Source organism: Sphingomonas sp. PP-CE-3A-406, from assembly GCF_003688625.1.
Taxonomy (GTDB): Bacteria; Pseudomonadota; Alphaproteobacteria; order Sphingomonadales; family Sphingomonadaceae; genus Sphingomonas.
Map to the genome: position 1 here is coordinate 1 of NZ_RCWY01000003.1, position 112,456 is coordinate 112,456.

Here is a 112,456-nt window from a genome sequence, read left to right on the forward strand (position 1 = left end):
ATCTTAACCTACAATGTCAAAGAGCCGACAAAAATACCGACACTCGCATAACCTCCCTCTCGAGAAGCTTGGAGCATCTGGTTTTTTGCGACCGCCGCGTCCAGACCGTGTGGCCGTTCGCTGCGGTGACACTCCTCTAGGCGGGGTTCCGATTCGCGTCAAACACAATCTTTCACATTTGTGGCAATTTTTGCCGGCTGACGCGTTTATGACGCCCACAGCCTCGGAACCGGCCATAGCTATAGCGTTGGATATGAGCTGTTTTTCCTCAGTACCGCAGGGGCTCAGCCCATTCCCAGCAGCGCAACCGTTTTAAGGCCTCGCCTTAATCCGTTGTGAAGGGACATATCGCTACATGCCCGATACGATGGATACCGCGACTCCTGCCTCGATGCCGGCCGACGATCAGCCCTCGCTGGCCGGACAAGTCCGGAGCGCATTGATCTGGCGCTCGGGCAGCCAGATCGTTGCGCAGCTGGTGCAATGGAGTGCCACCTTCCTGGTGATCCGGATTCTTGCCCCCGCGGATTACGGGCTGTTCGCGATGTGCCAGGTGGTTCTCACCTTCATGGCGATGCTCAATGGCTATGGCCTCGCGAGCGGGCTGATCCAGCAAAAGGAGATCAGCCACCACGAGGTGCGGCAGCTGTTCGGAATGCTGATCGTACTGAACGTGACGCTTGCGATCGCCCAGCTCTCGCTAGCGCCGCTCGCTGCAGCATATTATCGGCAACCGATCGTCGGCGACATGCTGCGCGTCCAAGCGCTGCTCTATCTGACGACGCCGTTCATTGCCCTTCCCTATGCCCTGCTGTCGCGCGCGATGGACTTTCGCCACCAGGCGAAGGCTAACATCACCGCATCGGTCGCATCGGCCAGCGCAGCGCTGGGTGGCGCGATGTACGGTCTGGGCGTCTGGACGCTGGTGCTCGCGCCGATCGTGCTGTTCAGCGTGCGCGGCGCAATGATGACGTGGTCGGCGCGCTCGCTGGTGTGGCCGAGCTTCAATTTTCGTGGGGCCGGGACGATCGCGCGCTATGGCGGGGTAATGGCCGCGAGCCAGCTGTTCTGGTTCCTGCAAAGCCAGGCCGACGTCTTCATCGCCGGACGCAGCTTTTCGCCGCACACGCTCGGCATCTATACCACCAGCCTGTTCCTGACGCAGATCTTCGTCTCGAAATTCGTGCCGCCGCTGAACGAGGTCGCCTTCTCCGCCTATGCGCGAATGCAGCATGATCCGGATGCGATCGGCCGGGCGTTCGTGCGCGGCGTGCGGATGGTGATGATCGTCGCGATGCCGTTCTACATGGGGCTGGCGGCGACCTCCGAACCACTCGTGCTGACGATGCTCGGCGAGAAGTGGCGCGAGACGGCCCCGGTGGTGCACCTGCTCGCGCTCGCGATGCCGTTCATGACGTTGCAGGTGTTGTTCACGCCGGCCTCCGATGCGCGGGGTCGCCCCGGGATCGGCGTGCGGAACGGCGCGACCGGCGCGATCATTCTCGCCAGCGCGTTCCTGGTCGGCGTACACTGGGGACCGACCGGCATGGGCGTCGCGTGGATCCTCGCCTATCCGCTGTATCTGTCGATCAGCGCGTGGCGGACCCTGCCGGTGATCGGCGTGCGCGCAAGAGACGTCGCCGCCGCAGTCGCCGCGCCGGCGTTCGGTGGAATCGCGATGGCGCTGGTGGTCGGGCTGGTCGACCGCACGCTGCCCCCGCTCGACGCGCACTGGCGGCTGGCGATACTCGTGCCGATCGGTGCGGCGGTATACGCAAGCTGGATGCTGGTCTTCGCACGCGCCACGATCCGCGAGGTGATCGCGATCGCCAGGAAGCAGCCACTGCCCGCCTAGTCTGGCGCGCATACGCTAAGCCGACTGAATATACTCGCGCATCGCCGCGGCGTCCGCCTCGATCCGGTCGATCCGGTATTTGACGAGATCGCCGATCGAGACGAACCCGACCAGCGTATCGCCGTCGATCACCGGCAGATGGCGGATCCGGCGCTGCGTCATCAACGACAGCGCGCCGATCGCCGACTCGGCGGGGCCGATCGACTTCACCGCGGTGGTCATCACGTCGCCGATCCGACGCGCCAGCGCGGCGGCACCGTCCGATTGCAGGCAGTGGATGACGTCGCGTTCGGAGAAGATGCCGACCACCTGGCCGTTCTCGATCACTGGGGCCGCGCCGATCCGCTTTTCCGCGAGCAACGCCACCGCATCCGCCACCGTCGAATCGGGATGCAGCGAGAGGACGTCCCCTGCATCCTTGCCGCTCAGGATTGCCGCGATCGTCATGTTCGCCTCTCCATCTCTTGCGTCTTTGTAGCGCGTGGATTGAAGAAACCATGTTTGCGCGGCAATGGGAAGCGATGAGCGACTTGCCGCCCGGCCTGGACGACCCGGACTATGCCGCGTTTGCCTGGGCGCGGTTCCGGGACATCATGGCGTGGATGGTGCTAGCCGCCGCAGTGTGCGTCGCGGCGATCATCGCGGCGATGGCGCATATCCAAGGGCCGCTGCATTTGGTGACGATGCTGGCGGTAATCGGCGGGGTTGGCGGATCGGTGATGATGGCCGGCCTGCTGATGGGGCTCGCGTTTCTCAGTTCGGGCAGCGGGCACGACGAGGACGTTACCCGGATCGACTGAGGCAAGCCGGCGCTAAAATGGCGTACATTCTTCCCCCCACCCGCTTGCGGGAGGGTTGGGGGTGGGCACGCGATCTCGACCAGTGCGGACGCGGATGGCGGGAGCCCACCCCCCAGCCCCTCCCGCAAGCGGGTGGGGGAGGCGATTAGCCATCCACCTGCCGGAAAACCCCAACGACGAAAAAGGCCGGCACCGCGCGAAGCGGTACCGGCCTTTTCAATCCTCGGACCGACGTCGGCGCGAGGTTCAGCCAGCCTGAACTTCGTCCGGTACCGCGCGAACGCGGCGGCGGCGGGGCTTTTCCTCGGCAACGGTGTCGGCAGGAGCCGCTTCGGCTGCGGGTGCCGGCGATGGTGCAGGGGCGACCGTGGCCGAGATGCCGAGCGACGGCGGCAGGCGATCCGCGTCGAACGCAGTCGGGGCGTGCTCGTCCTGCCCGCCCTGATCTTGCGCTACAGGTGCGTCGAGGCTGCGATCGCGGCGCGGGCGACCGCGACGGCGGGGCTGCTCCTCGGTCGCGGCGACGGGTATCGTCGTCTCGACGGCTTCGGTCGACTGCGCCGCCTGCTCGGTGGATTCGGTTACCGAACGAACCGCGTCGGCTTCCGAATCCTGGTTGGCGTTGGCGACCGGCGCGCTCACGCGGGGCGTGCGGCGGACCGTCTCGCGCTGCGGCGTGTCGCGGTACTCGCCGCGGGGCTCGCGGACCTGCTCGTCGCGGGGCTGCGTCTCGCGCTGCTGAGTCTCACGCGCCTGCGCTTCACGAGCCTGGCCCTGCTCCTCGCCGTTGCGGTCGTCGCGTGGTTGGACGTCACGCGGGGCGTTGCGCTGGTTGCGCGGGTTGTCGCCACGGACGCGGTCTTCGCGCTGGCCCTCGTTGCGAGGCTGAGCCTCGTTGCGCTGCCCCTCATAGCGGTTGTTCTCATACCGCGGACGCTCTTCGCGCTGCGGACGATCGTCACGCTGAGGGCGGTCCTCGCGATTCTGGTTGTCGCGAGCCTGGTTCTCACGATTTTGGCCCTCACGATTCTGGCGGGGCGCGTTCTGGTACTGGCCGTTCTGCTGGCCACCGTTCTCGCTGCGCGACTGCTCGGGCGTACCCTGCTGCTCGCCCGAGCGGATCGGTTCGCCCTCGTCGCCGTAATCGTCGTCGCCGTCGAGATCGAACGGCTGCTGGCGGCGCGGCTGCTGCTGCGCCTGTGGCTGGCTCTCTTCGAAGCGGGCGCGGGTTTCGCTCAGGACGCGGAAATAATGATCCGCGAACTGGAGGTAATATTCGATGTTGACGCGGTCGCCCTGCTGCTGCGCGTCGCGCGCGAGGTTCTTGTACTTCTCGTACAGCTGGCTCGCGTTGCCGCGCGCGCGGCTGTCGATGCGGTTGCCGGTATCGCGACCACCCTGGCCGCCGCCGCCGCCACCCTGGCGTTGACCGCCACCACTACCGCCGCCGCCATTATTATTGTTGCCACGACCGCGACGGCGGCCGGCTTGCCGGTTGTTGATCAAGCTTGTGTCCTCAGTCGTCGAACCAAAATCTGGTCGTGCTCCGAAATGCGGTGCAAACCCCCGTCGCGCACCGATGATCTAGACGAGATCGGTGCGTCGAACTTGCCAGGGCCGCCGGACTGCAGCGACCTCAAAGCGAAGGATGCGGGTCATCGCTCTAAACCGACCAATCGTCGAGAGTGCGTGCCCCTGCCCGCGTGATAGCGTCCGCAAGGGACCTACTACAAGCGAAATGTGAGGTTTAGCGCCATATTGTTCAAGTCGCGGGGGCGTGGGTTGCCACTAACGCACGCGCGTTGCCGCCATAGTCGTGATGGAGCGCGACGTGCAGGCCCTGCGCTTCGAGCAACGCGGTGACGGGGGGAGCCTGCGTCGAGCCGATCTCGATCACCGCCGCGCCGCCGGGGGCGATCAGCGCGGGGAGTTGCTTTGCGAGGATGCGGTAGTCGTCGAGCCCGTCTGCGCCGGCGAAGAGCGCGGCGTGGGGTTCGTGGTCGTGGACTTCGGCTGCGAGGCGTTCGTCGGTGGCGATGTAGGGGGGGTTGGCGAGGATCAGGTCGAACTGGCCGACGATCGCGCTGGCCCAGCTGCCGCGGATGAAGCGCGCGCGGTCGGTGACGCCGAGGGTTGCGGCGTTGGCGTGGGCGTAGGCGAGCGCTTGGGGGGAATAGTCTACGCCGAGGCCTTGCGCGGGCCATTCGTCGAGCGCGGCGAGGAGCAAGGTGCCGGGGCCGGTGCCGAGGTCGAGTATTGTTGCGGGGGCGCGGCCGACGAAGTGCGCTTGGGCTGCAATCAGGAGGGTTTCGCTGTCGGCGCGGGGGACGAGTGCGCCGGGGCCGACGGCGAGGTCGATCGACCAGAAGCCGCGGGTGCCAGTGATGTAGGCGATCGGCTCGTGATTGAGGCGGCGGTCGACGAGCGCGGCGAAGGTCTCGGGGACGGCGTAGCGATCCGGGTCGAGGAGGATCGCGTTGCGGTCGACGCCGAGTGCGTGCGCCATGAGGAGTTCCGCGTCGAGGCGCGGGGTGGCGGAGAAGGTGAACTGCGCAGCGGCGGTTGCGATCGCCGTCCTCACTGCTCCCCTCCCGCTTGCGGGAGGGGTCGGGGGAGGGGCTGTCACCGAGCGATGCCCTTAGCGGGAAGCCCCTCCCCTAACCCCTCCCGCAAGCGGAAGGGGAATGCCTTTGCGGTTGGGGAAAGCTTAGCCATCGAGCTGCGCCAGGCGGTCCGCTTCGTCCTGCGCGACCAGCGCGCCGATCAGTTCGTCCATCTCGCCCGCGACGATCTCCGGCAAGCGGTGGAGCGTCAGGTTGATGCGGTGATCGGTCACGCGACCTTGCGGGAAATTATACGTGCGGATGCGTTCAGACCGGTCACCCGAGCCGACCATCGACTTCCGCGCGCCCGCGCGCTCGGCGTGCAACCGATCGCGCTCCGCCTCGTACAGCCGCGTCCGCAACACGCGCAAAGCCTTGGCCTTGTTCTTGTGCTGCGACTTCTCGTCCTGTTGAATCACGGTCAGCCCGGTCGGGATGTGGACGATCCGCACCGCGGAGTCCGTCGTGTTGACCGACTGGCCGCCGGGGCCCGACGAGCGATAGACGTCGATGCGCAGGTCCTTGTCGTCGATCTTGACGTCGACCTCCTCCGCCTCGGGCAGCACCGCGACGGTCGCCGCCGAGGTGTGGATTCGGCCGCCCGCCTCGGTCGTCGGCACGCGCTGGACGCGGTGGACGCCGCTCTCAAACTTAAGCTTGGCGAACACGCCTTGGCCGGTGACACTGGCGACGACTTCCTTGAAGCCGCCCGCGTCGGACGACGATCCGGAGATCATCTCGACCCGCCAGCCCTGCGATTCGGCATAGCGCTGGTACATCCGGAACAGGTCGCCCGCGAACAGCGCCGCTTCGTCGCCACCGGTGCCAGCGCGGACCTCGAGCATCGCCGAGCGCTCGTCGGCGGAATCGCGCGGCAACAGCGCGAGCGCGAGCTTGCGGTCCGCGGTCTCGAGCAGCGTGCGGTTCTCGTGCAGCTCGTCCGACGCCATCGCGCGCAGTTCGTCGTCGGCATCCTCGGCCATGAACGCGAGGCTCTCCGCCTCCTGCCGCAACCGGCGCACTTCGGTGGCGGCTTGGGCTACGGGTTCGAGCTCGGCATATTCCTTCGATACCGCGACGAAGCGGTCCGACGGGAGATCGCCGGTCGACATCAGAGCTTGGAGCTCGTCACGCCGCGCCTCGATCGCGCGGATGCGGTCGGGGGAGATCTGGGTCATGCTTCCCAAGGCTCAATAACCGCGTCGAACTGAGAACCTCTCGGTGCAGTTAAATCGCTGCTTACCGAAAAATTATTGCGAAGCGGGTTCAGAACCCGTTCGATCTGATGATCGCCACCCTCGTGTTCATGATTGGCGCGCACGGAAATACCCACGTTTGGTAATCCCGTCGGCCCCACCCGCGGAGCAGTCACTATCAAACGGCTTAGCGATCCAGTTTTGGCTGCGAGCTCGAATCGCCTTTTTGCGTTTCCTCGGAAAGGCATGTCCGCCCGCAACCCAGCCATACGCAACGTTGCAAGAAGTCGCGTAGCTACCAGTTCTGCTTGAGCCGATTCTGGGATGACAGTTACTTCAGGAACTAGAGTTCCCGGTTCTTCCAGGAGCATAGCCAACCGCTCGACACCCGCAGCCCAGCCCACGCCGGCCGTCTCGGGCCCGCCAAGCGAGCCGATCAGCCCGTCATACCGCCCGCCCGCCAACACGGTCCCCTGCGAGCCCAACCGGTCGGTCACGAACTCGAACGCGGTGTGGCGGTAGTAATCGAGACCGCGGACCAGCCGCGCGTTGCGCTCCCATGCGACGCCTGCCGCATCGAGCCCGGCGGTCACCGCCTCGAAGAACGCGCGTGCCTCGGGGGTCAAATACGCATCGATATCCGGCGCGCTGTCGGCGATCGGGCGGTCGCGGGGGTCCTTCGAGTCGAGGATCCGCATCGGGTTCTTCTCAAGCCGCGTCAGGCTGTCCTCCGACAGCTCTCCGCGGTGCGCCTCGAAATGCGCGACCAGCGCCTCGCGCCACGCATCGCGCGTCGTCGCGTCGCCCAGCGTGTTGAGCTGCAACGTCACGCCCTCTGAAATGCCGAGTTCGCGCAGCAATTGGTCCGCGAGCACGAGCAGCTCGACGTCCGCCGCCGGCTCGGCCGCACCGATCACCTCGGCGTCGATCTGGTGGAACTGGCGGAACCGCCCCTTTTGCGGGCGCTCGTAGCGGAACACCGGGCCGCTGGTGGTGAGCTTCAGTGGTGCGAACTGCTGCCAGCCTTCGGTCAGATAGGCGCGGGCAATACCGGCGGTGAACTCGGGGCGGAGCGTCAGCGAATCCCCGCCGCGATCCTCGAACGTGTACATTTCCTTCGACACGACATCGGTCGTCTCGCCGAGCGAGCGTGCGAACACCGCCGTCGACTCGAACACCGGGATATCGATCCGCTGGAAGCAATACAGCGCCCGCACCTTCTCGAACGTCGACAGGACATGCGCGAACCGGCGCTGCTCGTCGCCGAAAATGTCCTGGGTGCCACGGATGCGGCGCGGGGTTTCAATCTTAGCCATGATGCGCGCGTATCTAGGCGACGTGCCCACGAAGCGCTAGCGCTGTGGCATGACTGAAAAAGCCAGATATTGGGGTCTCGGCCAACGCGTTGCCCCGCCGCGCTTCATCCTGTTCGTGCTGGTCTTCGCGATCGGCCTCGCCGCGATGATCCCGCGCTTCGGGCTCGGGCGCGGCACGATGGCCGCGTTCGACGTCGCCGCGGTCGTATTCCTGATCGCGGTCTCGACCTTGTTCCGCAATGCCACCGCCGAGCGCATGCGCCGCGCGGCGGAAGAGAACGACGCCAACCGCGCGGTGCTGCTCGGGTTCAGCGGGACGATCATGCTCGTCATCCTCGTCGCGGTGGCGAAGGAATTGCAGGGCAAGAACGATGCGGTCGGGATCGCGCTGACGATCACGACGCTGGCGCTCGCGTGGCTGTTCTCGAACATGATCTACACGCTGCACTATGCGCATCTGTTCTATGTCGACGATCCCGACGGGAAGGATGCCAAGGGCCTCGACTTTCCGAGCTGCGACGAGCCCGACTACTGGGATTTCGCCTATTTCGCGTTCACGCTGGGGATGACGTTCCAGACCTCCGACGTACAGATCACCTCGCGGCGGGTGCGCAAGGCGGCGCTCGGCCAGTGCATGGCGGCGTTCGTGTTTAACATCGGCGTGCTGGCGTTCACGATCAACGTGCTCGGGAGTGCTGGCTGAGCTCTGCCTACCCACTCCGTCATCCTGACGAAAGTCAGGACCCAGGGTTACGGGCGCTGCACCATGTGGCTCTGGGTCCTGACTTTCGTCAGGATGACGGGAAGGAATTTGGCGAGCGCAGGGACTAGGACCGCACCCCGTAAAGGACTGGACGGCTGCCCTTTATCGCGATTACACCTCGTGTCATCGTCTCTCAGCCGGAAGGCCCTTCCTTGATCCGCAAGCTTATCGTCGCATCCCTGCTCGCGTCCGCCGCTCCCGCATTTGCGCAGGTCCCCGCGGGCAACACCGCGCCGCAGCCGGTGCCGTTCGTCGACACGATCCCCGATGCAGTCGACACGCCCTACCCCGGCACGCTGCTGCTCGACGTCGATGCGACCGATACCGAGCGCGGCATCTTTCGCGTGAAGGAGACGATTCCGGTCGCCAAGTCGGGCCCGATGGCGCTGCTCTATCCTAAGTGGCTGCCCGGCGCACATTCTCCCCGTGGCGAGATCGAGAAGCTCGCGGGCCTCGTGATCCGCGCGAACGGCAAGATCGTGCCCTGGACGCGCGATCCGGTCGACGTCTTCGCGTTCCACATCGATGTGCCGACCGGTGCGAAGACCCTCGTCGCCGAGTTCCAGTTCGTGTCGGCGACCAAGGGCGATCAGGGCAGGGTCGTGATGACGCCGACGATGGTCAGCCTCGAGCCGAACCTCGTCAGCCTGTATCCGGCGGGCTATTTCACGCGCCAGATCCCGATCAAGATGACCGTCACCTATCCGACCGGCTGGACCGCCGCGGGTGCGGTGCCGGCGAAGGTCTCGGGATCGACCTACAGCTACGACACCACCAACTACGAGATCCTCGTCGATTCGCCGACGCTGGCGGGTAAATACGGCAGGGTCTGGCCGCTCAGCCCGAAGGTCGATCTCGACGTCTTCGCCGACAGCCCCGACCAGCTCGCCGCCAAGACCGAACAGATCGACGCGCACAAGCGCCTCGTCGACCAGGCCGCCAAGACTTTCGGCGCGCAGCATTACGATCATTACCACTTCCTGCTGTCGATCAGCGATCTGCTCGGCGGGATCGGCCTCGAACATCACCGCAGTTCCGAGGATGGCGTGAAGCCGGGATATTTCACCGAATGGGATACGGGCGCCGCGGCGCGCAACCTGTTGCCGCACGAGTTCACGCACAGCTGGGACGGCAAGTTCCGCCGCGGCGCCGACCTGTGGACCCCAGACTTCCGCACGCCGATGCGCGATTCGCTGCTGTGGGTGTACGAAGGCCAGACGCAGTTCTGGGGCTATGTGCTCCAGGCGCGCTCGGGGCTGGTCAGCAAGCAGGACACGCTCGACGGCTATGCCGCGATCCTGGGCATCTACGACAGCGCGAAGGGTCGTGAATGGCGCCCGCTGATCGACACGACGAATGACCCGGTGATCTCGGCGCGGAAACCGAAGGGCTGGACCAGCTGGCAGCGTTCGGAGGATTACTACAACGAGGGCCTGATGGTCTGGATGGAGGTCGACGCGATGCTCCGCCAGAAGTCGAACGGCACCAAGTCGATCGACGATTTCGCAAAAGCGTTCTTCGGCGTCCGCGACGGTGATTACGGCGAGCTGACCTACACCTTCGCAGACGTCGCGAAGACGCTGAACGGTATCGTCCCCTATGACTGGGCGACATTCCTCGACACGCGGCTGACCGAGACGGGCAAGCCCGCGCCGATCAACGGCTTCGCGATGAACGGCTACAAGCTGGTCTACGGCCCCGAGCAGAGCCCGTATCTGAAGCAGGTCGAGAAGACCCGCGGCACCGATGTCAGCTATTCGCTAGGGCTGGTGATCAACAAGGAGGGCGTGGTCACCACATCGATCTGGGACAGCCCCGCGTTCAAGGCCGGCCTCGACGTCGGCACCGAAATCGAGGCGGTCAACAGCGAGGCCTATTCGTCCGATCGGATCAAGGCGGCGATCCTCGCGGCGCGGGGAACGAAGGCGCCGATTCGCCTGACTGTGAAGAACAACGACCGATTCCGGGACATCACGCTCGATTACCATGACGGGCCGCGCTATCCGCGCCTCCAGAAGGTCGGTACAGGGGAAGGCGGGCTCGACAAGCTGCTGACGCCGCGTTGAGCCTTTGAAATCTATCGGTGCCGGCGGCTCTCCCTGACGAGAAGCGCCGGCATCGTCATATCGAAAGGACCGCCATGCGTATCGATCTCATCCCGACCGGCAAGAACCCGCCCGAGGACCTGAACGTCATCATTGAAGTGCCGACCGGCGGCGAGCCCGTGAAGTACGAGTTCGACAAGGCATCGGGCGCGCTGTTCGTCGATCGCATCCTCCACACGCCGATGCGCTATCCGGCGAACTACGGCTTCGTGCCGCATACGCTCAGCCCCGATGGCGATCCTTTGGATGCACTCGTGATCGCGCGCTCGCCGTTCATCCCAGGCTGCGTCGTCCGCGCGCGGCCGATCGCGGTGCTGAACCTCGAGGACGAAGCCGGCGGCGACGAGAAGCTCGTCTGCGTGCCGGTCGATGCGGTGTTCCCGTATTACGCCAACATCGGCGAGCGTGCCGACATGCCCGAAATCGTGTTCGAGCAGATCGAGCACTTCTTCACGCACTACAAGGACCTCGAGAAGACGAAGTGGGTCCGCGTCGGCAAGTGGGGCGACGCCGAGGAAGCCAAGCGCGTCACGATCGAGGCGATCGAGCGCTATGAGGCCGAGAAGGCGAAGGGCAAGGAGCCGATGAATTCGGACGACGCCGCAGGGCGGTAAGCGCCGCCGTTACGCAGGCCTCGTCACCCCGGACTTGTTCCGGGGTCCACCGTTCCGCACGATCGAAACCATCGAGTGTGCGGAACGGTGGATGCCGGAACCAGTCCGGCATGACGATAGGGCTACCGCCCCGCCAACCTCACCAGCGCATCCCCGGACATCCGCTGGATCGTCCAGTCCTCCATCCCGACCGCGCCGACTTTCCGATAGAACGCGATCGCATCGGCATTCCAGTCGAGCACCGACCATTCGAACCGCGCGCATCCGCGATCGAGCGCCACGCCGGCCAGATGCGCCAGCAGCGCGCCGCCGACCCCCTGCCCGCGCGAACCCGGTGTGACGTACAGATCCTCGAGATACAGCCCGCGCTGGCCCGTCCACGTCGAGAAATTGTGAAAGAACAGCGCGAACCCGAGGGGGCCTTGCGCAGTCTCCGCGATCACCGCCTCTGCGGCGGGCCGCTCGCCGAACAACGCCTCCGTCAGCATCGGCTCGGTCGCCTCGACCGCATCCGGCTCGCGCTCGAACGCGGCGAGTTCGCGGACGAAGCGCAGGATAGTGCCGACATCGGCGACGGTGGCGGAACGGATGACGGTCATGCACTAGCCTCGATCGATGTCTGCGCGATGTCACGCCGCCGCGCCGCGTACAGGCACGCGACGACGATGATCGCCGCACCCGCCAGCGTGAACGCCGATACCCGTTCGCCGAACACCAGGAAACCCAGCGCCGCGGCATAGACGAACGACGTGTATTCGGTGGTCGCCAGGAACCCGGTATCGCCGTGCGCATAGGCCCAGCCGAGCAGCCACAGCGACGAGGTCGCCAGGCCGGCGGCGAGTATGAGCTTGGGCCACTGCGCCGCCTCGGGCACCACCGCCAGCCAGGGCGCCGCCAACGTAAGCGTCGCGGTGATGACGAGCGCCTGGAAGAACGCGATCTCCCCTGGCCGCGCGGCCTGGCTCTGCAATCGCGCGATAACGAGGTTGACCGCATACAGCACCGCCGAGCCGAGGATCGCGAGCGTACCATGGAACGTCTCGGGCCCAGGCACCTCGCGCCCCTGCCCGATCACCACCACCAGCACGCCGCCAAGCGCAGCGATCGACGCGACGAACGTTTTCCACCCGACGCGCTCGCCCAGCGTCACTGCGGCGAGCAACAGCGCGAGGATCGGCGCGATGTAGGTCAGCGAAATCGCCTGCGCCATCGGCACGCGCGCGAGCCCCCAGAAGAACAGCACCGCCATCGCAGTGGTCACCAGTCCGCGCGCCAGATGCAGCTTCAGCGCGCGCCCGCTCGGCCGCCCGCTATTGCCGAGCTTCCACGCGACCGCACCGAGCCCGACGCTGATCATCTGCCGCCAGAGCAGCGCGTTATAGACGCCGATCGCCAGCACGAGCAACTTCATCACCGCATCCATCATGGAGAACAGGCCGATGCCCAGCGCGGCGATCGCGAAGGCCAAAGCTGGGGAAACGGTGCGTGCCGTCATTGACAACGGCCGGCTCCGAACATGACCGGCGGCAGCAAGTTCAACGCCCCATCAGGCGGTTCCACAAGCCAGTTTGTCGCCTTTGCCCTCCAGCTTCTACGACTGTGAAGGCCGGCTCAATCCCGTCTAGCTCTGTTAGATCATGCTTAAATCCGCAGATCGAGCGAGCGACCTCAAGCGGAATATCAAACATAAAATCTACATCCGTCGCGTGCGCCTGCTTTGCTCGCAAATCAGCGATCATAGCCGAAGCCTGAAACGGAAGATTGCCTTCGATAACTAAGTGATCAAGGACCTTGTCCCCCTCGTGATGCAAACGCCAGCGCGAAGTTTTGTTTTCGAACATAACAGCAGTCGAGTGCATGCATGTTTCGTTGACGCATACCGCGAGCACGGGCCCGTACTGCGACAATAGAGCCGCCGTCTCATCACTGGCAAAGGCTTCGTCATTGGACCATAACACAGTCCAGCCGGTCGCAAGTTCGGCGATAGAAAAGAGCGCCTCGTTCGCTGCATCAAGCACTCCGGTATCCCGAAATCCGAAATGCGCCAGCAACGCATCCGAGTTCACGCCGCTTACCGCCATCCAAGAAACCCGAAAGCCCATTATTCCGCGGCCACAGGCACCAGTGCAGCCATCGCCTCGTCCGCCGCCTCGATCTCAGCCGCCTTCGCCTCGACCAGCCGGACGATATGGTCGACCATGTCGGCGTCCTGGACGTGGTGGTCGGTCACCCCCGACAGATACACCATGTGCTTGCCGTTGCCGCCGCCGGTGATGCCGATGTCGGTTTCGCGCGCTTCGCCCGGGCCGTTTACGACGCAGCCGAGCACGGACAGCGACATCGGCGTGCGGATATGCTGCAATCGCTCCTCAAGCGCCTGCACGGTGCGGATCACGTCGAAGCCTTGGCGCGCGCACGACGGGCACGACACGACGCGGACGCCGCGGTTGCGGATGCCGAGCGCCTTGAGGATCTCGAAGCCGACGCGGACTTCCTCCTCCGGTTCGGCCGAAAGCGAGACGCGGATCGTGTCGCCGATGCCGTACCAGAGCAGGCTGCCCATCCCGATCGCCGACTTCACCGTGCCGCCGACGAACCCGCCCGCCTCGGTGATGCCGAGATGCAGCGGGCAATCGACCTGCTCGGCGAGCTGCTGGTACGCCGCCACCGCGAGAAACAGGTCGGACGCCTTCACCGCGACCTTGAACTCGTGAAAGTCGTGGTCCTGCAGCAGCTTGATGTGATCCATCGCCGACTCGACCAGCGCATCGGGGCAAGGCTCGCCGTATTTCTCGAGCAGATGCCGCTCGAGCGAACCGCCGTTGACGCCGATCCGGATCGCGCAGCCATTGGACTTGGCCGCATCGACGACCTCCTTCACACGCGCCGCGGAGCCGATATTGCCGGGGTTGATCCGCAGGCACGCCGCGCCCGCATCGGCGGCTTCCAACGCGCGCTTGTAGTGGAAATGGATATCCGCGACGATCGGCACGCGGCTGGCGCGGACGATCTGCTTGAGCGCAGCGGTCGATTCGACGTCGGGGCAGCTCACCCGGATGATGTCGACGCCCGCGTCCTCGCAGCGGCGGATCTGGTCGACCGTCGCGCGCACGTCGTCGGTCGGCGTGTTGGTCATCGTCTGCACCGTGACCGGCGCATCGCCGCCGACGGGGACGTTGCCGACCATGATCTGGCGGCTCTTGCGGCGGGTGATATCGCGCCAGGGACGAAGGGACATGGGAATTCCTCGGGAGTTCAAGGCCTATATAGCGACTTGCGCGCTGGAACGGAACATCGCTGGCCGGAGTAGCGATCGTCAGCCATAGCGGCGCACGGCTTTAGGAGCGAACGCGATGACCCTGTCCCTGTACGATGCGACGATTCCCTCGAACCTCCAGATTCTCCGTGCGGTCGACGCGCTGCTCGACAAGGCGGAAGCGTTCGCCGTCGAGCGCGGTATCGAACCCGCGACGCTGATCGACGCGAAGCTCGCCGACGACATGCTGCCGTTCGGCTACCAGGTTAAGGCCTGCGCTGGGCATTCGGTCGGCGGGATCGAAGGCGTCCGCGCCGGCACTTTCGCGCCCGACCGCTCGGCCTGGCCTACCGATTTTGCGGGTCTCCACAAGGTGATGCGCGACGCGATCGCTACGCTGGAGGGGATCGACCGCGACACCTTCGATGCGCTCGCGGACAACGACACCACCTTCGAGTTCGGCACGTTCGTCATGCCGTTCACCGGCGCGAACTTCCTGCTCTCGTTCTCGCAGCCCAACTTCTACTTCCACGCCAGCACCGCCTACGCGATCCTGCGCGCGCAGGGCGTGCCGATCGGCAAGCGCGACTTCATGGGTACGCCGCGCATGAAGGCGTGAACCGGCGCGGGGAACGCCTTAGCCGCCCGACGCTTGCGGCCCCGCTCCCCGCCCCGTAGGGCCGCGCGATGACGCGGCATTATGGCATGGACTGGCTGCGGATCGGTGCGTTCGCGCTGCTGATCCTCTACCATATCGGCATGGTCTTCGTGCCGTGGAACTTCCATGTGAAGTCGCTCCATGTCGAGGACTGGGTGCGGCTGCCGATGCTGGCTAGCAACGCGTGGCGGCTGACGCTGCTGTTCGTCGTCTCGGGCTATGCCAGCCGCGCGCTGCTCGCCCGGTCGCGCGGCGTCGGCGGGTTCTTCGCCAATCGCTGTTCCCGGCTGCTGGTGCCTTTGCTGTTCGGGATCGTCGTCATTGTCCCGCCGCAACCCTGGGTCGAGCTGGTCACCAAGCACGCGTATGCCGGCAGTTACTGGATGTTCTGGAGCCACGATTATTTCCGCTTCGACACGCTCGCCGGGCTGTCGCTGCCGACCTGGAACCACCTCTGGTTCGTGGTCTATCTCTGGGCCTATACCGCGGTCCTGACGCTCGGGCTGATCGTCGTGCGCGGCGACTGGCTGCAACGCGCGTTCGACCGGGTGTTCGGCGGCTGGGGCGCCCTAGTGCTGCCGGTCGCGTGGCTGATCTTCGTCCACGCCTGGTGGTTCCAGATGGCCGCCGAGACGCAGGAGCTGGTCGGCGACTGGGTCGCGCACGTCACCTATTTCCCCGCCTTCCTGTTCGGCTTCGGGCTTGCGCGGTCCGAAGCCGCGATGGCGGCGATCGCGCGATGGTGGAAACCGGGCGCGGTCGCGGCGGTGCTCGGCTACGTCTTCATCATCACCGTCGAACTGCACTGGCCGGGCGACATCGAAGCGCCGCGCTGGGTCTACATGCCCTACGGCGTCGCGCACGCGCTCGAGCAATGGGGCGCGATCATCGCGCTGATCGGGATCGCCGAACGCCACTGGAACCGCGACCATCGCTGGCGCCCGGTGCTGACCGAAGCGGTGTTCCCCTTCTACCTGATCCACCAGACGATCATCGTTCTCGTGATGTATGCGCTCCTCCCCGCCGGTCTCCCAGGCTGGGCGGAGTTCGCATGCCTGCTCGTCGCGACGACGATCGGCTGCATTGCGTTCTACGTCATCGGCCGCAGCATCGCGCCGCTCCGTCCCCTCATCGGCCTCCGCGCCCTACCCTCGAAAGATTAAGCATGACCTGGACCCTCGTCATCCACGGCGGCGCCGGCAAACTCGACAGCGAGATGGTCTCGCCCGAGCAGGATGCAGGCGCGCGAGCCGGCCTGTCGCGCGCGCTCGACACGGGCTCGAAGGTGCTGGCGGACGGCGGTAGCGCGCTGGATGCGGTCGAGGCGGCGGTCCGCGTGCTGGAGGACGACCCGCACTTCAACTCGGGGCGCGGCGCGGTCTTCACGCATGACGGCACGCTGGAGCTCGACGCCGCGATCATGGACGGTCGCACGCGGGCGGCGGGGGCCGTTGCCGCAGCCACCGCCACGCGCAACCCCGTTGGCCTAGCCCGCGCGATCCTCGACGACGGCCGCCACGTCTTCCTCGCCGGCAAGGGCGCCGACGCATTCTCCCGCGATCGGGAATTGCCGCAAGCCGATGCGGACTGGTTCGCCACCGACGAACGGCGTCGCCAGTTCGCGGAGTTCCAGACCGATGGCGGCGGGTTCGACGTCGACATGAAATACGGCACCGTCGGCGCGGTAGCTTGCGATACGCATGGCCATGTCGCCGCCGCCACCTCGACCGGCGGCGTCACCGGCAAGCGCTGGGGCCGAATCGGCGATACCCCGGTGATCGGCGCAGGCACGTTTGCAGACGATCGTGCGTGTGCCGTGTCCTGCACCGGCTCGGGCGAGTTCTTCCTTCGCGTCGGCGTCGGCCACGAGATCGCCGCGCGCGTGCGCCTGTCGGGCGAGTCGCTCCAGATCGCCGCCGATGCGGTGCTGGCCGAAGTGAAGGCGCTTGGCGGCACCGGCGGGGTGATCGTCGCGGGGCCGGACGGCGACATGGCGTGGGGTTTCAACACCATCGGCATGTACCGCGGACGCGCGTCGTCCGAGGGTAGCCGGACCGTCGCGATCTACGCTAACGAGCCGGCATGAAGCGCTATCTCCTCGCCGCCGCGGCTCTGCTCGGCCTCGCCTCCCCCGCCACCGCGTTCTGGGAGTACGGCCACCAGACCGTCGCGCAGATTGCCTATGCCAACGTCACGCCGAAGACCAAGGCTGCGATCCGCAAGCTGCTCGCGCAACAGGCGCTGCTCGGCACGCCCGAGTGTCCGGCCGGCACGATCGAGGAGGCCAGCGTCTGGGCCGACTGCATCAAGCCGCTCAAGACCGCCGACGGCAAGTCGCGGTTCGGGTTCGCCTATACCTGGCATTTCCAGGATGCCGACGTCTGCGCGCCGTTTGACCTGACGCCCGCGTGCAAGGACGGCAATTGCGTCTCGGTCCAGATCGACCGCGACGTGACGCTGCTGAGGGATCGCACCACTTCGCCGAAGGACCGCGTCCAGGCGCTGGCGTTCCTGATCCACTTCGTCGGCGATCTGCATCAGCCGCTCCACGCGGGCGACCGGCACGACAAGGGCGGCAACGACGTGAAGGCGGATTACGGGATCTATGGCCCCGCGCGGTTCAACCTGCATTCGATCTGGGACGGACCGCTGGCGGAGCGCGCGATCTCGACGCCGCCCTCTCTGGTAAGGCGCTATCCGGCGGCCGAGCGAACGAAGATCGGCGCGGGGACGGTTACCGACTGGAGCCGTGAATCCTGGGAAGCCGCGCATACGGCGTATGCGGCGGCGCTTGGCGGCGACGCGTGCGGTACAGTGCCGGCGCGGGTGAAGATGGACGATGCGACGATCGCGAAGATGGTCCCGGTGTCGCGCGAAGAAATCCGCCGCGGGGGTATTCGGTTGGCGAAACTGCTCGACAAGGCGCTGGGCTGAGCCACTTACCCTCTCCCCACCGGGGAGAGGGAGGGGCCCGCGGGCTCTTGCACGTGGGAGGGTGAGGGGCTCGAGGCTCGGACCTTCCGTCCCAACAGCCCCTCACCCTCCCGTCGCCAAGTGGCTCCTCCTTCCCTCTCCCCGGAGGGGAGAGGGACTGCCGCGACAAATCTTAGTTCAGCACCACCGTCACAGCCCGACGGTTCGCCGCCCAGCTCTGATCATCCGACCCCATCGCTACCGGGCGCTCCTTGCCGTAGCTGATCGTCGTCATCCGCGACGACGAAACGCCCTTGGCGGCCAGATAGTTCTTGGTCGCGTTCGCACGACGATCGCCGAGCGCGAGGTTATACTCGCGCGTGCCACGCTCGTCGGCATGGCCTTCAATCGTGATGCGCTGGTTCGGGAACTTCGCCAGCCACTGCGCCTGGCTGTCGAGGATCGCGCGTGCGGTCGGATCGATGTCGTACATGTCGAGCCCGAAATTCACCGTGTTCGAGCTGACCGAGCGCTGGAAATCGGCATCCGACCCCGGCACGATCGCGCCGTCGACATTGCCGTTGTTCTGGCCCGCATTGGGATCGACAGCGGCATTGTTGTCGACCGGTGCGGGCGGCAACACGGCGGGACGCTTCTTCGCGCAACCCGAAACGGCGATCAACGCGGTACATGCGAGCAAGATGTTGGAAAGCTTCGACATAGACAGTCTCCCGTAGAAAATCATATTCCCCGTTACGTCCCCATAGCAGGTTCAGGGCCGCAAGGGGCCCCATGCCGGATCCGAACCGTCCAGCGGCGTCGGGATCTTGCGCTCGTTGACGCCGGTCAGGTCGACCGACCAGAGATCCGCCTTGCCGCCGCTGCCGCGTCCCGAGCGATAGAAGTTGATCACGCGACCGTTCGGCGACCAGCTCGGCCCCTCGTCCTGCCAATCGTTGGTGAGCAGCTTCTCGCCGCCGCCACTCGGGCTCATGATGCCGATGCGGAAGCCGCCCCCGAGCTTGGTAAATGCGATCAGGTCGCCGCGCGGGCTCCACACCGGCGTGGCATAGCGCCCGCCGCCGAAGCTGATCCGCTGCTGGTTCGAGCCGTCTGCGTTCATCACGTAGATCTGCTGGCCACCAGAGCGATCGCTCTCGAACACGATCTTCGAGCCGTCCGGCGAGTAACTGCCGCCGGTATCGATCCCGGGAGAGTTGGTCAGGCGTTGTGGGGTCCCCCCTTGCGACGACACGCGGTAGACGTCGGTATTGCCGCCCTGCGCCATCGAGAACAGGATGTTGCGACCGTCCGGCGAGAAGCGCGGCGCAAACGTCAGGTTCGCGTTCGCGACCACCAGGCGCTGCTTGCCCGAGCCGATGTCGTAGACATAGATCGCCGGGCGATTGTTGAGATAGCTCATATAGACGATCGACTGCTGGTTCGGCGCGAACCGCGGCGTCAGCACGATCGACTGGCCGTTGGTCAGGAAGCGGTGATTGGCGCCGTCCTGATCCATGATCGCAAGCCGTTTGATCCGGTGGCCCTTGGGTCCGGTCTCGGACACGTAGACGACGCGACTGTCGAAATATGCGCCTTCGCCGGTGAGGCGGGTGTAGACCATGTCGGCGCACTTGTGCCCCGCGCGACGCCAGTCTGAGGGCGGTACGACGAATCCGGTGCGGGTCAGTTCGGCCTTCGACGATACGTCGTAGAGGTAGCAGCCGACGGTCAGGTTGCCGTCGCCGTTGGCGCGGATGAAGCCCTGCACGAGTGCCTGTGCGCCGGTGCTGCCCCAATAGTCGAACCCTGGCGCGGTGACTTCGGGGAAGGTGACCGGACGAAGCTGGCCGGGGGAGAGCGGCGTGAACAGGCCGGAGTTGCGGAGGTCGTTGGTGACGATGTCGGCGAGCTGGCGGCCGAGCACGTCGGTCGAGCCTGCTGGCGTGGAGACGACCGCGGACGTCGGCATGACGGGGATCGCGATCGGCATTGGCGCGGAAATGCCGCCGGTGACGTCGACCACGAGTCCGCCGGACTGATCGCCTGCCGGGGCTGGGGCAGCGGGGTCAGCGGGTGCTTGCTGGAGTGCCGGCGCGGGTGCGTCCTGCGCGCTGGCGGTACCGGAGACGAACGCGAGCAGCCCAACCGATGCAAGAATCGATCGAGCCTTACGCCCACCCAACACAACCTCCACCCCGGCGAAGGCCGGGGCCCAATTGGGGGACGCCGCTGAGGGAGCGGTGCGCATCATTACGTTGGCCTTCCCAATTGGGCCCCGGCCTTCGCCGGGGTGGTATTTCTCAACTGGAAGCAGCTGGCGCAAAGGGAAAAACCCCAGGATCGATCGAGTCATAACGGACATCCTCAGCCGGGAAGTTTGTAGCGCAGGCTGAAATTGCTCCAGCCGTTCTGCACGTCATACAGGTCGTCGGGCAAACCGCGTAGCGGCGAACACCCGACGAAGGTCGCGATCGCCAGATCGTCGACGCGGTCGACATAGCGCCGGTTGTCGTCGTCGACGCCGGCATGACCGCTGATCGTCGGCCGTGATTTCAGCGTGCCGTCGCGATTGAGCTTCAGGTTGATCGTCACGCGGATCCGCTCGGCGCCCGGCCCCGGCGTGACCTGGCGGTTGGCGCAGGGCTGTACCTGTCGCAAGATCGCCGAGCCGATGTTCGCCGCCGCCTGCGCGCCGAGCTTGGCCGCCTTGGGCGCTTCCGACTTGCTCGGCGACGGATCGGCCGACAGACCCTTCAGGAAATTGTCGCCGAGCCGCGAACCGCGTGGCCGCGAGGTCTTGGCCTCGGCGGTCGAGCCGCTGCCCTTGGTCGAGGACGGCTTGGCGGGCTTGGCCGCACTCGAAGACGACTTTGCGGCAGAGTCCTTCGACTTCGTCGCGGTCTTCGCAGGTGCCGATTTCTCCGGGGCGGGCTTGGTCGGCTTGGCCTTGGCGGGCGCCGGCTTTGGCTTCTCGGCCGGCTTAGGCACCGGTGCCGGCTTGGCGGCGGGCTTTGGTGGCGCAGGCTTGGGTTTAGGCTGCGGCTTGGGCGCAGGTTCCGGTGCCGGTTGGGGCTTGGGTGTCGGCTTCGGAGGCGCGGGCTTGGGCTGCGGCGCGGGCGGTGTGGGATCCGGCTTCGGCTCGGGTTCAGCCTCTTGCGGGGCCGGCGGCGCGGCATCCTCGGGAGCGCCCTCGTCCGGCGCGACCGACTCGGCCGGCGTCTCCACCGATTGCGGCGCGGTCGCCTCGAGCGCGACATCGGGCACGAGGCTCACGTCGATCGGCTGCTGCTGGATCTTCGGCGGTTCGGGCGCGCTGAGAAAGCTAAGCGACAGCAAGCCGAACAGCACGACATGCCCGACGACGGCAACGCCTAAGCCGATCTTCTCCGAACGATCCATCAGGCCAGCGCCATCAGTTCTGATTACCCTCGACGGTCACCAGCGCGACGCGGTTCAGCCCAGCGCGGTTGAGTTCGCCCATCACGCGCATCACGCGCCCGTAATCAAGCTTCCGGTCCGCGCGCAGCAGCACCTGCGGCTCGTCGCCAACTGCACGGCTGGCAGCAATCGCGGCGAGTCGCACCGGCAACGCGTCGTCCGTCACCTGATCCTTGTCGATGAATAGCGCGCCGGTGCCATCCATCGAGATCTCGACGGGCTTCTGCTCCTGGTCGAGCGCCTTCGCACGCGCGTCGGGGAGGTTCACCGGAACGCCCGCGGTCATCAAGGGCGCGGTCACCATGAAGATAATCAGCAGCACCAGCATCACGTCGACCAGCGGCGTGACGTTGATATCCGCCATCGGCGCCCGCCGCCCACGGCCACGGGAGGAAGGAAGGTTCATCGCCACCTAAAATCCTCCCCGCACGCGGGGAGGGGGACCAGCGAAGCTGGTGGTGGGGGCGTGCGTCAAACGCTGCGTTGCGTAGAGGGCCTCGTTCCACGGGCGCCGTGCTGCGTGGAGAACCCCCTCCACCACGCCGCTGCGCGTCGCGGTCCCCCTCCCCGTGCCGGGGAGGATTTGCGCGCCGCTCATCGCGAGCCGTCCAATTGGCGCGAGAGGGTGGTGTGGAAACCGTCTGCGAACCGGTTGAGGCTCGCCTCGATCCGATTGATGCCGTGAGAGAACCGGTTGTACGCGATCACCGCGGGGATGGCCGCGAACAGGCCGATCGCGGTTGCGAACAGTGCCTCCGCGATTCCCGGCGCCACCACCGCGAGCGACGTGTTCTGCGCCGCGGCGATGCTGGTGAAGCTCCGCATGATGCCCCAGACCGTGCCGAACAGCCCGACGAACGGCGCGACCGAGCCGACCGTCGCCAGCACGTTCAGCCGGTCCGACAGCTTGTCGATCTCGCCCGCAACCGCTGCGCCCATCGTCGTCGCCAGCCGCTCGCGCGTGCCGCTCTTGTCGATCGTGCCGCCCGCGGTCGAGCGCCGCCACTCGGTCACGCCGGCCGCGAACACGCGTGCCGACGGCAGGTCGTTCTCGCCCTCCGCTTTGTAGAAGACGTCGATATCCTCGGCCTTCCAGAAGTCGCGCTCGAACCGCGTCATCCCTTTGCGCGTCTTGCCGATCCGCCGCCAGAACGCGACGATCAGCGCCCAGGTCCAGATGCTGGCGAGCAACAGCCCGATCATCACGCCCTTCACCACCCAGTCGGCCTGGAGGAACAAGTGGATCGGCGACAGCGTCGCGCTCTCCATAGTCAACACCGGATTCATGCTTCCCCCTGCCAGACAAGGCGTTCGTAGATATCGATCCAGGCGCGCGGCTGGCGGCGTGGGCGGCCATTGGGGGCGACCAATGCCGCCACCAATTCCGCCTCGGCCAAGACAAGCCCGTCGCGCATGACCCTTTGATGAATGGCGACGCTCGCGGCGCGGACCTGCGTCATCCGCGAGACGACCAGCAATGCGTCGTCGAGCTTCGCCGGCGCGGCATAGCGGATGGCGACGCTGGCAATCGCATAGGAGCCCTCGCCCGCCTCGAACGTCGCCCGCTGGTCGATCCCGCCGAGCCGCAACATGTCGGAGCGTGCGCGCTCCATGTAGCGCAGGTAATTGGCGTGATAGACCGCACCCGACAGATCGGTGTCCTCGAAATAGACGCGCACCGGAAACCGGTGCTCGCGCCCTTCGAAGCGGCCTTCCGCCGGACGATCTGAAACTTCAGCCATTGCCGCGGCTGTTAACCCAGTCTTTGCCACGAAGCCAACCATTGCCTTCATCATGTCGGCGCTGGCCGGGGGCGAATCATGCGCCTAGTCTCGACTCATCGAACGCAGGAGACTCGCATGGCCGATCGTCCCACTCGCGGTATCACGCCTTTTCTGGTCATCCGCGGCAAGCGCGCACACGAAGCACTCGCCTTCTACGAAACCGCGTTCGCCGCGACGCTCGTCGAGACCAACGTCGCCGATGACGGCGTCCGGCTGATGCAGGCGAGCCTACGGATCAACGACGGCTGGCTGATGCTGGGCGACGAGTTTCCCGAATGGCGCGGTCGCGACGAACCCGAACCCGCCGGTATCACGTTGCACCTGCAGGTCGACGATGCGGATGGCTGGGTGGAGCGCGCGGCGACGGCTGGCGCGATCGTGACGATGCCCGTCGCCGACCAGTTCTGGGGCGATCGCTATGGTCAAGTGCGCGATCCGTTCGGCCATAGCTGGTCGATCGGATCGCCGCTCAAGACCTGATTACTGGAAGACGCTGGGATCCAGCTTCAGCCGGGGCTGCGGCGGCGGTACCGGCTGCGAGATCGGCTGGAGACGCGCCTGCGTGATCGTCTGGACGGTCATGTTCGACGCGTATTGGCGCGAGGCCAGCGCCGGTCGCGGCTGCTGCGCGTACACCGGTGCCGGGGTAGCCCGACCACGCCAAGCATCGAACGCACGGTAGAAATCGGTGAACGGGCGTTCGAGCGTCGGCAGTTGCTGTGCCGCGAACGCGGGCATCGCGTCGGCCGCCACGCCAGCGCTCTGCGCCAGCACGGTGCTCGCCGCCGCGCAGAAATCGTCGCGCGCGGGCGACTGCGAGAAGAAGTTATACAGCCGCGTCATCGCATCGTCGTAGCGATCCTGCCAATCGCGGCCGCCCGACTTCCACTCGCTGGCATAGGTCGCCTCGGCCTTGGCGAGCACCGGCTTCTGCGCCGACAGCATCGTGTTGTAGCCGGCGATGATCGCGCCTTCCTGCGGCCCGCGACACGCGAGTGCGGCGACGTTGAGCGCGGCGCGCAGGTGCCAGACCTTGGCGGCCGGGGTCAGGTTGCGATTCGGCGTGGGATAGGTGCCATCGGGCAGCGCGACCGGGATCACCATGGTCGGCGACGCACCCTTCGGCATTGCGGGCGCGGCGACCGGTGCCGCGACCACCGGCGGTGCAACGACGGCGACCGTCTTGGGCTTCGGCGCGCACCCGGCCACCAGGGCGAGTGCGGTAAATGAAAGCAACGCAAACCGACGACTCATCGCAACCACCTCGTGATGTCCCCCGACGGGACATGTCTGGCATGGAGAAGGTTAACGATGCGTAAGCCGTACGCGATTTGCGGCGAGTGGAGAGCGGGCGGGGTTGGGGCCTTCGGATGGGCGGGAGCAAGAAAGAGTTAGTCTAAAGCGGCTTCCACCCCGGCAGAGGCCGGGGCCCAGTTGGAAAGGTTGCAGTAACGGAGCGCGACCTCAGTCAGCAATGTCCCCCAACTGGGCCCCGGCCTCCGCCGGGGTGGTGCTGGATGCAGGCCAACGGACCCAAGACACCGTATGCAGAAGACGCTGCCCCTCACGATCCTCCCCCTTGCGGGGGGGGGATCAGGCGTCAAACCGCGCGCGCTTCCAGCGCCGCGGCCGCCTGCGCCATCAGCCCGCCGATGATGTCGGCGACCGGCTCCTCGCGCTTGACCATGCCGACGGACTGGCCCGCCATGACCGAGCCATGCTCGACATCGCCGTCGATCACCGCACGGCGCAGCGCACCCGCCCAGTAATGCTCGATCTGCAACTGCGCCTCGGCCATCTCGACGACACCACCATCGAGATGCCCGGCGACCTCGCGCTGCTTCGCCGTGAACAACTCGCTCGACGCGTTCTTCAGCGCGCGCACCGGGATCACGGGAAGTCGCGCGTCGATCTGCACGCTGGCGATCGCGTCGCGCGCCGACGCGCGGATGAACGCCTTCTTGAAATTGGCGTGCGCGATCGATTCGGTCGCGCACACGAAGAGCGTGCCGAGCTGGACGCCCGCCGCACCCATGTCGAGATACCCCGCGATCGCCTCGCCGCGACCGATCCCGCCCGCGACGAACACCGGCACCTGCTCGGCGATCTCGGGCAGCATTTCCTGCGCGAGCACGCTGGTCGAGACCGGACCGATATGGCCGCCGGCCTCCATCCCCTCGATCACCAGCGCATCGACGCCCGAGCGGATCAGCTTCTTCGCAAGCGCCAGTGCGGGCGAGAACGCGATCAGCTTCGCGCCCGTCTCCTTGATCGCCTCGATGCTGCCCTTGGGCGGCAGGCCACCGGCGAGCACGACATGGCCGACCTTATGCTTGGCGCAGACCGCGATCAGCTCGAACAAATCGGGGTGCATCGTGATGAGGTTCACGCCGAACGCCTTGTCGGTCATCGCCTTGGTCGCGGCGATCTCGGTATCGAGCAGCGCGGGCGTCATCGCGCCGCACGCGATCACGCCGAACCCGCCGGCGTTGGAGATCGCCGACACGAGGTGACGCTCGCTCACCCAGGACATCGCGCCGCCCAGAATGGCGACCTCCGACCCGAGGAACGCGGCGCCGCGCGCCATCCGGCGTTGCAGCCGCTCAGTACCGATCGTCATGCATCCATCCCCGTCGTCCCGGCGCCTGCCGGGATCATGTCGTTATCTATCAAGCTCAAGCCGCATCCTCGGCATCGAGCCCGTATGCCGTATGCAGCACGCGCACGGCCAGCTCGGTATAATCCTCTTCGATCAGCACGCTGACCTTGATCTCCGACGTCGCGATCGCCTGGATGTTGATCCCGCGCTCGCCGAGCGTGGTGAACATCGTCGAGGCGACGCCTGCATGGCTGCGCATGCCAACGCCAACGACGGACACCTTGGCAACGCGCGTATCGTGGACGATCGTCGCATAGCCGATCGCGTCCTTCGCCTTGTCGAGCACGTCGAGCGAGCGCGCGAGATCGGCCGCCGGTACCGTGAACGTCACGTCGGTCGAGCCGGTCGAATGCGCGACGTTCTGCACGATCATGTCGACGTTGATTCCTGCATCGGCGAGCGGCGCGAAGATCGCCGCGACCGAGCCGGGCCGATCGCTGACCTGCGTCAGGGTGATCTTCGCCTCGTTCTTGTCGTGCGCGATGCCGGTGATGAGCTGGCGTTCCATATCGTCGATTTCCTCTTCGCCCACGATCAACGTGCCGCGGTGACCATCATTGGTGTCGCCATCCTCGAACGAGGACAATACGCGTACCCGCACATTCTCTTTCATCGCCAGGCCGACAGACCGCGTCTGCAGCACCTTGGCACCGACGCTGGCGAGTTCCAGCATCTCTTCGTACGTGACCTTGCTCAGCTTCCGCGCGCGAGGCACGATCCGGGGGTCGGTCGTGTAGACGCCGTCGACGTCGGTATAGATGTCGCAGCGGTCGGCCTTCATCGCCGCCGCCATCGCCACCGCCGACGTATCCGAGCCGCCGCGGCCCAACGTCGTGACGCGCTGGCCGTCCGCGACGCCCTGGAAACCGGGGATCACGGCGACGACGCCGTCCGCAAGGCTCGCGTCGAGCGCGGCCGTATCGATCTCGCCGATGCGGGCCGATCCGTGCGCGTCCGACGTGTTGATCGGCAACTGCCAGCCAAGCCACGACCGGGCCTTGCAGCCGGCCGCCTGCAAAGCGATCGCGAGCAGGCCACTCGTGATCTGCTCGCCGGCCGAGACGACGACGTCATATTCCTTCGCGTCGTACAACGACGACGCCTCGCGGCAGAAGCCGACCAGCCGATCGGTCTCGCCCGCCATCGCGGAGACGACGACCGCGACCTGGTTGCCGGCGTCGACTTCGCGCTTCACGCGCGCGGCGACGTTGCGGATCCGCTCGATCCCAGCCATCGACGTCCCGCCGAATTTCATCACGATACGGGCCATTGGCAGCGCAAATCCCTTTGGGTCGAAGCGGCGGCCCTGATAGGTAGCGCGCATGATACTGGCAAGCGACACCGTAACGAACGCAACAATCGATCCGCGCGAGGCCGCGCATTTCGGCACGATGGCGAAGGACTGGTGGGATCCGAAGGGCTCGTCCGCCCCGCTCCACAAGCTCAATCCGCCGAGGTTGCGCTATATCCGCGAGCAGGTGGATGCGCATTGGGGGGGCGATGGTGCGACCTTCACGCCGCTGGACGGGAAGACCGCGCTAGACGTTGGTTGTGGCGCGGGGCTGCTGTGCGAGCCGTTAGCGCGCCTCGGTGCGACGGTGACGGGGATCGACGCGGCGCCCGAGAATATCGCCGTGGCGGAGATCCATGCGGCACAGAGCGGCCTCGCGATCGACTATCGCGCGGGTGGGGTCGAGGGGTTGGTCGGCCAGTTCGATCTCGTCACCAGCCTGGAGGTAATCGAGCATGTCAGCGACCCCGCTGGCTTTGTTCGGGGTTTGGCGCGGACGTTGGCGGAAGGCGGGTTGCTGATCCTGTCCACGCCCAACCGGACACCGTTGTCGCGGCTCGCGATGATCACCGTGGCGGAGGGCACCGGCGTGATTCCCAAGGGTACGCACGATTGGAACAAGTTCCTGACGCCCGAGGAACTGACCGCGCTGCTGAAAGACGCGGGGCTTCGCGTGACGGACACACGGGGGTTAAGTTTCTCGCCTGCGACCGGATTTGCGCTGAGTGATTCGACCAGCCTCGATTACTTCCTGACCGCCGTCAAAGCCTGACCTTGCCCCCTCTCACACCACCCCGCCGAAGGCCGGGGCCCAATTGGGAAGGCCGCAGTAACGGAGCGCCATCCTCAACCATAACCGTCCCCCAATTGGGCCCCGGCCTCCGCCGGGGTGGGGCTAATTGATGAAGCGCGCTCTTAGCCAACGATTTTCACACACGAAGGCGGGTGCCCAGTCTGGGCACCCGCCTTCGCAGGTGAACAATCTTCTGGTGCTCGCAGCGCTGGCGATCGTCCTCATCACCCTCTCCCTCCTCCGCCCCGTCGATCACGACGAAAGCCAATACGTCGCCGCCACGGTCCTGACCGCGCACGGGCTCATCCCCTACAGAGACTTCGCCTACCTCCAGACCCCGCTCCAACCCTATCTCTTCGCCCCGATCGCGTGGCTGGCCGGCGCCTGGACCTGGCCAGCCCTACGCATCCTCAACGCCCTCCTCGGCGTCCCGACGATAGCCTGCGTCCACACCGCAGCCCGAACGCTCGGTGCGAAACCCAAGGCCGCACTCACCTGCGCCGCTTTGTTGGCGACCTGCGACATCCTCCTCTTCAGCATCGGCACCGCGCGCAACGACGCGCTTCCCGCCGCGCTGCTGACCGCCGCACTCCCGCTGATCGCCCGCGCGGAAACCGGTCGCGCACCACGGAACGGCGCGCTGCTGATCGGCCTGCTGCTCGCCAGCGCCGCCGCCGCCAAGATCTCCTACGCGCTCCCCGCGCTGACCTACGGGCTCTACGCACTGATCCACCGCCGTCACCGCCCCGTCGCGATCCTGCTCGGCACGCTGCCCGTAATCGTCTTCGTCGCCTGGAGCTACACGACGAGCCCCGCCGGCTTCGTGTTCGGGACGCTGACCTTCCCGGCGCGCGGCCCCGCCGAATATTACGCGTCCCGCCCCTGGAAGATGTCGCTGCCCGCCAAGGCGATCGATACGCTCAAATTCCTCGCGCTCGGCGCCGCGCTGCCCGCGCTGATCCTGATAGCCCGAGACGCTAACCGACGTCGCGCGATCGGGCTGTTCGACGCGCTGATTGTAGCCGGGCTGATCGCCGCGCTGCTGCCTTTTCCGACCTGGCGCCAATATCTGGTCCCGGCCCTCCCCGCGCTGTTCGTCCGCCTCTCGTTGATCGCGCCACCAACCCGGCCGTGGCGCATAGCGCTCGTGATCTTCGCTGCCGCCGGGCTCGCGCCCTCGATCGCCGCGTTGGCGAGCCCGAACGACCTCTCACTCGCCCAGGCCCTGCGCGAAGGGCGCGCGGTCGGCCGGGCGCTGGATCGCCACGGCATTTCCGGTCCGATCGCGACGCTGTCGCCACAGATGCTGCCCGCCGCGAACCGCCTGCCGGATCCCGCCTTCGCCACCGGACCGTTCTACTTCCGCAGCACCCGCCTGCTCGACCCGCAACAGGAGCGCACGTTGCACCTGATGTCGCGCGCACGTGCTTACGGGACCGGCGCACCGATCCTCACCGGTGGCGAAGGTCCAGAGACCAGCGGTGACGCCAGCCTCGACCGCGCACTCGCAGCGTCCGCGATCAGCAACGGCTATCGAGCGATCCCCGTCCCCGGTACGCGCTTCACGTTGTACGTGCCGCCCTCACACTAGCGACGGATTTCACCGCGACGGGGTTACCCGATCGGCCCCAATCCACCGAGCCCACGCAGATATTGCGCGGTGATGTGCACGACCGTCACCCCCGCCCCCACCTCGACCAGCGCCTGCGCCACCTTCGGCCGCGACCGCCCGAGCTTGGCGTTGCTCGCGAACCCGGCGCCGTCGGTCCAGACACTGAACTTGTTCTTCCCGTCGCGATTGTGCGTCAGCAACAGCGCATAGCGCCCCGGCTTCGGCACCCGGATACACAGCGTCGTCGGCCCGGTCGCGGGCGTCGGCACGGTCACCCGGCGGAACGTCTTGCCCGCGGCTATCAGCACGCTGTCGTCCTTGAGGAAATCGGCTTCCTCGCCGGGATAGAGTTCGAGCTTCAATTCGCCGGTGCGATCCTTAAGCCCGCTGATCTCGACCGCGATCGCCGGCCCGCCGCCCGGCTGGCACGCCGCCGCATCGCTGCCGAGCATCGTCTGCGCCGCCACCGGCGCCGCGACGACAAGCCCGATGCATAGGGCGATTCCCGAACGGATCATGCTCGAGCCCCCTTCGAGACCGTGGCCGGCGTCCGCGTCGCGATCGCGTGCGCAGCGAAGGCGACGATCAGCGCGACATGCACGAGCAGGGTCAGCGCCGCGGTGAAGGCGACCAGTTCGGACAGGGCCTGATCCTGGCCGATCAGCAGAATCGCGGCATTGGCGAACAGCAGATCCTTGTTGGGCACCAGCGGCAGCCGCGACACGAGCAACCGCCCGGCAGCGAGAAACATCCACATGCCGATCGACACGCCAGGCAACGCGAAATGCCAGGCGAGCGCGATCAGCAAGGACCCGAGCAACAGCCGGATGCAATGGACCGAGAACACCCACCACAACAGCGGGCGCGCCAGCGAGAACACCCGCCGCGAGAAGATAAGGAAGGGCAGGGAAATCACCAGCGTGACGCCCGCCGAGGCCAGCACCGCGCGAAACTGATCGTGCGTCAGCAGGTCGCGCCCGAACGGCAGCGCGATCGCCACCAGCAGCAACGTCACCGCATTGCCCGCGATCGCCGACAGGATCGAGACGTCCTTGACCGCGCCGAACGGCGACGCGACCATCTGCGCCTTCGCCCGCGCCCAAGCGTAGAAATACGCGTCGCCCGAATAGCCGAACACGACTTCGTTCGCGATCCGCTTCTTGATCAGCGCGACCAGCCCGCCGATCGGAATCTCCCAGAGCCGCCGAAAGATGACGTAGTCGCCGGTCGGCGACGCCATGTAAAGCAGCACGAAACACAGATAGAAGCGCGGATCGGCGGGCACCGAGCGGCCGAGCCCCGCCAGGCCATGCCCGAACAGCTCACGCGCCAGTCCGACGATCATCGCGCCCGTCAGCACCGCGCCGATGATCGCCGGCCAGCGGCTGCGCACCGTCTTCAGCGGTTCCAGCCCGACATTTGAGACGTCGGCATAACCGGCAGGATCGGCCGCAATCGGCGGTCGCGTCGTCAATCGCTTGTCCTCACGCCATGTCTGCAAGGGTCGCACGGTACACCAGTCATTGCCGGTGTCGGGGCGCGACAATAGCCATTAGCCGCCGGTCGTGCACGTAAAGTCGGTTTCATTCGGTCGCGATCTCCGCTCTACCAATCGTGCATTATGATGACTCCCATGTTTCAGTGTTGTGTATGTCGCCGGTCGCCCAGCACATCCTGACCTATGCCGAGGACCTCCGCGGCGGCGGGGTCGAGCGCGCGCAACTGCGCCTCGCGCGCGGCTGGCTCGCGGCGGGGCGGCGCGTGACGCTGGCGATCGAGGATATTGCCGGGCCGCTGGCGGCGGAACTGCCCGAGGGGCTGGAGATCGTTTCGCCGTTTCGGTTGCTGGCATTGCCGGCGGTCGTCCGCCGCCTGTCGCCGGACGTGATCTTCTGCCCCGGCAATTTCTATACCTGGAGCGCGGCGTGGACGAGGCTGCGGCTGGGCAAGACGTGTCCGCCGATCGTCGCGAAGATGTCCAACGCCCCGACGCGCGCTGATCACGGGCGGCTGATGCACACCGCGCACCAGCTCTGGCTGGCGCGGCACGGCGGGTTCCTCGATCACCTCGTCGCGATGACACCTGCGACCGCGGACGAGGCGGCGCTGGCGACCCGGATGGTCCGGCGGACGAGCGTCATTCCGAACCCGCCGGCGGTGGCGATTCCGGGCGCGCTACCCGATCTACCGCCGCGCTTCATTCTTGGGGTAGGGCGCCTCGAACCGCAGAAACGCTGGGACCGCCTGATCGCCGCGCTGCCGCTGCTGGCGGACCAGACGATACCGCTCGTTATCCTCGGTGATGGTCGCGAGCGCGGGGCGATCGAGGTGCAAATCCGTGCGCTCGGGTTAGGAGGCCGCGTTCTGCTCCTTGGCCACAGCAGCGATCCGCTCCCGGTGATGGCCCGCGCGGCGGTACTGGCGCTGACCTCGGAATACGAAGGCGTACCGGGGGTTTTGCGCGAGGCGCTGTCGGTCGGGACGCCGGTGATCTCGACCGACTCGAGCGCAGCGGTGGCGGAGATCGTTGATCGTCCCGACCGTGGGACGGTAGTCGCGAGAGACGACGCGGCTGCGTTGATCGCGGCGTTGGATGCATGGCTAGCGCCGACTACGCAGCGACCGGCGCCAGTACCGCAACCCGGTGCGAACTCAGCGGAGCGCTACCTTGCTCTCTTCGACCAATTGGTAAGACGGTAACTTCCCGCTCGTCTCTGTTCCGTGAATAGCTGACCGGCCCCACCTTATTCCGTGGCACCGCCCCCCCGTTCCGTCATCCCCGCGGACGCGGGGACCCATATTGGCAAACTTCGGAGGATATGGGTCCCCGCGTCCGCGGGGATGACGGATAGTGCGCTCTATCCCACCACCATTGTAGAACGAGGGTGCTTACCCACCGGAGGTCGGAACAGTTGCGCGCGCCGACCCGACGATAAGGCAACGACAGCTTACGCAGTAGCGACAGCGCCCTCGCCCATATCCTCACCCGCCTCAGCCTTCTCCTCTTCCCGCTCAGACCGCCGCTCCAGCGCAGTCTTCAACATCGCGGTCATCGGATCGGCCAGCGCCAGCCCCAGGATCCCGAACAGCGCGCTCGCCAGGATCTGCGCGCCAAGCGTCAACGCCGGCGGCAGATCGACCGTGCGCTTGGCGACCATCGGCACGATCACATACCCGTCGATCGTCTGCACCACGAGGTACGTGCCAATCGCCCAATACCCGGTATCGACACCCGCGCTGAACCCGACCGCGACCATCAGCACGCCGGTCACGATCGCGCCGACGTTCGGGATGAACGCGAGAATACCCGCAATGATGCCGAGCAGCATCGCCATCGGCACGCCGCCGATCGCCAGCGCGATGCCGCTCGCGACACCCTCGACCGCCATCCCGAGCAACCGCCCGGCGAGCAACCGTCGCAATGTCGCGCCCATCTTGACCAAAGTCCTGGCGAACTCGGGGCGCAGGTCGAGTGGCACCATCCACTGAAGCCCGCGCGAGTACGTCCCCGGGTCCATCGCGATGAACAGCCCGAGGATCAGGATCATGAACATGCTGGTGATCGCGCCGATCGCGCTGCCCACCCACGACGTCACGCGCCCGACCGAACCGAGCGCCTGCTTGACGATCCCGTTGACGTCCGACGCGCCCGGCATCAGCCCCTGCGAGGTCAGATAGCCGGTGAAGCGATTGGCCTGCGATTCCAGCGTCGAACGCAGCTGCGTCACCTGCTCGGTCACCTGCACGCCGGTCAGCACGAACGTGCCGACGAGAAACGCGAACGTCAGCAGCACGACGATCAGCAACCGCCAACCGCGCCCGATCGGAAGAACCCGCCCGAGCAGCCGCACGCCGCCATCGAGCAAGGCTGCGAACACGACGCCGGCGAAGATGATCAGCAACGGCTGCACCAGCACGATCAGCAGCGCGATCATGCAGGCGAGCCCGAGCCAGATCGCCGCGCGCTTCAGTTCCTTGCGCAGGAACGGATCGCGCATCTCGACCGGGCTCAGCTCGTCGACGGTATTATCGGCCATCTCAGTTCACCTTGGCGGGATGGAGCGAGGTGCCGGCGCGATCCGGACGCAGCGAACTCCACCAGCTCAGCGGGTTGAACGTCGCATCGCCGTCGAGGCTGAACGTGATGAACTCCGCACGGCCACCCAGATTCTCGTACGGCACCGGACCGCCGAGACCGAGTTGGCTCAGCGCGAACCGGCTGTCGGCCGAGCGATCGCGGTTGTCGCCCATCAGGAAGACGTGGTTCGCGGGGATCGTGATCTCCGTGAAATTGTCGCCCTGGCTGTCGGACTCCAGATCGATCGTCTCGTAGCGGCGGCCGTTGGGCAGCGTCTCGGTATAGGTCGGCAGGCGGCACATCTCGCGCCCGTCGGGCAGCGTCTCGCGCGCGCCGGGATAGTCGATCTCGCTACACGGGCTGTTGGTGTCGACCGGGATCAGCGTGTCGTGCAGCGGGCCACGCTTCACCGCGACGCCGTTGAGGAACACGATCCCGCCGCGCACGGCTAGCTTGTCGCCGGGCAGGCCGATGACGCGCTTGATATAGTCGTTATGCGTGCCCGGCGGCGTCACGATCACCACGTCGCCACGCGTCGGCAGCGAGCCGAACAGGCGGCCGTGGATGAACGGCAGCGACACGCTCCAGCTGTCTTCCTGCTGGCGCAGCACGACGCCCTTGAAGATCGCGACCGGGTTCGGGATCGTCGGCGACACGAACGACCAGCCGTACGCGAACTTGGTCACCACCAGCCGGTCGCCGATCCGAAGCCCCGGCAGCATCGATTCGCTAGGGATATAGAAGGGCTTGGCGATGAAGCTGTGGAAGCCGAGCACGACCAGGATCAGCCAGAAGATGCCCTTCACCTCGCCCCACCAGTCGGTGCCGCGGCGGCGGCCAGTCTCGGAACCAGTTTCCGGTGTGGTGCCGGCCGGTGGCGCGGTATCGGCCGCGGTCTGCGCGAGGGGCTTTTCGGGGAACTCGTTGCCGTCCAACGCCGCGTCCTTCATCGGTTCGTATCCTGGCGCATGTCCGGGGATATCAGAGGTATGGCTTCGATGATCACGAAGGCCTGCGCCCACGGATGATCATCGGTCATCGTCAAATGCACGCGCGCGGCGTGGCCTTCGGGGGTCAACGCGTCAAGCCTCGCTTTGGCACCCCCGGTCAACGCCAGCGTCGGCGCGCCGCTGGGGGCGTTGACCACGCCGATATCGCGCATGAACACGCCTGCCCGAAACCCGGTCCCGACCGCCTTAGAAAACGCCTCCTTGGCCGCGAACCGCTTCGCCAGCGTCCCCTCCTTGGTAAAGGGTCGCCGCGCCGCCTTCGCCCGCTCGACATCGGTAAACACCCGCTGCTCGAACCGCTCGCCGAACCGCTCGACCGAGGCGGCAATGCGCTCGATGTTACACAGGTCCGACCCGAGTCCGATGATCACGACACGGCCTGGAGTCGGAAGACAAAATTAGATTTGCGCGCAGAGGCGCAGAGGCGCGGAGAGTATGAGGGCCGCAAGAGCGGCAAGATCGAGTCAGGAAGCGAGAGAATCCAGCCACGGGCTAGCCCCCTCTTCTGCTCCGCGCCTCTGCGCCTCTGCGCGAACAGAACTGCCTTACTACCGCGCCGCATCCATAGCCTCACGCATCAGCCGGACCGCCTCGCCAAGCCCGACGAACAGCGCCTCGCCGACAAGGAAATGCCCGATGTTCAGCTCCCGAACCTGCCGGATAGCCGCGATCGGTGCGACGTTGTCGTAGGTCAGCCCGTGCCCCGCATGCACCTCGATGCCGTTCTTGGCCGCCAGCGCCGCCGCGTCGCTCAGCCGTCGCAGCTCGACCGTCCGCGCCTCGCCCGACAGTTCCGCGTACAGACCGGTATGCAGCTCGACCACCGGCACCTTGAGCCGGACGGCCGCCTCGATCTGGCGCGCATCCGGTTCGATGAACAGCGATACGCGGATGCCCGCCCCCGCCAGCGCATCGACCAGTCGCGCCATCCGGTCGTAGTGCCCGGCGACGTCGAGCCCGCCCTCGGTGGTCAGTTCCTCGCGCTTCTCCGGTACGATGCACGCCGCGTGCGGCTTGTGGCGCAGCGCGATGCCGAGCATCTCGTCGGTCGCCGCCATCTCCAGGTTGAGCGGGATCGTCAGCTCGGCCGACAGACGCGCGATGTCGTCGTCGGTGATGTGCCGGCGATCCTCGCGCAGATGCGCGGTGATGCCGTCCGCGCCAGCCGCCGCAGCGACCAGAGCCGCGCGCACCGGATCGGGATACCCCGCCCCCCGCGCATTCCGCACTGTCGCAACGTGATCGATGTTCACCCCAAGGCGCAGGTGGTCGTTGCCGAGGGGGCTCATGCCGCCGCCCGACTTCCAGGCTTGATCGCCGGGATCGCGGCGAGTTCACGCGGCAACGCGTCCGCCGGATAGGTCGGCACGTCGAGCCGGATCAGCGGGAAGAACGGCACGCCCAGGTCCGCCGTCCCGTTCGAGCGATCGACCAGCGCCGCCGCCGCCACGGTCACACCGCCCGCGCGCCCGATCGCCGCTATCGCCTCGCGCGACGACAGCCCGGTGGTGACGACGTCCTCCATCATCAGCACGCGCTGGCCGGGCGCGAGCCGGAACCCGCGGCGCAGTTCGAACACGCCATCGGGGCGTTCGAGGAATACCGCCTCGACGCCCAGCGCGCGGCCCATTTCGTGGCCGGCGATCACGCCGCCCATTGCTGGCGAGACGACGATATCGATCTGCGCACGCAACTCGGCCGGGATCGACGCCACCAGCGCTTCCGACAACCGAGCGCCACGGGCGGGATCCATCAACACCCGCGCGCATTGCAGGTAGCGCGAACTGCGCAGGCCGGAGGACAGGATGAAATGCCCTTCGAGCAACGCTTCGGCAGCGCGGAATTCGGCGAGCACGTCGTCTTCGGTCATCGCGGGTCATCGCTCCAAATGGTCTGGCCGTGCTGATACGAGCGCGCGAAACCGCGTGCAACGACTACCGGCGCTTCAGGCATCACACGTCACCTACCCCGTCATCCTGACGAAAGTCAGGATCCAGAGTAACAACTGTCGACCTGCGTGGCTCTGGATCCTGACTTTCGTCAGGATGACGGGCGGTTAGTACGGGCGCCTGAAGGGCGCATGCCAGACAAGGCTTGAGGCGAGCCCCCGCGCTGGGTATAGCTCTTCCCAAATCATAAGCAGACATCCGCGCGTCCGGAATCGGGTTCGCTATAAACCGGGGTCAAGAAAAACGATGCGCAAGATGGGGATGAGAGGATTTGCGATGGCAGCGGGGCTCGCACTGGCGAGTCTCGGTGGCGTCGCCGGGCACGCCGCCCAGCCTGCGAGCACGCCGACGTCAGCAGCACCCGCGCCGCAAGCCGCTGCCGCTCCGGGGGGTGTGTCGAACACTGCGCCGACGACCGCCGCCGCGACGCCCACCGCCAACCCGTCCAGCCCCGAGCTCGCGATGGACGGTGCGCCCGCGATGACGGTCAAGCCGATGATCGGCCAGCCGACCGACGGCCTGTTCGGGCTCCAGCCGCAGGTCACCAAGAACGGCCAGTTCGCTCATTGGATGCACAATTCGATCCTGGTGCCGACGATCACGATCATCTCGCTGTTCGTCCTCGCGCTCCTGTTCTGGGTGTCCTTCCGCTATCGCAAGGCGCGCAACCCGGTCGCGTCGAAGACCAGCCACAACACCTTCATCGAGATCATCTGGACGCTCGCGCCGGTCGTGATCCTGGTGCTGATCGCAGTCCCCTCGATCGGTCTGCTGCAAGCGCAGTTCAAGCCGGCGCCCTCGGGAGCCGTCACGCTGAAGGCGATCGGTAACCAATGGTATTGGACCTATCAGTATCCGGACAATGGCGGCTTCGAGATCACCGCCAACATGCTGAAGGAAAAGGCTGACGTCGCCGCTGGCGAGCGTGGCCGTACCGATGCCGACGGCCCCAAGCTGCTCGCCACCGACAACCGCATCGTCCTTCCCGTCGGCGTGCCGATCCGCCTGATCACCACCTCGAACGACGTGATCCACAGCTGGGCGGTCCCAGCGTTCTGGATCAAGCTCGACGCGATCCCCGGTCGCCTGAACGAGACCAGCTTCACGATCGAAAAGCCCGGCCTATATTTCGGCCAGTGCTCGGAACTCTGTGGAGCGCGCCACGGCTATATGCCGATCGCGGTCGAGGCGGTTCCGCCCGCCGAGTACGCGGCATGGGTCAAGGCCAAGGGCGGCACGATGCCCACCCCGGGCAAGGCGTCCGACAAGGTCATCCCGCAGCCCGGCGCCGACGGCTCCGCGGCGAAGGTCGAGGAGGCGGCGGAAACCGCCAACGCCACCGGCCCGGTCGAGAATGTAGCGACCCCCGCCAACGCAACCGCTCCCGCGACGACGCAGGGCGCGACCTCAAACCCGGCCGGCGCCGGCAACGCGGGACAGTAAGATGACCGACACCGCTCTCACCCCGTCGGCCTTCGTGTCCCACGAAGCGCACGACCATCACCATGATACCGATCACAAGCCGGGCTTCTTTGCGCGTTGGTTCATGTCGACCAACCACAAGGACATCGGCACGCTGTACCTGATCTTCGCGATCGTCGCGGGGATCATCGGCGGCTCGGTCTCGGGGCTCATGCGCGCCGAGCTCGCGCATCCCGGCATCCAGTATCTGCAGGGCTGGGCGAGCATGCTCCATGGCGGTCCTGCCAGCCTCGACGAATCGCTCCATCTCTGGAACGTGCTGATCACCGCGCACGGCCTGATCATGGTGTTCTTCATGGTCATGCCGGCGATGGTCGGTGGCTTCGGCAACTGGTTCGTGCCGATCATGATCGGTGCGCCGGACATGGCGTTCCCGCGTATGAACAACGTGTCGTTCTGGCTGCTGATCCCCGCCTTCACGCTGTTGCTCGCCTCGCCGTTCTTCGGCGGAGCAGGTAACGGCTGGACGCTCTACGCGCCGCTCTCGACCTACGGCGAGCCCGGACCGTCGACCGACATGGCGATCCTCGCGCTCCATCTCGCGGGCGCATCGTCGATCCTCGGCGCGATCAACTTCATCACCACGATCTTCAACATGCGTGCGCCGGGCATGACGCTGCACAAGATGCCGCTGTTCGTGTGGTCGATGCTCGTCACCGCGTTCCTGCTGCTGCTGGCGCTGCCGGTGCTCGCCGCGGCGATCACGATGCTGCTGACCGATCGCAACTTCGGCACGACCTTCTTCGATCCGGCCGGCGGCGGCGATCCCGTCCTGTACCAGCATCTGTTCTGGTTCTTCGGCCATCCCGAAGTCTACATCATGATCCTGCCGGGCTTCGGCATCGTCAGCCAGATCATCTCGACGTTCAGCCGCAAGCCGGTCTTCGGTTATCTCGGCATGGCGTATGCGATGGTCGCGATCGGCGTGGTCGGGTTCGTCGTGTGGGCGCATCACATGTTCACCACCGGCCTGAGCGTGAATACCAAGATGTATTTCACCGCCGCGACGATGGTCATCGCGGTGCCGACCGGCATCAAGATCTTCTCGTGGATCGCGACGATGTGGGGTGGCTCGCTCACCTTCAAGACGCCGATGGTATGGTCGATCGGCTTCATCTTCATGTTCACCGTCGGTGGCGTGACCGGCGTGGTGCTCGCCAACGGCGGCATCGACGACTACATGCAGGACACCTACTATGTGGTGGCGCATTTCCACTACGTCCTGTCGCTGGGTGCCGTGTTCTCGCTGTTCGCCGGGTTCTACTACTGGTTCCCGAAAATGACCGGCAAGATGTACAACGAGTTCCTTGGCCAGCTGCACTTCTGGGTGTTCTTCATCGGCGTGAACGTGATGTTCTTCCCGATGCACTTCCTCGGTCTTCAGGGCATGCCACGCCGCATCCCGGACTATACGCCGCAGTACGAGCATTGGAACACGGTCGCGTCGGTCGGCTACATGATCATGGCCGCGGGCATGGTGGTGTTCTTCGTCAACCTGATCTGGTCGCTGATCGCAGGCAAGCCGGCGGGCGACAACCCCTGGGGCGACGGCGCAACGACGCTGGAGTGGACGATCTCCTCGCCACCGCCGTACCATCAGTTCGAGACGCTGCCGCGGATCGATTGAGGCGGACGAGGCGACGTAGCGCCAGCTACGTGCCGGTGCGGCCCGCCGCACACATCCGACCGGCCGGCGCGGCACCGTCGCGTCCGACGACACGGGACTTGCTCCCGTGTCGGGGCCAGCCAAGAATCAAGACGCCTCGGGGAAACCCGGGGCGTTTTTCGTTGAACAGCCGTCCTGAACCCCAAGATGTTTCCCCGCGAAGGCGGGGACCCAGTCTGGGCTCCCGCCTTCGCGGGATAACAAAGGAAGAGAGTGCCTGCGTACGTCATCACCCGCATCCGAGCGAAAGCTGGGATCTGCCCCTCGGACTCCACTCGCACGCCAAGAGAGAGACCCCAGCTTTCGCTAGGGTGACCAGATGGTGTTGACCAAATCCCAACCTCAAGCACCTCGCATTCACCATTCCACAGGACAATCGCGCTAACCTCGCGTCATGCCGAACGCGCAACTCCCAATCAGCCCCAACGCGCCAATCAGCATTCCCTATTCGACCTTCGCTCTCCTCTCCGCGTTCGCAGCGTTCGCCTTCACGATCATCGTCCCCACCATGCTCCGCGACGGCGATACCGGCTGGCACCTCGTCGCCGGCGCCTGGATCGTCGCGCACGCTGCCGTCCCGACCACCGATCCCTTCTCGTTCAGCGTCGCCGGCCGTCCCTGGATCGCGCACGAATGGCTGTCCGAAGTCGCGATGTACGCAAGCTACCGGGCGGGCGGCTGGAGCGGCCTGATCGTCTTAGTCGGCATAGCGATGGCGACGCTGTTCGCGCTCGTCGCCGCTGAACTGCGCCGCTGGATGGGCGCACGCGCGAGTATCGTCGCGCTGCTGCTGCTCGCTACCGGGCTCATCCCGTCGCTGGTCGCGCGGCCACACATGCTGGTGCTGCCGATCCTCGCCGGCTGGACGATCGCGCTGCTGCGTGCGCGCGAGCAGGACCGCGCGCCGCCGCTATGGGTGGCTGCTGCGATGCTGATCTGGGCGAATGCGCATGGCAGCTACGTCTTCGGGCTGGCGCTGGTCGGCGTGTTCGCGCTCGAGGCGCTGTTGACCGCCAAACCCTCGGACCGCCTCACCGTGATCCAGCGCTGGGCACTGTTCGGGATCGTCGCGACGATCGCCGCCGCGGTGACGCCGTGGGGCGTGCATGGCCTGACGTTCCCCTTCTATCTCAACGACCTGAAGGCGCTCGGCCAGATCAACGAATGGCAGCCGTCCAACTTCACGACCTTTTCCGGGTTCGAGGCGATCCTGCTCCTAAGCCTCGCGTTCTTATTGGCGAGACCGATCCGGATCCCACCGATCCGCCTGCTGCTGGTACTCGGCATGCTTCACATGACGCTGCAGCACACCCGCCACGAGATCATCCTCGTGACCGTCGGCCTTCTCGTGCTGGCCAAGCCGCTCGGCCGCGCGTGGCGGAGCCGCGATACCAGCGTTTCGAAACGCTTCACGCCAAGCCCGGACCGACTCACGATCGCCGTCCTGATATCGATCCTTGCAATCGGGCTGACCGCCTACCGCGTCGCCGTGCCGGTCGTCCGCGCCGAGACCAAGGGCATTCCTATTACCGCGCTCGCACATCTGCCCGCGCCGCTGCGCCACCAGCGCGTCTTCAACGAATACGGTTTCGGCGGATCGCTGATCCTCGCGGGCATCCGTCCGTATATCGATGGACGAACCGACATGTACGGCGACGCCTTCACGCTCGACTATTTTGCGATTGCCCGCGGCGACGCGGATCGCTGGCGTGCGGCGAATGCGAAATGGCATTTCGGCTGGACCATCCTGCCGCCGCGCTCGCCACTGGTCAGCCTGCTCGACCATGACCCTGCTTGGCGGCGGATCTACGCGGACGATACCGCGGTTATCCACCAAGCTGTACCCAGGAACAGGGCAAACCGCTGAGCCGTCACGAAGGCTTTCCGACATCGGCCGCAGCGCGTATAGCATACCCGAACCATGACTCCTGCCACCCCCCTTCTGCCACCGGCGCATTGGCGCGATTTCCTTGCGCTGACCAAGCCGCGCGTGATGACGCTCGTCGTCTTCACCGGCCTTTGCGGGATGCTCGCAGCCCCGGTCGGTGTGCATCCGGTGATCGGCTTCACCGCGATCCTCTGCATCGCGCTTGGCGCCGGCGCCGCGGGGGCGCTTAACCAATGGTACGAGTCGGACATCGACGCGGTCATGCGCCGCACGCAGAAGCGCCCGCTTCCCGATGGCCGGATGGACCGCCAGGCGGCGCTGCACTTCGGCGTCGGCCTAGGCGCGTTCTCGGTCCTGTTCATGGGATTCGCGGTCAACGCGGTCGCCGCTGCGATCCTGACGGTGTCGATCCTCTTCTACGTGCTGATCTACACCGTCTGGCTCAAGCGCCGCACGCCGCAGAACATCGTGATCGGCGGGGCCGCGGGCGCTTTCCCGCCGCTGATCGGCTGGGCCGCGGCGACCGGCGACGTCGCGCTGCTGCCCGTCCTGCTGTTCCTGTTCGTGTTCCTGTGGACCCCGCCGCATTTCTGGGCGCTCGCGCTGTTCATGAAGAGCGATTACGCCGCCGCGGGCGTACCGATGCTCCCGGTCGTGTCGGGCGAACGCACCACGCGGACGCAGATCGGGCTCTACACGATCCCGATGGCGGCGGTCGCGATCCTGCCCTGGCCGCTCGGGCTGACGGGTGCGATCTACGGCGTCGCGGCCGTCCTGCTGACCGGTTGGTTCGCGTTGCTCGCCGTCCGCGTCGCGAAGCGCACCACGCACGCCGATGATGCGATGAAACCGGAGAAGGCCTTGTTCAAATACTCGATCCTGTATCTGTTCGTGATGTTCGGCGCGCTGGTCGTCGATCGGTGGTTCGCGTGAGCATTCCCGATCCCATCCGCGAGGAGGATCTCATCCGCAGCCGCCAGCGCGGTCGAGCGCGCATAATGGCCCTCCTGCTCGGCGCGTTCGTCATCCTCGTCTTCGCAATCTCGATCGCCAAGATCCGCGCGGGGATGCCGCACTGATGGCCGGGTGGAAGGCCATGTCGCGTACCAATCGCACCGCGGCGCTCGCGGTGCTCTTCATCTGCTTCATGACCGGGCTCGCCTGGGCGAGCGTGCCGCTTTACCGCCTGTTCTGCGCGGCGACCGGACTCAACGGCACCACCAACCGCGGGCTGGCCGCCCCCGGCGCGGTCGACCACAAGATCCAGATCGACTTCGACACCAACGTCAGCCCCAAGCTGCCGTGGAAATTCACGCCCGAAAATCGCTCGGACACGGTCGATATCGGCGCGCGCGACATGGCGTTCTTCACCGCGACCAACACCTCGAACAAGCCACTGACCGGCACCGCGACGTTCAACGTCCAGCCCGCGCAGGCCGGCAAGTATTTTACCAAGATCCAGTGTTTCTGCTTCACGCAGCAGACGTTGAAACCCGGCGAGACCGCGCGGATGCCGGTGATCTTCTTCGTCGATCCGAAGATTCTGACCGACCCCGACGCGGCCGATATCCAGACGATCACGCTCAGCTATACGTTTTACCCGGTGGATTCTGCGAAAACAGCCAGCTAGAACGTCGCCAAAGAAAATAGGGGAGTACCGATGGCCGGCGCCAAGAACCATGATTACCACATCCTGCCGCCGAGCATCTGGCCGCTGGTCGGATCGTTCTCGGCGCTGATCATGGCGGTCGGCGGCATCATGTGGATGCACGGCGGCCATATCGACAAGCCCAATGGCGGCGGCTGGGTGTTCTTCATCGGCCTCGCGGGCGTGCTCTTCACGATGTATTCCTGGTGGACGCAGGTCGTGCACGAGGCCCGCGCGGGCGACCACACACCCGTCGTCCAGCTTCATTTCCGCTACGGCATGATCCTGTTCATCGCCTCCGAAGTGATGTTCTTCGTCGGCTGGTTCTGGGCGTTCTTCGACTTCTCGCTGTTCCCGACCGCGATGACCTTCGCCGACGGCACGGTCACGCGCGCGGTCGAGGGCGGCGCGGCGATCGTCGCGCAGTGGCCCCCAAAAGGCCTGACGGTCATCAACCCGTTCGAACTCCCCCTGCTCAACACGCTGATCCTGCTGACCTCGGGCACCACGGTGACCTGGGCGCACCACGCGCTGATCCACAACCAGCGCGGCGGCGAGAAGACGGGGGCTTGGGGCCTGATCGGCGTCGGCAACCGCGACGGCGTGCTCAAGGGCCTGTGGCTGACCGTGATCCTGGGGATCCTGTTCAGCTCGATCCAGGCATACGAGTACGCCCACGCGCCGTTCCCGTTCAAGGGGATCAACTACGGCGCGTCGTTCTTCATGGCGACTGGCTTCCACGGTTTTCACGTGCTGATCGGCACGATCTTCCTGATCGTCTGCCTCGTCCGCGCTTACCGCGGCGACTTCACCCCGCGCCAGCATTTCGGCTTCGAGGCGGCTGCCTGGTACTGGCACTTCGTCGACGTCGTGTGGCTGTTCCTGTTCGTCACCGTCTACGTCTGGGGCGGCTGGGGCGCCCCCGTCCACGGCGGTTGAGCTTCGATCGACTAGTTTATGGTGACCACCCCGGCGTAGGCCGGGGCCCAATTGGGAAGGTCGCAGTATCTAAGCGCTGTCCGCAGTTAGCGGCGTCCCCCGATTGGGCCCCGGCCTTCGCCGGGGTGGCGGCGGTTTTGGATGCGGCACGGACGCGAACCAACCGTCGCTCCCTTACCGTGTTCTCCCGCGAAGGCGGGAGCCCAGTCTGGATCCCCGCCTTCGCGGGGAAACAAGGGAGAGCGCTGACCGCATGACCGAAGATCCATACCCGCTTGCCAACGCCCCCACGATCGCCCAGGTCGCGCTAAAAGGCCTGTGCCCCCGCTGCGGCAAGCCCACGCTATTCGCGAAATGGTCCAACTTCGCCGACCGTTGCCCCAACTGCGGGCTCGACTTCAGCAAGTTCAACGTCGGCGACGGCCCTGCCGCATTCCTGACCCTGATCCTCGGCGCGCTCGTCGTCGCGCTCGCGATCACGCTCGAACTCAAAGTCCATCCCCCGCTCTGGCTGCATATGCTGATCTGGATCCCCTTCACCGCCGGCGGAGTCGTCCTCTCGCTCCGAGCAGCCAAGGGCGCGCTCATGTCCGCCGAATACCGCAACGCAGCCCGCGAAGGCCGAATCGACCCGTGACCCGACGCATTCCGATAATCCCGACAATCCTCGTCACGCTCGCGATCGCGGCGATGATCGCGCTCGGCCTGTGGCAACTCCTCGACCGCCTCCCGAAAAAGGAGGCCTTCCTCGCCCAGCTCGCCGCCAACCCCGCCAAGCCGCCAATGGCCTTCCCGCGCATCCCCGACGAGACGCTGCTGTTCCGCCGCGCCTCGGGCCTCTGCCTCCAGCCGACCAACATCAAGCTTGCCGGCGCCGGCAAATCCGGCTTCCGCGCAATCGCCGACTGCCGAACCGGCGCTGAAGGACCCGGCATGATCGTCCAGCTCGGCACCACGCGCGATCCGATGGCCAAGATCACCTGGGCCGGTGGCGAAGTCTCCGGCTACATCAGCCACGCGCCTGACGGCCGCTCGCTGATCGGATCGCTGTTCGATCACACCCCGCAGCGCCTGATGCTGGTCGCGGCCACGCCGCAGGCCGGCCTTAGCCCCAACGGCAAGCCCGACATCGCGTCGGTGCCGAACAACCACCTCGCCTATGCCGGCCAATGGTTCTTCTTCGCCGCCATCGCCGCGATCATCTACACTTTGGCGCTGCGCCGCCGGCCGCGGACAGAACCCGCTACGCGATAAGCCGTATTCCTGCGTTCGCAGGAAAACGAGAGGTGCGCGCAGCTTGTCGCCTTCTCCCCCATTCGCTAACCGGCTTGGCCATGCGTTACATCAGCACCCGCGGCTCGGCCCCCGTCCTGGATTTCGAAGCGGCGACGCTCGCCGGCCTCGCCTCCGATGGCGGCCTCTACCTTCCCGACGCGTGGCCGACGCTGACCCGCGACGAGATCGCCGCGCTCGCCGGGCTTTCCTATGTCGACACCGCGGTTGCCGTAATGGCGCCGTTCATCGGCGACGCGATGACGCGCGAGGAACTGAAGGCGCTCTGCGAGCAGGCCTATGGCCGGTTCTCGCACGCCGCGGTCGTCCCGCTCGTGCAGCTCGACCACGACCAGTGGCTGCTCGAGCTCTTCCACGGCCCGACGCTCGCGTTCAAGGACGTCGCGCTCCAGCTGCTCGGCCTGTTCTTCGAGCGCTTCCTCGCCGGCACCGACAAGCGCCTGACGATCGTCGGCGCGACCAGCGGCGACACCGGCTCGGCGGCGATCGACGCGGTCGCGGGGCGCGCCGGGATCGACATCTTCATGCTCCACCCGGTCGGCCGCATCTCCGACGTGCAGCGCCGCCAGATGACCACGGTGCTCAGCCCCAACGTTTACAACATCGCGATCGAAGGCAGCTTCGACGACGCGCAGGCGCTGGTGAAGGCGATGTTCAACGACCGCGCCTTCTCGACCAAATTCGCGCTGTCGGCGGTCAATTCGATCAACTGGGCGCGCCTGATGGCGCAGGTGGTGTATTTCTTCTACGCCGCCGTCCGCCTCGGCGCGCCTGATCGCGAGGTCGCGTTCGCGGTCCCGACCGGCAATTTCGGCGACGTGTTCGCGGGCTATGTCGCGGCTAAGATGGGCCTCCCCGTCGCCAAGCTGGTGGTCGCGACCAACGTCAACGACATCCTCCACCGCGCGCTCAGCACCGGCGATTATTCGAAGGGCGGCGTCCAGCAGACCCCGACCCCGTCGATGGACATCCAGGTCAGTTCGAACTTCGAACGCCTGTTGTTCGACCTCGGCGACCGTGATGGCGCAGCGCTCGCTGCACAGATGGCCGGCTTCGAATCCGCGGGTGCGATGCGCCTGACCAACGCACAATCGCAGGGTGCCTCCGCCCTCTTCCAGAGCGAGCGCATCGACCTCGACGACATGACCTTGGCGATGCGCTGGGCGCACGAGCACGCGGGCCAAGTGATCGACCCGCACACCGCGATCGGCCTCGCCGCCGCCCTGCGCACCGAAGTCCCCGCTGGCGTACCGATCGTGACACTCGCCACCGCGCACCCGGCCAAGTTCGGCGACGCGGTCGAGCGCGCCACCGGCGTCCGCCCCTCGCTGCCCACCCGCGTCGGCGACCTGTTGGACCGCGAAGAGCGCTACGCCACGCTGCCGGCGACCTTCGACGCGATCACCGCCTACATCACCGAGCGCGCGAAGCCGTCCGCATGAAGCTGGAAACCCTCATCGGCGAACCCTGGGCGGATTACGGCCTCATCGACTCGGGCCACGGCAAGAAGCTCGAGCGCTATGGCCGCTTCCGCTTCATCCGCCCCGAGCCGCAGGCAATGTGGGCGCCGGCCTCGACCGACTGGCAGGCGCAGGGCGAATTCGTTCCTGGCTCGGACGAAGACGGCGGCGGCCGCTGGGAATTCTCCGAGCCTGTGCCCCGCGAAGGCTGGACGCTCAAGTGGAACGAGGTGTCGTACACCGCGCAGACCACCCCGTTCCGCCATCTCGGCTTCTTTCCCGACATGGCGCCGGTGTGGAGCTGGATGCGCGAGCGCGTCGCGGGGCTCGACTCGCCCGAATGCATGAACCTGTTTGGCTATACCGGCGTCGGCACGCTGGCGATGGCGACCAAGGGCGTCCGTATGGTGCACGTCGATGCGTCGAAGAAGTCGGTCGAGGCGGCCAAGGCCAACGCGAAGCTGTCGGGCATGGCCGACGCGCCGATCCGCTGGATGACCGACGACGCGGCGAAGTTCGTCGCACGCGAGGTTCGGCGCGGGCGGCGGTATGATGGGATCCTGCTCGATCCGCCGAAATATGGGCGTGGGCCGGAAGGGGAAGTCTGGCGGTTGGAGGAAGACCTCCCCAAGCTGATCGCCGACTGCCGGAAACTCCTCGACGAGAACTCCCGCTTCCTGTTCCTGACGGTCTACGCGGTGCGGATGTCGGCGCTGGCGATCGGCGAACTGTTGAACCAGGTGTTCGCGGATCTGCCGGGCAAGGTTGAAGTCGGTGAGTTGGGTGTACGCGAGGAAGCGCGCGGCCTGACGCTCCCGACGGCAATCTGGGCCCGCTGGAGCCGCTGAGCCCGCTTTTATTAGGCACCACCCCGGCGAAGGCCGGGGCCCAATTGGAAAGGTTGGCGTAACGAAGGACGGTCCTCCGTTGGCTACGTCCCCCAATTGGGCCCCGGCCTTCGCCGGGGTTGTGATTGGTTTAGAGCTTATCGTCCATGGCCGCGGACGGACCTACCCCGGAATCTGCTGCGAGATGCAGTGGAAGCTCCCGCCACCCGTCAGGATATGATCCGCACGTTGCCCGACCACTTCGCGGTCCGGGAACAGAGCCTGGATCGCCACCACCGCCGCCTGGTCGTTCTCCGCTCCGTACAAAGGCACCACCACCGCGGCATTGCCGATATAGAAGTTCATGTAGCTCGCCGGCACGACCTCCTCGTCGCGCAGCACGCGCCCCGGCGAAGGGATCGTCACGACCTCCAGCCCGGCCGCCTCGGCATCCCGCGCGGCGTTCTGGTACACCTGCCAGTTCGGGTCGTTGTCGGTCGCCTTCGGGATCGCCACCCGCCCCTCGCCGACGAAGCGCGCGAGGTTGTCGACATGGCCATCGGTGTGATCGTTGACCAGCCCGTCCCCCAGCCACACCACGCGAGTGTAGCCAAGATCGGACGCCAGCCGCGCCTCGATCTCCGCCTTGCTCAGCGACGGATTGCGGTTGCGGTTGAGCAGGCACTGCTGCGTCGTCACGACCGTCCCGGTACCATCGCCATCGATCGCACCGCCCTCGAGCACCCAGTCGCACGCCTCGACCCGCTTGTGCCGGCTTTCCGCCAACCGCTGCCCGATCGTGTCGTCGCCGGGCAGGTCGTACTTCCCGCCCCAGCCGTTGAACCGGAAGTCCCGCGCGCTGCCGTCGCCGACGATGATCGGCGCGGTATCGCGCAGCCAGATATCGCCGAACGGCTCGACCACCACGTCCGCGAACGGGGCAAGACGCTTGGCCGTCGTTGCCGAGCCGACGTCCGCCGCGACCAGAATCACCGTCTCGCCCTTGCCGCCGGCATGCACTGCCTTGGCAAACGCGACGACCTCGTCCCGCGCGGGCTCAAGGTCCTCCAACCACAGGTCCGCATGGCTCGGAAAGCCGATCCAGACGGCCTTGTGGTGCGCCCATTCGGCGGGTGTCGAGACGGTCGTGGTCACGTTACTTGGCTCCTGCGCGATCGCGGTCACGAATGCCGCGGAATTCGGCGGTCTTATACCAGTTCGGCCACAGACTGGTATCGTCCGCGAGCTTGCGCCCGAGCCCGTAATAGATCGTCAGATCCTCGACCGCACCCGACCAGTCCCACTTCGCATCATATTCGTCCGCGGGCTTGTGATACCGGTGCGCGACATAATCCTCGCGCGCGGCATGGCCCGCCGCGGTACCACCGACGACCAGATCCTCACCGCTACCGCCATCGAGCATCGGCACGCCGAGCTTCGCAAAACTGAAGTGATCCGACCGGTAATAGCCGCCACGCTCCGGGTTCGCCTCGACGCCGATCACCCGGCCCTCGGCGGCGACGAACGGCTTCACCAGATCCTCGATCTCGGACTTCCCCGCGCCGGTCAGCACGAAGTCCTTCGCCCGGCCGTCAACGTTCAGCACGTCCATGTTCACGCCGCCGACGGTATGCGCGAGCGGATAGATCGGATGCTCGGCATAATAGCGCGACCCGAGCAGCCCGGACTCCTCCGCCGTCACCGCCAGGAACGCGATCGAGCGCTTGGCCGGCCCCGCCTTCACCTGAGCCTCGGCCAGCGCCACCAGCCCCGCGACACCGGTCGCGTTATCCGCCGCCCCGTTGCAGATGTCGTCGCCATCGACCGCGTCGCAACGCCCGAGATGATCCCAATGCGCCGAGTACAGCACGTAGTCATTGGGCGCAGCCGTCCCCGGCAGCACGCCGATCACGTTCTTCGACGCCTGCCGCTTGATCGTGTTGTCGAACCCGCCGCCGAACTTCAGTCCGAGCGGGACCGCCTTGAACCCCTTCACCTTCGCCGCCGCCGCCAGCGTCGCGTAATCCTTGCCCGCACTCGCGAACACGCGCTCCGCCGCGGGCTTCTGCATCCAGCCGACGATCTGCGACTGGTCGAGATGATCGCCCTTCTCGTCCAGCTCGAGCTGCGGCCCGGTCCACGACGACTGCACCACCGCCCAAGGATACGCCGCGGGCTCGGTATCGTGGACGATGATCGCCGCCGCCGCGCCGTGCTTGGCGGCGTTCTCGAACTTGTACGGCCAGCGCCCGTACCACGTCATCGCGCGCCCCTCGAAAGGCCCCTCGCGCGACATCGTCTGCCAGTCGGCATCGTTGATGAGGATGACCACGGTCTTCCCCTTCACGTCGGTGCCGGCATAATCGTCCCAGCCCTTTTCGGGCGCGGTGATGCCGTAGCCGACGAACACCACGTCGCTGTTCGCTACCGACACCTTCGGCACGACCCGGTAAGTGCCTGCGACCATGTCGGTGCGGAAGTTCAGGCTGACGGGCGCCTTGCCGCCGGTGAAGACATAGGGTTGCACGTTGCCCGCGGTGATCTGCACCATCGGCACGTCCTGTGTCCAAGCCCCCTTGTTGCCGGGCTTCAGCCCCGCCGCCTTCATCCGCTCGACGATATACGCGACCGTCTTCGCCTCCGCGGGCGTGGTCGGCGCGCGGCCTTCGTAGGCGTCCGACGAGAGCACCTGCGTGACGGTCTTCAACGTCTCGACCGAAATCGCGGGGGTCGTCTGCGCGGACGCAGCGGTCCCGAGCAGCAGGAGAGGCAGGATGGCAACGCGCATGATCATTCCCCATTTGGTTGCGCGCGTTCTGGCAAAGCCCGGCGCGCATGTCCACGAGGCGACAAGGCGCAACAAAAAAAGGGCGGCCCCGCAGGACCGCCCTTTTCTGTTCCAAACCGCGCCGTGGCAAAGCCACGTCGTCGGACGTCGCTTGAGCGACGCCGGCCGGTCGACGAATTTTCTCGGCTTAACGCGAGTAAAATTCGACGACCAGATTCGGCTCCATCTTCACCGGGTAAGGCACCTCATCGAGCGTCGGGACACGCGTGAAGGTAACCTTGGCCGCGCCGTCGGTGGCGACGTAGTCGGGGATCTCGCGCTCGGCGAGGCTCTGGGCTTCCATGACCAGCGCCATTTCCTGCGCCTTCGAACCCAGCGTGATCTCGTCGCCGACGAAGCAGCGACGCGAGGCGATGTTGCACTTCACGCCGTTGACGCGGATGTGGCCGTGCGAGACGATCTGGCGTGCCGCGAAGATCGTCGGTGCGAACTTGGCGCGGTAGACGATCATGTCGAGACGCTGCTCGAGCAGGCCGATCAGGTTCTGCGAGGTATCGCCCTTCAGACGCGCAGCCTCGTGGTAGCACGCACGGAACTGCTTCTCGGTCACGTCGCCGTAATAGCCCTTGAGCTTCTGCTTGGCGCGCAGCTGGATACCGAAATCGCTGACCTTGCCCTTGCGGCGCTGGCCGTGCTGGCCCGGGCCGTATTCGCGCTTGTTGACGGGCGACTTGGGACGGCCCCAGATGTTCTCGCCCATACGGCGATCGAGCTTGTACTTCGCGCTTTGACGCTTCGACATAAGTAAGTCCTTGGCAGCTTGTGACGAACCCGCGCCATCGCTGGAGCGGATCATTCCCGGTATCGCCTGCTGGCCGTGGACGAGATCCATGGGGCAGGGCATCCGCTTCACCGGGGTGCGGAGCCTGTCGCGAAGCGCGGGCCTATGTCCGAAACGCGCGGCCCGGTCAAGTCGGCAAGCCCGTCAGCTGCCGCGTCCACTCAGGCTGGGTAGTCCCGGATTGGTGGTCTGATCACGGAAATTGTCGCGACCACCCGACTCCGTTCTGCCTATCGCCGCCCATTCCGCGCGTGTGGCAGACCGAGTGACCCATGATGCTGCCGGTCGTCGTCTCGTTGCGACAGATCTTCTTGTCGGGATCGGCGACCGGTTTTGCCACGATAGCCGCAGGGACAGCCTGCATCGCCAAGGCAGCGATCATCGAAATCAGGATCATAGCGGACCTCGAACGTCATGAGTGGAGTAGCGACGAGAGCGTGACCCGCGCGTCCGGGTTTCGCAACCGGAATGATGCACCGGTCGGCACGTCGACGATGCGCTACGCTGGACAGCGTCGCCGACCGGGGTATTGACGCGTCATGCCCAATTCCCTTCCTCCTGGTTTCACCCTGGCCGGCCCAGCCTGCACGACCATGACCGAGGTTCGCGCAGGCGTTGACGCGCTCGACCGCGAACTGGTCGCGCTGCTCGCCAAGCGGTTCGCGTACATGGACGCCGCCGCGCGGATCAAGCCTGCGCGGGGCCATGTGCGCGACGAGGCGCGGAAGACGCAGGTGATCGACAACGCGCGGGCGGAGGCGGCGAAGCTGGGCGTTCCGGACGCGGCGATTGCGGACCTGTGGGAGAGGCTGGTCGAAGCCTCGATCGCGTATGAATTGGCGGCGTTCGACCGCCGCTAACCCCACTACCGTTCGTGCTGAGCGAAGTCGAAGCACCCTCGCTTGGAGCACACCCTTCGACTTCGCTCAGGGCGAACGGAAGGCGGAGAACGGAAGAAGCGGCCCGATCGGAAAATCAGGGCCGCGGCTTCTTTCCCGCCAGCGACGACAGCACCCCGCGGAGAGTCCGGATTTCCTGGCTCGACCAGCCCGGCTTGGTCAGTAGCGTCCGCAGCGTTCGCCGTGTCGACTGCATCTTGTCGGGCAGGTGGAAGAACCCCGCCCCCATCAGCATCGCATCGAGCTGCCCGATCATCCCGTCGAGCTCCTCCTGCGGTGCGGGCGGCATGATCGGGTTGATCGACGGCTGCGACAGCTCGCGCTCGGCGGTGAGGCCCTTCGACCATTCGTAAGCCACCAGGATCACCGCCTGGGCGAGGTTGAGCGAGCCGAACTCCGGATTAATCGGCACCGTGATGATCGTCCGCGCGACCGCGACGTCGTCGGTTTCGAGGCCGGAGCGCTCGGGCCCGAACAGGATGGCGGAGCGGCCGGGCGCGGCGTGGATCTCGGTCGCAGCCTGTTCGGGGGTCACGACCGGCTTGGTGACGCCGCGCTTGCGCACCGTGGTGGCGTAGATCTGCGCGCAATTGGCGGTGGCGGCGGCAACGCTGTCGTAGACCTTCGCGTTCTGGAGCACGATGTCGGCACCGCTGGCGGCCGGGCCGGCGGAGGGGTTGGGCCAGCCGTCTCTGGGGGACACGAGACGCATTTCGGTTAGGCCGAAGTTCAGCATGGCGCGCGCGGCCTTGCCGATGTTTTCGCCGAGTTGGGGGCGGACGAGGATTATGACGGGGGGTGGGGTTTCTTCCGCCAAGGTGCTTCGACTTCGCTCAGCACGAACGGAAGGGGGAGATGGTGGCCCCTTCCCCTCTTCCGATCGGTCGTAGGTCTCACCACCCGAGATGACGTGCTTCCCCTCTTCCGAAGAGATGCCCTCCCCCCCTTCCGTTCGCCCTGAGCGAAGTCGAAGGGCACGTTCCCGCGGGGGGATCGCCGCGTCGTGCAGATCCGCCCAATCCTCACGCGCGAGCGCTTCCTTCTTGCGCCGCGACCAGCCCTTGACCTGAAACTCCGCGGCGAGCGCTTCCTGCCGGCTGCCGAAATCCTGGCACCACATGAGCGTCACCGGCCGGCGCGTCTGGGTGTATCCCGATATCTCGCCGAGGTTGTGCTGGCCGATCCTGCGCTCCAGGTTATCGGTGTGTCCGGTGTAATAACTGTCGTCGGCGCAGCGCACCACATAAGCCCAGAATGTCATCGGGGCGGCTTACGCGGGGGCGTGGCGTTCGGACAAGTCCTTCGACTTTGCTCAGGACGAACGGGGGGGGAGGGGGACTTACCATCGGGGGCGGACATCATCCCTACCCGCCCCCTACCCGTTCGTCCTGAGCGAAGTCGAAGGGCAGGTAAGCGAGCGCATCACTCGGCCCGCCCAACCTCCTCAACACTCCCGGCAAAAGCCTCGAAGTCCTTAGCCTCGCTAAAGTCCCGATACACACTCGCAAACCGGATATACGCCACGGAATCGAGCCCCTTGAGCCCGTCCATCACCATCTCGCCGATCCGCTTCGACGTCACGTCGTTCTCGCCCAGCGTCTCTAGCCGCCGCTGGATCCCGCTCACCAGCTTCTCGATCCGCCCCGCCTCGATCGCCCGCTTCCTGGTCGCGATCGACAACGACCGTAGCAGCTTCTCGCGGTCGAACGGCTCTCTCCGCCCCTCGCTCTTCAGCACGAACAGCTCGCGCAGCTGGATGCGCTCGAACGTCGTGAAACGCGCGGCGCAGCCTTCGCATTGTCGCCGACGCCGGATCGCCGCCCCGTCTTCGGTGGGGCGGCTGTCCTTTACCTGGCTGTCTTCATGTCCGCAGAAGGGGCAGCGCATTCAGACCTTCTTCTTGCCCTTGTAATAGGCGTAGCCCGCGCCCGCGAGTGCGCCGAAGATCGGGCCGATCACCGGCACCGGGATCGCGACGACCGCACCGAGCGCGCTCCACTTGGCCATGCTCTTGCCGAGACCCGGCGTCGCCTTGATGTCGTTCTGAAGGTCGTCAATCTTCGACATGCTCTTATCCTTGATAGATCGGGAAACGCGCGCACAGGGCCCGCACACGGGTCCGAACGTCCGCCTCGACTGCGGGGTCCCCATGCTCGCCCTTTTTCGCGAGGCCGTCCAGCACGTCGGCGACCATGTTGCCGATCTCGCGGAATTCGGCAGGCCCGAAGCCGCGCGTCGTGCCCGCGGGCGAGCCGACGCGGATGCCGCTGGTCTTGACCGGCGGCAGCGGATCATTGGGAATGCCGTTCTTGTTGCAGGTGATGCCGGCGCGCTCGAGCGCCTCGTCCGCATCGCGGCCGGTGATGCCGAGCGGCGTGAGGTCGATCAGCGCGAGATGCGTGTCGGTGCCGCCCGAGACGACGTCCGAGCCGCGCGCCTTGAGCGTCGCCGCAAGCACCTTGGCGTTCTCGACGACCGCGGCGATGTAGCTCTTGAAGTCGGGCTGCAACGCCTCGCCGAACGCGACCGCCTTCGCCGCGATCACGTGCATCAGAGGCCCGCCCTGGAGGCCGGGGAACACCGCCGAGTTGAACTTCTTCGCCAGCGCCTCGTCATTGGTCATGATCATGCCGCCGCGCGGGCCCCGCAGCGTCTTGTGCGTGGTGGTCGTGACGACATGCGCATGGCCAAACGGCGTCGGGTGCAGGCCGGCAGCGACGATCCCGGCGAAATGCGCCATGTCGACCATGAAATACGCGCCGACCTTGTCCGCGATCGCGCGGAAGCGGGCGAAGTCGATCGTCCGCGGATACGCCGAGCCGCCCGCGATGATCAGTTTGGGCTGATGCTCGACCGCCAGCGCCTCGACCTGGTCGTAGTCGATCAGATGCGTGGTCGCGTCGACACCGTATTGAATGGCGTTGAACCACTTGCCCGACATCGCCGGCTTCGCGCCATGCGTCAGGTGACCCCCCGCATCGAGGCTCATGCCGAGGATCGTGTCGCCGGGCTTGACCAGCGCCAGCATCACCGCACCGTTCGCCTGCGCGCCCGAATGCGGCTGAACGTTGACGAACCCGCAGCCGAAGATCTGCTTGGCACGCTCGATCGCCAGCGTCTCGACGACGTCGGACGGCGCGCAGCCCTGGTAATAGCGCTTGCCCGGATAGCCCTCGGCATATTTGTTCGTAAACACCGAGCCCTGCGCCTCGAGCACCGCCTTCGAGACGATGTTCTCGGACGCGATCAGTTCGATCTGCGTCTGCTCGCGCTCCAGTTCGGCGGCCACGCCCGCGAATACGGCGGCGTCGGCAGCGGCCAGACCGCGCGTGAAAAAGCCGTCGGGCTGGACGTCGTGGAGGTCGCGAACGGTTTCGGGCTGAGTGCTCATGCGGGGACCTTTAACTTGTCGACACGGAGTTGATGACGGCCGCCGGCGAAATCGGCGGAGAGGAAGGCTTCGACGCAGGCCTTGGCCATTTCCTCGCCGATCAGGCGGGCGCCCATCGCGATGGCGTTGGCGTCGTTGTGGATGCGCGCGAGGCTCGCCGACAGCGGTTCGGAGACGAGCGCGCAGCGGCAGGCGGGGTTGCGATTGGCGGCGATCGAGATGCCGATCCCGGAGCCGCACAGCGCGATGCCCCGGTCCGCGGCACCATCGGCGATCGCCGACGCGAGCTTAAACCCATAATCGGGATAATCGACGCTCGCGGTGCCCTCGGGGCCCAGATCGAGCACGTCGTGACCCGCCTCGCGCAGCCACGTGGCAAGCACCGCTTTCAACGAAACGGCGGCATGATCGGACGCGATGGCGATGCGCACCTGGCGTAATCCTGTGACGGGGGATCGGGTGCCCAGCCCCTTACCCACCCGAGCCGGAATTTGCCATACCTGTTCGCGGGTCGTGAGGGACGACGGCATCCCATTTCACCCCGTCATCCTGACGAAAGTCAGGACCCAGGGTTACAAAGCGCCGTTCTGCGTTACTTTGGGTGCTGACTTTCGTCAGGATGACGGAGCGCAATGCTGGCTCGCTCGCCCGCGCCATAGGATACGTCCATGAAAGCCCTCACCCTCCTAACCGCCGCCGCGCTGACCGCCTGCTCAGGCCCTGCCCCCGATACCAGCAGCGACGGCAACATGACCTCCGCCGGATCGGTCGAGCGCAAGGTCGCTGCCCCCAAGCCCAAAGCGCCCGACTACACCGGCCGCTGGATCGGCGTCGAAGGCATGGTTCTCGACGTCGCCCCCACCGCCACCCCCGGTCACTATGCACTGACGATGCAGTGGGACCTCGATAACAAGGGCAAGTTCGACGGTACCGTGACCGGCAACACGATATCGTTCGATCGCAAAGGCATCCGAGAAACCCTGCGCCCGACCAACGGCGACGCGACCGGGCTCAAATATCTGTTCGGCAAAACCGACTGCCTCACCGTGAAGCCCGGCGAAGGCTATTGCCGCGACGGACTTAGCCGCTAGGTTCCCGCACGTGACTATCGCACATGCCACCGCCGCCCAGGCGAACGCCGACGCCGCCCGCGCGCACCTTTCCGAAGTGCTCCTGCGGACCGGGCAAGAGGACCGCGATGCGTTTCGCGAGCTCTATTCGCTGACCAGCGCGAAGCTTTTCGGCATCACCCATCGTATCTGCGGCAACGCCCAAGCCGCGGAGGATGTGCTGCACGAGGTCTATCTCACGATCTGGAAACGCGCCGGTGCCTGGGAACCCGGTCGCGCGAGCCCGATAACCTGGTTGGCGACGATCGCGCGCAACCGCGCCATCGACTGGCAGCGCGCGCAGGGCGTCCGCCGCACGAGCCCGCTCGACGACGCACCCGACATCGCCGATCCCAGCGAGGGCGCAGAGGCAGGGATGCTGGCGAGCGAATCGTCGCGCGAACTGATCGAGTGCCTCGACGGTCTCGAACCGCAGCAGCGCGATGCGATCCGCACCGCGTTCTTCGACGGCATTACCTACGCCGAACTCGCGATCAAACGCGCCGTGCCGCTGGGCACGATGAAGAGCTGGGTCCGCCGCGGTCTCGCCCGCCTGAAGGATTGCCTCGATGGTTGATCCGACCACCGACACCAGCGTGCCCGAGGACGTTGCCGCCGCCGAACTCGCACTCGGCCTTCTCGAAGGCGAGGAGCGCGGGGCAGCCCTGCGCCGCGTGCTCGCCGAGCCCGGTTTTGCCGCGCAAGTCGAATGGTGGCGGTCGCGCCTGGCGGTCCTGTTCGACCTCTGGCCCGAACGCGCCGCGCCGCCACATCTCGCAGCCCGGATCGAAGCAAGCCTCGATGGAACCCCGGCCCCCGCGCAAACGAGCCGCTTCGCTTGGCCGGCGCTCGCCGCCGTCACCAGCGCGATCGCCGCATCGCTTTTGCTGTTCGTCATGGTCCGCCCAGAGCCGACCGTGCCCGTCTCGCAACCGATCCCCGTCGCGCGCCCGACCAGCGTGCTTGTGGCGATGCTCGGCGATGCGAAGTCGCCCGTCGCCGCAGTCTACGATCCCGCAAACGGCGCGCTCCGCGTCGCCGCAGGTCCCGGCGTTCCGAACGCGCGCGTCGCGCAGCTCTGGGTGATCGGCGGCGACGGCGTGCCGCATTCGCTCGGCCTGCTTTCGGGCCGTCCGACCTCGCTCGCGCCCAAGGGCGTCGATCGCGGTCGCATAACCCCCGGCGCGACGCTCGCGATCTCGGTCGAGCCGCTCGGCGGCTCGCCGACCGGCCTGCCAACCGGCCCGGTCGTCGCCACCGGCGTGGTTGCGCGCGTCTGATGCCCCAGCGACTCGCCGCGACCGGCGGCATCCCGCCGATCGCGCGCCTGCTCGGGCTGAGCGGCCTCCTCCCGCAACTCGCGGCGGTCGCGCTGCTGCTGAGCGGCGATCCGCAAAGCCGGTTCTCCGCGCTGGCGATCGCCTACGCCTATGCCGCGATCATCCTGAGCTTCCTCGGAGGCCTTTGGTGGGGCCTCGCCGCGCGCACCGACTCGCCGCCGCGTTGGCTCTGGTTCGCGAGCGTCGCGCCATCGCTGATCGCACTGACCACCGCTTGGCCCTGGATGGTCGGCCTGCGCTGGCCCGGCCCGTCACTCGTCGTGCTCGGCATCAGCCTTATCGCCGCACTGCTCGTCGACCGCGCACTGGTCCGTGCCGGCATCGCCCCGCCCGGCTGGATGGCATTACGCGTGCCTCTGTCGCTCGGCCTGGGCGTCCTGACGATGCTCGCCGCCGCACTTTAAGGCCACACCGCACGACTCGCGGGCTAGCTCGATTCATGGTACGAATCGGTCATGAATACATCCGCCGCGAGTCTCCGCACCGATCGGCAGGAAAAGGCGCGTTTCACCGCCGCCGAGTTCCTGCGCATGGGTGAGTCCGGCGCGTTCGACGATATGAAAGTCGAACTGGTCGAAGGGGAACTCGTCCGGATGAACCCGCCCCAGTTTGCGCACGCCTCGCGTCAGGCCAAGATCGCCATTCGCCTGTCTCGTATATTTGCTGAGTCGAGAATCGTTGGCGAGGCCGGCGTCGATCTGGGTAACGATACGGTGCTTGGTTGCGACGTCGCCGTTCTACGCACGTCGGTCGAAGAAAACCGCCTATTGCTCGGCGCCGACTTCCTGCTCGTCGTCGAAGTCGCGGAAACGTCGGTCGCGCGCGATACCACGATGAAGCGCTTCGCCTATGCGCGCGGCGGCATTCCGCACTACTGGGTGGTCGATGGCATTCGGCGCGTCGTCCATGTCTACGCCAACCCTTTGGAAGGCGATTACACGCGATTCCATTCGGTAGGTTTTGGCGAAGTCCTAGACGTGCCCGGCACTGACGGCGCGATCACGATCGACTGACCAGCCCTGCCCCGCAGTGAGCGGGGCCAGCCTCAAGCCGCCTTGCGTAGGTCCAGCCGGCTCCAGATCTCTACCAGCGCATCGGTCAGTTCGCGCATCATCGCCTCGGTATGCGCAGGCCCCGGCGTAAACCGCAGCCGCTCCGTGCCGCGCGGCACGGTCGGATAGTTGATCGGCTGCACGTACACGCCGTATTCGGCGAGCAGCACGTCGCTGATCTTCTTCGCCTTGACCGGATCGCCGACCATCAGCGGCACGATATGCGTATCGCCGATCATCACCGGCAGCCCGGCGTCCTTGAGCATCGCCTTCAGCATCGCGGCAGACGCCTGCTGCCCCTCGCGCTCGACGCTCGAGCTTTTTAGATGCCGCACGCTCGCGAGCACGCCGGCAACCAGCACCGGCGACAGCGACGTCGTGAAGATGAACCCAGGCGCATACGATCGGATCACGTCGACGATCGTGCGATCGGCGGCGATATAGCCCCCCATCACACCGAACGCCTTGCCCAGCGTCCCCTCCAGGATCGTGATCCGGTGCGCGACCTCGTCCCGCTCCGAAATGCCGCCGCCGCGCGCGCCGTACATCCCGACCGCATGGACTTCGTCGCAATAGGTCAGCGCGTTATACCGGTCGGCGAGGTCGCACACCGCGGAGATCGGCGCGATGTCGCCCTCCATCGAATACACGCTCTCGAACGCGATCAGCTTTGGCACCGCAGGATCTTCGGCCGCAAGGAGCTCTTCGAGGTGCGCGAGGTCGTTGTGGCGGAACACGCGCTTTTCACAGCCTGAATTACGGATGCCCGCGATCATCGACGCGTGGTTCAGTTCGTCGGAAAAGATGATGCAGCCCGGCAGCACCTTGGCCAACGTCGCCAGCGTCGCCTCGTTCGAGACGTAGCCGCTGGTGAACAGCAGCGCCGCTTCCTTGCCGTGCAGGTCAGCGAGTTCGCCTTCGAGGTCGACATGGTAATGCGTGTTGCCGCCGATGTTGCGCGTGCCGCCCGAGCCCGCACCGACGTCGTGCAACGCCTCTTCCATCGCCGCGATCACCTTCGGGTGCTGACCCATCGCGAGATAATCGTTCGAGCACCAGACGGTGATCGGCTTCGGCCCATTATGCCCGGCGAAACAGCGCGCGTTCGGAAACGCGCCCTTGTTGCGGAGAATGTCGATGAACACGCGGTAGCGCCCTTCGGCATGCAACCGGTCGATCGCCTGCGTGAACACGCGCGAATAATCGACTCGCGGACCACTGATGCCGTCCGTTGCCGTTTTGCCGTCGATAATCATGGCCTTGGGCACTACGCCTCACTTTCACTCAGTTCCAGCGTAATACCGCTCTTACGGTGATCGCTTTCCTCATCCTGGGCGCACATTGCCACGATGCGCGACCGAAGCAAGGTGCCACATTGTCCCAGGTTAACGCTTAAAGCTGCTCGATCCGCGCAAATCCCCGCGCCGCCAACGCCGAAGACAGCGCCCGTTCGTCGCCGCCGAGCCGGGTGAATACCGCCGTTCCCTCTCCCGCTCCGCGCCAGTGCTGCCCCTGCATCAGGTGAACGATCCGCCGCGCGATCCCGGGGCCGCCATCGACGAACCGCACACCGGGCGCCGCCGCGGCCAACTCCGCCTCGACCAGCGGGAAATGCGTGCAGGCGTTGACGATCACGTCGATCCGCTCGCCGCCGGGTTGCGAAAACAACCCGTCCAGCACTGCTGCATAGCGCTCCGGTGCGACCGGCCGGCCGTGCAGCTTTGCCTCCGCCATCTCGACCAACGCCGCCGATCCATAACGCAACACCGTGCAATCGCCCGCGAACTTGGCCGCCAGATCGTCGACATACGCCTGCCGCACGGTCGCCTCGGTCCCCAGCACGCCGATCGTCCGCGTCCCCGAAAGCAGCGCGGCCGGCTTGATCGCCGGCACCGTCCCGACCACCGGCAGGTCGAGCGCCGCGCGCACCACCGGCAGCGCGATCGTCGAGGCGGTGTTGCACGCGATCACGATCAGCCGCGGCCGATATCGTTCCGCCAGCCGCCCCAGCAACACCGGCACCCGCGCCGCAATCTCCGCCTCGCTCTTGGTCCCGTACGGGAACCCGGCCGAGTCGGCGGCATAGACGAACGGCGCATCGGGCAACGCCGCACGCGCCGGGCCGACGATCGACAGCCCGCCGACGCCGGAATCGAAGAACAGGATGGGGCGCGTGTCCATGCGCCGTCTTTAGGACGGAACGGCGTGCGCAAACCAGAGCAACATATCCCCCCTCCCTGGAAGGGAGGGGTCGGGGGTGGGTCGGTTTCCGCAATCTCCAGACCGTGGTGGCTCAATTGGGCCTACCCACCCCCAGCCCCTCCCTTCCGGGGAGGGGAGCGCGTCGCGCTTGTCGCCGGCGGTTACTCCAACCTCGCCCATTTGCCGTCCGCCCCGCGTCGTTTATAAGCCCCTCCAGAACGGGGGACATAGTTGCAGACGGAAATTCTCTGGGTCGCGCCCACGCTATCGCTCGTGCTGAGCTATCTGCTCGGCTCGATCCCGTTCGGCGTCATCCTTACGCGGCTCGGCGGCGCGGGTGATCTGCGGACGATCGGCTCGGGCAATATCGGCGCGACCAACGTCCTGCGCACCGGGCGTAAGGGGTTAGCCGCCGCCACGCTGCTGCTCGACATGGCCAAGGGCGCGGTCGCGGTGCTGCTGGTCGCACACCTGTTCCCCGGCAACGCCCTGCTCGCGGCTGCCGGAGCGTTCATCGGCCATTGCTACCCCGTATGGCTGAAGTTCAAGGGCGGCAAGGGCGTCGCCACGCTGATGGGAATCGTCGTCGCGCTGCACTGGCCGCTCGGGCTGGTCTACGCGGTCGTCTGGCTGGGACTGCTCGCAGGCCTGCGGATCTCCTCGGTCGCCGGCATGGCCGCAGCGCTCAGCGCGCCATTCGCGGCGGCGTTGTTCGGCCGCTTCGACCTCGTCCTGCTGCTGCTCGCGCTCGCACTGATCGTGCTGTGGAAGCACCGCGAGAACATCGAACGGCTGTTCTCCGGCACCGAACCGCGCATCGGGTCCAGCCGGCAAAAGAGTGACTGACCCGACGGTTTCAAGACTTCGGCTCATCCGCACGACCGGGATCGGACCGGTCACCTATCGCCAGCTCATCGCCCGCTTCGGCAGCGCCGACGCCGCGATCGAAGCACTCCCGATGCTCGCCCAGCGCGGTGGCGGACGCGCACCGAAAATCGCAGACGCCGCGCTCGCCGAACGCGAAATGGCCGCCACCGCCAAGCTCGGCGCCCGCTACCTCTTCCTCGACGACCCGGACTATCCCCGCCTGCTCGCCGAGATCGAGACGGCCCCGCCCGCATTGATCGTCCGCGGGGACATCGCCCACGCCAGCCGCCCCTGCATCGCTATGGTCGGCGCGCGCAACGCCTCCGCCGCCGCCTGCCGCTTCGCCCGCCAGCTCGCGCTGCAACTCGCAGAGGAAGGCACCACCGTCGTCTCCGGCCTCGCCCGCGGGATCGACACCGCCGCGCATATCGGCGCGCTCGGCAGCGGTTCCAGCGGTGCCACGATCGGCGTGATCGCCAGCGGCATCGACATCGCCTACCCGCCCGACAACTCCGCCCTGCAAGAGCGCATCGCCACCGAAGGCCTGCTGCTCGCCGAACAGCCCCCCGGCACCGAGCCCAAGGCGCGCAACTTCCCCTCCCGCAACCGCATCATCGCCGGCCTCGCGATCGGCACCGTGGTGGTCGAGGCCGTCCCCAAGTCCGGCTCGCTGATCACCGCACGGCTAGCGAACGAATCCGGCCGCGAAGTCATGGCCGTCCCCGGCAGCCCGCTCGATCCCCGCGCGCAAGGCTGCAACCTGCTCATCCGCGAAGGCGCCACGCTCGTCCAATCCGCCGCCGACATCCTCGAACAGATCCGCCCGTTCGACCCGCGATCCGTCCGCTCGCCGATCGACGCCTACGCCGTCTCGCCCCCGGAAGACGCGACCGACACCGAGCGCCGCAGGATCACCGACCTGCTCGGCCCCGTACCGGTGACGATCGACGAACTCATCCGCCAGTCGCACCTGAGCCCGGCGGTCGTCCAAACCGTGCTGCTCGAACTCGAACTCGGCGGCCATCTGGAACGTCATGCGGGCGGCCGAGCCAGCCTGCGCTGATCGTCCTGGTTTCAGGACGCCGCCAAGGCCACGCTACCCTCAGCCTCCGATTTCGCCATCCAGGCCGCAGCCCAGTCCTTTGCCTCATGCGTCTTCGCGATAGCCGTAAGCAGCAGGTCCAGTTCGTGCTGGTGCGAGGCGATCAGGTTGAGGACATGCGGCTCCGGATCCGACTGGCGAAGGATGACGATGTTTTTGGCAAGGAACGAACACTTCCATTTCGCTATCGCAAGGTCATGTCGGGTCACGCTCTATCCTCCCGGTCCAGTGCGAAACATTGGCTCGCGCCTTCCAGCAACGATCCATCATGATTACGCCGAACTGCAAGTCCTTGCCGAAACGAGGTATTTGGTTGCGGTAGCCAGGAAGCTAGACGAAAATTGTGCGCGCGACCAGATATAGCGGCCGGTGAAAGGGATGACTGAGGACCGTCAATTGTAACGATCTCTGCGCCTGATCTGGTCGGGCGCAACGAAAGGGATTGGTCTACTGTCATCATACCGACACGGATATTGTGCCAGCAGCGCCGGCATAATCCGGGAAATACCCCGCCCCCAGGAACCCCTCTCGAAAAGCAGCGCCTGCGTCCTCATCTGCGTATCTCGCTCATACCCACCCCGGGTTGACGGCACCGCCCCTTCGTCCCCACCCTCGTACGCGTACACGTAAGGACCCCGGTTTCCCCATGCAGCTTGTCATCGTCGAATCGCCTGCCAAGGCCAAAACCATCGAGAAGTATCTGGGCAGCGATTACCGCGTCCTGGCCAGCTACGGCCATGTCCGCGATCTGCCGCCCAAGGACGGCTCGGTCGATCCGGACGATGCGTTCGCGATGACGTGGGAGAATTACGCGGACAAGTCGAAGCAGCTGAAAGCGATCACCGATCTCGCCAAGCTCGCCGACCGCCTGATCCTCGCGACCGATCCGGATCGCGAGGGCGAGGCGATCTCGTGGCACGTTCGTGAGGTCCTGCGCGCGCGGAAGGCGTTACCCAAGGAGGTCGAGCGCGTCACCTTCAACGCGATCACCAAGGCCACCGTCACCGAGGCGATGAAGAACCCGCGCGAGCTCGACGACGACCTGATCGACGCGTACCGCGCTCGTCGTGCGCTCGACTACCTGGTCGGCTTCACGCTCTCGCCGGTACTGTGGCGCAAGCTGCCCGGCGCCAAATCCGCCGGCCGCGTCCAGTCGGTGTCGCTCCGCCTGATCGTCCAGCGCGAGCGCGAGATCGACGTCTTCAAGCCGCAGGAATACTGGTCGGTGACGGCCGAGATGGAGCATGACGGCACCGCGTTCACCTCGCGGCTGACGCAGTTCGAGGGCAACAAGCTCGACCGCCTCTCGATCGGCAACGAAGGCGATGCCCTGCGCGCCAAGCAGGCAGTGCTCGACGGCAATTTCTCGGTCCAGTCGGTCGAGACCAAACCCGCCGGTCGCAACCCGCCGCCGCCGTTCACGACGTCGACGCTGCAGCAGGAAGCATCGCGCAAACTCGGTTTCTCGGCTGATCACACGATGCGGATCGCGCAAGGGCTCTACGAGGACGGCGCGATCACCTACATGCGTACCGACGGCGTGCAGATGGATTCGAGCGCGATAAGTGCCGCGCGCTTGGCCGTCGCGAACCGCTTCGACGCGAGCTATGTCCCGGACAAGCCGCGGCAATATCAGTCGAAGGCGAAGAACGCACAGGAAGCGCATGAAGCGATCCGCCCGACCGACTTCGGCAAGGACAAGGCCGGCGGCGGCGACCACGCGCGCCTCTACGACCTGATCTTCAAGCGCGCGCTGGCGAGTCAGATGGCCTCGGCCCGCATGGAGCGCACGACGGTCGAGATGGCCGACGGCACCGGCCGCAACATCCTCCGCGCCACCGGCCAGGTCGTGCTCTTCCCCGGCTATCTCGCCTTGTACGAGGAAGGGTCGGATGATTCGGCCGATGAGGACGCCCGCCGCCTGCCGCGGATGCGCGAAGGTGATGCGCCCGCCAAGAAAAAGGTCGACGCCGAGCAGCACTTCACCCAGCCGCCGCCGCGCTTCTCCGAAGCCTCGCTGGTCAAGCGCATGGAGGAGCTCGGCATCGGCCGCCCGTCCACCTACGCGTCGATCATCAAGACGCTGAAGGATCGCGCGTACGTCCGGATCGAGAAGAACCGCTTCTTCGCCGAGGAGAGCGGGCGCCTGGTGACGGCGTTCCTCGAACGCTTCTTCGAGAAATACGTCGGCTACGACTACACCGCCGAGCTGGAAGAGGAACTCGACGACGTCTCCGGCGGCCGCGCGCAGTGGCAGTCTGTGCTCGACGCGTTCTGGCGTGATTTCAAGCCGCGTACCAACGAGGTGATGGAGCAGCAGCCCTCGGCGATCACCGCGGAACTCGACACCTTCCTCGCGCCGTACCTGTTCCCGGCAAAGGCTGACGGCGGCGATCCGCGTCTCTGCCCGAACTGCGGCGAAGGCCAGCTGGCGCTGCGTGGCGGCAAGTTCGGCGCGTTCATCGCCTGCTCGAACTACCCCGAGTGCAAATACACGCGCCGCTTCGCGCAGCCCGGCGGCGACGCCGAGGCGGATGCCGGCCCGTCGACGCTCGGCACGCATCCCGACACCGGCCAGCCGATCGAGCGCAAGTCGGGTCGGTTCGGCCCGTATCTACAGATCGGCGAAGGCGAAGACCGCAAGATGGCGTCGATCCCGAAGGACATCGGCGAGCTGAACCTGGAGTGGGCGGTCAAGCTGCTGTCGCTTCCGCGGACGGTGGGCAACCACCCCGAGACCGGCGAACCGATCATCTCGACGATCGGCAAGTTCGGGCCGTATCTGAAACACGCGGGCAAATACGCCCGGCTCCAGACAACGGCGGACGTGTTCGAGACCGGCATGAACGCAGCGGTCGTAAAGCTTGCGGAGGCCGCAGCCGGCGGCGGACGCACCGCGCGCGGGGCTCAGGCCCCGCTCAAGATCCTCGGCAACCATCCGCGCACCGAAGCGGAGATCAAGCTGATGGAGGGGCGCTACGGTGCGTACGTCACCGATGGCACGACCAACGCGACGCTGCCCAAGTCGATCGAAAAGGACCAGCTGACGCTTGAGGAAGCGGCGTCGCTGATCGACGCGCGGGCTGCCGCGGCCCCGGCCACGAAGAAGAAGAAAGCGCCTGCCAAGAAGCCGGCGGCGAAGAAGGCACCGGCCAAGGATGCGGCCGAGGCGAAAGCTCCAGCCAAGAAGGCCCCGGCTAAAAAGGCTCCCGCCAAGAAAGCCGCCCCGAAGAAGAAAGCAGAGGCCTAATCCTCCCCTGCAAGGGGAGGGGGACCATCCAAAGGATGGTGGAGGGGGGCTTCCCCAAGCGTACCGCTAGGTAAAGGGCCCCCACGAACGCTACGTTCGCGGCAATCCCCCTCCACCTTTCGCCAAGCGGCGAACGGTCCCCCTCCCCGTTCCGGGGAGGATTAAGCAGCCCGGCGTTGCGTCAACTGCATCCAATCCCGCGCCGCACGCTGCGCCACCGAGATCTCCCGCGCGGTCATGTCCTCGGCGATTTCCGCGCGGCATTCCTGCGCGGCGATGTTCCCCGACACCGCCGCCAGGTTGAACCACTTGTGTGCCTCGATCAGGTCGAGGACGACACCCGACGTCCCCGTCGAATACACCATCCCGAGTTCATAGCACGCCCGGTCGTCGCCGCGCGCGGCATCCGCCAGACGGCGTTCGATTCCGATATTCGCGTTCTTGAAACTGCTGCCCATGGTCTTGCCCCCAATGTTCGTGAGGACAGAGTGCCGTGATTCGGGCTACGAAATGGTTAATGGGTTAACGCCCATTTTTTACAACGCGTCTGGCGCCTCGATCGCGATGTTATCGATCAACCGCGTCGCACCCATCCGCGCCGCCGCCAGCAACCGCCGTGGACGCTCCGCCGCAGGGTTCTCCGCGAGCGTCTCGGCATCCGCCAGCGCGACGTAATCGATCGTGAACCCCGCCCCGACCAAAGTCGTCCGCGCATCGTCGAGCACCGAGTCGACGTCCTCGCCCTTCGCGATCGCCCGCGCCGCCACACCCAGTGCACGCGGCAGGGCCACCGCCTGCTTGCGCTGCTCGTCGTCGAGATAGATGTTGCGCGACGACATCGCCAAACCGTCGTCGTCGCGCTGCGTCGGCACCCCGATGATATCGATCGCGAAGTCGAGATCCGCCACGAACCGCCGGACGACGGCGAGCTGCTGGTAATCCTTCTCCCCGAAATAGGCCGCATCGGGCCCGACCTGGTTGAACAGCTTCGACACGACCGTCGCGACGCCGTCGAAATGACCGGGCCGCGAGGCGCCATCGAACCCGTCGCTGACGCCGGACACGCGCACCGACGTCGCGAACCCGTCGGGATACATGGTCTCGACCGACGGCAGCCAGAGCAGATCGCACCCGGCTTCGTTGAGCATCCGGATATCGGCCATCTCGCGCCGCGGATAGCGGGACAGATCCTCGTTGGGCCCGAACTGCGTCGGGTTGACGAAGATCGACGCGACGACCTTGGTCCCCGGCCGCTTCGCCGCCTCGATCAGCGCAACATGGCCGGCGTGGAGCGCGCCCATCGTCGGGACGAGCGCGACGCGCTGCCCCGCCGCACGGAAGGCGGCGACGCTTTCGCGCAACGCATTAAGGTCCCGGACGGTGTCCACGTGAAACTCCTACTCGATAAGTGCGGTCGCGGCTTCTATGAAGGGTGACTGTTACGATCAATAAGGAAACGCGCGTTGGCCACGGGCCCCGACTCACCCCAAGCTTCGACGCATGTCATCGTGTTCGCCAACGAGAAGGGCGGCACGGGCAAGTCGACGACCGCGGTGCACGTCGCGATCGCGCTCGCCGCCAAGGGTGCGCGCGTCGCGTGTCTCGATCTGGACCACCGCCAGCGCACCGTCGGCCGCTATCTCGACAACCGCGCCGAGACGATGAAGCGCAACGGCTCGGTGCTGCCGATGCCGCGCCACGCGACGCTGTCCGACCAGAGCGAAGACCAGTTCGAGGACCTCTGGCACTCGCTCTGCGAAGGCTCGGACTTCCTCGTCGTCGACACGCCGGGCCGCGACGATCCGTTCGCGCGTACCGCGGCGGCGCTGGCGAACACGCTGGTCACGCCGATGAACGACAGCTTCGTCGACTTCGACCTGATCGGACAGGTCGATCCCGAAACGTATCAGGTAACCCGCCCGAGCTTCTATTCCGAACTGATCTGGGACGCACGGAAACAGCGCGCGCGGGCAGACGGAACGACGATCGACTGGGTCGTGCTGCGCAACCGCCTCCAGCATATCGAGGCGCGCAACATGCGCCGCGTGTCGGACGCACTCGCGCAATTGGCGAAGCGCGTCGGCTTCCGGATTATCCCCGGCCTCGGCGAGCGTGTGATCTACCGCGAGATGTTCCCCGCCGGCCTGACGATGATCGACTCGAAGGCGTTCGGCAGCATGGGCCTCGGCCATGTCGCGGCTCGCCAGGAACTGCGCGAGATGATGGCGGCGTTGCAGCTGCCTGAAGCTGTCGAGCAAGCGCCGGGCGTTGCTGCGTGAAGTGGATCGTCGCCGCGGTCTTCATCTGGCTGGCATGGCATTACCTCCGCCCGAAGCCAAAACAGCGTGTGGTGACGGATGAAGCCGAAGCGCGCTCGATCCTCGGCATCGACAGCAGCGCGAACGCCGACGCGATCCGCAGCGCGCACCGCCGCCTGATCGCCTCGGTCCACCCCGACCGCGGCGGCTCGACCGACCTGACCCGCCGAGTGAATGCGGCGCGCGACCTCCTCCTGAAGCGCGCGCGCTAAACCGTTCTCCCGCGAACGCAGGAGCCCAGGGTTGCGAACGCTATCGCTCTTGACTCCTGGGTCCCGCTTTCGCGGGGGAACAGCAGCTCAAAAATCGAAACGACACTAGCGAGAGGCCATGACCCACCAGTTCGACCCGACCTCGCTCCGCGAATACGACATCCGCGGGATTGTCGGAAAAGCGCTCGGCCCCGCCGACGCCGTCGCGATCGGCCGAGGATTCGCCACCCGCATCCGCACCGCCGGCGGCACCCGCGTCGCCGTCGGCTATGACGGCCGCAACTCCTCCCCCGAACTCGAAGCCGCGCTCGTCTCCGGCCTCGTCGCAGGCGGCGTCGACGTCGTCCGCATCGGCCTCAGTACCTCGCCAATGCTGTATTACGCGGAGGCCACGCTAGAAGTGGATGGCGGCATCCAGATAACCGGCAGCCATAATCCCCCCGAGTATAACGGCTTCAAGATGGTGCACGCGCACGCGCCATTTTTCGGCGACGACATCCAGGATTTGGCGGCGCTCGCGGCGACCGGCGCTTGGAGCGAAGGCGAGGGCGAAGTCACTACGGCGGACGTGCTCGACGCGTATGTCGACCGGCTGATGGCGGGATACGAGGGCGGCGCGTACCGGATCGGCTGGGACACGGGCAACGGCGCCGCGGGCCCTGCCGTCGAGAAGCTCGTGCAGCGCCTGCCGGGTGAGCATCATGTGATCTTCGCCGACGTCGACGGCAATTTTCCCAACCATCATCCCGATCCTACCGAAGAGGCGAACCTCGCCGATCTGAAACGCTTGGTCGCGGAGAAGAAGCTCGATTTCGGACTGGCCTTCGACGGCGACGGCGACCGGATCGGCGCGGTCGATGGGTTAGGCCGGGTGATCTGGGGCGACCAAATTCTCTCCATTCTGGTCGAACCTGCGCTGCGCGAACACCCCGGCGCGCCGATCGTCGCCGACGTGAAGTCGAGCCAAGCCCTGTTCGACCGAATCGCGGAACTGGGTGGCGAGCCGATCATGGCGCCCACCGGCCACAGCCTGATGAAGACCGCGATGACGCGCTCCGGCGCGCCTTTGGGGGGCGAACTCAGCGGTCATCTGTTCTTCGCGGGCGAGTATTACGGATTCGACGACGCACAATACGCGGCGGTGCGACTAATCCGCGCAGTGCATCTTTCGGGTCACTCGCTCACCGAACTGCGCGACGCGATGCCGGCACTGATGGCGACGCCCGACCTGCGCTTTCCGGTAGAGGACGCGCGGAAATTCGCGGTGGTCGACGCGGTGATCGCGCGGTTGAAGTCGGAGGACGCGGAGCTGGACCTCACCGATGGTGCGCGGGTCACGACCGCAGGAGGCTGGTGGCTCCTCCGCGCGTCGAACACACAGGCGATGCTGACGGTGCGCGCCGAGGCGAAGGATCAGGCGGCGCTCGATGCGCTGCTGACCGAGGTCGACACGCACCTCGCGGCAAGTGATGTGATCCGCACCCCATCGGCGCAGTAGAACGCTACCCCGACGAAGGCCGGGGCCCAATTGGGAAACGTAGATTGGCGAACGCCGTCCCCTGTTAAGACGACCTATCCAATTGGGCCCCGGCCTTCGCCGGGGTGGTGCTGGTTGAGCGGTGCGCGCAAAGTTGAACGTCCAGCGGGCGCCGGATGGCAAGCAGCAAAACCCTACCCTAACCGTTCCCCCGCGAAGGCGGGGGTCCAGGAATCACGAATGCCGGCGCCTGGAACCCTGGACTCCCGCCTTCGCGGGAGAACGGGAGGGCGATTGACACGCCATTCCCCTCGATTACCGTTCCAACCACCACCCCAAGGAGTCCCCAAGTGGAGCGCCCAGTCGACGAATTCCGCTCCAGCACGCGCCGCTGGTTGCTCGGCAGCTTTGCCGGTTGGGGCACCCTCCTCACCTGCCTGATCGGTGTCGGCTTCGTCATCATCGGCGTCCGCTGGCTCAAGAACCGCAGCGCCAGCTACGAGATCACCGACCAGCGCCTCATCATCAAGCGCGGCATCCTGTTCAAGACGATCGACGAGATCGAGCTCTACCGGATCAAGGACGTCCGCCTCGGCTACTCCCTCCTCAACCAGATGACCGACATCGGTACGATCATCCTCACCTCGAGCGATCGTACGACCAGCGGCGGCGAGTTCACGCTCCGCGACATCCCGATGGCACGCGACCGTCGCGAAGGCCTGCGCAAGCTCGTCGACCGCGCCCGCCAGCGCCGTGGCGTCCGCGAACTCGACGTGGATGACGCATACGCGCTGGATTAAGCGCGCTTTTGTCCCCACATGGCGAGCATGGCGCCCCCCTACCCCAAGCCCGCATATTCCAAGCCTAGGCCGCAACCCCAGATGATCCGGGTCGTCGACCTCGAGACCACCGGCTCGGCTCCGCCCGCCCACGGCGTGTGCGAGATCGGCTGGCAGGACGTCGCGCTCGGCGAGGACGGGCGCTGGGAGATTTACGGCGAAGGCGGCAGCCTGCTCGTCAATCCCGGCCGACTGATCCCGCCCGTGACTCAAGCGATCCACCACATCCTCGACGAGCATGTCGCCGACGCGCCGTATTGGCATGATTGTGCGCGCCAGGTGCTCGACCCGTGGCCGCGCCGGCTCGCGCTCGCCGCGCACCGCGCCGATTTCGAGCAGAAATTCTGCACCCCCGCGCTCACCCGCGACGCCGAGTGGATTTGCACGTGGAAATGCGCGCTGCGGCTCTGGCCCGACTCGCCGAGCTTCTCGAACCAGGTACTGCGCTATTGGCGCAAGCCGCACGGCATGGAGCACGAACGCGGCCTGCCCGCGCACCGCGCGTTCCCCGACGCCTACGTCACCGCGTTCCACCTGCGGGACATGCTCAACGAGGCGAGCTTCGCGCAGCTCGTCGAGTGGTCGCGCGACCCCGGCCTGATCCCGCGCGTCCGCTACGGCCCCGATCGCGGCAAGGAATGGTCCGAGCTCGATCACGAGACGCTGATGGCGTTCATGACCGACCGCGATCCCGATATCCGCTTCACCGCCAACCATGAGATGGACCGGCGCAGCGGCGGCGGTCGCGTCGGCAAGGCCAGCGCGCAGGACCTGCTGCTCTAGATCAATATGCTTGCGCCTGCGGACGCGTCAGTATCGCTGGCGTAACGACCTCCGCCCGCCTACACCCCAGCCCCTATGGTCCGCGTACGCTTGAAATTACCGTCGTCGGAGGGGCGGGTCGCACGGTGGCTGGTCGCGTTCATGACGCTCGGCTTCATCGCGCTGGCCGCCGCGGCGATCGCGATCGGCTGGATCACCGTCCGCAACCACACCTATACCGCCGAGATCCTCCACACGCAGGATGTCCGCCAGGCGGTCGCCACACTCCAGATCCAGATGGAGCAGTCCGAGACCGCGCGGCGCGGCTACATCCTCGCCGGCAAACCGCTGTTCGCGACCGCCTACGCGCGAACCGCAGGCAACCTGGTCCCGTCGATCCGCAAGCTGCGCCATTTGACCCGCGACAACCCCAACCAGATCGCGCGCCTCGCGCTGATCGAGCCGCGCTTCGTCCAGTTGCGCGCGCTCCGGACGCAATCGATCACGTTGGTCGCCGCGGGTCGGATCGCCGAGGCGCAGCGCAGGTTCGCGGTCGATGCCAGCGTGCCGTTGATGCGCGGCATCCGCTACCGCCTCCAGGCGATGGCCGCCGACGAAGTCCGCCTGCTCGCGATCCGCACCGAGCGCCAGCAACGCACCAGCGCGCTGTTCCTCTCGGTCGCCGGCCTCGCCGCGGCGCTGCTGCTGATCGTCGCGATCCTCGCGGTCCTGCTGATCCGCCGCTACACCGCCGACCTCGCCGCCTCGCGCGACAGCCTGCGCACCCTCAACGAGACGCTGGAAGAGCAGGTCACGGAACGCACCGCCGACCTGAGCCGCGCGAACGAGGAGATCCAGCGGTTCGCCTATATCGTCAGCCACGATCTGCGCTCGCCCTTGGTCAACGTGATGGGCTTCACCGCCGAACTCGCGACGGCCGCCGGGCCGCTTGCCGAGCTGGTCGATCGCGCCGAGGCCGAAGCGCCGCACATCCTGACGGAAGACGCGCGGTTGGCGGCGCGCGAGGACCTGCCCGAGGCGATCGGCTTCATCCGTACCTCGACGCAGAAGATGGACCGGCTGATCAACGCCATCCTCAAGCTCGCGCGCGAAGGCCGCCGGACGATCGCGCCCGAGCATATCGACCCCGCGCAGCTGGTCGACACGATCGTCGGCGCAATGCAGCACATCGTCGACGATCGCGGTGCCGTGGTGCGCGTCGAGCGGCCGATGCCGGCCATCGTCACCGATCGCCTCGCGCTCGAACAGATCCTGTCGAACCTGATCGAGAACGCGACCAAATATCTGAAGCCCGGCCGCCCCGGCGAAATCACGGTCAAGGGCCATACCGAACGCGGCCGCGTCATCCTGTCGGTGGTCGACAACGGCCGCGGCATCGATCCGCGCGATCACCAGCGCGTGTTCGACCTGTTCCGCAGGTCGGGCGCGCAGGACCAGCCGGGCGAAGGCATCGGACTCGCGCATGTCCGCGCACTTGCCTATCGTCTGGGCGGTACGATCGACGTGCAGTCGACGCTCGGCGACGGCGCGACCTTCCGGCTCAACCTGCCGACCCACATGACTATCCAGGACGCAGCATGAACGATCACAAGACCGTCGGCATCGTGATGATTGAGGATGACGAGGGTCATGCCCGCCTCATCGAGAAGAACATCCGCCGCGCCGGAATCCTGAACGATATCCGCCACTTCACCGACGGCACCACCGCGCTCGACTTCCTGTTCAACGCTGCCGATGGGCCCGCGAAAAGCGGCCCGGCGATGATCCTGCTCGATCTCAACCTGCCCGACATGAGCGGCACCGACATCCTCGCCCGGATCAAGGCGGAGGGCAGCCCGCTGCGCCGCACGCCGGTCGTCGTGCTCACCACCACCGACGACAGGGTCGAGATCGAGCGCTGCTACGACCTCGGCTGCAACGTCTACATCACCAAGCCGGTCAACTATGAGAGCTTCGCGCAGGCGATCCGCCAGCTCGGGCTGTTCCTGTCGGTGATCCAGGTCCCCGAAGCCGAGTGAGCGAAACGCGCGTCCTCTACATCGACGACGACGCCGGGATCCGGCGGCTGGCGGCGCGTGCGCTGGAGCGTCGTGGCTACCGGATGACCGTCGCTGAAACCGGGGCGGAAGGCGTCGTGAAGGCCGCTGCCCAGCGCTTCGACCTGATCGCGGTCGACCATTACATGCCCGGGATGGACGGCCTCGAAACCCTCGACGCGCTCCGCCGCCTGCCCGATCCGCCCCCCGTGGTGTACGTCACCGGCTCCGAAGAGGGCCGCATCGCGGTCGCCGCGCTGAAGGCCGGTGCCGCCGATTACGTCGTGAAGACGGTCGGCGACGATTTCTTCGACCTGCTCGCCGCGTCGTTCGAGCAGGTCCGCGCCCGCGCCCTGCTCGAACAGGAAAAGGCGTCCGCCGAAGCCGATCTCCGCGCCAGCAACGCACGGCTCGAGGCGTTGCTGGGCGAGGTGAACCACCGCGTCGCCAACTCGCTGCAACTCGTCTCGGCGATGGTCCGCCTCCAGGCGACTGCGCTGACCGACCCTTCCGCGCGTGAGGCGCTGGAGGATACGCAGCGCCGCATCCAGGCGATCGCGCAGGTCCACCGCCGGCTTTACACGAGCAACGACGTCGAGAGCGTAGACATGCAGGAATATCTCGGCGCGCTGGTCGACGAACTCGCCGAGACCTGGTCGACCGAGGCGCTCCCCCGCGCCTTGAGCCTTGCCGCCGAGCCGATCCGCCTGCCCACCGACCGCGCGGTGTCGCTCGGCGTGATCGTCACCGAACTCGTAACCAACGCGTGCAAATACGCCTACCCCAACAGCGGTGGCGAAGTCCGCGTCGCGCTGCGCCGGATCGACGACGACGTCTTCCTGCTCGCGGTCGAGGACGATGGCTGCGGCATCCCCGAGGACGCGACGCCGCGCGGCACCGGGCTCGGCACGAAGCTGATCCGCGCGATGGCGCAGAGCCTGCAGTCGATCGTCGAATACGACCCGACCCACACCGGCGTCCGCGCCACCCTCCGCGCGGCGGTGCGGTAAAGAGTTTTCACGCCGGCCCGCCCATCTTCCGTTCGTGCTGAGTAGCGACCGAGTAGCTTCGCAGAAGCGTATCGAGGGCGCGTATCGAAGCACAGGTTCCGAGCGCCAACCCTATCCTTCGATACGCAGCTTCGACAGGCTCAGCCGCTACTCAGGACGAACGGAACAAACCTCATAGGCTCCGTTCAGTTCGCCGGCTCCGACAACGGCGCGAACCGCGCCACCTGACGCCCGACCAAACACAATTGCTCGATCACCGCGGGATCGTTCGCGCCACCCTCGTCGTCGAATTTCGTCACCTGCGTGTTGATCGCCGCCGCGAACGGCGTCGGCCAGCCGCGCAGCGCGTGGACGATCGAGCGCAGCGCCGCGATCGTGCTGCCGGTCGCCTGCCAGCCATACGCTGTGGCGATCAACCCGACCGGCATGTCCGCCAGATACGGCCGCTCGTCGCGCGCGGTCTCCTCGAGCAGGTCGAGCGCGTTCTTCACCACGCCCGAGATGCTGCCGTGATAGCCCGGGCTGGCAATGATCACCGCCGATGCACCGCGTACGGCCTCGACGAACGCGCGTTCGTCCGCGGTCCGCGTCGTTGCCTTGGGATCGTAGAGCGGCAGCCGCGCCATGTCGGCGCCACCGAACATCTGCGTGCGATAGCCCTGCTTCTCGACCGCATCGAGCGCGATCCGGAGTGCACGCTCGGTCGACGAGACGCCGCCGATCGTGCCGCCGATGCCGACGACCAGCGGCAGAATGGCGGGGAGAGTATCGGGAACGGCCACGGTTTTATCCTGTTCGAACGTCATCGACACGCTCTTCCCCGTTTCGCCGCGCGATGACAACAGGGCTTCGACCGGTTCTCGCGCTGCGAACACCACGGACGCTGTCGCTAAGCCCCGGTACACGTTAGGCATGCGCATAGGCTTGCCCCAGCTGTCATAGAACGATAACACACTAAAAGTCCGCCGCTTGGCCGACCTGGAACGATCCGATGCGCCCCGATCCCTTCGACCCCGACCGTTCCAGTTCGCGCGGCGACCGCGAGCCCTATGCGTATGAGCGCGAGCGGCTGATCACTGAACGCGAACGCCTGCGCCAGAAATACGAAGCCGAGCGCGATAGTGACGAGTCCGGGTCATATGACGACCGCGATGCGGCGCCCTACGCCACCGCCCGCGTGCCGCGACGCAAGCGTCCGATCGGTCGCTGGATCCTGCGCGGAGCGGGGATCGGCATCGTCCTGCTGGTGATCGCCATCATCTGGCTCGCGATCACCGCACCGCTGTCGAAGTCGCTCCAGCCGCCGACGCCGCCGTCGATCACGCTTACCGCGGACGACGGCACGCCGATCGCGCGGCGCGGCGCGATCATCGGCAAGTCGGTCGATGCGGCCAAGCTTCCGCCGCATGTCACGCAGGCGTTCCTCGCGATCGAGGACCGACGCTTCTATTCGCACTGGGGCGTCGACCCGCGCGGCATCGCGCGGGCGGCATGGGCGAACATGGGCTCGGGCGGCGTCCGCCAGGGCGGCTCGACGATCACGCAACAACTCGCGAAGAACGCGTTCCTCGATTCGGACCGCACCGCGACGCGGAAAATCCGCGAGGCGATGATCGCCTTCTGGCTCGAAGCATGGCTGTCGAAGAACGAGATCCTCTCGCGCTATCTCTCGAACGTCTATTTCGGCGACAACACCTACGGGATCAGCGCGGCCGCCAAGCATTATTTCGGCCGCACGCCGGACAAGCTCAACGTCGGCCAGGCGGCGATGCTCGCCGGCCTGGTCAAGGCACCATCGCGTCTCGCTCCCACGTCGAACCTCGAAGGCGCGCGCAAGCGGGAGGCCGTGGTGGTCGGCGCGATGGTCGACGCGGGCTTCCTCACCAAGGCGGAGGGCGACGCGGTCCAGCCGCAGCGCGTGCTCGGCAGCCGCCCGTCGCAGCTCCCCAACGGCACCTATTTCGCCGACTGGATCCTCCCCGAAGCGCGCGACCAGGCCGGCGAGATCAAGACCGAGGCGACCGTCCAGACGACACTCGACCCGCGCCTGCAACGCGCCGCAGAACGCACCGTCGCGCGCGCAGGATTGCGTCAGGCGCAGGTCGCGCTGGTGGCCATGCGCCCCGATGGTCGCGTCGTCGCGATGATCGGCGGCAAGAACTACGCGAAAAGCCCGTTCAACCGCGCGACCCAGGCGCGGCGCCAGCCCGGCTCGACCTTCAAGCTATTCGTCTATCTCGCCGCGATGCGCCAAGGCCTCACCCCCGATTCGACGATCGAGGACCGCCCGGTGACGATCGGCGACTGGACGCCGAAGAACAGCGACGGCCGCTATCAGGGGACGATCACGCTGCGCCAGGCGTTCGCGCGCTCGTCCAACGTTGCCGCGGCGCGGCTGACGCAACAGGTCGGCGTCAAGGCGGTTATCAAGGCTGCGCGCGACTTGGGCATTTCGACGCCGATCCCCAGCGAGGCGACGATCGGCCTCGGCACCTCGACCGTGTCGCTGCTCGAACTCACCGCCGCCTATGCCGCGATCGCGCGCGAGCAATATCCGGTCCAGCCGCGCGGGCTCGCCGACGTGCGCGAGAAGGGCTGGTACCAGTCGCTGACCGGCGGCGCGACCGAGATGCCGAGCAAGATCCACGACGAGATGCTCGACCTGCTGGCGGCCTCGATCCGCACCGGCACCGGGCGCGGCGCGAACCTGACGGTCGACGCGTTCGGCAAGACCGGCACGACGTCCGACAACAAGGACGCGCTGTTCGTCGGCTTCGCGCGCGATCTGGTGGTCGGCGTGTGGGTCGGCAACGACGACAATTCCTCCAACCCCGGCCTGTCGGGCGGCGGCATCCCCGCACGGATCTGGCGCGACTTCATGCAGAGCGCGCTGGGCATCGCACCGATCGCGGCGCCGGCTCCCGCGGTCGAGGAAGTCGATCCCGACGCGTTGCCTGCGGACGAACAGGACAATTCTATTCTGCCGTTAGGCGGGGAGATCGAAGGAATGGGCTTCAACCTGAAGATGGGTGAAGACGGTACTATCTCTGTCGGCCCCTCCCGCCGCGACCGTCAGGAAGGCCCGCCTCCCCGCGAAGATCGCCGGCCGCCGGAGGAAGAACAGGGGCCCGACGAGGGGCAGTAGTTTGCTGATCGACGCCATCCGTCAGTCAGCACCACCCCAGCAATTAGGCACCGCCTCGGCTATCAGGCACCACCCCGGCGGAGGCCGGGGCCCAATTGGAAAGGTCGCGGTAACGACGCGCAGCCCTTCGCCACCTACCGCCCCCAATTGGGCCCCGGCCTTCGCCGGGGTGGAAGAGCAGCTTTGATCCTCACCTGAGCCGATGCCCCCGTTGACGCCACCACCGCATCGCAGCATGTCTCCCCCATGCGCTTCTTCTCCGACAACGCCGCCAGGATCCACCCGCAGGTCATGGCCGCGATCGCCGCCGCCGACACGCTCGACACCGCCTATGCCGGCGACGTGTGGAGCCAGCAGCTCGACGGCCGCCTGTCCGAACTTTTCGAGACCGACGTCGCGGTGCTCTGGGTCCCGACCGGCACCGCCGCCAACTGCCTCGCACTCGCAGCGCTCTGCCCCCCCCATGGCGGCATCGTCTGCCACCGCGACGCGCACATCCAGAACGACGAGGGCGGCGCGCCCGAATTCTACACGCACGGCGCCAAGCTGTTCCTCGCCGACGGCGACGGCGCAAAGCTCACCCCCGACACCATCCGAACCGTCCTCAACGCGATCCCCGACGACGTCCACCGCGTCCAGCCGCACGCGATCTCGATCACCAACGCTACCGAATATGGCCGCGTCTACCAGCCGCACGAGGTCGCGGAGATCGGCGGGCTGGCGAAGGAGCGCGGGCTCGGCTTCCACATGGACGGCGCGCGCTTCGCCAACGCGATGGCACGCGTCGGCTGCTTGCCCGCCGACATGACGTGGCGCGCCGGCGTCGACGCGCTGAGCTTCGGCTTCGTCAAGAACGGCGCGATGAGCGCGGAGGCGCTGGTCTTCTTCAAGCCCGACCTTGCCGCCGTCACGCAATACCGCCGCAAACGCGCTGGGCTATTGTTGTCAAAAGGGCGGTATCTCGCCGCGCAGATCCTCGCGATGCTCGACGACGACCTCTGGCTCGCCAATGCCAAGGCCGCGAACGACGCCGCCGCCAAGCTCGCTACCGCCGCCGGCAACCGCCTCGTCCACCCGGTCGAGGCCAACGAAGTCTTCCTCCGCGCCACGCCGGAAGAAGCCGCAGCCCTCCGCGCGAAAGGCTTCGACTTCTACGATTGGACCGCCGGCGAAATCCGGCTCGTCACAGCCTGGGACAGCCCGGCGGACGCAGTCGCCCTGCTCGCCGACGCGATCCGGGAGTTATGACCCCCGGCCCGACCGACCCACCTCAGTCGACCCGCGCCGCGGTGCTGATCCCGTTCGGGATCGTCACGCTGATCTGGGGCTCGACGTGGCTCGTGATCCGCGACCAGATCGCGGTGGTGCCGCCGAGCTGGTCGATCAGCTACCGCTTCCTCGTCGCCGGTATCGCGATGGCGATCTACGCAGGCATCAAGCGCGAGAGCTTCAAATTCGATGCGCGCGGCTACGCGTTCGCGGCGGTGATCGGCATCGCGCTGTTCACGTTCAACTTCAACTTCGTCTACCGCGCCGAGCATTATGTGACGTCGGGCCTCGTCGCGGTGGTGTTCGCGCTCCTGCTCGTCCCCAACGCGATCTTCGGCCGCATCTTTCTCAAGCAGCGCCTCGGACGGCAGCTGATGGTCGGGTGCGCGGTCGCGATGGCGGGGGTCGCGCTGCTGTTCGTCAACGAAGCGCGGGTCGATCCGCACGGGCCGCGCTCGGCGACGATCGGCATCGTCCTGACGCTGTGCGGCGTGATGGCCGCGTCGGTCGCCAACGTCATCCAGGGCAGCGCGTTCGCCAAGCGCTATCCGATGGCGCCGACGCTGGCGATGGCGATGCTGATCGGCGCGTGCCTCGACGCCGCGTTCGCCTGGATCACCACCGGGCCGCCGGTGTTCGAGCCGCGCTTCGGCTATGTCGCTGGCATCCTCTATCTCGGCGTGTTCGCCTCCGCGCTCGCCTTCCCGCTCTACTTCAACGTCATCCGCGCGATCGGACCGGCCAAGGCCGCGTATTCGGGCGTGATCGTGCCAGTCATCGCGATGCTGCTATCGACGATCTTCGAGCGCTATCACTGGTCGACCTTGGCGGTCGCTGGCGCGGTGTTGTCCGGCATCGGCCTCGTCATCGCGCTCAGCGCACGCAGGCCAGCACGGTAATCGTGCCAGGCGGGCGTCCAACCGAGTACCCGCTTGGCCTTGCCGTTCGCCACCCGCCGGTTCTCGTTATAGAAGCCGCGCCCCATCGCCGAGAGCTCCTCAAGCGTCACGAACGGCGGCGCGGGCATCCCGAGCAGCATCGCCGCGAACGCCACGACGTCGTTCTGCGACGCGGGCACGTCGTCCGCGAGGTTGTATGCCCCCGCCGGCGCATCGAACCCGGCGATCACGCCCGAGACGATGTCGTCAACGTGCGCGCGACTGAACACCTGGCCGGGTTGCTCGATCCTGTGCGCCTTGCCCTGCCGCACCCGGTCGAGCGGCGAGCGTCCGGGACCGTAGATCCCCGGCAACCGGAACGTCCGCGCACCAATGGCCAGCCAGTCCGCATCCGCCGCCGCCCGCGCGCTCCGACGACCGCCACCGATCGGCGCGGTCTCGTCGACCCACGCGCCCTGCGCATCGCCGTACACGCCCGTCGACGACAGATAGCCGATCCAAGCCCGTGTCCGCAGCAACAGCGAACCGTAGCGCCCGAGCACCGGGTCCGCCTCATGCTCGGGCGGCACAGACGACAGGATGTGCGTTGCCGCCGCGATCTCCGCCGTCACCGCGTCCACATCGTCGAACCGAAGCGTATCACCCCGCCCGTCCCGCGTCGTGCCGACGACATGCCAGCCATCCGCCGCCAGCCGCTCGGCAAGCCGCGACGCGGTGTAGCCGAGACCGAAGACCAGTAATCGGCTCATGGCGCCACCGCCGTTCCAGCCATCGGCCCCTTGTACAAAGTCCCGAAATAGTCGCCGGCATTCCACACCGGCCGCTGCGCGCCATCCGCGATCTCGCGCGCGATTCGGTAGTTCGCATCGACGAACCGCACGCCCTGATCCCACAGGATCGGCTGAGTCAGATCGTCCGACGGCTTGTGGTAATTGTTCGCCATGAAATACGCGACCGCCGCCTTGCCCGGCCCCTTCTGACCCGGCCACAGGAACACCGACGGAATGCCCTTCTGGACGAAGCGGAAGTGATCCGAGCGGACGAAGATGCCCTCCTCCGGCATCGGATCGGGCGACAGGCCGACGCCGATCGCCGCCACGGCCTTCTGCACGATCGGGCCGATGGTCGAGCGCTCGGCGCCGAACACCACCATGTCCTCGAACTTGTAGGTGAGGATCGGCATGTCGAGGTTCACGTCGGCGACGATCGAGGTCAGCGGCACGGTCGGGTGGTTGGTGAAGTAATCGCTGCCGACCAAGCCTTTCTCCTCGCCAGTGACCGCCAGGAACATGATGGTGCGCTTGGGCGCCTGCCCACTGGCCGTGAAGCGCTTGGCCTCCTCGATCAGGCTGGCGATGCCGATCGCGTTGTCGAGCGCACCGTTGTTGAGCGCATCGCCCTTAATTGGCTTGGTGATGCCGATGTGATCGAGATGCGCGGAGAGCACGACGACCTCCTTGCCGACCACCGGATCGCTGCCCGGGATCATCCCGACGACGTTGCTGCTCGCGCCGGGCACGAAGCTCGTCTTCGTCGCGACCGTCAGCGTACCTACCAGCGGCACCGCCTTGAACTTGGCGTTGTCACCTGCCGCCTGCTTGGCGATCCGGCTCCAAGACGTCTTCGCACCAGCGAACAGCTTGGCCGCACCGACCATGCTGACCGTCCCGAGCGACGGCGCGCCAGGTGCATCGACCTTGCCGGTACCGTCGAGGTTCGCCCATGTCATCCGCGGCGTCGCATAGGAGTCGGCCAGCTTGCCGAAGGTCCGCACTTTTGCCGAGCGCGGGCTTTCCAGCGTGATCACGCCGACCGCGCCCTTGGCCTGTGCGATCGCCGCCTTGGTGCCGCCCGACCCGAAGAATGCACGCTCCTCGCCGCCGAACCGCGCGGGCGAGCCGCCGAAATAGGCGACGATCTTGCCGCGCACATCGACACCCTTGTAGTCGTCCTGGCCATATTGCGGCGCGTCGATGCCGTAGCCGACGAACACGACAGGCGCCGACACGCTGGTTTCCGCCTTCGCGCCGTTCGCGGCGGGCACGTAATCCTCACCGAACACGAGCGGCTGCGCGGCCATGCGACCCGTCCAGACGAAATCGCCCTTGCTCGCCGCCTTGTACGACACGAGCGGCACGGTCTGGAGATACCCGCCCTGATCGCCACCCGGCCGCAAACCCGCGGCATAAAACTGCGCGGCGACATATTGCGCGGCGATGTCGAACTCGGGGCTGCCGGCCTCGCGTCCCTTCATCGCATCCGACGCGAGAAACAGCACATGCGCCTTCATCGCCGCCTGATCAGCCGGCAGCGGTGCGGCAAGCTTCGCGTTCAGCTCGGCAGTATTCGGAGAGGACACCGGAACCGTCGCGGGGGCAGCTTGGGGCGCAGTCTGTGCAAGGGCAGAGGTAGAAAGCGCGAGCACCGCGAGCGCGCCGATAGGACGATACATCCGGAAATCCTTGCAAAGGGAACGTGTTGCAGCGGCGTAGCATCCACTGTCACCCGCGCAAGCTTTGGGCATGGAGCAAAGACCTTCTTCGCGGAGAAGTACCACCCCGGCGGAGGCCGGGGCCCAGTTGGGAGACGGTGATGACGCAGGCTGCGTTCCGTTACTACAACCTCTCCAACTGGACCCCGGCCTTCGCCGGGGAGGTGCAAGTGATCGAACCGCACGGCCCCAAGCTTTGTCTGGCGGTAGGACGCCACGGCCCTATATTCGCAAACATATGCTCGATATCCAGAACAGTCTCGCCCACCCGCTCGTCATTCGCCGCGAGGACTATACCCCGCCCGAGTGGCTGGTCCCCGAGACGAAACTGGATTTCGACCTCGATCCGTCAACCACGCGTGTCACCGCTACCTTGTCGGTCACGCGCAACGGCGATCACAGCGCACCGCTCCGGCTCGACGGCGCGGGCCAGAAGCCGCTCTCGGTCACGGTCGATGGCGTCGCGATCAACGACTGGCGGATCGACGGCGAGCAACTCGTCATCCCCCTCACCGGCGCCGCGCATGTCGTCGAGACTCAGGTCGAGATCGCCCCCGATCGCAACACGCAGTTGATGGGACTCTACGCGTCGGGCGGAAACCTTTGCACGCAGTGCGAGGCCGAAGGCTTCCGCCGCATCACCTATTTCCCCGACCGCCCCGACGTGCTCAGCGTCTATTCGGTCCGGATGACCGCCGACAGGAAGCACTTCCCCGTGCTGCTCGCGAACGGCGATCCCGTCGCGCAGGGCGATCTCGACGACTGCCGCCACTGGGCGACCTGGCACGACCCGTTCCCCAAGCCCTCCTACCTGTTCGCGCTGGTCGCCGGCGATCTCGCGGTGAACCGCAGCAGCTTCACGACGATGTCGGGCCGCGAGGTGTCGCTCGGCATCTGGGTGCGCGAGGCCGACCTCCCCAAGACCGACCACGCACTCAAGGCACTCGAACTCGCGATGGCGTGGGACGAGACGACCTATGGTCGCGAATACGACCTCGACGTGTTCAACATCGTCGCGGTCGACGACTTCAACTTCGGCGCGATGGAGAACAAGGGGCTCAACATCTTCAACTCGCGCTACATCCTGGCCGACCCGGATACCGCGACCGACTATGATTACGACGCGATCGCCGCGGTCGTCGCGCACGAATATTTCCACAACTGGTCGGGCAACCGGATCACCTGCCGCGACTGGTTCCAGCTGTCATTGAAGGAAGGCTTCACGGTCTACCGCGACCAGGGCTTCTCCGCCGACCAGGGTTCGCGCGCGGTCAAGCGGATCGAGGACGTCCGCGGCCTGCGCGCGTCGCAATTCCCCGAGGATTCGGGCCCGCTCGCGCATCCCGTGCGGCCTGAATCCTACCAGGAGATCTCCAACTTCTACACCGCGACGATCTACAACAAGGGCGCCGAACTGATCCGGATGATGGCCGCGATCCTCGGCCCTGAGGGCTTCCGCGCCGGCACCGACCTGTATTTCGACCGGTACGACGGCACGGCCGCGACCTGCGAGGATTTCGTGACCTCGATGGAGGAAGGCGGCAAGGTCGACCTTACCCAGTTCCGCCTCTGGTATTCGCAGGCGGGCACGCCGCGTGTCTCAGCGAGCCTGTCGCATGAGGGCGACCGCGCGACCTTGCGGCTCGCGCAACAGGTGCCCGCGACGCCCGGCCAGCCGGCGAAGTCGCCGATGGTGCTGCCGTTGCGGGTGAAGCTGTTCGGCGCGGACTCGGGTGCGGCTCTAACCGACGAACGCCTCGTCCTGTTCGACGACACGCTCGACACGATCGAATTCGAAGGCCTCGCCGAGCGCCCGGTGCTATCGATCAACCGCGGCTTCTCCGCCCCGGTGGTGGTCGAAAGCGACCGCACCGCCGCCGATCTCGCCTTCCTCAGCGCGCACGACGACGATCCGTTTGCGCGCTACGAGGCGATGCAGCAGTTGATGCTCGACACGCTGGTCGCCTCGGCGGGCGGGCGTGCGGATCACGGGGGCGTCATCGCCGCGGTCGCGAACACGCTCGCCGACACCGATCTCGATCTCGCCTTCGTCGCGGAGGCGGTGTTGCTGCCTTCGGAGAGCTTCATCGGCGACCAGATGGCCGTCGTCGATCCCGACGCGATCTTCCGTGCCCGCGAAGCGCTGCGCCGCGATCTCGGCACGCGGCTGGAGGCGCAATGGCGGCAGGCTTACGCGCGGGGTGAGGACCAGTCCTACGCCTATACGCCGGAGGGCAAGGGCCTGCGTCGCCTGCGAACCGTAGCACTCGGCTATATCGCGGCAAGCGGTGCGGCGGATGCGGCGGACCTCGCCTTCGCGCAGTTCGATTCGGCGGACAACATGACCGACCGGATGGGCGCTCTAACGACTCTGGTCAGCAGCGAGTCCGAGATCCGCACCACCGCGCTCGATATCTTCTACAGCCAATATTGCGACAATCCGCTGGTGCTCGACAAGTGGTTCCAGGCTCAAGCGCAGTCGTCGCGCAACGATACCGGCGCGATCGTGGCGGGGCTGGCCGAGCATGCCGACTTCACGCTGACCAACCCCAACCGCGCGCGATCGCTGATCGGTGCGTTCGGCGCGAACCAGCGGGCGTTCAATAATGCCGACGGGAATGGATACCGGTTCCTCGCGGACCAGTTGATCGCGCTCGACCGCCTGAACCCGCAGACCGCGGCGAAGCTCCTGCCGCCCCTCGGCCGCTGGCGCCGATTCGACGCGGCGCGCGCGGGGTTGATGCGCGCGGAACTGGAGCGGATCGTGCGGACGCCGGGGCTCTCGAAGGACCTGTTCGAGCAGGCGTCGAAGAGTCTAGAAGGGTAACGCTCCGGGGGAGATCGGAAAGGCACGTCCCTTTCCCGTTCGTGCTGAGCGAAGTCGAAGCACCTTCACTTGGGGCACACCCTTCGACTTCGCTCAGGGCGAACGGGAAGTGGGCGTGGGGCCGCGCGCGACCGGATGACCTACCGGCGGCTCGCAAAGAACTCGCGCAAAATCCCCGCAGCCTCGGTCTCCGCAATTCCCGCATAAATCTCAGGCCGATGATGACACGTCGGCTGGCTGAAGAACCGCGGTCCATGCTCCACCGCCCCGCCCTTCGCATCCGCCGCCCCATAATAGAGCCGCGAGATCCGGGCATGCGCGATCGCCCCGGCACACATCGCGCAAGGCTCCAGCGTCACCCAGAGATCGCATCCCTCAAGCCGGTCACTCCCCAACGCCAAAGCAGCCGCGCGAATCGCCTGGATCTCGGCATGCGCAGTCGGATCGCACAACGCCCGCGGCGCATTCGCCCCCGTCGCGATAATAACGCCGTCCTTAACGACAACGGCGCCGACCGGGACTTCCCCAGCCAGCGCCGCATCGCGTGCCGCGTCGAGCGCGCGGCGCATAGGGACGGGAACGGGGAACATGGCCTCAGGCCCTGCCCCGCCGCCCGCCCCGCGTAAAGATCAGTTCGGTGCCTGGCTGTTGGCCGGCTTCTCGACGTTGATCGTCGGCACCGCCACGGTCTTGTTCTCGGTGCCGAGCGTGACCTTGGCGACGTCGGCCTGGAACTTCGGTGCCTGGACGACGCCCTGGCGGGTCTGGTCGATGTTGATGATCCCGAAATACATCAGGCCGACCACGACCAGCACGACGATCGCGACGAGAGACAAGAGCGTACGCATGGGACATCCCCTTTTATTGAACAGTTCGATAGCGTAACAACGTCGTCGATCGCCGTGGGTTGCACAATGCCCATTGCGGACAACCGCGGGCACGTTCGACGTGAATCGGTTGACGAAAGCCGGCGTGCCAGCTATCCGCGCGCCTTTCCGGGGTTCCTCCCGACACTTGAATAGGTAATCACATGTCGCGCATCTGCGAACTGACCGGCAAGGGCCGGATGGTCGGGAACAACGTCTCCCACGCCAACAACAAGACCAAGCGCACGTTCCTGCCGAACCTGCAGAACGTCACGTTGCTCTCCGATTCGCTCGAGAAGGGCGTCAAGCTGCGCGTCTCGACGCATGGCCTGCGCACCGTCGAGCACAACGGCGGCCTCGACAACTGGCTGGTGAAGGTATCGGACGACAAGCTGTCGCTTCGCGTTCGTCGCCTGAAGCGCGAAGTCGTCAAGAAGATCGCAGCATCGGCCGTCGCCGCCTAACAGCGACGTCGTAGTGCGATCACCGCGGCCCGCCCTGCACCTCGCAGGGCGGGCCGTCGGCGTTTACGGGGTCAGCGATCCAGCCTGAACTTCAGCAGCAGCGTGCGCTGAAGAAACATCTGGTTGTCGTCCGACACGATCCACACGATCGTCGCGCCGTTCTCGATGGTCGTGTCGATCCCCTCGAAATTGTCGTGGATCAGCGGCGCGGCGATCGTCGCAATTAGGCGCCCGCGTGCGCTTCGCCCCGCTGCCACATCCCGTGCGACGACTCGCGATATCCGGTTGGACCAGCGGAACGGCAACCTGAAGCCGCGATCGAGCACCAGCAGATCGCCGTTCGGCAATGCGGTGACGTCAGACGGATCGTAGCGACCATAGGGTTCGTAGGCGAACCGTTGCGGCGGCCCGACCTGAGTCGGATCCCCCGCGAAGATCAGCGCTTGGCGCGTGTGCAGCCGCTCGTCCTCCGACCGACTCCAGTCCGAGGGACGAGCATGCGCCACCTCGCTGATGACCACGAACCGGCCATCCGGCATGCGGGCCATCGATTCCGCACCGCCATTGGCGGGCCATTTTCGCATCGCCTCAGGATTTACGCGGGACTCGTAGTGCGCGAACCCGGACGAATATCGCCAGATCGCGTTGCGGTATTCGAAGCCGACCCAGACCTGCCCCGTCCGCGGGTCGATCGCCATCGACTCGCTGTCACGGTCGCCCTTCTCCCAACCGATGCCGGGCCCGGCGGGCAGGTTTGCAAAGGCGATCGCATGCGGCCGCCAATCCTGCCCCATGTGGAACTGGACGATATTGCCGCCGTCGCTGAGCAGCGTGAATCGGTCGTCCGTGCCAGAATGCGCAACATCGAGCGACGAGAAGCCGCCGAACGCCGGATCGCGGCTGTCGAGGGCCACGCCGCCGAGATACGTCAGCCCGCCAACGCGCACATGCCGCGGGTCGGTACGATCGAGCATGGCTCGGGTCGCCGTCAATTGCGCGCTCTTGCCAAGGAGGTCGAGCCGCGCTTCGCCTGACCAGGTCGGGACGATCGTGTAGACGCTCACGCATACGAACAGGACAGTGATCAGGCGCCGCATCGCGTCCTAATAGGGCGTCCGGCGATCCGCGGAAGCATGAACAGCGGATAACGGAGGCATTCAGGCTTAGCTCAATGCGAATCACCCATAAGCGTCTCATCGAGGATGGAAGCACGGCCCCCGCCGCCGCCGAAATCCCCAACGGGAGACGCACGATGTTCAAGACTTTTACACTCGCTGCCAGTGCCCTCGCATTGGGTGCGACCGCCCTCGTTCCCGCCGCCGCCGATGCGCAGCGCTGGGGCGAACGCTACGAGCGGGGCTACGATGGGTATCAGGACGGCTATCGCGGATACGATCGTGGTTACGACCGGAGCGACTATCGCGAGTACCGCGGCAACGACCGCCGCTACAACTACAACGCGCGCAGCCGTCGCGGTTGCGACAACACCGGCGGCACGATCATCGGCGCACTCGCCGGCGGCCTGCTCGGCCACACCATCGCCGGTCGCGGTGACCGGACGATCGGGACTCTGCTCGGCGCAGCCGGCGGTGGCTTGGCCGGCAACGCGATCGATAAGTCGGATAACCCCGGGTATTGCCGGCGGTAAGCCCGGCAGCGCCCGGGCCGGTGCGAGCGAAAGCGAGCAATCGCCGGCACGGACGGCGGGCAGGCGCTTAGCCTGACCCGACCGACGACGGCTTTGCCGACGTCCCGCTCGTTCGAGCCACACCAGTTTCCCAGTTCCCTCGCGTAGCGTATCGAGGGCGAGGGCCGGCTTCCCGTACGGGAGCCGGCCCTTTGTTCTTCTGAATCCGGCACCATAGATGGTGACAGCGCCGTCTCACCTACTCCGTCATCCTGACGAAAGTCAGGACCCAGAGCCACGACCTACGGTGGTCAGTTACCCTGGGTCCTGACTTTCGTCAGGATGACGGTAGTGCGTGGATCAGATGACGGTGGTGGGCTCGATCAGGCGATCCGCTCAGGCACTTCCGCCGCATCCTCGGCAATCGCCGCCGCCGGTGCCACCGCCTCCCAGGGAAACACGAACCAGTCCTTCGTCACCGTCCGGTCGATCGTCCGCGCGCAATACTCGATCCGCTCGGCCGAACTGACGTTGTCGATCAGCATTGCAAACCGCACCGCACCCTCGACCGCCCCCGCCGTAACAAGCGCCCCGCGCAAATGCGTGATCGTCCGCCCCGAATCGTTGATGTCGTCGAGGAACAGCAGCCGCTCGCCGTCCCGCGTCCGCTTGGCGAGCTTGACCAGCGGTTCGTCGGCAAAGTCCTTCACCTGGCTCGAATAGTCGACCGACAGCGTCGGCAAGCCGATCGCGTGACTGAGGAACACCGCCGGCACGAGGCCCCCGCGGCCGATGCCGATGATAAAATCGGGCTTCCAAGTATCCTCGGTCAGCTTGGCGGCTAGGATGTGGATCGCGGCGACGAACTCGTGCTGCGGGATCGGGGTGAAGATTGGCATCGGCAGGACGCTAGCCAGTGTACATCGAAACGTCACCCCGGACTTGTTCCGGGGTCCACCGTGCCGCGAACTATTCTCGATCGATGTGCGGCACGGTGGATGCCGGAACAAGCCCGGCATGACGGAGGGTTGGGCTTAGATCGTCTCCAGCGCCTGTTCGAAATCGGCGATCAGATCGTCTGGATCCTCCACGCCGATCGAGATGCGCACGAGGTTGTCCGTGATGCCCAGCGCCTGCTTCCGCGCGTCGGGCACCGACAGATGCGTCATCCCCGCAGGATGGCTAGCCAACGTCTCGGTCCCACCAAGCGATACCGCCAGCTTGGCGATCTTCAGCGCATCGAGGAACGCGAAGCTCTCGCGCTCGCCGCCCTTGAGGTACAGCGAGAAGGTCGAACCGCCGCCGGTGCAATGGCGACGATAAATGTCCGCCTGACGCTCCATGCCCGGCTCGTCCTCGAGGAAACCCAGATATGCGACCCGCTCCACCTTCGGATGGTGACGGAGAAAAGCGCAGACCTTGGCCGCATTCTCGCCCGCACGGCTCATCCGCAGTTCGAGAGTCTCCAGCGATCGCAACAGCATCCACGCGGTATTCGGATCGGTGATCGTCCCGATCGTGTTCCGCATCGTCCGGATCGTGTTGATGTGCTCCTTAGTGCCGAGCACGCCGCCCGCGACGAGATCCGAATGCCCGCCGACATACTTGGTCAGCGAGTAGACGACGATATCAGCGCCATGCTTGAGCGGCTGGAACCAGAGCGGCCCGAGGAATGTGTTGTCGATCGCAATCGGCGGCTTCTCGCCCTTGAAGATCGCGTCACGGCTCGCCGCGACCGCCTCGACGTCGACCAGCGCGTTGGTCGGGTTCGCCGGGCTTTCCAGATAGATCAGCGCGACGTTGCCGGTCGCCGCCTCGGTCATCACCGCATCGATCTCCTCGCGCGTCGCGCCAGCCGGGAAGTCGAGCCACTTGACCCCGAACTTGCCGAGCACGCGCCCGATCAGCGTCTCGGTCGCCGCGTACAACGGTCCCGAATGGACGATCGTGTCGCCTGGCTTCACCATCGCGAGAAACAGCGTCGCGATCGCCGACATGCCCGACGAGAAGGCGAGCGCGTCCTCCGCCTCTTCCCAGACGCCGAGGCGATCCTCGAGGATCTCCTGGTTCGGCCCGTTGAAGCGCGAATAGACGAGGCCCTCGGCCCCGCCCGGACGCTTGCCAGTGACGCCTTCGAAGTGGCGCTTGCCCGCCGCCGCGTTGGGGAAGACGAAGGTCGAGGTGAGGAAGATCGGCGGCTTCAGCGAGCCTTCCGATAGCGACGGGTCATAGCCGTGGCCCATCATAAGGGTCGACGGCTTCAGTTTCCGCCCACCAATTTCGCCAATCGACGGCTTCGGTGCGACGCGTGCGGCTACGCCGGTCAGGTCAGCTTCGGTTTCGGCGGGGACGGCGCCGGCGTTTTCGGGGGTATCGGACATCAATATGCTCCTGCGTGGCCCGTCTGCTGCGAGCCGATGTGCGAAGCCTAAACGAGCGATGCGGGATTTGGGACCCGCTATAGGCCAATGATGCTGATCTGACGCCCATAGGAGGGCTCGCCGCGATGGGTCGCTCGCCGATAGCTGAAAAAGCGATCGTCATCGGTGTAAGTGTCGAGCCCGAGCGCCTCGATCCGACCGATCCCGGCGACCGCTAGGCGGCTGACGACATAGGCCTCCAGGTCGAACTGGTAATGATCGCCCCTGTTCTCGACGGCGCGGCCGTCCGCAAAGAAGCGCTCGTTCTCCGGATTCGCCTCGCAGAACCGGCGAATGAAGCCGTCGTCGACCTCATAACTGGCACGCGCGATGCACGGCCCGACCGCGGCGACGATCCGGCTGCGGTGCGCACCGATCGCCTCCATCGCGAGGATCGTGGAGTCGGTAACGCCGCCGAGTGCGCCTTTCCACCCGGCATGTGCGGCCCCGACAACGCCAGCCTCGCGGTCGGCGAACAGCACGGGTGCGCAGTCCGCGGTAAGAATACCGAGCGCAAGGCCGGGGCGGTTGGTCACCAGCGCGTCGGCGTGCGGCCGGATCGCGTCGTCGAATGGCTCAATCACGGTCACCGAGTCGGCGGAATGGACCTGATAGAGACCGACAAGCCTCGCACCGGGGAGGACGGCCTCGGTAGCGCGAAGGCGGTTCTCAGCAATGGCGGCGGGGTCGTCGTCAGACCCGATGCCGACATTGAGGCTCGCATACGCCCCGGTCGAGATGCCGCCACGACGGCCGAGAAAACCATGCGGGATGTCGCCGAGTGCCTTCGCGCGGATCACGTCGATGGTCATAGCGACCGCCTCTCCGATAGCTCCACCCCGGCGAAGGCCGGGGCCCAATTGGGGGACGTTGCTGACAGGGGACTGCGCATCGTTACTACGACCTTTCCAATTGGGCCCCGGCCTCCGCCGGGGTGGTACCGTTCCGCGCGATGCTGGTAGCGCCACCGATCACAACACGAGCCGCATGATCCGGTCATCATCGGGCTGCTCGCCCACCATGAACACATACCGCCCGATCTCGACGAAGCCGTAGCGCTGATAGAATCGATGCGCCCGGTGGTTGTCGACATACACGCTGAGGATCATCTCCGTCCGCCCCTCGGCGCGTGCGACATCGATCGCCCAGTCCATCAACGCCGGCCCGACACCCGCACCATGCTGGTCGCCGCGCACATAAAGCTGGTGGAGTTCGATTGCCGTCGCCGGCCAGTCGCCGGGAAATGCCACCGGGCCGATCTTCGCAAACCCGACGAGCTCATCCGACTCGTCCACCGCGACACGCACCGTGAAGGCCGGGTCGGACAGCTGCGCCGGCAACCCCTTTTCCCCGAACGTTTGCTCGAGAAACGCGGCGAGGTCTTCAGGCCGGTACAGCGTACCGAACGTATCGGTGAAAGACTGCTTCGCCATCGAACCGAGTTCTGCACCGTCGGCGGGCACGGCATCGCGATAGGCGATCATGCAAACGCCGCCGGTGTCGGCCAATTCGGCGCGGTGATCGCCAGCGCTTTGAAAAGCGTACCCATGTCGTCCATCAACCTCCTTCGATCCGCTGCCAATGCTTCCGCCCGCGCAGGCGACGCCTTGGCGAGTGCCGACGTCCGCGAATCGATCCCGAGCGCGCCGAGCAGGTCGCGCTGCGTCACCGGCCCCCACGCAACCGCGCCCTCGGTCTGCGCCGCGGCGGCGAGCGTGGTGAAGTCGACATGCGCGGTCAGGTCGTGCTCGCCGGGCGCCTCGAACGGATTGGCGAACGCATGCCCGCGCACCGCCTGCAACGTGTCGCCGAGTGCCGGCCCCTCATAGCCATAGTCGACCGCGATCAGCGCACCGCCCTGCGCCGCGATCCGCTTGGCGAGACCGCGAATGATCGTCACGGCAGCAGGCGAGGTTTCGAGGATCGAGCCCGCGGGCGCGTCCCGAAACAGCTCGGGGATCACCGCATCCGGGAGCGGCTTCCCTGCGATCGGCAAGAACAGCAGGTCCTGCGCCGCGACGAGCCGCTCGTGCCACTGCTCGCGCTTCACCAACTGCCGGATCGGCAGCGCATCGAAGAACTCGTTGGCGACGACGATCAACGGGCGATCGGTCGGCAGCGTGTCGACCGCGTCGTGCCACGTGGCAGCGGGCACCCGCTCGGCCTGCGCGGCCCGGAGCGCGGGGCTGGTCTCGACGAAATGCACCGGCGGCGTGAGTCCCGCCTTCGTCATTGCGCGCGCAGCATCGGCAGCAAGCGTCCCGCGGCCCGGTCCAAGTTCGACCCAAGCCACCTCGGGGCGACCAGTGCGGTCCCAAAGATCAGCACACCACAGCCCGACAAGCTCGCCGAACATTTGGCTGATCTCGGGCGCAGTGGTGAAGTCGCCCCCCGCCCCCAGCGGATCGCGCGTCGCATAATAGTGCGCGTTCGCCGCCGCCATATACTGCGCGACGGGGATAGGACCCGCGAGTGCGATCGCGCGGGCAAGGCGTTCCGGGAGGGCGGTGTCGGTCACGAGGGTGTCGGGCATGTCGACCATCTCAAAAATCTCTACCCCCCGGCGAAGGCCGGGGCCCAGTTGGAACGTCCGTAGTGACGTGCGTTCCGCGTCGTCACCTCAACCTTCCCAACTGGGCCCCGACCTCCGCCGGGGTGGTGCTTCTATTTGAAGGAAGGGTCAGGCGACGCTGGCCGTCCCCGCGATCGGCTCGACCCGCACGCGGCGCTTGGCCGACGTCGCCACCAGATACGCGCCACCAACGATCATCGGCACGCACAGCCACTGGCCCATGTGCAGCCCGGTATGCTCGGCAAACGCCCGCAACTGCGAATCCGGCTCGCGGAAGAACTCGACGGTAAATCGCGCGATCCCGTACCCCAGCACGAACAACCCGACGAGCTTGCCCGGATCGTACCGCGCCTTGGTCTTCCAGAACGCGAACCACAGCAGCGCGAACAGGACGATGCCCTCCAGCCCCGCCTCGTACAGCTGGCTCGGATGCCGCGCCGGCTCGACCATGCCGAATGGCACGGTGCGCTCGAAGATGATCCCCCACGCAACGTCGGTCGGCTTGCCCCAGAGCTCGCCATTGACGAAGTTCGCCAGCCGCCCAAAGAACAGTCCGAAGGGCACGCAGCACGCGATATAATCGTGTACGCGCAGCCAGTTGAGCTGATGCTTCCGCGCGAACAGGATCAGCCCGATCGACGTACCGATGACGCCGCCGTGGAACGACATGCCACCGTCCCACAGCCGGAAGATACGCAGCGGATGCAGGAACATCTCGGGCGCGTAGAAGATCACGTAGCCGAGCCGCCCGCCGAGGATAATGCCGAGCGTCGCGTAGAATACGAGGTCGTCGGCATGCCGCCGCGCCATCGGTGCGCCGGGCTGGGCGAGCAGCTTCAGCAGATACCACCAGCCGAGCAGGATCCCGCCAATATAGGCGAGGCTGTACCAGCGCAGCGTGAAGAAGCCGATCGAGAAGACGTCGGGGTGCAGCCCCAGATCCTCGAAGCGGATGTGACTGCCGACGGCAGGCGCTACGGCACCCGCAGCGGCGGTGATGGTCGACAGGATCAAAGGCTTTTCCCCACGCGTTCGCCCCTGCATAAAGACCGATAACGATAAGACCAAGTAGGAGAGCGATATGCGGACCGAGCTCGATGCAGCTATGGATTCGACGATGGCCGCGCTGACCGCGCCCGACGGCATGCTCGCGCTCGGATCGGCCGAGCGGTTCGGCGTCACGCTGCCGACGATCGCCGCCGCCCCGCCCGCGCTCAGCTACTATTTCGCGCACTACGCCAACGAGCACCGCGACACCGTCTTCCTCGTCTCCGGCGCCGAACGACTGACCTTCGGCGAGGTCTACGCCGCCGCCGAGCGTTGCGCGCGTGCCCTTGTCGGCGGGTACGGCATCGCCAAGGGGGACCGAATCGGCATCGCGATGCGCAACTCGCCGTCTTGGATCGTTCTCTACATGGGCATCATCATGGCTGGCGGCGTCGTGACCCTGCTCAACGGCTGGTGGCAGTCGGAGGAACTGGAGACCGCGATCGGCGAAGTCGATTGCGCACTCGTGTTCGCCGATCCGCCGCGCGTGAAGCGCTTGGCGCAGATCGGGGGCCTACGCGCGCCGGTGGTCGAGATCGACGATTCGCGCGAACTCGACGCCGCGCTCGGAGCCGTGTTCGCAAAGGACGATCACACCGCCGACCTCCCGCTGCTCGGGCCGGAGGATCATGCCACCATCCTATTCACGAGCGGCTCGACCGGCCAGTCGAAGGGCGCGCTGTCCGAGCATCGCGCGATCGTGCAGGGCATCTTCAATTATCTCGGCCAGGTCATGATGATGGTCGGGATCGCCACCGCGCAAGGCAATCCGCCGGTCGGCCAGCCGGTCGCGCTGCTGACGATCCCGCTGTTCCACATCACCGGGGAAGTGCCGGTGTTCCTCCAGAGCTTCGCGATGGGGCGCAAGCTCGTGCTGATGCCGAAATGGGATGCAGGCGAGGCAATGCGCCTGATCGAGGCGGAGGGCGTCACCTATTTCGTCGGCGTGCCGCTGATGAGCTTCGAGATCCTCAACCACCCGGATCGCGCCAATTACGACCTGTCGACCGTCACCGATTTCGCCGCGGGGGGCGCACCCCGCCCGGTCGACCACGTCCGCCGCATCGACGAGGAAATGGGCGGAAGCGCACCGCTGATCGGCTACGGCCTGACCGAGACCAACGCGGTCGGCACGGGCAACTGGCGGACCAACTACCTCGCCAAGCCCAATTCCGCCGGCCGCCCCGGCGCGCCGCTGGTCGACCTCGCCATCCTCGACGATGCCGGCCACCCGCTCGACCAGGGCCAGCGAGGCGAAGTCTGCATCCGCACGATCTGCAACTTCAAGGAATATTGGAACCGTCCGGATGCGACCGCCGCGGCGTTCACGTCGGACGGCTATTTCCGCACCGGCGACATCGGCTACCTCGACGAGGACGGCTATCTCTTCATCGTCGACCGCAAGAAAGACATCATCATCCGCGGCGGCGAGAACATCTCGTGCCAGGAGGTCGAGGCGGCGTTGTACGAACACTCAGCGGTTGCGGAAGCCGCCGTGTTCGGCCTCGCTGACGAGCGCTTCGGCGAAGTCCCCGGCGCAGTGGTAGTGCCGCAGGACGGCGAAACGCTGACCCCGGACGACCTGACCGCGTTCCTCCACCAGCACATCGCCGCGTTCAAGATACCGCAGCAGATCTGGATTTCGGAAGAGCCGCTGCCAAGACTGGGGACGGAGAAGATCGACAAGGTCTCACTGAAGGCCACGTACCGAGCGCTGACCTGACTTCCCTCGCCCCTACGGGGAGAGGGAGGGAGGGGCCACTTGGCGACGGAAGGGAGAGGGGAGTGAGACCCCCGGCACGGCCCCGGAGACCCACTCCCCCTCATCCGACGCTCCGCGCCACCTTCTCCCCGTGGGGGAGAAGGATTAGAGCGCACCGATGATCAACAGGCGCAGCATACTCGTCGGCGGCGGCGCAGGGATTGGCCTTGTCGTCGCCTGGTGTCTCTGGCCACGAACCTACGCCCCAAACCTCGTCGCCAACCCCGGCGAAACCCCGTTCGGCGCGTGGCTCAAGATCGGCACCGACGGCCACGTCACCGTCGCCGTCCCGCAGGTCGAACACGGCCAGGGCGTCTACACGACCCTCCCCCAGATCGTCGCGGACGAGCTCGGTGCGGACTGGCGCACGATCGGCGTCGAGCCCGCCCCCCTTAACCCGCTCTACGCCAACCCAATCGGCACGCACGACCTGTTCGAAGGCGCGTTCGACCGCCTTCCGCAGGGCACGACGCAGCCACCGATGCTCACCGGCGGATCGAGCTCGATCCGGATGTTCGAGCAAGATTGTCGCGAGGCCGGCGCTGGCGCCCGCGCGCTGCTCTGCATGGCGGCCGCCAAGCGCTGGGATGCCGACTGGACCCAGGTCAACGTCGACGCCGGCTTCTGCACCTACCAAACCAAGCGCATCCGCTTCGCCGAACTCGCCGAGGAGGCCGCGAAGTTCACTTTCCCCGATCCCCTCCCGCTCGGCATCCAGGGCGCAGGCAAGCTTGTCGGCAAGTCGGCCCCCCGCCTCGACACGCCCTCGAAAGTCGATGGCTCGGCCAACTTCGCAGGCGACGTCCGCCTCGCCGACATGGTCCACGCCGCGATCCGTCAGGGCCCGGTCGGCGGGCGCCTGACAAAGGTCGACCGCGCCGCCGCCGACCGCATCCGCGGCGTGCTGTCGGTGGTCGAGAACCCGCGCTGGGTGGCGGCCGTCGCGACGACGGGGTGGGCCGCGCAAAAGGCGCTCGACGCGCTCGCCCCGCGATTCGAGAACGACGCCCCTCCCCCCGATACCAGGTCGATCGACGCAGCACTCGACGCCGCGCTAGCCCGTCCCGGCACGCAGATGGCCTCGGCAGGCGATGTCGCCGCAACCTTCCAGGGCGCCAGGCTCGTCACCGCGACCTACCGTGCCGGACTCGGCCTACACGCAGCGATCGAGACCCGCAGCGCGACTGCCTCCTTCTCGAACGGCCGCCTCGAACTCTGGCTGGCAACGCAAGCGCCGGGGCTCGCACGATCGGCAGCGGCACGCGCGGCGGACCTCAGCGAGGATGCCGTCGTCGTCCACCCGATGCTGATCGGCGGATCGTTCGGCGCCGCGCTCGAACACGATGTCGCCGAACAGGCGGCAGTGCTCGCGGTAAAGCTAAGACGCCCGGTCAGCCTCGTCTGGTCGCGCGGGGAAGATTCGCTCCACGATCACTACCGCCCACCCGCCGTCGCGAAGATGGCCGCACGGCTCGCCCCCAACGGCGCGATCATGGGCTGGAGCGCGAACATCGCAGCCCCCTCGACCGGCGCCGAGATGGCACGCCGGATGATGCCGGGCCTCGCGACCGAAGCCGCGCTGATCGGCGTCAAAGGCGACCGCTACGCCGTTGCGGGCGCGGCGCCGGTCTATCGCATCCCCGCCTATACGGTCGAGCATCACCCTGCCGAGATCGGCATCCCGACCGGCCACCTCCGCGGTGGCGCGCATGGCTACACCGCGTTCTTCACCGAATGCTTCCTCGACGAACTCGCACGCACGGCGCAGTCCGAACCGATGTCGTTCCGCATCGCCATGCTCGGCGGCGAACCGCGACTCGCGCGCTGTCTCTCGACCGCGGCGGCGCTCGGCGGCTGGGACGGCGGCGTCGCCGGCAGCGGCCAGGGCATCGCCGCCCACGCCTTCCGCGGCAGCTACATCGCGGTCATGGCGGAGGCGCACATCGGCGCGGACCAGCGCCCGGTGGTCGACCGCCTCGTCGCCGCGGTCGATTGCGGTGCACAGATCAACCCCGACATCGTCCGCCAGCAGATCGAGGGCGGGCTGATCTTCGGCATGGCCGCCGCGCTCGGCGCCTCGACCGGCTTCACCCGCGGCCTCGCCGACGCGCGCGGGTTCGACAAGATCGGCCTGCCAAGGCTCGCCGACACGCCCGACATCACCGTCGAGGTCATCCGCAGCGACGAAGCGCCCGGCGGCGTCGGCGAACTCGGCGTCCCCGCGGTCGCGCCGGCGATCGCCAACGCGCTCTATGCGTCAACGGGCTTCCGCATCCGCAATTTGCCTTTAAGACCAGCGCCATGACCCTGCCCCCCGATCACCCCCCGATTCCGAAACCCAAGATCGGCGTCTTGCTGATGAATCTCGGCACGCCCGATGGCCCCGATGCGAAATCGGTGAAGCGCTATCTCGGCGAGTTCCTGTCCGATTCGCGCGTCGTCGAGATCCCGCAGATCGCGTGGCAGCCGATCCTGCGCGGCATCATCCTCAACACCCGTCCGAAAAAGTCCGCGCACGCCTATTCGCAGGTCTGGCGCGAGGACGGCTCGCCGCTGGCTGCGATCACGCGGTTGCAGGCCGCGGCGTTGAAGGATTCGTTCGGTCCGGAAGTGCTGGTCGACTGGGCGATGCGTTACGGCAATCCATCGATCTCCGACCGGCTGACCGCAATGAAGGCGGCAGGCTGCGAGCGCATCCTGCTCGCGCCGCTCTACCCGCAATATTGCGCAGCAACGACCGCGACCGCGAACGACAAGGCGTTCAAGCATCTCGCCGGTCTGCGCTGGCAGCCGGCGATCCGCACGCTGCCGCCTTACTATGACGACACGCTCTATATCGACGCGCTGAAGGACTCGCTCGAAGAGGGGCTCTCCGCGCTCGATTTCACCCCCGACGCGATCGTCGCCAGCTTCCACGGGATGCCGAAGCGGACGTTGCAGCAGGGCGATCCGTATCACTGCCACTGCCAGAAGACCGCGCGGTTGCTCGGCGAGCGGATGGGGCGCGAGTTGACGATCGCGTTCCAGTCACGGTTCGGGCCGCAGAAGTGGCTGGGGCCGGCAACCGACGAGACGCTCGTCGCGCTCGCCAAGGCGGGCAAGACCAAGGTGGCGATCTTCGCGCCGGGCTTCTCCGCCGATTGCCTGGAGACGCTCGAGGAACTGTCGATCCGCGGTCGCGAGAGCTTCGAAGAGGCTGGCGGGACGCACTTCGCCTATCTGCCCTGCCTCAACGACAGCCCGGTCGGCGTGGAAATGTTGCGCAGCATTTTGGCGCGCGAGCTTGAAGGATGGGTGCGGGCTGGCTAGCCTCCCACAAAACACTGAGGAGAGAGACTGATGGCACGCGTCGCAATTGTAACCGGTGGTACGCGCGGAATCGGCGAAGCGATCAGTCTCGCATTGCAGGATATGGGCCTGACGGTCGCTGCCACCTATGCCGGCAACGATGACCGCGCGCGCGAATTCACCGAGCGCACCGGGATCAAGGCGTACAAGTGGGACGTCGCCGACTATGATGCGTGCCAGGCCGGCTGCGCGCAGGTCGCCGCCGATCTGGGCGACGTCGACATAGTCGTGAACAACGCCGGCATCACCCGCGACGGCACCATCCTGAAGATGACGTACCAGGATTGGAAAGAGGTGATGGACACCAATCTTGGCGGTTGTTTCAACATGGCCAAAGCCGTCTTCCCCGGCATGCGCACGCGCAAATGGGGGCGGATCGTCAACATCGGCTCGATCAACGGCCAGGCGGGGCAGTACGGCCAGGTGAACTATGCTGCGGCCAAGTCCGGCATCCACGGCTTCACGAAGGCCTTGGCCCAGGAAGGCGCGCGTGCGGGCGTAACCGTCAATGCAATCGCGCCGGGGTATATCGATACGGACATGGTCGCGGCGGTGCCGGCCGACGTTCTGGAGAAGATCGTGGCCAAGATCCCGGTCGGACGCTTGGGCCAGGCGACCGAGATCGCGCGCGGCGTGGCGTTCCTGTGCTCGGAGGAAGGCGGGTTCGTTACCGGGTCTACGCTGAGCATCAATGGCGGTCAGCACATGTACTGACGGGCGCAGGCGCGGCAACGTCCGCGCCGATGCCCGCGAGCAAAGCGAAGCGGGCAGCACCCGGCACGGCCGGCGGGTCGGCCAGGCCGAACCCGTCCGACGGCGGCGCTGATTAGATGTCTACCGGATTACAGAGGACGGTCTTGCTTGATCCTGGGCCCCCGCCTTCGCGGGAGAACGGGCAAGGGTAGCGCTGCTTACACTGAACCCCACAGCGTCCGCGGCGAGCAAGGATGCCACCGCAAAAGCCTGGTAACCTACTCCCCCTCCCCGGAGGGGAGAGGGCTAACGCCCGTTCAACCTACGCCCCCTCCAAAATCACCCGTCGCTAGCCCGCTCGATATCCGCACCAACCGCGCTCAGCTTCTCCTCAAGCCGCTCATACCCACGGTCGAGGTGATACACCCGGCCCACAGACGTCTCGCCATCCGCCGCCAACCCCGCCAAGATCAAGCTCATCGACGCCCGCAGGTCGGTCGCCATAACCTGCGCACCGACCAGCTTGTCGACGCCGCGGACCATCGCGGTGCGGCCGTGGACCTGAATGTCCGCGCCCATCCGTGCCAGTTCGGGCACGTGCATGTAGCGGTTCTCGAAGATCGTCTCGGTCAGCATGCTGGCGCCGTCGGCCATGCAGAGCATCGCCATGAACTGTGCCTGCATGTCGGTCGCGAAGCCGGGGTACGGCGCGGTCGAGAGGGTCAGGGGTTGCAGCTTGCCGTCCGATGCGACGCGCACGCCGTCCTTGGTCGGCGTCACCGACACGCCCGCCTCGACCAACGCATCGATCGTCGCGCCCATGTCCGGGATCGACACGCCGACCAGTTCCAGGTCGCCGCCGGTGATCGCCGCAGCACAAGCGTAACTACCCGCCTCGATCCGGTCGGGCATTACCGCATAGGTCGCGCCATGCAGTCGGTCGCGGCCTTCGATCGTCAGCGTCTCGGTGCCGATCCCGTCGATCGACGCGCCCATCGCGACGAGACAGTTGCACAGGTCGACGATCTCGGGCTCGCGCGCGGCGTTCTCGATCACGCTCGTACCCTTGGCGAGCACCGCCGCCATCACGACGTTCTCGGTCGCGCCCACCGACACGATAGGGAAGCGGAAGCGTCCGCCCGGCAGGCGCCCCCCCGGCGCGATCGCCTTCACATAGCCCGCGGCCATCTCAAGTTCGGCACCGATAGCCTCAAGTGCGCGCAGATGAAGATCGATCGGCCGGTTACCGATCGCGCAGCCACCCGGCAGCGACACCGTCGCCTCGCCGCCGCGCCCGAGCAACGGCCCGAGCACCAGGATCGACGCGCGCATCTTCCGCACGATGTCGTACGGCGCTTCGGTCGAGGTCAGATTGCCCGCGCGGATCGTCATCACCCGACCGAAATCCTCTGGTCGCGTCCCCTGGATCGCGGTCGACGCGCCTAACTGGTTGAGAAGATGTCCGAACCCGTCGACATCCGCCAGCCGCGGCAGATTGCGGAGCGTCAGCGGCTCTTCGGTCAGCAGCGCGCACGGCATCAGCGTGAGCGCTGCGTTCTTCGCGCCGGAGATGGGCAGGCGCCCGGACAGGCGATTGCCGCCGCGAATGAGAATACGGTCCATCCCGGGTGTCTATCGCGGCTGGCGTTCTGCGCAAGGGCCGCGCATCGATCGGGCGACGGGCGGATGCTGCCCGGGGGTCAAGTCCCGCATTGGGACCGCCCACTGCTTCCGTAGCGCTAACACCCCCGCTTGATCGACTTTAATGCGCGGAAATCCTAGCTTTGCTCTGTGGTTCTCGAACATTGGGGACCATTACAGAGTGCCGGACAGCTGCTTCGCCGACCGCGTCGGCGATCTCATCGACCTGTCGATGAACGAGAAGGCTGCGTTAGCGCGGTTGGAGGAGCGCCCGCGAGACTTGCGTCGCGGTGCCGTCCTCGTGCGCGAAAATGATCCGCAGGCCGAACTCTTCATCCTGCAGCGCGGCATGGCGATGAGCTATGTGCTGCTCGACGACGGCAGCCGCCAGATTCTGCGCTTCCTCTATGCCGGTGACATGCTGGCGGTCTCGGCGCTGGTGTACCGCGACTCTCCCGAAACGGTGGTCGCGCTGACCGACTGCACGGTGTGTTCGTTCGATCGCTCGGCGATGACGGGGCTCGTCACTGATCACCCGCGGCTGTCGGCGCTGATCATGGTGATGAACCAGATGGAGAAGGTCGCACTTACCGACCGTCTCGCCGCACTCGGTCGTACCTCGGCCAAGGCGCGGATCGCGGCTTTGCTGCTCGAGATGCGCAACCGACTGCGGATGCGCGACCGCGCGATGGGCGACAGCTTCATGCTCGGGCTAACGCAGGAGGAGATCGGCGACGCGACCGGGCTCACCGCAGTCCACGTCAACCGGATGCTGCGGCAGTTGGAGGAAGATGGGCTGATCCGTCGCGAGACGGGCAGGGTTACGTTGCTCAACGAAGTGCAACTCGCGCAGGCTGCGAACTACATCGACCGATTCGACGGGCTGGACCTGCGCTGGTTGCCACCGGCGCGATAACTGGCGATCCTCCCAGCCAGTGGGGGGGGGGCGCCGGAGGCGCCGCAGGGAGAGGTAAGCGATGACCTCTGCTCCGTGCCCTCCCCCTCCGTCTGGAAAGAGCCAGCCACCTCCCCTAGCGGGTGAGGATCAGCACGGGTCAACCCAAACGATAAGGCTCACGCCTTCTCGAGCGTGCACTGCAACGGGTGCTGGTTTTGCTTGGCGAAATCCATCACCTGCGACACCTTGGTCTCGGCTACCTCGTAGCTGAACGTGCCACACACGCCCACGCCCTTCTGGTGGACGTGCAGCATCACACGCGTCGCCGCCTCCATATCCATCCGGAAGAACCGCTGGAGGCACAACACGACGAACTCCATCGGCGTATAATCGTCGTTGAGCATCAGCACACGGTACGGCGTCGGCTGTTTGGTCTTCGCGCGCGTCTTGGTCGCGATGCCGGCGCCGGTGCCGCCATTGCCATCCTCGCCACCATCGTCGCGGCGCTCGGCCATCTGCTCGCCCGTCCGCCGGGGAGTCGTCATTTCAGGGGTCAAAAGCATGCCGTCGAAATATGGCATGCCGGGGGGCAAGAGCAAGGGGGGCGCCCGCAAACCTCGCGCGAAATCCGCAACGCAAAAAGGGCGACCGTCGCGTGACGGCCGCCCCTTTCGTATCGCATCGCCCGAGGGCGGCGCGCTATCGACTTATGCCGAGATTTTCATCTTGTCTGTCGCGACCGCAACGCGGTTCGAGATCGGCTGCGCGAACTCGCCGAACATCTTCAGCAGACGCTCGGTCGAGCGCGAGCCTTCGGCGATCATCGTGTCGAACGCGGTACGCGCATAATCGCCCTGGAGCTTCATGAACTCGGTCGGCGACTTGGCGGCAGCGAGCGTCTTGGCGGCTTCGGTCGCGCTCTCGAACGAGGTCTTGGCGTACTCAGCAGCTTCGTGGCCGAGCGCCTCGACATTCTTCGCGGCGATCTTCGACGATTCGACCAGCGCCTCGATGTTTCCCTTGCCGAATGCCGTCATGTCCTCGACCATCTTCGCCGACTTCTCCATCGCGCCCTTGGCCTGCTCGGTGAACTCGCTGGTCGTGGTGCCGCTGAACCCGTTGGTGAACAGGGCCTTGGTCTTCTCGGTGATGCTCTGGATCGTGTCCATCGTGGCGTCCTTTGTGTCGCTAGCTGGGATCCCCGTTGGCGCGACGGCCATAATCGGGGCGGGAGAGTCTGGTTGCGGCGATACAAAAGCAGCCGCGGGAGGAGTGTCGATCGCCGGCGTCTTGGCGACCGGCCTGGGTGCCGGTTGTGCCGGCTTGGCGACGGTCCGATAAGCCTTCGCGGTGGCGGCAGGCTTCGAACCGGTCTTGGCCGTCCGTTTCACGATATCCACCATCCACGCACCTCTCTTCGGAGTTATGTCGCGATCCTTCTACACGATTCGCGGCGGCGCACAATGAATTTGTGCACTGCACCATGACGTTTACGGAAGTCGGTGTTATCGGGTTTTGACGTATTCCCCCGGCGCATCGCCGAGCGCCGCGAGACCCCCTGTTCCAGGTTGTCTAACGCCTTTGGCCGCAACGGTTTTTGGATCGATCGCGCGGACCCATTCGACCCAGTCCGGCCACCAGCTTCCCTCGGTCTCGGTCGCCCCTGCAACGAAGTCCTCGAGCGTCGTATGCGCCGAGGGATTGGTCCAAAACTGATACTTGCCTGCCGCCGGCGGGTTCACGACTCCGGCGATGTGGCCCGACCCCGCCAGCACGAATTTCAGCGGCCCCGCGAACAGCTGGGTCAGCTTCCACACGCTCTCGGCCGGCGCGATATGATCCTCGCGCCCCGCCTGGACGTAAGCGGGTGTCGTCACTTTGGTGAGGTCGATCGGCGTCCCGTCCACCGTCATCGTACCCGAGACCAGCAAATTGTCGCGATAGAGATCGGTCAGATAGCTCAGATGCCATTTCGCCGGCAGGTTGGTGGTGTCGCCGTTCCAGTGGAGCAGGTCGAACGGCACGTAATCCTGCCCCAGCAGGTAATTCTGCGTGACGTAGTTCCAGATCAGGTCGCGCCCACGGAGCAGGTTGAACGTCGTCGCCATGTAGCGCCCGTCGAGGAACCCCTCGGGTGACAGCGACGCGACCATCTTCAACTGCTCGTCGTCGATGAAATGCCGCAGCTCGCCCGCCTGCGCGAAATCGACCTGCGCGGTGAAGAACGTCGCGCTAGCCACCTTCGCGGCCTCGCCCCGCGCCGCCAGCAGCGCCAGCGTTGCCGCCAGCGTCGTCCCCGCCACGCAATAGCCGATCGTATGCACCGCCGGCACGTCGAGCGCGGCGCGAACCGTGTCGATCGCCTCGACCTGCGCGCCGACATAGTCGTCCCAGACCACGTCCTTCATGCTCGAATCGGCGGATTTCCACGACACCATGAACACGGTGATGCCCTGCTCGACCGCCCAGCGGATGAAGCTCTTCTCCGGCGTCAGGTCGAGGATGTAGAACCGGTTGATCCACGGCGGAAAGATGACGAGCGGCGTCGCCAGCACGCTCTCGGTGGTCGGGCGGTACTGGATCAGCTCGTAGAGCGGCGTGCGTTTTACCACCTTGCCCGGCGTCATCGCAAGATTGCGCCCCAGCTCGAACGCGCCGTCGGGCGTATGCGTCACCTGCCCGCGGGCAAGATCCGCCATCATGTTCTGCAGACCTTTCAGCAGGTTCTCGCCGCGCGTCTCGATCGTCTTCTCGATCACCTGCGGGTTGGTCAGCGCGAAATTGGTCGGGCTCATCGCATCGACGAACCCCTTGGTCGCAAACCGCAGCTGCTCCTTCTGCTTGGGGTCGAGCCCGTCGACCGCCTCGACGCCGCGGAGCATGTGGTCGCCGATCAGCTGATAGCTCTGCCGGATCAGGTCGAACACCGGCTCGCGCCACTGCGGCGCCTTGAAGCGCTTGTCGGTGACCGGCGCGGGGTCGGGCGCCTTGGCCGGATCTAGAAAGCGCTGCCACAGCGTCAGGCTCTCAGTCCAGAAATCGCGCGCGCGTTCCAGCGTGGCGGGGTCGGTGAAGCCTGGAATCGCGGGAATACCCTCGGGCTTCACCTGCATCGCCGCGAGCCCCTGCTCCATCATCATCTGCTGCGCACGCCCCATCACCCACGTCCAATGCTGGAGATCGGGGAGGGTCGGCGTGGAGGCGTCGGGAGGAGTATCGGCCATGGCATCCTCTGCTTTTTCGGGAGCTTAACGCAGACGCCGGCTCGGCGGAAGCATGGTCACATCGACGATTGTTGGTCGCAGGAAACTCAACGATCCTCCCCCGCCAGGGGGAGGTGGCTGGCCCTTGCCAGACGGAGGGGGAGGACACGGAGCAGAGGTTGCGCCTGCCTCCCCCTCCGTCACCTTCGGTGCCACCTCCCCCTTGCGGGGGAGGATCGAAAATGGAGCCCAGCCAGAATACCCCAGCTTTCGCCCCCTCGACGAATGAGGCGGATGACGCCCTCGCTCACCTGCGGTACAGCACCCACTCCTCCAGCTAGAGGCTGATCATGTCCGAAGACTTCTACCGCATCAAACGCTTACCCCCCTATGTCATCGCCGAAGTGAACGCGATGCGGGCGGCGGCGCGCGCGGGCGGGGAGGACATCATCGATCTCGGCATGGGCAATCCCGACCTGCCGCCCCCCGAGCACGTCATCGAGAAGCTCGTCGAAGTCGCGCGCAAACCCAGCGCGCACGGCTATTCGCAGTCGAAGGGCATCCCCGGGCTCCGGAAAGCCCAGGCGAACTATTACGGCCGCCGCTTCGGCGTCGACGTCGATCCCGAGACCGAAGTCGTCGTGACGATGGGCTCGAAGGAAGGCCTCGCGAGTCTGGCCACCGCGATCACCGCGCCCGGCGACGTCGTGCTCGCGCCGAACCCGTCCTATCCGATCCACACCTTCGGCTTCATCATCGCCGGCGCGACGATCCGCGCGGTGCCGACCACGCCGGATGAGGCGTATTTCGAGAGCCTCGAGCGCGCGATGGCGTTCACCGTCCCCGCGCCGTCGGTGCTGGTGATGGGCTATCCGTCGAACCCGACCGCCGAAGTCGTCGACCTCGCCTTCTACGAGCGCGTCGTCGAATTCGCGAAGAAGCACAAGCTGTGGGTGATCTCCGACCTCGCTTATTCGGAGCTGTATTTCGACGGCAAGCCGACCCCCTCGATCCTCCAGGTCCCCGGCGCGAAGGACGTCGCGATCGAGTTCACCTCGCTCAGCAAGACCTATTCGATGGCCGGTTGGCGGATGGGTTTCGGGGTCGGCAACAAGACGCTGATCGCGGCGATGACGCGCGTGAAGTCGTACCTCGATTACGGCGCGTTCACCCCGATCCAGGCCGCCGCCTGCGCCGCGCTCAACGGCCCGCAGGACATCGTCGAGCGCAACCGCCAGCTCTATCACAAGCGCCGCGACGTCCTGGTCGAGAGCTTCGGCCGAGCCGGCTGGGACATCCCGAGCCCCCGTGCGAGCATGTTCGCCTGGGCGCCTTTGCCACCCGCACTCGCGCATTTAGGTAGCCTTGAGTTCACGAAACAATTGCTGACTCACGCGCACGTCGCGGTGGCTCCAGGGGTCGGCTATGGCGAAAACGGCGAGGGCTATGTGAGAATCGCGATGGTCGAGAACGAACAGCGGCTCCGCCAGGCGGCGCGCAACGTGAAGAAATATCTCCAGTCGATGGGTGTCAACACGCCCGCGCGTGGCTCCGGCTGACCTTCGCCAGCGTGGATATCAATCCGTTATATTCGGTGGCCGGTGTGCTCGTCGGCCTCATCGTCGGGCTGACGGGTGTCGGTGGCGGGTCGTTGATGACGCCGCTGCTGGTGCTCGTCTTCGGCTTCCACCCCGCCACCGCGGTCGGCACTGACCTGCTCTACGCGTCGGCGACCAAGACGGTCGGCACGACGGTGCATGGCTGGCGCGGTACGGTCGACTGGCAGGTCGTGCGACGACTCGCCACCGGCAGCGTCCCCGCGGCGATCGCGACGCTGCTGGTGCTCAACCATCTCGGCGAAAAGTCGTCCGGCACCGGCCACGCGATCACGGTCGTGCTCGGCGTGACGCTGATCCTCTCGGCAGTCGCGACGTTCTTTCGCGGCAAGATCGTCGCGTGGCTGACGCCTCGCATCGGCACGGTCGGCGGCGAGCGTCAGGCGATGCTGACGATCCTGCTCGGCGCAATCCTCGGCGTGCTCGTCTCGCTGACCTCGGTCGGCGCCGGCGCGCTGGGCATGACCGCACTGTTGATCCTGTACCCGACGCTGCCGATCAACCGGCTGGTCGGGTCGGACATCGCCCATGCCGTACCGCTGACGCTGCTCGGCGGGATCGGCCACTGGATCCTCGGCTCGGTCGACGTCGACCTGCTCGTGTCGCTGCTGATTGGATCGATTCCCGGCATCATCGTCGGCAGCCTGATCGCGACGCGCGTCTCCGACCGCGTGCTGGTCCCAGTACTCGCGACCGTGCTGGCGCTGGTCGGCGTGAAGCTGATCTTCTGACGTGCGGTCAGGGTTCGCCTTCTCGGCCAGGTTCCGCGTGCGCTATGCCGAGATCGACGGTCAGCGCATCGTCTTCAACTCGCGCTATCTCGAATATGCCGACGTCGCAGTCACCGAGTTCTGGGAATGGACCGGGATCGCGGAGGCTCTGCCGGACGTGTGGCCGACCACCGAGTTCAACGTCCGCCGGACCGAGATCGATTACCTCAAGCCGTTCCGTCTCGGGGACACGGTGGAGGCGTTCGTGCGGATCGAGAAGCTTGGGACGACCAGCCTGACGAAGCGGTTCGAGCTCGCGCATGCGGAGACGGGGGAATTGCACACCGTCATCACCATGGTCAGCGTGCACGTCGATCTTGAGACCGGCCGCCCGGTAGCTCTGCCGGACACGATCCGCACGGTGCTGGAAGCGCTGCCCGCCCAATAAACCTTAGATAGCATGTTCCCCCGCGAAGGCGGGGGTCCAGACGGGGCTCCCGCCTTCGCGGGAGAACAAGGAAGAGGGCGAAGGCAGTTACTCCGCCGCCTCAGCCTCCACCCCATCCCCGGCCACCTCGCCCGGAAGCGCCCAGATCAGATCACCCTTCCCGAGCACGCGCCCGTCATGCGACCGCACCGACACTGGCTGCAACGGACGCCGATCGCGGGCGTCGACCAGGATCGGGAACGCCGGCACGCACGTCTCCCACCGCTCGCCCCACTGCCGCAGCGCAATCATCGTCGGCAGCAGCGCGAAACCCTTGTCGGTCAGACCGTAGGCGATCTTGCGTCGATCCTCCGGGATGGGCTGCCGCTCCAAAATCCCGTGCTCGACCAGCCGCGCCAGCCGGTTCGCGAGGATATTGCGCGCGATCCCCAGTTCCGACTGGAACTCCTCGAAATGATGCAGGCCATTGAACGACGCGCGCAGGATCAGGAACGACCAGCGCTCGCCCATCGCCTCCAGCGCGGCGGGCAGGCTGCATTCCAGCAATGGTTCGCGCAACTTGCCCATCACGTCATCCTCATCCGCCGCGAGCGTACCGCATAACCCGCCGAAGCGAAACGCCCCGCTTATCCTGCGTTATGCCCCCCGCCCGCGAACGACTGACGCAGCCACTAGATCACAGTGATGCGACGCTTTTTGTTGCCAAAAGTCCCCGCCCGGCCCCATCTACGGTCCGTGCTGCGCCAATATGAACTGGTCGATCGCGTCCTCGACTACGATCCCGACGCCGACGAGGCGATGCTGAACCGCGCCTATGTCTTCTCGATGCAGGCGCACGGGTCGCAGAAGCGCGCGAGCGGCGATCCGTATTTCAGCCACCCGATAGAAGTGGCGGGTATTCTCACCGACCTGCACCTCGACGCGGAGACGATTGCCACCGCGATCCTCCACGACACGATCGAGGATACGGTTGCCACGCCCGAGGAGATCGAGCGACTGTTCGGCGCTTCGGTCGCGCGCCTCGTCGATGGTGTGACGAAGCTCAGCAAGATCGAAGCGCAGACCGAGAACGAGCGCGCCGCTGAAAATCTGCGCAAATTTCTGCTCGCGATGTCCGACGACATCCGCGTGCTGCTGGTAAAGCTCGCCGACCGCCTCCACAACATGCGGACGCTCCATCACATCTCGAAGCCCGAGAAGCGCCGTCGCATCGCCAAGGAGACGATGGACATCTACGCGCCGCTCGCCGAGCGGATCGGCATGTACGAGTTCATGCGCGAGATGCAGTCGCTCGCGTTCGAACAGCTCGAGCCCGAAGCGTCCGAATCGATCAACCGCCGCCTCGAACAGCTCAAGCAGGGCGACGGCGACCGCATCGCCAAGATCGCATCGGGCCTGAAGCTGGTCCTGTCGCGCGCCGGGGTCGAGGCGGATATCTCGGGCCGCGAGAAGCACCCCTATTCGATCTTCCGGAAGATGTCGGAGCGGCACATCAGCTTCGAGCAGCTGTCCGACGTCATGGCGTTCCGCGCGATCGTGCCGACCGAGGAGGATTGCTACCGCGTGCTCGGGATCATCCACCAGCGCTGGCCGATGGTGCCGGGCCGGTTCAAGGATTACATCTCGACGCCCAAGCGCAACGGCTATCGCTCGCTGCACACCTCGGTGATCCACGCCGACAGCGCGCGGATCGAGATTCAGATCCGCACCGCTGACATGCACGCACAGGCCGAGTTCGGGCTGGCGGCGCACTGGGCCTACAAGCAGCAGATCAACGGCAGCGACCGGCAGGTCAGCTGGATCCGCGACCTCGTCGAGATCCTCGATACCGCCGAGAGCCCGGAAGAGCTGCTCGAACACACGCGGATGGCGATGTACACCGATCGCATCTTCGCGTTCACGCCGAAGGGCGAGCTGATCCAGCTCCCCAAGGGCGCGACCTCGATCGACTTCGCCTACGCGGTGCACACCGACCTCGGCGACCAAGCGGTCGGCGCGAAGGTCAACGGCCGCGTCGTGCCGCTGTCGACGGTGATCGAGAACGGCGATCAGGTGCAGATCCTGCGATCGAAGGGGCAGTCGCCGCAACCGCAATGGCTCAACGTCGCGACCACCGGCAAGGCGCTTGCCGCGATCCGCCGCCACCTCCGCCAGAAGGAGCGCGTCGAGCAGATCGCGCTCGGCCAGACCTTGTACGAGGATATCGTCACCCGCCTGCCCGCGCAGATCGGCACCGATGCACTCAGCCACGCGCTGAAGCGGCTGAAGCTGCCCGACGATTCGTCGCTGATGGTCGCGATCGCGCGGCGGACGCTGTCTGATGCCGCGGTGATGGAAGCACTGATGCCGGGTTCGGCGGGCGCGGACGTGACGCATGCGCTTGCCCCGCAATCGAGCGCGATCTCGATCAAGGGCCTCACCCCCGGCGTCGCCTACGATTTGGCAACGTGCTGCCATCCGGTACCGGGCGATCGCATCGTCGGGTTGCGCCGGCCCGATGCGGGGATCGAGGTCCACGCGATCGACTGCAAGGTCCTCGCCGAACTCGCCGAGCGATCGGAAAACGAGACCGACTGGGTCGACGTTGCCTGGGGTGACGAGACCGAGGGCGCCGTCGCGCGGATATCGGTGATGGTGAAGAACGAACCGGGCTCGCTCGGCATCGTCTCGACGATCATCGGCGGGCACAAGGCGAACATCATCAACCTGCGGCTCGATACGCGCGACAAGAGCTTCCACACCAACGAGATCGATGTCGAGGTGCATGACGTGCAGCAACTCATGCGGCTGATGGCAGGGCTGCGCGCGGCGGATGCGGTGCACACCGTGGAGCGGGTGTAGAAACATCCGACGATGACGGCGGGCGCGACGGACGCTAGACGGGACAGATGAACCGTCCGTCCCTTTCGATAGTCGTCCCCTGCTATAACGAGGCGGCATGCCTCGACATCCTGCACGCGCGCATTTCCGGCGCGGCCAAGGTCGCGGTCGGCGACGATTACGAGATCGTCCTCATCAACGACGGCTCGCGCGACGACAGCTGGCCCGTGATGCAGCGCCTCGCTGCCGCCGACCCGCGGCTGGTCGCGATCAAC

The 112,456-nt window shown here is 66.3% G+C and carries 113 protein-coding genes (1 of these 113 cut by a window edge); 57 read left to right on the forward strand and 56 right to left on the reverse strand.

What is annotated here, in order from left to right; translation table 11 throughout:
• Positions 1-391: 391 nt before the first annotated feature.
• On the forward strand, positions 392-1,855 hold the full coding sequence (locus tag C8J44_RS11885; RefSeq protein ID WP_404969224.1) for a lipopolysaccharide biosynthesis protein: 1,464 nt from the start codon (positions 392-394) through the stop codon (positions 1,853-1,855).
• 15 nt (positions 1,856-1,870) lie between these two features.
• Here C8J44_RS11885 and C8J44_RS11890 read toward each other — a convergent pair whose 3' ends face one another.
• On the reverse strand, positions 1,871-2,302 hold the full coding sequence (locus C8J44_RS11890; RefSeq protein WP_121904738.1) for a CBS domain-containing protein: 432 nt from the start codon (positions 2,300-2,302) through the stop codon (positions 1,871-1,873).
• 74 nt (positions 2,303-2,376) lie between these two features.
• Here C8J44_RS11890 and C8J44_RS11895 point away from each other — a divergent pair, with 74 nt between their 5' ends.
• The gene (locus C8J44_RS11895; protein WP_121905424.1) at positions 2,377-2,655 is read left to right on the forward strand and encodes a hypothetical protein; all 279 of its coding nucleotides are present in this window, start codon (positions 2,377-2,379) and stop codon (positions 2,653-2,655) included.
• 246 nt (positions 2,656-2,901) lie between these two features.
• On the opposite strand, the gene C8J44_RS11900 is transcribed toward C8J44_RS11895, so the two are convergent.
• From C8J44_RS11900 to hisS, 4 genes are all read right to left on the reverse strand, one after another.
• The gene (locus tag C8J44_RS11900) at positions 2,902-4,161 is read right to left on the reverse strand and encodes a DUF4167 domain-containing protein (protein WP_121904739.1); all 1,260 of its coding nucleotides are present in this window, start codon (positions 4,159-4,161) and stop codon (positions 2,902-2,904) included.
• Positions 4,162-4,417: 256 nt separating this feature from the next.
• Positions 4,418-5,236, reverse strand: coding sequence for a peptide chain release factor N(5)-glutamine methyltransferase (gene prmC / locus C8J44_RS11905; RefSeq protein WP_060525920.1), 819 nt, complete (start codon positions 5,234-5,236; stop codon positions 4,418-4,420).
• Between the two features lie 126 nt (positions 5,237-5,362).
• Positions 5,363-6,436 carry a peptide chain release factor 1 gene (gene prfA / locus C8J44_RS11910; RefSeq protein ID WP_056053173.1) on the reverse strand — a complete coding sequence of 358 codons (1,074 nt, stop codon included), beginning with the start codon at positions 6,434-6,436 and terminating at the stop codon, positions 5,363-5,365.
• Entirely contained in the window at positions 6,433-7,770 is a 1,338-nt protein-coding gene (gene hisS / locus C8J44_RS11915; protein WP_259466836.1) for a histidine--tRNA ligase, read from the reverse strand. Before hisS ends, prfA begins: the two co-directional genes overlap by 4 nt.
• Positions 7,771-7,819: 49 nt before the next feature.
• Here hisS and C8J44_RS11920 point away from each other — a divergent pair, with 49 nt between their 5' ends.
• The 3 genes from C8J44_RS11920 to ppa all read left to right on the forward strand — a co-directional run bounded on the left by C8J44_RS11920 (position 7,820) and on the right by ppa (position 11,252).
• Complete coding sequence (locus tag C8J44_RS11920) at positions 7,820-8,473, forward strand: DUF1345 domain-containing protein (RefSeq protein ID WP_121904740.1); 654 nt, start codon at positions 7,820-7,822, stop codon at positions 8,471-8,473.
• A 212-nt stretch (positions 8,474-8,685) separates the two neighbouring features.
• Positions 8,686-10,599, forward strand: a complete 1,914-nt coding sequence (locus C8J44_RS11925) for a M61 family metallopeptidase (RefSeq protein ID WP_121904741.1) — start codon at positions 8,686-8,688, stop codon at positions 10,597-10,599.
• Between the two features lie 74 nt (positions 10,600-10,673).
• Positions 10,674-11,252 carry an inorganic diphosphatase gene (gene ppa / locus C8J44_RS11930; protein ID WP_056053185.1) on the forward strand — a complete coding sequence of 193 codons (579 nt, stop codon included), beginning with the start codon at positions 10,674-10,676 and terminating at the stop codon, positions 11,250-11,252.
• A 122-nt stretch (positions 11,253-11,374) separates the two neighbouring features.
• Here the strand turns inward: ppa and C8J44_RS11935 are convergent, their stop codons facing one another.
• From C8J44_RS11935 to ispG, 4 genes are read right to left on the reverse strand one after another with little or no spacing between them, the layout of a single operon-like run.
• Positions 11,375-11,851: a GNAT family N-acetyltransferase gene (locus C8J44_RS11935; protein ID WP_121904742.1), complete on the reverse strand. Its 477-nt coding sequence runs from the start codon at positions 11,849-11,851 to the stop codon at positions 11,375-11,377.
• Positions 11,848-12,747: a DMT family transporter gene (locus C8J44_RS11940; protein WP_121904743.1), complete on the reverse strand. Its 900-nt coding sequence runs from the start codon at positions 12,745-12,747 to the stop codon at positions 11,848-11,850. Before C8J44_RS11940 ends, C8J44_RS11935 begins: the two co-directional genes overlap by 4 nt.
• A gap of 40 nt (positions 12,748-12,787) precedes the next feature.
• Entirely contained in the window at positions 12,788-13,333 is a 546-nt protein-coding gene (locus C8J44_RS11945; protein ID WP_147453194.1) for a hypothetical protein, read from the reverse strand.
• 20 nt (positions 13,334-13,353) lie between these two features.
• Positions 13,354-14,490 (reverse strand): flavodoxin-dependent (E)-4-hydroxy-3-methylbut-2-enyl-diphosphate synthase, encoded by a 1,137-nt coding sequence (ispG, locus tag C8J44_RS11950; RefSeq protein ID WP_121904745.1) that lies wholly within the window; start codon positions 14,488-14,490, stop codon positions 13,354-13,356.
• 115 nt (positions 14,491-14,605) lie between these two features.
• On the opposite strand from ispG, the gene C8J44_RS11955 reads away from it, so the two are divergent.
• The 4 genes from C8J44_RS11955 to C8J44_RS11970 all read left to right on the forward strand — a co-directional run bounded on the left by C8J44_RS11955 (position 14,606) and on the right by C8J44_RS11970 (position 18,100).
• The gene (locus C8J44_RS11955; RefSeq protein ID WP_121904746.1) at positions 14,606-15,127 is read left to right on the forward strand and encodes a DUF1993 family protein; all 522 of its coding nucleotides are present in this window, start codon (positions 14,606-14,608) and stop codon (positions 15,125-15,127) included.
• A gap of 68 nt (positions 15,128-15,195) precedes the next feature.
• Positions 15,196-16,329 carry an acyltransferase gene (locus C8J44_RS11960; protein ID WP_121904747.1) on the forward strand — a complete coding sequence of 378 codons (1,134 nt, stop codon included), beginning with the start codon at positions 15,196-15,198 and terminating at the stop codon, positions 16,327-16,329.
• 2 nt (positions 16,330-16,331) lie between these two features.
• A complete protein-coding gene (locus tag C8J44_RS11965; protein ID WP_121904748.1) occupies positions 16,332-17,252 on the forward strand; it encodes an isoaspartyl peptidase/L-asparaginase family protein in 921 nt (306 codons plus the stop codon).
• Positions 17,249-18,100: a S1/P1 nuclease gene (locus tag C8J44_RS11970; protein WP_121904749.1), complete on the forward strand. Its 852-nt coding sequence runs from the start codon at positions 17,249-17,251 to the stop codon at positions 18,098-18,100. The genes C8J44_RS11965 and C8J44_RS11970 overlap by 4 nt, the downstream gene beginning before the upstream one ends.
• Before the next feature lie 172 nt (positions 18,101-18,272).
• Here C8J44_RS11970 and pal read toward each other — a convergent pair whose 3' ends face one another.
• The 6 genes from pal to C8J44_RS12000 all read right to left on the reverse strand — a co-directional run bounded on the left by pal (position 18,273) and on the right by C8J44_RS12000 (position 23,262).
• Positions 18,273-18,800, reverse strand: a complete 528-nt coding sequence (pal, locus tag C8J44_RS11975) for a peptidoglycan-associated lipoprotein Pal (RefSeq protein ID WP_121904750.1) — start codon at positions 18,798-18,800, stop codon at positions 18,273-18,275.
• Positions 18,801-18,851: 51 nt separating this feature from the next.
• On the reverse strand, positions 18,852-20,240 hold the full coding sequence (gene tolB / locus C8J44_RS11980) for a Tol-Pal system beta propeller repeat protein TolB (RefSeq protein ID WP_404969225.1): 1,389 nt from the start codon (positions 20,238-20,240) through the stop codon (positions 18,852-18,854).
• A 206-nt stretch (positions 20,241-20,446) separates the two neighbouring features.
• The gene (locus C8J44_RS11985; protein WP_121904751.1) at positions 20,447-21,481 is read right to left on the reverse strand and encodes a cell envelope biogenesis protein TolA; all 1,035 of its coding nucleotides are present in this window, start codon (positions 21,479-21,481) and stop codon (positions 20,447-20,449) included.
• Positions 21,482-21,494: 13 nt separating this feature from the next.
• On the reverse strand, positions 21,495-21,932 hold the full coding sequence (gene tolR, locus C8J44_RS11990) for a protein TolR (RefSeq protein WP_056053220.1): 438 nt from the start codon (positions 21,930-21,932) through the stop codon (positions 21,495-21,497).
• A gap of 182 nt (positions 21,933-22,114) precedes the next feature.
• The gene (tolQ, locus tag C8J44_RS11995) at positions 22,115-22,807 is read right to left on the reverse strand and encodes a protein TolQ (RefSeq protein ID WP_060525932.1); all 693 of its coding nucleotides are present in this window, start codon (positions 22,805-22,807) and stop codon (positions 22,115-22,117) included.
• Complete coding sequence (locus C8J44_RS12000) at positions 22,804-23,262, reverse strand: YbgC/FadM family acyl-CoA thioesterase (protein WP_121904752.1); 459 nt, start codon at positions 23,260-23,262, stop codon at positions 22,804-22,806. Before C8J44_RS12000 ends, tolQ begins: the two co-directional genes overlap by 4 nt.
• 117 nt (positions 23,263-23,379) lie before the next feature.
• Here C8J44_RS12000 and C8J44_RS12005 point away from each other — a divergent pair, with 117 nt between their 5' ends.
• Positions 23,380-23,784 (forward strand): glyoxalase/bleomycin resistance/extradiol dioxygenase family protein, encoded by a 405-nt coding sequence (locus C8J44_RS12005; protein WP_121904753.1) that lies wholly within the window; start codon positions 23,380-23,382, stop codon positions 23,782-23,784.
• Here C8J44_RS12005 and C8J44_RS12010 read toward each other — a convergent pair whose 3' ends face one another.
• The 3 genes from C8J44_RS12010 to C8J44_RS12020 all read right to left on the reverse strand — a co-directional run bounded on the left by C8J44_RS12010 (position 23,785) and on the right by C8J44_RS12020 (position 27,233).
• Entirely contained in the window at positions 23,785-24,558 is a 774-nt protein-coding gene (locus C8J44_RS12010) for a hypothetical protein (protein WP_121904754.1), read from the reverse strand.
• 346 nt (positions 24,559-24,904) lie between these two features.
• Positions 24,905-25,924 (reverse strand): nitronate monooxygenase family protein, encoded by a 1,020-nt coding sequence (locus C8J44_RS12015; RefSeq protein ID WP_121904755.1) that lies wholly within the window; start codon positions 25,922-25,924, stop codon positions 24,905-24,907.
• Between the two features lie 55 nt (positions 25,925-25,979).
• The gene (locus tag C8J44_RS12020) at positions 25,980-27,233 is read right to left on the reverse strand and encodes an aspartate kinase (RefSeq protein WP_056054666.1); all 1,254 of its coding nucleotides are present in this window, start codon (positions 27,231-27,233) and stop codon (positions 25,980-25,982) included.
• Positions 27,234-27,285: 52 nt separating this feature from the next.
• On the opposite strand from C8J44_RS12020, the gene ubiG reads away from it, so the two are divergent.
• Positions 27,286-28,026 carry a bifunctional 2-polyprenyl-6-hydroxyphenol methylase/3-demethylubiquinol 3-O-methyltransferase UbiG gene (gene ubiG / locus C8J44_RS12025; protein ID WP_121904756.1) on the forward strand — a complete coding sequence of 247 codons (741 nt, stop codon included), beginning with the start codon at positions 27,286-27,288 and terminating at the stop codon, positions 28,024-28,026.
• 202 nt (positions 28,027-28,228) lie between these two features.
• Entirely contained in the window at positions 28,229-29,638 is a 1,410-nt protein-coding gene (locus C8J44_RS12030; protein WP_259466838.1) for a DUF2029 domain-containing protein, read from the forward strand.
• A 23-nt stretch (positions 29,639-29,661) separates the two neighbouring features.
• On the opposite strand, the gene C8J44_RS12035 is transcribed toward C8J44_RS12030, so the two are convergent.
• Positions 29,662-30,177, reverse strand: a complete 516-nt coding sequence (locus tag C8J44_RS12035) for a DUF2141 domain-containing protein (RefSeq protein ID WP_121904757.1) — start codon at positions 30,175-30,177, stop codon at positions 29,662-29,664.
• Positions 30,174-31,133, reverse strand: coding sequence for a hypothetical protein (locus C8J44_RS12040; protein ID WP_121905427.1), 960 nt, complete (start codon positions 31,131-31,133; stop codon positions 30,174-30,176). The genes C8J44_RS12035 and C8J44_RS12040 overlap by 4 nt, the downstream gene beginning before the upstream one ends.
• 176 nt (positions 31,134-31,309) lie before the next feature.
• Here C8J44_RS12040 and C8J44_RS12045 point away from each other — a divergent pair, with 176 nt between their 5' ends.
• Positions 31,310-32,359, forward strand: coding sequence for a glycosyltransferase (locus C8J44_RS12045; protein WP_121904758.1), 1,050 nt, complete (start codon positions 31,310-31,312; stop codon positions 32,357-32,359).
• Between the two features lie 248 nt (positions 32,360-32,607).
• Here the strand turns inward: C8J44_RS12045 and C8J44_RS12050 are convergent, their stop codons facing one another.
• The 5 genes from C8J44_RS12050 to pyrE form a co-directional block, all read right to left on the reverse strand.
• Positions 32,608-33,696: an AI-2E family transporter gene (locus C8J44_RS12050; RefSeq protein WP_121904759.1), complete on the reverse strand. Its 1,089-nt coding sequence runs from the start codon at positions 33,694-33,696 to the stop codon at positions 32,608-32,610.
• A 1-nt stretch (position 33,697) separates the two neighbouring features.
• Positions 33,698-34,687 carry a signal peptidase I gene (gene lepB / locus C8J44_RS12055; protein WP_121904760.1) on the reverse strand — a complete coding sequence of 330 codons (990 nt, stop codon included), beginning with the start codon at positions 34,685-34,687 and terminating at the stop codon, positions 33,698-33,700.
• Positions 34,684-35,118 carry a holo-ACP synthase gene (gene acpS / locus C8J44_RS12060; RefSeq protein ID WP_121904761.1) on the reverse strand — a complete coding sequence of 145 codons (435 nt, stop codon included), beginning with the start codon at positions 35,116-35,118 and terminating at the stop codon, positions 34,684-34,686. The genes lepB and acpS overlap by 4 nt, the downstream gene beginning before the upstream one ends.
• A gap of 177 nt (positions 35,119-35,295) precedes the next feature.
• Positions 35,296-36,036 (reverse strand): pyridoxine 5'-phosphate synthase, encoded by a 741-nt coding sequence (locus C8J44_RS12065; RefSeq protein ID WP_060525942.1) that lies wholly within the window; start codon positions 36,034-36,036, stop codon positions 35,296-35,298.
• Positions 36,033-36,617, reverse strand: coding sequence for an orotate phosphoribosyltransferase (gene pyrE / locus C8J44_RS12070; protein ID WP_056066243.1), 585 nt, complete (start codon positions 36,615-36,617; stop codon positions 36,033-36,035). Before pyrE ends, C8J44_RS12065 begins: the two co-directional genes overlap by 4 nt.
• 355 nt (positions 36,618-36,972) lie before the next feature.
• On the opposite strand from pyrE, the gene coxB reads away from it, so the two are divergent.
• The 11 genes from coxB (at position 36,973) to C8J44_RS12120 (ending at position 47,920) form a co-directional block, all read left to right on the forward strand.
• Positions 36,973-38,139, forward strand: coding sequence for a cytochrome c oxidase subunit II (gene coxB, locus C8J44_RS12075; protein ID WP_259466839.1), 1,167 nt, complete (start codon positions 36,973-36,975; stop codon positions 38,137-38,139).
• A gap of 1 nt (position 38,140) precedes the next feature.
• The gene (ctaD, locus tag C8J44_RS12080; protein ID WP_121904762.1) at positions 38,141-39,805 is read left to right on the forward strand and encodes a cytochrome c oxidase subunit I; all 1,665 of its coding nucleotides are present in this window, start codon (positions 38,141-38,143) and stop codon (positions 39,803-39,805) included.
• Between the two features lie 433 nt (positions 39,806-40,238).
• On the forward strand, positions 40,239-41,711 hold the full coding sequence (locus C8J44_RS12085; RefSeq protein ID WP_121904763.1) for a hypothetical protein: 1,473 nt from the start codon (positions 40,239-40,241) through the stop codon (positions 41,709-41,711).
• A gap of 54 nt (positions 41,712-41,765) precedes the next feature.
• The gene (locus C8J44_RS12090) at positions 41,766-42,665 is read left to right on the forward strand and encodes a heme o synthase (protein ID WP_121904764.1); all 900 of its coding nucleotides are present in this window, start codon (positions 41,766-41,768) and stop codon (positions 42,663-42,665) included.
• Positions 42,662-42,811 carry a hypothetical protein gene (locus C8J44_RS18500; RefSeq protein WP_183128839.1) on the forward strand — a complete coding sequence of 50 codons (150 nt, stop codon included), beginning with the start codon at positions 42,662-42,664 and terminating at the stop codon, positions 42,809-42,811. Before C8J44_RS12090 ends, C8J44_RS18500 begins: the two co-directional genes overlap by 4 nt.
• Complete coding sequence (locus C8J44_RS12095; protein WP_093400509.1) at positions 42,811-43,362, forward strand: cytochrome c oxidase assembly protein; 552 nt, start codon at positions 42,811-42,813, stop codon at positions 43,360-43,362. The genes C8J44_RS18500 and C8J44_RS12095 overlap by 1 nt, the downstream gene beginning before the upstream one ends.
• A gap of 30 nt (positions 43,363-43,392) precedes the next feature.
• Positions 43,393-44,319: a cytochrome c oxidase subunit 3 gene (locus tag C8J44_RS12100; protein ID WP_107954064.1), complete on the forward strand. Its 927-nt coding sequence runs from the start codon at positions 43,393-43,395 to the stop codon at positions 44,317-44,319.
• Positions 44,320-44,572: 253 nt separating this feature from the next.
• A complete protein-coding gene (locus tag C8J44_RS12105; protein ID WP_107964468.1) occupies positions 44,573-44,956 on the forward strand; it encodes a DUF983 domain-containing protein in 384 nt (127 codons plus the stop codon).
• On the forward strand, positions 44,953-45,573 hold the full coding sequence (locus C8J44_RS12110) for an SURF1 family cytochrome oxidase biogenesis protein (protein ID WP_259466840.1): 621 nt from the start codon (positions 44,953-44,955) through the stop codon (positions 45,571-45,573). Before C8J44_RS12105 ends, C8J44_RS12110 begins: the two co-directional genes overlap by 4 nt.
• 80 nt (positions 45,574-45,653) lie before the next feature.
• Positions 45,654-47,054 carry a threonine synthase gene (gene thrC, locus C8J44_RS12115; protein ID WP_121904765.1) on the forward strand — a complete coding sequence of 467 codons (1,401 nt, stop codon included), beginning with the start codon at positions 45,654-45,656 and terminating at the stop codon, positions 47,052-47,054.
• Entirely contained in the window at positions 47,051-47,920 is an 870-nt protein-coding gene (locus C8J44_RS12120; protein ID WP_121904766.1) for a class I SAM-dependent methyltransferase, read from the forward strand. Before thrC ends, C8J44_RS12120 begins: the two co-directional genes overlap by 4 nt.
• 162 nt (positions 47,921-48,082) lie before the next feature.
• Here the strand turns inward: C8J44_RS12120 and C8J44_RS12125 are convergent, their stop codons facing one another.
• The 4 genes from C8J44_RS12125 to C8J44_RS12140 form a co-directional block, all read right to left on the reverse strand.
• Positions 48,083-49,054: an agmatine deiminase family protein gene (locus C8J44_RS12125; RefSeq protein ID WP_121904767.1), complete on the reverse strand. Its 972-nt coding sequence runs from the start codon at positions 49,052-49,054 to the stop codon at positions 48,083-48,085.
• A gap of 1 nt (position 49,055) precedes the next feature.
• Positions 49,056-50,687: a M28 family peptidase gene (locus C8J44_RS12130; RefSeq protein WP_121905430.1), complete on the reverse strand. Its 1,632-nt coding sequence runs from the start codon at positions 50,685-50,687 to the stop codon at positions 49,056-49,058.
• Between the two features lie 187 nt (positions 50,688-50,874).
• Positions 50,875-51,489 (reverse strand): 30S ribosomal protein S4, encoded by a 615-nt coding sequence (gene rpsD / locus C8J44_RS12135; protein ID WP_056053294.1) that lies wholly within the window; start codon positions 51,487-51,489, stop codon positions 50,875-50,877.
• A gap of 232 nt (positions 51,490-51,721) precedes the next feature.
• Positions 51,722-51,925, reverse strand: coding sequence for a hypothetical protein (locus C8J44_RS12140; RefSeq protein ID WP_121904768.1), 204 nt, complete (start codon positions 51,923-51,925; stop codon positions 51,722-51,724).
• Between the two features lie 196 nt (positions 51,926-52,121).
• Between C8J44_RS12140 and C8J44_RS12145 the strand changes: the two genes are divergently transcribed.
• Positions 52,122-52,388, forward strand: coding sequence for a chorismate mutase (locus C8J44_RS12145; protein ID WP_404969210.1), 267 nt, complete (start codon positions 52,122-52,124; stop codon positions 52,386-52,388).
• Positions 52,389-52,503: 115 nt separating this feature from the next.
• Here the strand turns inward: C8J44_RS12145 and C8J44_RS12150 are convergent, their stop codons facing one another.
• From C8J44_RS12150 to rpiB, 5 genes are all read right to left on the reverse strand, one after another.
• The gene (locus C8J44_RS12150) at positions 52,504-53,688 is read right to left on the reverse strand and encodes a TrmH family RNA methyltransferase (protein WP_121904770.1); all 1,185 of its coding nucleotides are present in this window, start codon (positions 53,686-53,688) and stop codon (positions 52,504-52,506) included.
• 161 nt (positions 53,689-53,849) lie between these two features.
• Complete coding sequence (gene nrdR, locus C8J44_RS12155) at positions 53,850-54,314, reverse strand: transcriptional regulator NrdR (RefSeq protein ID WP_056487307.1); 465 nt, start codon at positions 54,312-54,314, stop codon at positions 53,850-53,852.
• Positions 54,315-54,494: a hypothetical protein gene (locus C8J44_RS12160; RefSeq protein WP_107964462.1), complete on the reverse strand. Its 180-nt coding sequence runs from the start codon at positions 54,492-54,494 to the stop codon at positions 54,315-54,317. It abuts the gene before it with no gap.
• Positions 54,495-54,498: 4 nt separating this feature from the next.
• A complete protein-coding gene (gene glyA, locus C8J44_RS12165) occupies positions 54,499-55,818 on the reverse strand; it encodes a serine hydroxymethyltransferase (protein ID WP_121904771.1) in 1,320 nt (439 codons plus the stop codon).
• On the reverse strand, positions 55,815-56,249 hold the full coding sequence (gene rpiB / locus C8J44_RS12170; RefSeq protein WP_121904772.1) for a ribose 5-phosphate isomerase B: 435 nt from the start codon (positions 56,247-56,249) through the stop codon (positions 55,815-55,817). Before rpiB ends, glyA begins: the two co-directional genes overlap by 4 nt.
• A 237-nt stretch (positions 56,250-56,486) precedes the next feature.
• Between rpiB and C8J44_RS12175 the strand changes: the two genes are divergently transcribed.
• Genes C8J44_RS12175 through C8J44_RS12195 form a run of 5 tightly spaced genes read left to right on the forward strand, consistent with a single transcriptional unit; the run spans position 56,487 to position 59,280 of the window.
• Positions 56,487-56,909 (forward strand): hypothetical protein, encoded by a 423-nt coding sequence (locus C8J44_RS12175; protein ID WP_147453195.1) that lies wholly within the window; start codon positions 56,487-56,489, stop codon positions 56,907-56,909.
• 10 nt (positions 56,910-56,919) lie between these two features.
• Entirely contained in the window at positions 56,920-57,504 is a 585-nt protein-coding gene (locus tag C8J44_RS12180) for a sigma-70 family RNA polymerase sigma factor (protein ID WP_121904774.1), read from the forward strand.
• Positions 57,497-58,207 carry an anti-sigma factor domain-containing protein gene (locus C8J44_RS12185; protein WP_121904775.1) on the forward strand — a complete coding sequence of 237 codons (711 nt, stop codon included), beginning with the start codon at positions 57,497-57,499 and terminating at the stop codon, positions 58,205-58,207. Before C8J44_RS12180 ends, C8J44_RS12185 begins: the two co-directional genes overlap by 8 nt.
• Positions 58,207-58,671 carry a DUF3429 domain-containing protein gene (locus tag C8J44_RS12190; protein ID WP_121904776.1) on the forward strand — a complete coding sequence of 155 codons (465 nt, stop codon included), beginning with the start codon at positions 58,207-58,209 and terminating at the stop codon, positions 58,669-58,671. The genes C8J44_RS12185 and C8J44_RS12190 overlap by 1 nt, the downstream gene beginning before the upstream one ends.
• 51 nt (positions 58,672-58,722) lie before the next feature.
• Entirely contained in the window at positions 58,723-59,280 is a 558-nt protein-coding gene (locus C8J44_RS12195) for a Uma2 family endonuclease (RefSeq protein ID WP_121904777.1), read from the forward strand.
• Between the two features lie 32 nt (positions 59,281-59,312).
• Here the strand turns inward: C8J44_RS12195 and hemA are convergent, their stop codons facing one another.
• Positions 59,313-60,575 (reverse strand): 5-aminolevulinate synthase, encoded by a 1,263-nt coding sequence (gene hemA / locus C8J44_RS12200; protein WP_121905431.1) that lies wholly within the window; start codon positions 60,573-60,575, stop codon positions 59,313-59,315.
• Between the two features lie 136 nt (positions 60,576-60,711).
• Positions 60,712-61,500: a glutamate racemase gene (gene murI / locus C8J44_RS12205; RefSeq protein ID WP_121904778.1), complete on the reverse strand. Its 789-nt coding sequence runs from the start codon at positions 61,498-61,500 to the stop codon at positions 60,712-60,714.
• A 252-nt stretch (positions 61,501-61,752) separates the two neighbouring features.
• Here murI and plsY point away from each other — a divergent pair, with 252 nt between their 5' ends.
• Both plsY and dprA read left to right on the forward strand, forming a co-directional pair.
• A complete protein-coding gene (gene plsY, locus C8J44_RS12210) occupies positions 61,753-62,367 on the forward strand; it encodes a glycerol-3-phosphate 1-O-acyltransferase PlsY (protein ID WP_121904779.1) in 615 nt (204 codons plus the stop codon).
• Positions 62,360-63,451, forward strand: a complete 1,092-nt coding sequence (gene dprA, locus C8J44_RS12215) for a DNA-processing protein DprA (protein WP_121904780.1) — start codon at positions 62,360-62,362, stop codon at positions 63,449-63,451. Before plsY ends, dprA begins: the two co-directional genes overlap by 8 nt.
• Positions 63,452-63,462: 11 nt before the next feature.
• Here dprA and C8J44_RS12220 read toward each other — a convergent pair whose 3' ends face one another.
• Positions 63,463-63,699: a hypothetical protein gene (locus C8J44_RS12220; RefSeq protein ID WP_121904781.1), complete on the reverse strand. Its 237-nt coding sequence runs from the start codon at positions 63,697-63,699 to the stop codon at positions 63,463-63,465.
• A 437-nt stretch (positions 63,700-64,136) separates the two neighbouring features.
• Here C8J44_RS12220 and topA point away from each other — a divergent pair, with 437 nt between their 5' ends.
• The gene (gene topA / locus C8J44_RS12225; protein ID WP_121904782.1) at positions 64,137-66,740 is read left to right on the forward strand and encodes a type I DNA topoisomerase; all 2,604 of its coding nucleotides are present in this window, start codon (positions 64,137-64,139) and stop codon (positions 66,738-66,740) included.
• A gap of 161 nt (positions 66,741-66,901) precedes the next feature.
• Here the strand turns inward: topA and C8J44_RS12235 are convergent, their stop codons facing one another.
• Entirely contained in the window at positions 66,902-67,198 is a 297-nt protein-coding gene (locus C8J44_RS12235) for a sel1 repeat family protein (protein ID WP_056053341.1), read from the reverse strand.
• Positions 67,199-67,276: 78 nt separating this feature from the next.
• Entirely contained in the window at positions 67,277-68,128 is an 852-nt protein-coding gene (gene panC / locus C8J44_RS12240) for a pantoate--beta-alanine ligase (RefSeq protein WP_121904784.1), read from the reverse strand.
• A gap of 75 nt (positions 68,129-68,203) precedes the next feature.
• On the opposite strand from panC, the gene C8J44_RS12245 reads away from it, so the two are divergent.
• From C8J44_RS12245 to C8J44_RS12280, 8 genes are all read left to right on the forward strand, one after another.
• Positions 68,204-69,019, forward strand: coding sequence for a division plane positioning ATPase MipZ (locus C8J44_RS12245; RefSeq protein WP_121904785.1), 816 nt, complete (start codon positions 68,204-68,206; stop codon positions 69,017-69,019).
• Positions 69,016-69,270 carry a DnaJ domain-containing protein gene (locus C8J44_RS12250; protein WP_121904786.1) on the forward strand — a complete coding sequence of 85 codons (255 nt, stop codon included), beginning with the start codon at positions 69,016-69,018 and terminating at the stop codon, positions 69,268-69,270. The genes C8J44_RS12245 and C8J44_RS12250 overlap by 4 nt, the downstream gene beginning before the upstream one ends.
• Before the next feature lie 118 nt (positions 69,271-69,388).
• Positions 69,389-70,768 carry a phosphoglucomutase/phosphomannomutase PgmG gene (gene pgmG, locus C8J44_RS12255; protein WP_121904787.1) on the forward strand — a complete coding sequence of 460 codons (1,380 nt, stop codon included), beginning with the start codon at positions 69,389-69,391 and terminating at the stop codon, positions 70,766-70,768.
• Between the two features lie 329 nt (positions 70,769-71,097).
• Positions 71,098-71,547: a PH domain-containing protein gene (locus tag C8J44_RS12260; RefSeq protein WP_121904788.1), complete on the forward strand. Its 450-nt coding sequence runs from the start codon at positions 71,098-71,100 to the stop codon at positions 71,545-71,547.
• 81 nt (positions 71,548-71,628) lie between these two features.
• Positions 71,629-72,369: an exonuclease domain-containing protein gene (locus tag C8J44_RS12265; protein ID WP_231420605.1), complete on the forward strand. Its 741-nt coding sequence runs from the start codon at positions 71,629-71,631 to the stop codon at positions 72,367-72,369.
• Positions 72,370-72,444: 75 nt separating this feature from the next.
• Positions 72,445-73,950 carry an ATP-binding protein gene (locus tag C8J44_RS12270; protein ID WP_121904789.1) on the forward strand — a complete coding sequence of 502 codons (1,506 nt, stop codon included), beginning with the start codon at positions 72,445-72,447 and terminating at the stop codon, positions 73,948-73,950.
• The gene (locus C8J44_RS12275) at positions 73,947-74,387 is read left to right on the forward strand and encodes a response regulator (RefSeq protein ID WP_121886336.1); all 441 of its coding nucleotides are present in this window, start codon (positions 73,947-73,949) and stop codon (positions 74,385-74,387) included. Before C8J44_RS12270 ends, C8J44_RS12275 begins: the two co-directional genes overlap by 4 nt.
• Positions 74,384-75,415: a sensor histidine kinase gene (locus tag C8J44_RS12280; protein ID WP_121904790.1), complete on the forward strand. Its 1,032-nt coding sequence runs from the start codon at positions 74,384-74,386 to the stop codon at positions 75,413-75,415. The genes C8J44_RS12275 and C8J44_RS12280 overlap by 4 nt, the downstream gene beginning before the upstream one ends.
• Positions 75,416-75,600: 185 nt before the next feature.
• Here the strand turns inward: C8J44_RS12280 and C8J44_RS12285 are convergent, their stop codons facing one another.
• The gene (locus tag C8J44_RS12285; RefSeq protein ID WP_121905432.1) at positions 75,601-76,221 is read right to left on the reverse strand and encodes an NADPH-dependent FMN reductase; all 621 of its coding nucleotides are present in this window, start codon (positions 76,219-76,221) and stop codon (positions 75,601-75,603) included.
• 185 nt (positions 76,222-76,406) lie between these two features.
• On the opposite strand from C8J44_RS12285, the gene C8J44_RS12290 reads away from it, so the two are divergent.
• The 3 genes from C8J44_RS12290 (at position 76,407) to C8J44_RS12300 (ending at position 80,728) form a co-directional block, all read left to right on the forward strand.
• Positions 76,407-78,560 (forward strand): transglycosylase domain-containing protein, encoded by a 2,154-nt coding sequence (locus tag C8J44_RS12290; protein WP_121904791.1) that lies wholly within the window; start codon positions 76,407-76,409, stop codon positions 78,558-78,560.
• Positions 78,561-78,806: 246 nt separating this feature from the next.
• A complete protein-coding gene (locus tag C8J44_RS12295) occupies positions 78,807-79,808 on the forward strand; it encodes a low specificity L-threonine aldolase (protein WP_121904792.1) in 1,002 nt (333 codons plus the stop codon).
• Entirely contained in the window at positions 79,805-80,728 is a 924-nt protein-coding gene (locus C8J44_RS12300) for a DMT family transporter (RefSeq protein WP_121904793.1), read from the forward strand. The genes C8J44_RS12295 and C8J44_RS12300 overlap by 4 nt, the downstream gene beginning before the upstream one ends.
• Here the strand turns inward: C8J44_RS12300 and C8J44_RS12305 are convergent.
• Both C8J44_RS12305 and C8J44_RS12310 read right to left on the reverse strand, forming a co-directional pair.
• Positions 80,641-81,477, reverse strand: a complete 837-nt coding sequence (locus C8J44_RS12305) for an NAD(P)-dependent oxidoreductase (RefSeq protein WP_121904794.1) — start codon at positions 81,475-81,477, stop codon at positions 80,641-80,643. The two genes, C8J44_RS12300 and C8J44_RS12305, sit on opposite strands and share 88 nt — an antisense overlap.
• Positions 81,474-83,180: a M28 family metallopeptidase gene (locus C8J44_RS12310; protein WP_121904795.1), complete on the reverse strand. Its 1,707-nt coding sequence runs from the start codon at positions 83,178-83,180 to the stop codon at positions 81,474-81,476. Before C8J44_RS12310 ends, C8J44_RS12305 begins: the two co-directional genes overlap by 4 nt.
• 277 nt (positions 83,181-83,457) lie before the next feature.
• On the opposite strand from C8J44_RS12310, the gene pepN reads away from it, so the two are divergent.
• Entirely contained in the window at positions 83,458-86,046 is a 2,589-nt protein-coding gene (gene pepN, locus C8J44_RS12315; protein ID WP_121904796.1) for an aminopeptidase N, read from the forward strand.
• Positions 86,047-86,186: 140 nt separating this feature from the next.
• Here pepN and C8J44_RS12320 read toward each other — a convergent pair whose 3' ends face one another.
• A complete protein-coding gene (locus tag C8J44_RS12320; protein WP_121904797.1) occupies positions 86,187-86,615 on the reverse strand; it encodes a nucleoside deaminase in 429 nt (142 codons plus the stop codon).
• Between the two features lie 60 nt (positions 86,616-86,675).
• Entirely contained in the window at positions 86,676-86,894 is a 219-nt protein-coding gene (locus C8J44_RS12325) for a hypothetical protein (protein WP_055874129.1), read from the reverse strand.
• A 182-nt stretch (positions 86,895-87,076) separates the two neighbouring features.
• Between C8J44_RS12325 and rpmB the strand changes: the two genes are divergently transcribed.
• A complete protein-coding gene (rpmB, locus tag C8J44_RS12330; RefSeq protein WP_056053386.1) occupies positions 87,077-87,376 on the forward strand; it encodes a 50S ribosomal protein L28 in 300 nt (99 codons plus the stop codon).
• 71 nt (positions 87,377-87,447) lie between these two features.
• On the opposite strand, the gene C8J44_RS12335 is transcribed toward rpmB, so the two are convergent.
• On the reverse strand, positions 87,448-88,473 hold the full coding sequence (locus C8J44_RS12335) for an esterase-like activity of phytase family protein (protein WP_259466842.1): 1,026 nt from the start codon (positions 88,471-88,473) through the stop codon (positions 87,448-87,450).
• Between the two features lie 155 nt (positions 88,474-88,628).
• Between C8J44_RS12335 and C8J44_RS12340 the strand changes: the two genes are divergently transcribed.
• Positions 88,629-89,024: a glycine zipper 2TM domain-containing protein gene (locus C8J44_RS12340; RefSeq protein WP_121905434.1), complete on the forward strand. Its 396-nt coding sequence runs from the start codon at positions 88,629-88,631 to the stop codon at positions 89,022-89,024.
• 362 nt (positions 89,025-89,386) lie between these two features.
• Here C8J44_RS12340 and C8J44_RS12345 read toward each other — a convergent pair whose 3' ends face one another.
• From C8J44_RS12345 to lgt, 6 genes are all read right to left on the reverse strand, one after another.
• Positions 89,387-89,902, reverse strand: coding sequence for a phosphoribosyltransferase (locus C8J44_RS12345; RefSeq protein ID WP_121886347.1), 516 nt, complete (start codon positions 89,900-89,902; stop codon positions 89,387-89,389).
• Between the two features lie 135 nt (positions 89,903-90,037).
• Complete coding sequence (locus C8J44_RS12350) at positions 90,038-91,384, reverse strand: cystathionine gamma-synthase family protein (RefSeq protein WP_121904798.1); 1,347 nt, start codon at positions 91,382-91,384, stop codon at positions 90,038-90,040.
• Between the two features lie 77 nt (positions 91,385-91,461).
• Complete coding sequence (gene pgeF, locus C8J44_RS12355) at positions 91,462-92,235, reverse strand: peptidoglycan editing factor PgeF (RefSeq protein WP_121904799.1); 774 nt, start codon at positions 92,233-92,235, stop codon at positions 91,462-91,464.
• A 159-nt stretch (positions 92,236-92,394) separates the two neighbouring features.
• Positions 92,395-92,931 carry a GNAT family N-acetyltransferase gene (locus C8J44_RS12360; RefSeq protein WP_310886168.1) on the reverse strand — a complete coding sequence of 179 codons (537 nt, stop codon included), beginning with the start codon at positions 92,929-92,931 and terminating at the stop codon, positions 92,395-92,397.
• A complete protein-coding gene (locus C8J44_RS12365; protein ID WP_404969211.1) occupies positions 92,904-93,965 on the reverse strand; it encodes a class I SAM-dependent methyltransferase in 1,062 nt (353 codons plus the stop codon). The genes C8J44_RS12360 and C8J44_RS12365 overlap by 28 nt, the downstream gene beginning before the upstream one ends.
• 138 nt (positions 93,966-94,103) lie before the next feature.
• Entirely contained in the window at positions 94,104-95,039 is a 936-nt protein-coding gene (gene lgt / locus C8J44_RS12370; RefSeq protein ID WP_121904801.1) for a prolipoprotein diacylglyceryl transferase, read from the reverse strand.
• Between the two features lie 37 nt (positions 95,040-95,076).
• Here lgt and C8J44_RS12375 point away from each other — a divergent pair, with 37 nt between their 5' ends.
• From C8J44_RS12375 to phbB, 4 genes are all read left to right on the forward strand, one after another.
• Entirely contained in the window at positions 95,077-96,765 is a 1,689-nt protein-coding gene (locus C8J44_RS12375) for a class I adenylate-forming enzyme family protein (RefSeq protein WP_121904802.1), read from the forward strand.
• A 157-nt stretch (positions 96,766-96,922) separates the two neighbouring features.
• Positions 96,923-99,109 carry a xanthine dehydrogenase family protein molybdopterin-binding subunit gene (locus tag C8J44_RS12380; RefSeq protein WP_121904803.1) on the forward strand — a complete coding sequence of 729 codons (2,187 nt, stop codon included), beginning with the start codon at positions 96,923-96,925 and terminating at the stop codon, positions 99,107-99,109.
• Complete coding sequence (gene hemH / locus C8J44_RS12385) at positions 99,106-100,113, forward strand: ferrochelatase (RefSeq protein WP_107954106.1); 1,008 nt, start codon at positions 99,106-99,108, stop codon at positions 100,111-100,113. The genes C8J44_RS12380 and hemH overlap by 4 nt, the downstream gene beginning before the upstream one ends.
• A 30-nt stretch (positions 100,114-100,143) precedes the next feature.
• Complete coding sequence (gene phbB / locus C8J44_RS12390) at positions 100,144-100,866, forward strand: acetoacetyl-CoA reductase (RefSeq protein WP_056066403.1); 723 nt, start codon at positions 100,144-100,146, stop codon at positions 100,864-100,866.
• 318 nt (positions 100,867-101,184) lie between these two features.
• Here the strand turns inward: phbB and murA are convergent, their stop codons facing one another.
• The gene (gene murA, locus C8J44_RS12395; protein WP_056053418.1) at positions 101,185-102,468 is read right to left on the reverse strand and encodes a UDP-N-acetylglucosamine 1-carboxyvinyltransferase; all 1,284 of its coding nucleotides are present in this window, start codon (positions 102,466-102,468) and stop codon (positions 101,185-101,187) included.
• A 250-nt stretch (positions 102,469-102,718) separates the two neighbouring features.
• Here murA and C8J44_RS12400 point away from each other — a divergent pair, with 250 nt between their 5' ends.
• Positions 102,719-103,402 (forward strand): Crp/Fnr family transcriptional regulator, encoded by a 684-nt coding sequence (locus tag C8J44_RS12400; protein ID WP_243645425.1) that lies wholly within the window; start codon positions 102,719-102,721, stop codon positions 103,400-103,402.
• 158 nt (positions 103,403-103,560) lie between these two features.
• Here the strand turns inward: C8J44_RS12400 and clpS are convergent, their stop codons facing one another.
• From clpS to C8J44_RS12415, 3 genes are all read right to left on the reverse strand, one after another.
• On the reverse strand, positions 103,561-103,899 hold the full coding sequence (gene clpS / locus C8J44_RS12405) for an ATP-dependent Clp protease adapter ClpS (RefSeq protein ID WP_056053421.1): 339 nt from the start codon (positions 103,897-103,899) through the stop codon (positions 103,561-103,563).
• 192 nt (positions 103,900-104,091) lie between these two features.
• Complete coding sequence (locus C8J44_RS12410; RefSeq protein WP_259466844.1) at positions 104,092-104,553, reverse strand: phasin family protein; 462 nt, start codon at positions 104,551-104,553, stop codon at positions 104,092-104,094.
• Between the two features lie 336 nt (positions 104,554-104,889).
• Positions 104,890-106,608 carry an alpha/beta hydrolase gene (locus C8J44_RS12415; RefSeq protein ID WP_121904805.1) on the reverse strand — a complete coding sequence of 573 codons (1,719 nt, stop codon included), beginning with the start codon at positions 106,606-106,608 and terminating at the stop codon, positions 104,890-104,892.
• Between the two features lie 329 nt (positions 106,609-106,937).
• Here C8J44_RS12415 and C8J44_RS12420 point away from each other — a divergent pair, with 329 nt between their 5' ends.
• Genes C8J44_RS12420 through C8J44_RS12430 form a run of 3 tightly spaced genes read left to right on the forward strand, consistent with a single transcriptional unit; the run spans position 106,938 to position 109,361 of the window.
• Positions 106,938-108,146 (forward strand): LL-diaminopimelate aminotransferase, encoded by a 1,209-nt coding sequence (locus C8J44_RS12420; protein WP_121904806.1) that lies wholly within the window; start codon positions 106,938-106,940, stop codon positions 108,144-108,146.
• Positions 108,147-108,157: 11 nt separating this feature from the next.
• Positions 108,158-108,934, forward strand: coding sequence for a sulfite exporter TauE/SafE family protein (locus C8J44_RS12425; protein WP_121904807.1), 777 nt, complete (start codon positions 108,158-108,160; stop codon positions 108,932-108,934).
• A gap of 1 nt (position 108,935) precedes the next feature.
• Complete coding sequence (locus C8J44_RS12430; protein WP_121904808.1) at positions 108,936-109,361, forward strand: thioesterase family protein; 426 nt, start codon at positions 108,936-108,938, stop codon at positions 109,359-109,361.
• An 87-nt stretch (positions 109,362-109,448) separates the two neighbouring features.
• Here C8J44_RS12430 and C8J44_RS12435 read toward each other — a convergent pair whose 3' ends face one another.
• A complete protein-coding gene (locus C8J44_RS12435) occupies positions 109,449-109,928 on the reverse strand; it encodes a helix-turn-helix domain-containing protein (RefSeq protein WP_121904809.1) in 480 nt (159 codons plus the stop codon).
• A 168-nt stretch (positions 109,929-110,096) separates the two neighbouring features.
• On the opposite strand from C8J44_RS12435, the gene C8J44_RS12440 reads away from it, so the two are divergent.
• Both C8J44_RS12440 and C8J44_RS12445 read left to right on the forward strand, forming a co-directional pair.
• Positions 110,097-112,202, forward strand: coding sequence for a bifunctional (p)ppGpp synthetase/guanosine-3',5'-bis(diphosphate) 3'-pyrophosphohydrolase (locus C8J44_RS12440; RefSeq protein WP_121904810.1), 2,106 nt, complete (start codon positions 110,097-110,099; stop codon positions 112,200-112,202).
• Positions 112,203-112,249: 47 nt separating this feature from the next.
• Positions 112,250-112,456, forward strand: partial view of a glycosyltransferase family 2 protein gene (locus C8J44_RS12445; RefSeq protein ID WP_121904811.1) — the 5' portion only. The gene runs 831 nt beyond the window's last position; 207 of the gene's 1,038 nt are visible here — the first part of the coding sequence; it begins with the start codon at positions 112,250-112,252; its stop codon lies off the right edge, out of view.

Bases quoted from the DNA above. Each gene is read 5' to 3' on its own strand.
- C8J44_RS12410 (WP_259466844.1), bottom strand. From the start codon at position 104,553: ATGGACACGATCCAGAGCATCACCGAGAAGACCAAGGCCCTGTTCACC.
- C8J44_RS12140 (WP_121904768.1), bottom strand. From the start codon at position 51,925: ATGATCCTGATTTCGATGATCGCTGCCTTGGCGATGCAGGCTGTCCCT.
- C8J44_RS11945 (WP_147453194.1), bottom strand. From the start codon at position 13,333: ATGGCGGTAAGCGGCGTGAACTCGGATGCGTTGCTGGCGCATTTCGGA.
- C8J44_RS11940 (WP_121904743.1), bottom strand. From the start codon at position 12,747: ATGACGGCACGCACCGTTTCCCCAGCTTTGGCCTTCGCGATCGCCGCG.
- C8J44_RS11965 (WP_121904748.1), top strand. From the start codon at position 16,332: ATGACCTGGACCCTCGTCATCCACGGCGGCGCCGGCAAACTCGACAGC.
- C8J44_RS12150 (WP_121904770.1), bottom strand. From the start codon at position 53,688: ATGACATTCTGGGCTTATGTGGTGCGCTGCGCCGACGACAGTTATTAC.
- C8J44_RS12375 (WP_121904802.1), top strand. From the start codon at position 95,077: ATGCGGACCGAGCTCGATGCAGCTATGGATTCGACGATGGCCGCGCTG.
- C8J44_RS12050 (WP_121904759.1), bottom strand. From the start codon at position 33,696: ATGGCCGATAATACCGTCGACGAGCTGAGCCCGGTCGAGATGCGCGAT.
- C8J44_RS11960 (WP_121904747.1), top strand. From the start codon at position 15,196: ATGACGCGGCATTATGGCATGGACTGGCTGCGGATCGGTGCGTTCGCG.
- C8J44_RS12145 (WP_404969210.1), top strand. From the start codon at position 52,122: ATGACCGAGGTTCGCGCAGGCGTTGACGCGCTCGACCGCGAACTGGTC.
- pepN (WP_121904796.1), top strand. From the start codon at position 83,458: ATGCTCGATATCCAGAACAGTCTCGCCCACCCGCTCGTCATTCGCCGC.
- C8J44_RS12320 (WP_121904797.1), bottom strand. From the start codon at position 86,615: ATGCGCCGCGCGCTCGACGCGGCACGCGATGCGGCGCTGGCTGGGGAA.
- C8J44_RS12000 (WP_121904752.1), bottom strand. From the start codon at position 23,262: ATGGCTGAAGTTTCAGATCGTCCGGCGGAAGGCCGCTTCGAAGGGCGC.
- C8J44_RS12335 (WP_259466842.1), bottom strand. From the start codon at position 88,473: ATGCGGCGCCTGATCACTGTCCTGTTCGTATGCGTGAGCGTCTACACG.
- C8J44_RS12290 (WP_121904791.1), top strand. From the start codon at position 76,407: ATGCGCCCCGATCCCTTCGACCCCGACCGTTCCAGTTCGCGCGGCGAC.
- C8J44_RS11895 (WP_121905424.1), top strand. From the start codon at position 2,377: ATGAGCGACTTGCCGCCCGGCCTGGACGACCCGGACTATGCCGCGTTT.
- ctaD (WP_121904762.1), top strand. From the start codon at position 38,141: ATGACCGACACCGCTCTCACCCCGTCGGCCTTCGTGTCCCACGAAGCG.
- C8J44_RS11935 (WP_121904742.1), bottom strand. From the start codon at position 11,851: ATGACCGTCATCCGTTCCGCCACCGTCGCCGATGTCGGCACTATCCTG.
- C8J44_RS12420 (WP_121904806.1), top strand. From the start codon at position 106,938: ATGTCCGAAGACTTCTACCGCATCAAACGCTTACCCCCCTATGTCATC.
- C8J44_RS12295 (WP_121904792.1), top strand. From the start codon at position 78,807: ATGCGCTTCTTCTCCGACAACGCCGCCAGGATCCACCCGCAGGTCATG.
- C8J44_RS12270 (WP_121904789.1), top strand. From the start codon at position 72,445: ATGGTCCGCGTACGCTTGAAATTACCGTCGTCGGAGGGGCGGGTCGCA.
- C8J44_RS12235 (WP_056053341.1), bottom strand. From the start codon at position 67,198: ATGGGCAGCAGTTTCAAGAACGCGAATATCGGAATCGAACGCCGTCTG.
- C8J44_RS12365 (WP_404969211.1), bottom strand. From the start codon at position 93,965: ATGGTCGACATGCCCGACACCCTCGTGACCGACACCGCCCTCCCGGAA.
- C8J44_RS12185 (WP_121904775.1), top strand. From the start codon at position 57,497: ATGGTTGATCCGACCACCGACACCAGCGTGCCCGAGGACGTTGCCGCC.
- C8J44_RS12305 (WP_121904794.1), bottom strand. From the start codon at position 81,477: ATGAGCCGATTACTGGTCTTCGGTCTCGGCTACACCGCGTCGCGGCTT.
- hisS (WP_259466836.1), bottom strand. From the start codon at position 7,770: ATGGCTAAGATTGAAACCCCGCGCCGCATCCGTGGCACCCAGGACATT.
- C8J44_RS11890 (WP_121904738.1), bottom strand. From the start codon at position 2,302: ATGACGATCGCGGCAATCCTGAGCGGCAAGGATGCAGGGGACGTCCTC.
- hemA (WP_121905431.1), bottom strand. From the start codon at position 60,575: ATGATTATCGACGGCAAAACGGCAACGGACGGCATCAGTGGTCCGCGA.
- C8J44_RS12380 (WP_121904803.1), top strand. From the start codon at position 96,923: ATGATCAACAGGCGCAGCATACTCGTCGGCGGCGGCGCAGGGATTGGC.
- nrdR (WP_056487307.1), bottom strand. From the start codon at position 54,314: ATGCGCTGCCCCTTCTGCGGACATGAAGACAGCCAGGTAAAGGACAGC.
- C8J44_RS12010 (WP_121904754.1), bottom strand. From the start codon at position 24,558: ATGAGTCGTCGGTTTGCGTTGCTTTCATTTACCGCACTCGCCCTGGTG.
- rpsD (WP_056053294.1), bottom strand. From the start codon at position 51,489: ATGTCGAAGCGTCAAAGCGCGAAGTACAAGCTCGATCGCCGTATGGGC.
- C8J44_RS12310 (WP_121904795.1), bottom strand. From the start codon at position 83,180: ATGTATCGTCCTATCGGCGCGCTCGCGGTGCTCGCGCTTTCTACCTCT.
- topA (WP_121904782.1), top strand. From the start codon at position 64,137: ATGCAGCTTGTCATCGTCGAATCGCCTGCCAAGGCCAAAACCATCGAG.
- murI (WP_121904778.1), bottom strand. From the start codon at position 61,500: ATGGACACGCGCCCCATCCTGTTCTTCGATTCCGGCGTCGGCGGGCTG.
- C8J44_RS12415 (WP_121904805.1), bottom strand. From the start codon at position 106,608: ATGGCCGATACTCCTCCCGACGCCTCCACGCCGACCCTCCCCGATCTC.
- C8J44_RS12340 (WP_121905434.1), top strand. From the start codon at position 88,629: ATGTTCAAGACTTTTACACTCGCTGCCAGTGCCCTCGCATTGGGTGCG.
- ispG (WP_121904745.1), bottom strand. From the start codon at position 14,490: ATGTCCCTTCGTCCCTGGCGCGATATCACCCGCCGCAAGAGCCGCCAG.
- C8J44_RS12065 (WP_060525942.1), bottom strand. From the start codon at position 36,036: ATGAGCCCCCTCGGCAACGACCACCTGCGCCTTGGGGTGAACATCGAT.
- C8J44_RS12090 (WP_121904764.1), top strand. From the start codon at position 41,766: ATGACTCCTGCCACCCCCCTTCTGCCACCGGCGCATTGGCGCGATTTC.
- prfA (WP_056053173.1), bottom strand. From the start codon at position 6,436: ATGACCCAGATCTCCCCCGACCGCATCCGCGCGATCGAGGCGCGGCGT.
- C8J44_RS12175 (WP_147453195.1), top strand. From the start codon at position 56,487: ATGAAAGCCCTCACCCTCCTAACCGCCGCCGCGCTGACCGCCTGCTCA.
- C8J44_RS11970 (WP_121904749.1), top strand. From the start codon at position 17,249: ATGAAGCGCTATCTCCTCGCCGCCGCGGCTCTGCTCGGCCTCGCCTCC.
- murA (WP_056053418.1), bottom strand. From the start codon at position 102,468: ATGGACCGTATTCTCATTCGCGGCGGCAATCGCCTGTCCGGGCGCCTG.
- glyA (WP_121904771.1), bottom strand. From the start codon at position 55,818: ATGAGCACTCAGCCCGAAACCGTTCGCGACCTCCACGACGTCCAGCCC.
- thrC (WP_121904765.1), top strand. From the start codon at position 45,654: ATGCGTTACATCAGCACCCGCGGCTCGGCCCCCGTCCTGGATTTCGAA.
- C8J44_RS12100 (WP_107954064.1), top strand. From the start codon at position 43,393: ATGGCCGGCGCCAAGAACCATGATTACCACATCCTGCCGCCGAGCATC.
- C8J44_RS12190 (WP_121904776.1), top strand. From the start codon at position 58,207: ATGCCCCAGCGACTCGCCGCGACCGGCGGCATCCCGCCGATCGCGCGC.
- C8J44_RS12400 (WP_243645425.1), top strand. From the start codon at position 102,719: ATGAACGAGAAGGCTGCGTTAGCGCGGTTGGAGGAGCGCCCGCGAGAC.
- C8J44_RS12435 (WP_121904809.1), bottom strand. From the start codon at position 109,928: ATGGGCAAGTTGCGCGAACCATTGCTGGAATGCAGCCTGCCCGCCGCG.
- C8J44_RS12195 (WP_121904777.1), top strand. From the start codon at position 58,723: ATGAATACATCCGCCGCGAGTCTCCGCACCGATCGGCAGGAAAAGGCG.
- C8J44_RS12020 (WP_056054666.1), bottom strand. From the start codon at position 27,233: ATGGCCCGTATCGTGATGAAATTCGGCGGGACGTCGATGGCTGGGATC.
- C8J44_RS11920 (WP_121904740.1), top strand. From the start codon at position 7,820: ATGACTGAAAAAGCCAGATATTGGGGTCTCGGCCAACGCGTTGCCCCG.
- ubiG (WP_121904756.1), top strand. From the start codon at position 27,286: ATGATACTGGCAAGCGACACCGTAACGAACGCAACAATCGATCCGCGC.
- C8J44_RS12265 (WP_231420605.1), top strand. From the start codon at position 71,629: ATGATCCGGGTCGTCGACCTCGAGACCACCGGCTCGGCTCCGCCCGCC.
- pgmG (WP_121904787.1), top strand. From the start codon at position 69,389: ATGACCCACCAGTTCGACCCGACCTCGCTCCGCGAATACGACATCCGC.
- lepB (WP_121904760.1), bottom strand. From the start codon at position 34,687: ATGAAGGACGCGGCGTTGGACGGCAACGAGTTCCCCGAAAAGCCCCTC.
- tolQ (WP_060525932.1), bottom strand. From the start codon at position 22,807: ATGAATCCGGTGTTGACTATGGAGAGCGCGACGCTGTCGCCGATCCAC.
- C8J44_RS12275 (WP_121886336.1), top strand. From the start codon at position 73,947: ATGAACGATCACAAGACCGTCGGCATCGTGATGATTGAGGATGACGAG.
- rpmB (WP_056053386.1), top strand. From the start codon at position 87,077: ATGTCGCGCATCTGCGAACTGACCGGCAAGGGCCGGATGGTCGGGAAC.
- C8J44_RS12095 (WP_093400509.1), top strand. From the start codon at position 42,811: ATGGCCGGGTGGAAGGCCATGTCGCGTACCAATCGCACCGCGGCGCTC.
- ppa (WP_056053185.1), top strand. From the start codon at position 10,674: ATGCGTATCGATCTCATCCCGACCGGCAAGAACCCGCCCGAGGACCTG.
- C8J44_RS11885 (WP_404969224.1), top strand. From the start codon at position 392: ATGCCGGCCGACGATCAGCCCTCGCTGGCCGGACAAGTCCGGAGCGCA.
- C8J44_RS11955 (WP_121904746.1), top strand. From the start codon at position 14,606: ATGACCCTGTCCCTGTACGATGCGACGATTCCCTCGAACCTCCAGATT.
- C8J44_RS12005 (WP_121904753.1), top strand. From the start codon at position 23,380: ATGGCCGATCGTCCCACTCGCGGTATCACGCCTTTTCTGGTCATCCGC.
- C8J44_RS12300 (WP_121904793.1), top strand. From the start codon at position 79,805: ATGACCCCCGGCCCGACCGACCCACCTCAGTCGACCCGCGCCGCGGTG.
- C8J44_RS12105 (WP_107964468.1), top strand. From the start codon at position 44,573: ATGACCGAAGATCCATACCCGCTTGCCAACGCCCCCACGATCGCCCAG.
- coxB (WP_259466839.1), top strand. From the start codon at position 36,973: ATGGCAGCGGGGCTCGCACTGGCGAGTCTCGGTGGCGTCGCCGGGCAC.
- pal (WP_121904750.1), bottom strand. From the start codon at position 18,800: ATGTCGAAGCTTTCCAACATCTTGCTCGCATGTACCGCGTTGATCGCC.
- C8J44_RS12350 (WP_121904798.1), bottom strand. From the start codon at position 91,384: ATGTCCGATACCCCCGAAAACGCCGGCGCCGTCCCCGCCGAAACCGAA.
- pyrE (WP_056066243.1), bottom strand. From the start codon at position 36,617: ATGACCGAAGACGACGTGCTCGCCGAATTCCGCGCTGCCGAAGCGTTG.
- C8J44_RS12085 (WP_121904763.1), top strand. From the start codon at position 40,239: ATGCCGAACGCGCAACTCCCAATCAGCCCCAACGCGCCAATCAGCATT.
- C8J44_RS12035 (WP_121904757.1), bottom strand. From the start codon at position 30,177: ATGATCCGTTCGGGAATCGCCCTATGCATCGGGCTTGTCGTCGCGGCG.
- C8J44_RS12045 (WP_121904758.1), top strand. From the start codon at position 31,310: ATGTCGCCGGTCGCCCAGCACATCCTGACCTATGCCGAGGACCTCCGC.
- phbB (WP_056066403.1), top strand. From the start codon at position 100,144: ATGGCACGCGTCGCAATTGTAACCGGTGGTACGCGCGGAATCGGCGAA.
- C8J44_RS12345 (WP_121886347.1), bottom strand. From the start codon at position 89,902: ATGCCAATCTTCACCCCGATCCCGCAGCACGAGTTCGTCGCCGCGATC.
- C8J44_RS12160 (WP_107964462.1), bottom strand. From the start codon at position 54,494: ATGTCGAAGATTGACGACCTTCAGAACGACATCAAGGCGACGCCGGGT.
- hemH (WP_107954106.1), top strand. From the start codon at position 99,106: ATGACCCTGCCCCCCGATCACCCCCCGATTCCGAAACCCAAGATCGGC.
- C8J44_RS12285 (WP_121905432.1), bottom strand. From the start codon at position 76,221: ATGACGTTCGAACAGGATAAAACCGTGGCCGTTCCCGATACTCTCCCC.
- C8J44_RS12325 (WP_055874129.1), bottom strand. From the start codon at position 86,894: ATGCGTACGCTCTTGTCTCTCGTCGCGATCGTCGTGCTGGTCGTGGTC.
- C8J44_RS12130 (WP_121905430.1), bottom strand. From the start codon at position 50,687: ATGCGCGTTGCCATCCTGCCTCTCCTGCTGCTCGGGACCGCTGCGTCC.
- C8J44_RS12015 (WP_121904755.1), bottom strand. From the start codon at position 25,924: ATGACGATCGGTACTGAGCGGCTGCAACGCCGGATGGCGCGCGGCGCC.
- C8J44_RS11985 (WP_121904751.1), bottom strand. From the start codon at position 21,481: ATGGATCGTTCGGAGAAGATCGGCTTAGGCGTTGCCGTCGTCGGGCAT.
- clpS (WP_056053421.1), bottom strand. From the start codon at position 103,899: ATGGCCGAGCGCCGCGACGATGGTGGCGAGGATGGCAATGGCGGCACC.
- pgeF (WP_121904799.1), bottom strand. From the start codon at position 92,235: ATGACCATCGACGTGATCCGCGCGAAGGCACTCGGCGACATCCCGCAT.
- C8J44_RS12120 (WP_121904766.1), top strand. From the start codon at position 47,051: ATGAAGCTGGAAACCCTCATCGGCGAACCCTGGGCGGATTACGGCCTC.
- lgt (WP_121904801.1), bottom strand. From the start codon at position 95,039: ATGCAGGGGCGAACGCGTGGGGAAAAGCCTTTGATCCTGTCGACCATC.